Source organism: Aeromonas fluvialis (genome assembly GCF_000819885.1).
Taxonomy (GTDB): Bacteria; Pseudomonadota; Gammaproteobacteria; order Enterobacterales; family Aeromonadaceae; genus Aeromonas; species Aeromonas fluvialis.
Window position 1 is genome coordinate 1 of the sequence record NZ_CDBO01000075.1, and the last position, 85271, is coordinate 85271.

Below are 85271 nucleotides of genomic sequence, written 5' to 3' on the forward strand. Positions count from 1 at the left end.
GTCTGGGTGAACAGTTACCTGTAGCCTTTCTGGAATTGGACTTTGCTTTTGGCCATGATCTTGCACCTCAGTAACTGTACGTAAGATCAGTATAGTTCGTGGTGACTGCTAATCATGGGTAATCAGGTATATCAAACCAAGTTTGTATTGCGCGATTGCAGCTCCCTGCTCGGCAGCCTTACGATACCAACTCACCGCTAGGGTATGGTCTTGTTCCACAACCCGGCCGCGTTCATACATCACGCCAAGGTTGAATTGGGCACTGGCATTACCTTGCAATGCTTGTGTTTGTATCGATAAAAAATCGGCACCATCTGTATCTGGCGCTATTGCAACATTCATAGACGCCTGTGGCCATAATGTCGCCAACCATGCATCAACTCCCCAATTAGCTAATTGTTCGACAAAGCCATAATCCTCATGCAGCAATATGACTAATTGGGAACGTAAAATGTGGCGCTCCGACGGACTCGACGTCATGACTAACTTTTGTACTAAACCTTCTTCAGCTAACAAAAGTAGCACCCTAACCTGGCGCTTATGATAGTTTTCATTGCATAAATCCGCAAATAGCGCCTTTAAACGAGCAGGCTGATTAACCGTCATTCCGCACCTAATTTTATTATTTTAAATGGTGATGAAGTTCACACAGCCAGGATTGAATTGAGAAAACCAGTGACTTCACTTATGTTGCCACGTAACAATACTCTGTTGGGTAACAGTTCACATCATTTCACGGGGGGCGAAAGAATGAATCTGAGCATTTTAGTTTTTATTCCAACCTCAACTGCCAACACCTCAATGTTGCAACTTGCTGTGAACGTGTAGGTATCATCGCCGAAAAAAATCCCCAATCAGGTGCGGAATGTCGGATTAACAATATCAGTCCCGTATTTTTTGACAACTTGCGCTAAAACCTGCGCTGGCTCACCTTTGTACATAAGTGCTATCTCATATTTTTCGGTTCAAGGTGCATTCAACTCTAAACTGTGCGGTGGATTCAACTCCGAAGTGCAACCACCACTTTAAACCAGGAAACCAGGAAACCAGGTTGTTTTTATTAACTGTTATTTATAATGACCTGTACGTCACCACAAATGGTTGAAACTTAAAATCAACTTTATTACCGCTGACTGAAATTTTAAAAATGCCAGTTTAATTATGCAGCGTTGCTGCATAATTAGCACGCTATTCTTGGTCGGTTCAACTTAGCGCATAATCGGCGCGATGCACCATATAATATGACCTTACAAGATTTTTAGCCAAAAATCTGGGAAGATATAATACAACCAGGTGAGTAATGTGACCTGACTCAAACAATGGTCACGAATAAAAATAGCTAAAATGGCCATTATGAGCTAAACTAAAAGAGAGTTTTAATTCAGAATGGCCGCTCGCCGTCAAACACTAAAATAAAACCAAAAAATGTGAATCAAACGATTTTATCACATTATTTAATCATGAAGCGTCGATCATTAACATGACTTAGTTGGTCAATTCCATAGTCAACGTTACATTACCAACTGACAGTGTCATGTTTGGTAACAGAGCTCTAGCTTGCCCTGGTTCTAATTTATGTGTTTTATCAGCATACTCATAGAACCAAGTGTCATTGGTTTGATTACGGAATATAAATGCGCTGGGGTTTTTGGGGTGAATTTCAACCAACCCCAATACTTTGTCGGCATTCGTAAGATCAGTGCTCGTATGATGCTGGCGTAAGGTCGCGCCTTCACGCACTATTAGTTGGGCACTACCACCTTGGTACTTGATTGTTAAAACCGCTGCAACTGACAATTTATTCGCACACTTAAAACAAACTTGGTTGGGTTTCTTTGTATCAAAGATATTTATCGCCTTGCAATGCTTACAAGTGACAACATTATCTGCCAACTCCATGAAAATTTGTTGCCATTTCGATAATCTTACCCTAGCACCTGGTTTTTCGACACCCTCTGTAAAAGTTGTCACAAAGTGGGATCGTAGGTGTTCTGGGCACAATTTATTCCATCGCTTGACACTTAAACTTAGTGTTGGGTCGTTATCGGCAGCGTTGCTACGATCGGTAGGGTGGTGGCAGAACAAAGGGGAATCAGCATAATGCTTGCGCTTTGCCGGTTGGTCCCAGCACCTGACTTTAGCCGTCAGTTGCCCCTCCATAGGGTGCTCCCAGGTCCACATTTGATAAAGCATAATGGCTATGGAATATAAATCACTGCTTGCATTCGGTTGCGATTCTGCCTTGGCTATCTCCGGTGCCATAAATTCTGGTACGCCAATGACGTTAGTATCCTCATTATTGATAGTGACATTATCATTATCACAAACAATGATCCGCCCATTTTCAATATCAAACTGAATGTTGCCAAGGTTTACATCGCAATATGCTAAGCCGGAGCGATGTATAGCATCCATAGCAAAGCAAACTAATTGACTCAAACGACATAACTTATCCAAAGTTGGCTCTTTTTGTCTGCCGTTGATGACTTTATTATAATGACAATAATGTTTGCCATCATATAGCTTCATGGAGTATCCAAAGGAGTCTATTCCAGGAAATTCCACTAACTCGATTGGCCAAATAAACTCGATATCATTGTTATTGCATTGCGGCTGACCATGATCAATCAATTTTTGGATATGACGTTTTTGCTCGGGTGTTGCCAAGTGTTTGTGATACATTTTGACCGCATAAAATTGGCCATCAGAGGCACACTTGGTCTTATATACTGTACCTTGCCCACCAGCGGCTAATCGCTCAAGAATGTCATATGCTTGACCACTGGAACCTTTAAATTGTTTTGTTTGAGAAGCCATATTTTTCGCGACCTTTGGAATTTGTTGATTTCGATGATTCGCCGAGACATTTACTTTGGTAGCATGAACAGGATTGTCAAGTCGAGTACGATAACTAAGCCCTGTTCCTGGCAATCCTAAATTGGAATATATGCCTCGTGAACCAAATGTAAATGATGCACCTCGCCGCCCCACAGTGATGCTTGGCGTCCCATTGCTTAGATTGAGGCGAATACCGGGTAAAATTTTGATCGACTTACGAAATCTAAATCCCATGATTATTTCCTTACTCGACCAGGGTTACGAGAAGTAATCTCACAAAAAATTACACTGTTGTGTTATATAAGTATAAATCTGGATGTACAATTAACCTTTTTCACCGGTGACTAATCACTCAACAGTGTCAACTCTTTTGGAATTAAGCCGGTGTAGTTTTTTTTGATGCTATCGCCCTCTTACTTCTGAGGAAGCAAAAGGGCATTTACTTACATAATCGACTAAGAGCCTCGATTTTCACAATTGAGACGTTCGCCAGAAAATACTACTGTCAACTATTGAGTATCAGATGTTTGACCGCGCAGTTGGGTTTTATGCTCAGGGTATTTTTGATATATCACTATGCATGCCATGTCATCACCTACACCTTGATCACTCCATTGTGACAACTTGCTGGGCAAAATCTGACTAACCTTTTCCATTCCCATCGTTTTGATGGCTTCAAGAATACTCGATAGTGTTTTCTCTGGGGATTTTAATGAATCCGTTATGCCATCAGTGGTCAGCACCCATAAACCGTTTTTGAAGGTGGGCTCCAATAAGCCGACTGAAGACTTATCTTGAATCTCGTATCTAAATTTTTTCGATGATCTTGGATCACTCAAGCTGTCAGTGCCAAGACCTAGAGAATCCTCCGGTTTGAGGGGGAATAGCTCTGTAGCTTGTGAGTCTGAAACTTGAAATATAGCGCTGTCACCCAAACAACCATGCACTATTAAGTCATCTATTGCGAAGCAGAACGCAAGGGTTGTGCCGTAAGGGGTAACCGATGGTTCGTCATTAGAACTGTGATTTAACAATGCATTTGCATGCTCTGTTACAGCTTCAATCCATCTTGAGTGTAAACTTTTGGTAAAATTATGTAATGTTATTTCATTGCGAATATAGCTCTTCCAATCGCCAGACTCAGCCTTGGTTTCAATTACAACTCGCATAAGACTTGAAACAGCTGATTGAAATGCTTGTAACGCAAGAAATGCACCCACATGGCTTTGGGTGTATTTCTCACTTCCATGGCCGTCGGCAACCGCAGCCACAGTATACGATTGACCACGATAAAAATACTGGCCTGCCATGCTTGCATCCTGGCAAGGTAGACCCTTATCTAGATGGGAAGCCCCGGTGGGGCTTGTGATCAGTATATCAAAATACGGTGTTACGAGTCGGGTTGCTTGCGGTAAGTCAGCGACGTTGGTCATCAAAAGACATCCTCAGCATTAACATCGCTTAAATCAATGATATCCTCAGCATTATCCAAATCTGCTTTACTTAAACTAACAGGAGCGATAGCGCTGTTTTCATCCGACACCTTCATATTTGATTTGGATGCTGAAGTTGTCGCTACCGTGCTGGCGGTACGGATAAAATGGACTAATTTACGTGGGCTATCTGCCTGAAGAGTCTCGACGTTGCCTTCTTTTCTTAGGTAGGGTGAAATGAATTGATCTAACTCTTCTTTGTTGTAGTCAATGTCACTTTGACCAATCCCGATTGAAATTCTTACCGCTTTTTTTCCCCAAGGAGAATTATCTAATGCTTGAATAGCAGCTTGATAATGGTCAGGCTCATCAGTGCAATAGCCATCAGATAGCAAGATACAAACCGGTGGTACATTGCGTCCACCCATTTTATTGACATCGAGCGCGTCGGTGAGCAGTTCAATTGCTTCAGCCGTCGCGGTACATCCGCCTTCAGCCTTCATATCATGCCACTGAAACTGTGAAATGTGCACGGGATCGGACCCCATATACCATTCGGCATTAGACCCAAAACGAATAACCCGCATAAAAATTTTAATTCGTTCACTGTCTTCAATGGCTTGGATATCGGGTAACACTTCTCGTATTGCCCAGTTCACCTTTTGCATCTTGGCTCCATCCATAGAATAAGACCAATCGACCAACCAGATGAAATGCAGGCTACGGTGACTTGCTTCACCCTCAATGATAGGAGTTACATCAGTCATTACATGTTTCCTTATGTCATTGTTAACGGTTTAGATCACGTCACAGAATTTCACGCTACGTTCCGTGGATAACCACATCCAGTATGATCCGTTAAGCCAAGCTGGAGGCAATCTATCGCAGTTCAACAGGTTCTGAATGTCCATGGATATCTTGGATACCGATCATTTTGTCAGTGGCATATCCGTGCATGTAGTGTGAGATAAGCTGTGGGATAGGTTGATATTTGACCAGCATTAGATGTGTTCTGTCATCAATTTGTAAAAAGATGACAGCTATCGCCACTCGCCGGGTTTCTTCAGACAAGACTACCGCCCCTGAGTGACAGCTCCCAGTCTGCTGCTTTTAACCCGCGAGATAGCAACCACCGCTGCCATAGTGCTCTCCCCAAAGAGAGATTGTCCTTTGGGTATCTTAATGATCGATTTAGCACGTTGAAAAGTGTATTTTATCTGAAATCAGTTCTTGATCAATAAATTACTTAATAATTGTTATTTTTGTAAGTAGTTCGTTTCGCTGGCAAGACGCCATTCGCTCCTTACCCGGCCTTCACTCCGTCTCTCAGGCAAGGAAGCGACAGCTAGCCGCAAGCACCAAATAGAATGAAACCGGTCAGGCTCCTTTTATAAATGGATATGACATGGGTCACTGAGGACAGCGAGAACATTGTGGCACCATTATGGTCGCTTGCCCTTTATCATCAGCGCGGCAGCAAGCATTGCGAGATCACACAGACCACCTCATGTCGAGTCAGCACATCAGGTCGAGCGCCACAGCCAGGCAATATCAAGGCTACTCGCCCAGACAGAGGTGGTATCTGGGTGTCGGGCTCCCTCTTCAATCATTCTGATCTGACAGATAGAAAGCACCGGCCAGCAGACCATAAACCAACCGTACGCGCTCATCCCGGCCCAGCAATACCCCGAGCAATACTTCGCCACTGGTCAGGTCATCCCCATGCCAGAAGCACCAGAGAGCAGCCTCTACCACATCCAGCCAGCTGGCGTGGCCCAGCTGGTTGCGTGATTTACGCCGCCAGCTGCCACGCACCACGGCATCACTATTCGGGGATCTGACCGCCAGCGCCCGCAACTCCATCACACTTACCGTGAGTCCATCCTGCTTGGCCGGGCGGCTGCCACCCCCTCCCCGCAGCAATTTGTCGAGCAGTAGCGCCAACAGGCGAAACGCATCCTGATCTTCAAAGCGGGCGTCGCCCCCCAGCAAGTCGGCAGCACCGGCCATCAGTTGCTCACACCCCTGGTCGATGGGCAGTAACGTGCGATCCAACCGGTGTTGCTCGATATGGATGGCCAATGCCGCCATCATCGCCAGCGGTGACGTCTTACCCTCTTGGTGACATGCGCCGTTGGCGAGTAAAGCGGTCAGCGCTGTCACTCGCTCGGCTGACAACAAACAACATATCCCCCTGATCAGAGGCATGCTTGCCTGATCTGATAACCGCGTTGGGTTCATGGCGCCTCAGTGCCGATCGCGTTTGAAGTGAGCGGTTTTATGACCAACGGTAACAATCTCGCCGTCTTGCAGGACCAGATAGTGACGGCGCAGTCGCTGACAACATTGTGCGGGCAATCCGCCTCCGGTTTGCAACATCGCCAATCCTTTGCGGTCGAGATAAACCAGTTCGCGGCCTTGATGATAAGCAGATCGCCCGATGCTCAGGAGCAGCTCCACCAACTCGGGATCAATACCGCGCTGCTGCATCCGGCACGCGGCGTGATGGCTGTATGCGCTATCCAACTTCCCGTTCATGACATGCTCCTTTGGCGCTCATTTCGATGGATTCATTATATGTAGCCTGTATACTCATGCCGATACTGGTTACATACACATGTCGCATTTTGGAGCACGTATGGCACCCAAAGAGCTCACCTGGGATCAAACCCTGCGCTTTCGTCTGCTGGAAATCGTATTGCAGTGGGAGGGACGGCTGACCACCAATCATTTGATGACTGCCTTCAATATCGGCCGCCAGCAAGCGTCACGGGATATCAATCACTACCTGACTCACTATGCACCGGACGGGCTGGTCTATGACAAAAGTCTGAAGGGATACAAACCCACCGAGCACTTTGTCCCGCGCTTTAGTGAAGGCAAAGTCGATGAGTACCTGATGCTGCTGCACCGTGAAAAGCAGCACCAGCGCCAGCATGAAGCCGGCCTGTTAACCCTGCCGCTGATGGATCTGCGCTACGGCCATATCGAGATCCTGGATGTGCCCAACCGCCATATCGACCCAAAAATCGTGCGAGGTTTGGTGCAGGCGGCGCGCGGCCAACTGCGGGTCGATGTCGATTACGTGTCGCTCAGCTCAGAGGCGCAGAGCGGCCGCAATATCGTGCCCCATACCCTGGTCTATGACGGGATCCGCTGGCACGTACGCGCCTACTGCGAGAAGAAAGGGGAATATCTGGACTTTGTGATGAGTCGTTTTCGGGGCGAACCGGACCTGCTGGATGCCTCCCCCCACGGCCGGGATCAGGATCGGGAGTGGAACACCCGGGTCAGCGCCATCGTCATCCCCAATCCAGCCCTCAGCGAAGGACAGCAAGCTATCATTGCCAGCGACTACGCCATGCCAGATGGCAAGCTGCTGATCAGCCAGCGCATCCCTTTGATGCACTATGCGCTGGAGCGGATGCAGGTGAGCTATAACGGCGAACACCAGCAACATCCCCTGCTCTACCCGCTGGTGCTGGCCAACCGGGAGGCGCTCATCGAGCAAGGCTGTACCTTCAAGCTCAAGAGTGCGGATTTGCTTGTGCTGCCACGTTAATACACTCCCCGCCCTAACGGACGGGGATCCCTACTGCCAGACAGTTATGCCCCGCCGTGAGAATGAGCTTCAACGATGATCAGGCGTCCAAGACTCCGTGATGAGGGCGTTTCAGGTCTCTGATCTGTTAAGCTAGCCCCTCAGTCGCGGCCGCATCACTCGAAGTAACCCATAACAGCCTATTCCCCACCATTCGCTTTGACCCATGCCATGTTGATCATGGATGGCAGAGAGTGCTGAATGGAATTCATCAGGAGATAACACCATGCTCAATGCGGCCAATCAGATCGAGAACAGCCTCAGCCCCTACGGGAGTGCTCAACAGCTGTAAAGGGCATTCCTCACCCAAAGCTCTGGCAGGTGAGTTGAGCCACTGAATAATGGCCGATATGTCTCCAGCAAAGAGTGAAGATGCAGCGTCTAACACCTTGACTAACATATATATTTTCCCGCTGTGCTCTACTGAAAGAACATGCTTGTCGTCTTTCATCTTCCTATGGTAGTTGGCGCGGCTGATACCTACCCACTGGCAAAGAATGACCTCATCAATATTTGTCTCTGAAGATAGCTTTGCCACAATGTCATAAGAGAATCCTGCCAGGATCTTCATATGTGCTTCGACAGGTTGCTTAGGCAACGACAAAGCAGCAAGAAGACTGACTGGTTTTCTGACCGAAGCCTTGGGCCTGTACCCAGTTCCTACATTCATAACCATCTCACTTTCAGCAAATTTTATATCGCATGAACAGTTAAGTGTCCGATAGTGGATGCTACCAGCCCTATGCGAGCGGTGGTGTTTCCCATCGTACGGGACGTCTATCCCCATGAAGTAGTGTTGCCTCCTATAGTAGAGACTGTAGGACTAGATCGGCTACTGTGGTGGTGTCAGTCCATTGCGCAGGTGATTGTCAGCCATATCGAATACGACAAGGTGAACCAGAAGTACTCGAAAAACAAGGAGTCACTATCATGTTAAGTATTGCGTTGGTTCAGATTAGACAAGCATTGGCCCAAGTGCCCTACATCGCCCGGATCAATAATCAGGACGATTATGGGCAAGCTCTTGAGCTGATGGACGAGCTAATCGATGACTATGACACCAATAAGCAATTGATTGAGTTACTTGCAGCCACTATAGAGCGCTGGGAAGACGGTGCCGACGAGTTCGCCGACTTAAACAAGGCAATAGCAGGCATAGAACCGGACATTTCGGCCTGAAGACCTTGATGAGCCAGCACAGACTGGGGGTAGCAGACCTGCCGGAGCTTGGATCCAAATCCAATGTTACCAAGTTGCTCAATGCAGCTGAAGGCAAAAAACTGAGCCGCCAATATATCGAGGCGCTAAGCAGACGCTTCGGAGTCGGAGTATCACCGGCACTGTTCTTTTGATTGCCAAGTGGGGAGGACTACCATCCGTTTCGAGGTAGATGCGGCTGGCTTGATTGCTAGTTGGCGGCGTTCATTTGTCACCGTAGTGGAAGCGGCAGGCAACCACCGTAACCGTGTTGCCTGACACGCTGTAAACTAAGCGGTGCTGCTGATCGATGCGGCGCGAGTATAGGGCAGGGTTCTTGTGATGGCGGAGACGTTCGGGCTTTCCTATCCCGCTGAACGGGTCGGCCTCTGTCGCATGTAACAGGGCTCTTATCCGCTCAACTTTGTGCTGATCAATCCCCTTCCAGTAGGCAAAATCAGCAGCGCCGTTTGGGGTGAAATTAATAGTCCACTGTGACAACTTCGCCGCGCTCCAACTGTGCCAATGATTCGTTGAGATGAGCAGCGTTCGCCGGGTTGCTGAACAGGTAGATCATTTCCAGCATGGCCTCATATTCACCAGCATCGACCATGACTATGTCTGGCGCATCCCGGCGCATGACGCGAACCGGTTCGGCGTTGTTGGTTACACGGCTCATGGTGTCCGCAAAATGTTTGCGGGCGTCGGAAAAGGTAACTGTGTGCATGATTCGCCTCCTTGATAGCGGTTTGCATCGTCAATTATGGCACATGTACCCATTTACGTACACCAATCGTCCGGTGTAGCTCGCCGATCATAGTTCTCCTGCATAACGCCCCATGCTCTGGCGGTGCCCCCCCGTGTCAGAATAGTTGTCACCTGACATCGGACGCGAACCGCCGCTATGTACGAGCAGGAGAACCCGCCCGGCGGGCAGGGAGTGAGGGGCTCATCCTCTTTGTGAAGCCGTTGCCACTGGCTATTAGCTTGTTTGACAACACGCTGTAATCCATCTAGCTCAAGCTTTCTCTGACATCTGCGATTGTGATGAAGAGTTTGTTCTCCGCATCTTGAAATGCCCGGAATCCATAGCGCTCATAGAAATGCTTTGCACCATCTTTGGCATCAACAATGACAACGGGAAATGCCACACTATCGCTCGCTGCCAATAGCTTTCGTAAAGCATCAATCAGTAACCACTCTCCAAAGCCTTTTCCTTTGTAGCGGTCATCAACCGCCAAACGTGCAATGAGGCCACCGGACGTCGAAGATTGGTGTTTTTTCTGTAACTTTTCAGGCAGTGCTTTTAAGTCAATCGGGGTCATCGTTAACGTATAAAAGCCGATGATATACGAATTATCGGTATCATCTTCTAAAACGAAAGTTCTGGTGTTGTCTTTCTTCGCTTGCTGACTGGCCATGACTTTCAGGTAGTTATTAAGGACTTCAATGCCGCAGTTAAACCGGTTTCTATCGTGTTTATCTTTATCGAGAAGTACCGTATGCATCATTGAGTTTTTCTCTCATAGCGCTCATAAGCGGCTTTGAGTTTGGCATTACCCAGTGCAGGGTTGTCCAACGCTTCCATAAGTAATATGGCGTCTGCTTGGCTAAGCTTTAAAGCTTGCTCACGTTCAATCACCTGTTTTGCCTTTTCAATAGCAGCATTCAAAACAAATGAGTTGATACTGGACATTCCAGCAAGAGCAGCAGCTTTTGTTAGTAAATCTTGTGTATCGACATCAACCCTGGCTGTGATACGAGGCAAAGTAGTCGCCATAATCTGATCTCCTATGTGTCAAACTGTCACATGGTTATTATGGCGTCAAAGTGTGCAACAAGCAATTCGCGTGTCATTTTGGCACACAATGACTCAATCGAAGTTTCAGATCCCTCACACATAGGTATGGAGATGATGTCATTGGCATAGGCCTGTTCCAACCTTACCCATTGCCACCTCTTGCATTCGAGACCCTCTTCCTTCATCCGCCGAGCAATCCTGCGACGACTGACGGTCTCGCCTTCGCCGATTCAGATTTGCCTGCTGGGGTTGGGGAGGATTGCGGTGAACGTCTACTCCTGCGGGAACCGGATCCCACCACTCCATGGCATCCAACCCAGATCACCCTGTTCCTGATGTTGTCGCTGGCTACACCAAAAAGCTTCTTTTGAGACCAATTCAAGCATGCCAATTTTGAGAGAAATCAGCATTTTTGATCTTTATATGATCAAAAAATTGGATCAATTTTTAAAATCTTATTCCCACTGGACTTGGCGATCCTGAAGTATACTGAATGACCTAAAATCACATGATTGATTTAAGTATCTGATTTATAAAAAATATAATCTAACGCAATCATAGATTTTCAGAGGTAACTAGACATCACTAAGCAGGTACGGCCTTCTAAGCCGTGGGTTTTCTAGCTGAGTAACCGCCTGATTAACGCGCTTAATAATGAAGCTTGAACTAGATACGATAACCAACATACTCAGTCCAGAAAAAATCGCCACTAACATTATGTAAACAGCAATATTGGCTTGTGATGCTTCAAAACTCTTTTTACCTTCATTAATTTGTATATCTAAAAATGACTGAGCTACCGTTTTGATATCATTAAACAATGGATTAATTTGACTGAGTAAGATGAAGTTAGAGTTTGTATAATCGCCTTCACTTAATGCCGCTATGGCAGGCTCAAAGCCCTTGTTAGTCACTTTGTCGAGTAAATTGACTAATTCATTTATCTGCTGGCGTTCAGAGTCATCAAGATCTGAGCTTAAAATTTCACTATCAACAATGTTATGCAGTAACGCGATTGATTCCCGCGATGCTTCAATATGAACCGACAAGGGATGGTTATGCATCTCGAATAATTCATTGTTCGGATTGTGTTGGAACCCCAGCAGTAAACTGCTACGCGCACTTTCTAGTTCGTTAAGTATTTTACCCGCCCGAATACTGTGCTGCATTCCTTGCTTATAAAGATCACCGATAGACTCTCCCGAATCCTGCATGCTAGTAATGCCTTTGTAACCTATAAAAGTAAATGCCACAATTATCAGGAAAATGTTCAATTTTAGCTGAACTCTCACTGATTTGAACCGTTCAAAAAAACCACCTATTTTTGTTGTATGATATAGCTTACTTGGCGCTAACAACGGTTCAAAAGCTGACATAATATCTTCCCTTTTTACAGGCTCTCAACTTAAGATAAACCTACTGATATAAAACATCGACTCAAAACCGCATAAGATGCGATAAATTATTAAGTAAGTTGATCTACATCACAGTCACTTAAGGTTCGCAATAATTTAGTTCGAATGCATACCCCCTTATGGCCCAGGGGGCTCCGACGGCGAAGGCCAATCAGTTGGAGCCATCGGCCTATATCAACTATGTGCTGGAGCGGATTGGCGAAGCCGACACTCTGGAAAAGCTGGAAGCGCTGCTACCGTGGAATGTGGCGTTGGAGCCGATTTCAAAAAAAGTGGCGCAATACCGTTAGGGCAAGTATGTCGATTTAACGGCGCTTACCGTTGCTATTAGGAAAACAGGCAATTTTAACGTTCAGGCAGATGGCAATGTTGTTGAGGGGATCTCCTACAAGTATTGCCAGCTTATTCAACGGGGTGATGGCTATCGCTATCATCAATCACAGACCAAGATAGCCACTTAAAAGGAAGCGAGAACAGGGACAACCTTCGGTTGTCGCGCTATCCCTCCACCACCTAAAGGAAGTGGTTTCTCGCGCAAATATTTGATGAATCTGTCATTCAAGACCACCCTGTCGGGCGCTGCCCTGCTGCTGACAAGCCTGCTCACTCCGGCACTGGCACAAACCGCCCCCTCCGACACCCAGGCGCAGATCGAGCAGAGCGGTACCCTGCGGGTCGGCATGTCCACCTTCGCCCCCTGGGCGATGCGGGACAAACAGGGTGCCCTGATCGGTTTCGAGATTGACGTGGCCCGTCGCCTCGCCACCGACCACGGCTGGCAGGTGGAGTTCGTCCCCACCGCCTGGGATGGCATCATCCCCTCCCTGCTGGCAAAAAAGTATGACGTCATCATCGGCGGCCTCACCATCACCCCCGAGCGGGAGAAGAGCGTGCTGTTCACCCAGGCCTACTCCCACTCCGGGGTGCAGTTGGCCGCCTCCAGCACCCTGGCCAAAGAGAAGCAAACCGTGGCGGACTTCAACCAGCGCGGGGTGATCCTGGCGGTACGTCGTGGCGCCTCGCCGGTACAGGTAGCCAAAGCGCACTTTCCCAAGGCCACCCTGCGCCAGTTCGATGACGAGTCACAGGTATTTCAGGAGGTGCTGAACGGCCGCGCCCACGGCGCCCTCTCCTCCTCACCCAAACCCGAACAAGAAGCGCTGCGCCACCCGGATACCCTCTTTATGCCGTTTGCCAAGCAACTGGCACAGGGCAGCGAGGGCTTTGCCCTGCGCAAAGGGGATGATGTGCTGGCCGAACAGTTCAACGACTGGATCGCCGCCCGTCAGGCCGATGGCTGGCTCAAGGCGCGCCATGACTACTGGTTCAAGTCGCTGGCCTGGGAAGCGCAGGTCGTCAATCCATGATGCTGACGAAGATAAGAGGGGCCATTCGCCACATCGGTTGGTTGGATGGGGTGATCGCCATGATCCTGCTGCTGGCGGGCCTCTGGCTGGCCAGCCGCTTGCACATCGGGGTGGCCTATCAGTGGCGCTGGCATGAGGCCTTCGACCTGCTGTTCACCCCCGGCCCTCACGGCGAGTTACCCTACTTTTTCAGCGGCCTGCTTACCACCTTGCGCATCGCCTTGCTCGGCATGGTGCTGGCGCTGCTGCTCGGCACTGCCTTGGGGGTGGCCGCCTTCAGCCGCAGCCCCTGGCTGGTGATGCCCGCAACCCTGTTTATCCAGCTGATCCGCAACTTGCCGCCGCTGGTCTTTATCTTCATCTTCTATTTTTTTATCGCCAACCCGTTGCTGCCGGCGAGCGGCCTCTCCCGCTGGCTCGGCACCGTATCGCTCTCTCCGTGGCAAGAGGCGCTGTTTGGCCCGCCGGCACGCTGGGAGAACCTTATCTCAGGCACCCTCTGTGTCGGGATGATCAGCGCGGCCTTCGTCGCCGAGATCGTCCGCGCCGGGCTGGCCGCCATCCCCCGTGGTCAGTGGGAGGCGGCGCAGAGCCTCGGCCTCTCCCGCTGGGTGCAACTGCGTCAGGTGATCCTGCCCCAAGCCATGTTGCTGATGCTGCCCCCCCTCACCGGCCAGCTCATCGCGCTGGTGAAGGATACCGCCATCGTCTCCCTCATCTCGGTACAGGAGCTCACCTTCGTCGGTACCGAAATGGCCAACTCCAGCGGACTGGTCTACGAGATCTGGCTGCTGGTGGCAGCCGCCTATTTATTTATATGTTTGAGTCTGTTCGTACTGCTGAGCCGACTCGAAGCAAGACAAGGAGCACGCAAATGCTGACGTCCCTGTTGCTGGCGACCGTGTTGCAAGCAGAAGCCATCGGTGGTTATGCCGCCGGTTGTCTGAAAAACGGCGTATCCCTGCCCCTCGAAGGGCCGGGTTATCAGGTGATCCGCACCAAACGGCTGCGCTACTACGGCCACCCCGACCTTATCCACTACCTGCAGACGCTGGCCAACCAGACCCGCATGGCCGGCCTGCCGGATCTCTACATCGCTGATCTGGCGATGGCCCGTGGCGGCCCCTTTACCTCGGGCCATCGTAGCCACCAGACTGGCCTTGATGCCGATATCTGGTTTCGCATGGCCAACCGTCCCATCAGCAAGTGGGAACAGGATGCCCCAAAGGAGTGGGCGCTGATCGACGAACCCCGCTACAAGATGCTACCGGGTCGCTTCGGCCCACAGCAGCTCACCCTGCTGCGGCTGGCCGCCAGCAAACCCGAGGTAGCCCGCATCTTCGTCAACCCGGTGATCAAGTCGGCCGTCTGTGAGCAGGCAGGCCATGAACCCTGGGTGGCCAAGCTGCGCCCCTGGGTGGGCCATTTCAGCCACTTCCATGTGCGCCTGCGCTGCCCGGTCGACAGCCCCGATTGTGAACCCCAGGCTCCCATTCCGCTCGGCAATGGCTGCGGGGAAGAGCTGGCCTCCTGGCTCAAAGACAAACCCCAGCTGCCCAAGGTCTCCGGCATCAACAAGCGACCTGAGCTACCTGCGCGTTGTGGCAACTGACCCCAAGCTGGTATGGTGATGCACTCTTGGTCGTGCATCATCCATGGCGCACTATCGACTCGAAATATCAAAGGAGAACAACAAGATGGCCACATCACTCTGGCGCAGAACCACGCAGAGCCTGTTGACCCTGACCCTGCTGCTCAGCCTGACCGGCTGCGGCATGAATACCATTCCGACCCTGGATGAGCAGGTCAAGGCGAGCTGGGGACAGGTGGAGAACCAGTACCAACGCCGCGCCGATCTGATCCCCAACCTGGTGGCCACCGTCAAGGGGTATGCCACCCATGAGCAGGAGACCCTCAAAGCGGTCACCGACGCCCGCGCCCGGGTCGGCAGCGTGCAGATGAGTGACCCGGCCCAGCTCAAGGAGTTTGAAGCGGCGCAGAACCAGCTCTCCAGCGCCCTCTCCCGCCTGATGGTGGTGGTCGAGCGTTATCCCGATCTCAAGGCGGATCAGCAGTTCCTCACCCTGCAGGCCCAGCTGGAGGGGACCGAGAATCGCATATCGGTGGCCCGCCGCGACTATATCGAGGCGGTGCGCCAATTCAATACCGAGATCCGCACCTTCCCCGGCGTTATCTGGTCCAAATTGCTCTACTCGGATCTGGAGGCCAAACCCAGTTTCAGTGCCAAACCCGGTGCCGATGAGGCGCCCAAGGTCAGCTTCCAATGAAGATGATGCTGCGTGCACTGCTCCCTTTTCTGCTGATCTGGACGGTGGCGCTGCAGGCCGCGCCGAATTTTCCGGCCCTGAGCGGACGGGTGGTGGATGAGGCAAGCCTGATGTCCCGCAAGCAGGCCCACCAGCTCACCCAGCAGCTGGCCGCGTTTGAAAAACGCAGTGGTATCCAGCTGGTAGTGGTCTCCATCGACAGTTTGGAGGGAGAGACCATCGAGGAGTATGGCTACCAACTGGGACGTCACTGGGGCATCGGCCAGAAGGGCAAAGACAACGGTGTCCTGCTGCTGATCGCCCAGGATGAGCGCAAGGTGCGGATCGAAGTGGGCTACGGACTGGAAGGGGCGCTGCCCGATGCCATCGCGGCCAACATCATCCAGACCCGGATCCTGCCCGCCTTCAAGCGAGGCGACATGGTGGCCGGCATCATGGCAGGCAGCCAGGGCATCATTCAGGCCCTGGCCGGCGAATATCAGCCTGCCGACGCACAGAAAAAGGAGGCGACCCAGGGTCCCTGGCTCTTCATCCTGATGGTGATTGCGATGATCGTGCTCCATAACCTGCGCGGAGGGGGCGGCGGTGGGGGCTCGGGCCGACGTCGCCGCTCGGCCTACCTGGCCGGGGGACTGGGGGCCGGCTCCTTTGGCGGTCGCTCCGGAGGGGGGGGTGGCTTCAGCGGTGGTGGTGGCAGTTTTGGTGGCGGTGGTGCCTCCGGTGGTTGGTAACAGGGAGTAAGAGACGACAAGATGATTTCAAAACAGTTTTATCACACGCTTCAGGCCAGGGTCAGACAGGCAGAACAGGAGACGGACGCCGAACTGGTGACCGTGCTGGCCCCGGCCAGCGATGGATATCGCTATATTCCTACTCTCTGGGCGGCCCTGCTGGCCATGCTCACCCCGCTGCTGGTATTCCAGCTCGGCTTCTGGCTCGGCTGGTACGAGATCCTGCTGGTGCAGTGGTCAGTCTGGCTGCTGCTGAGCCTGCTGTTCCACTTAACTCCCATCAAGATGCGACTGATCCCGAAGAAAGTGCGCCAGCACAGGGCTGCCCTGATGGCACGCCTGCAATTTGTCGAACAGGGGCTGCACCGCACCCGCGATCGGCTCGGCGTGCTGATCTTCGTCTCGGCCGCCGAACACTACGTGGAGATCCTGGTGGATGACGGCATCGCCCAGCACATCGACAACGCCCAGTGGCAAGAGATCATCGATGACTTTGTGATGCGGGTGCGCAACAGGGAGATCGAGCAGGGCTTTCTGGAGTGCATCGAGCGTACCAGCGCCATCCTGAGCGATGCCTTCCCCGCCACCCGGGATCAGAATGAGCTGCCTGACAGCCTGATCATCCTGGACAAGCCCTGAGCCGCTGTAAAAAACAGCATTCTGTTCAAGGGTTAGGCGTTCGATAAAGATTATGAAAAATAAGGGGAAAAGTGATTGACCCAGGCAGCCATTTCCCCTACATTACGCCCCGTTCCAGCGCGACAGCGCAGCGAACAGCGTGTTGGCTGAACACGTTAAACAGCAGACCAAAATTTGGTGAGGTGTCCGAGTGGCTGAAGGAGCACGCCTGGAAAGTGTGTATACGGCAACGTATCGAGGGTTCGAATCCCTCCCTCACCGCCAAATGATAAGCCCAAGCAATTGGTTTGCTTGGGCTTTTTCTTTATGTGCGATTTTCACTATTTCATCCACTATGCCGTCTGATGTGAGCGGAGACGGCACTCGCTTGCCCTCTTTTAGACAATCTGATCGATGCTGACTATAGGTGATACTCCCGCTCGCATAGAATCACTTGAACCCCACAGGATAAGCGGTCGGTAAGGGGGCACCCAGTAACCAACAAATCAAATAACTGAGCCATTTTGCCGATGGAGGAGGTATCTTCCATGTCGGTACGCTTTCATCGTTTACATTAAGGAGTCTGCTCGCAATGAGTCACGATATTGCGCCCATCTGGCGTAAACCCATGAGCCTGGAGGGGCTCAATGCCAGCTCCCGCAACACCCTGATGGCCCACCTTGAGATCGTTTATACCGCCTTCGGTCCTGACTGGTTGGAGGCCACCATGCCGGTGGATCACCGTACCCATCAGCCGCTCGGCATGCTGCACGGTGGCGCTTCCGTGGTACTGGCTGAGACGCTGGGGTCGCTGGCGGCCAACATGGCAGTGGGGCCAGACAGCTATTGCGTGGGGCTGGAGGTGAATGCCAACCATCTGCGGGCCAAGCGGGAGGGAGTGGTAACCGGGCGCTGTGCGCCGCTCCATCTGGGAGCGACGACCCAGGTGTGGCAGATAGAAATTCGGGACGAACGTGCGCGTTTATTGTGTACCAGCCGACTGACCATGGCGGTGCTCAAACACAAGCGGGGCAAGGACTCCAGCGAGGAGTGATCTGCAATAACGCACTATGAGTGCAAAATAAGCAAGCCATACTCGTCAGATCCCTCTATAATTGCCAACGTCTTGAGACGCTTATCACATTTTTCAAGACAGCAGAACAAAGTGGCGCTATAATCGCCGCCTTTTTGCTATTCCGCGGTGCTTAGCCGCCTGCCTTAATCTGGAAGAATCTATGTCTGATACCGAACAACTGCCCCTTTTTAGTGAGCTTGGACTGGCCGCGCCTGTATTGAAAGCGCTGCAGGACGTGGGCTATGAGCGCCCGTCACCGATCCAGGCCGCAGCAATTCCCCACCTGATGGCGGGACACGATCTGCTGGGGCAGGCGCAAACCGGTACAGGGAAGACCGCTGCTTTTGCCTTGCCTCTGTTGTCTCGTCTGGAAGCTGGTAACCGCAATACCCAGGTTTTGGTGCTGGCACCGACTCGTGAACTGGCGCTGCAGGTTGCCGAAGCGTGCCAACGCTACGCCCACCACATGCCGGACTTCCACGTCCTGCCGATCTACGGTGGCTCCTCTTACGAAACCCAGACCCGCGCTCTGCGTCGTGGTGCTCAGGTTGTGGTAGGTACTCCTGGCCGTGTGATGGACCTGATCCGTCGCAAGAACTTGGATCTCTCCAATCTGAAAGCACTGGTGCTGGACGAAGCGGACGAAATGCTGCGCATGGGCTTCATCGACGATGTGGACTGGATCATGGACCAGTGCCCGAACACGCGTCAGGTCGCCCTGTTCTCTGCCACCATGCCGGAGCAGATCCGTCGTGTTGCCCAGAAGCACCTGAAACAGCCCAAAGAGATCAAGATCGTCTCCAAGACGTCCACTGCACCGACCATCCGTCAGCGCTACTGGCAGGTCACTGGTCTGCACAAGCTGGACGCCATGACCCGTCTGCTGGAAGTCGAACCGTATGAGGCCGTACTGGTCTTCGTACGTACCAAGAATGCTGCCGAAGAGCTGGCTGGCAAGCTGGCCGCTCGTGGCCACGCCTGTGAAGCACTGCACGGCGACATCCCGCAGAAGCTGCGTGAGCGTACCGTTGACAAGCTGCGTCAGGGCCAGCTGGACATCCTGATCGCCACCGACGTGGTGGCTCGTGGTCTGGACGTTGAGCGTATCACTCACGTTGTGAACTACGACATTCCGTATGACACCGAATCCTACGTACACCGTATCGGTCGTACCGGTCGTGCCGGTCGTAAAGGTGAAGCGATCCTGTTCGTTGCTCCCCGTGAGCGTCGTATGCTGCGCGCCATCGAGCATGCAACTCGTCAGGCTATCGAGCCGATGAAGATGCCGAGCACCGAGGACATCAACCAGCACCGTATGACCAAGTTCAAAGAGCGCATCCGGGAAACCATGATGGGCGAAGAGCTTGAGCTCTACCTGAACCTGGTCAACGAGCTGATCGAAGAGGACTCTGCCGACCCGCTGGAGCTTGCTGCTGCACTGGCCAAGCTGGTTCAGGGTGACCAACCGCTGCTGCTGGATGACTCCATTCCGGATCCGCTGCTAAACGCTGGCAACGACCGTGGTGGCTTCGAGCGCCGTGAGTTCAACGACCGTGGCGGTCGTGACTTCGGTGACCGTGGTGATCGACCTGCCCGTCGCATGCCATCTCTTGAGCCGCGTCCGCTCAAAGACAACCCTGATGTGGAGATGGAGCGCTACCGCGTAGATGTGGGAGCCCATCACGGCGTCAAGCCGGGCCAGATCGTCGGCGCCATCGCCAACGAAGCGAACATTGAGAGCCGTTTCATCGGCAACATCGACATTGCTGACGACTTCTCCACCGTCGATCTGCCGAAGGGCATCAGCCCGGACGTGCTGGAAGTGATCAAGAAGGCCCGTGTCTGCCAGCGTCCGCTGCAGATCAGCCGCTACACCGAGGTGCCGGCCGGTGGCAACACCAGCAGCCGCCCGCCCCGTGGTGATCGTCCGTTCCGTGGTGACCGTCCTTTCAACAAGGATCGCCGTCCGCAGGGTGACCGTCCGTTCAACAAGAGCGGGGAGCGCCGTGAAGGTGGCTTCAACAAAGATCGCAAATTCGGTGGCAAGCGTCGCGAAAGCTGATTGCTGATCCCGTTATGAAGAAGGCCGCTCATTGAGCGGCCTTTTTTGTGCTTGTGCCCCACCAGGTTATAAGGAGGTGGTGCGCTGGGGATGATATGAAAATTGCGCGTTCAGAGTCTGGTGGTCGAGGCGCTCCTTTTGTTTGGGTCGCCGTCACTGCTGCCACTCGGGGGAGAGGGCATCGTCCGCAATACTTGCGCCAAAAGTTGCATAGATTCTGCAAAATAGGGGTTATAGGTCAATCTGGCGTGGATTTTTCCCTCCTCCGTATAGCCATAAGATGAGTACCACACGTCAGCACCAGCCTCACAGGCTTGCTCTGCGACTGGCGGCTGGCCGTTGCTGCATATCCGGTTGCGACCCGCGATACCATATTCACGGTTATCCGGTGCAAACAGCGCCCCCATGTGTGAACCTTCACTAATGCGCAGAGCCGGTAACTTCATTGAAAATGCCTTCGCCCGCGGATCATCAGGCGGAGTCTCACCTAACCAGACCAATCTGGCATTCGGATGGGTGAACTGCTGTTGAAATACGTCACTGGCATAGGCTTTATCGATGACGTTGTCCCCTTCACTGATCACCATAAATACGGGTTTGTTATAAATCGGCTTGGCAGATAACAGCGATCTGACCCGCTTGGTAGTTTGGTAATAACTGACGGCGGCCTTCATCGGCAGTGACTCATAACGCAGCCGGTTATGCTCGGGGTCACGGTCTGCCCAAGTGACCAGATACTGTGCATATTCACTGAGTGGTAACAGTTTTGACTGCGCCTTGAAAGCCGGGGAGTAGAGGATCAATCCGCTTATCTCATCGTGGGCCAGGGCGTGACTGGTGACCAGATTGGCGCCGGTCGAGTAGCCACCGAGCCATATGTTGTCCACCTCTTGCCGCAGCAGTGAGACTTGATGAGCGACACTCTCTTGCCACTGCGTATCGGAGGCCAGCTGCAAGTCACCGACCTTGCTGCCGTGCCCCGGCAGTAACATGGTTCTGACCAGATAGCCTTGCTGGCTCAGATGCCGGGCAATATCGACAAAAGAATAGGGGGAATCACCCAATCCGTGTACCAGCAAGATACCGTCCCCATTGGGTGTGTGTGGGCGAAATTCACGGGGGGCGTTGACACTGATTTCATACGCTTTGTCTGCACCGACAACGTAGCGCTCGACCTGCAGCCAATCGGTGGTCTCTTTTACATATTCGGAGAAACTAGGCTGCCTGAAATCGGGCAAGGTCGCTGCTGCTTGATAATAGGGGGGCTCGGTGCCGTTTAGCTCACAACCGCCCAGTGCCAATAGTGGTACGCTGAGTAGCAGCTGTTTGACTCTATGGTTCATCTATTCCTCCTGCTCTTTCGTTCATGCCAGGCAAGATGACAGGCTGTCATCGCAGCGGTATCACGGAGGGCTCCGGTCAGTGCCGAGGTACGGCTCCTCGTGGCAATACTGCATGGTGGCGCAGAAAAACAGGTTATCTTATTTTAAAATGAGTAAATACTGCATAATATTGCGTTTACTGTTGCATAAAATGAGCATATTAATGGATCGACTCACCGCCCTTCAGGTCTTTGTGACCGTTGTCGAACGCGGTAGCCTCAGCGCTGCCGCCGAGCAACTGGATATATCGCGCGCGATGGTATCGCGTTATCTGGCTGAACTGGAGCGGTGGATGGGGGCGAGGCTGCTGCACCGCACTACCCGTCGCCAGAGTCTGACCAGCGCCGGAGAAGAAGCCCTCACGCGTGCTCGGGCCATGCTCGCAATTGGCGACGAGATGGCACATCTGGCGATCCAGCATGATGCATCCCCCAAGGGACAGCTGCGGGTCACATGTAGCTATGCACTGGCCGATGCGTTTTTGATCCCCGCCGTCCACGACTATCTAACCCGCTGGCCGGGAACGTCCATTGATATCATGCTGGCTGACCGCACCGTCAATCTGGTGGAGGAGCGAATTGATCTGGCCCTGCGGATCACCAATGATCTCGACCCGAATCTAGTTGCCCGCCAGCTCGGGGTATGCCGCTCGGTGATCTGTGCCAGCCCCACCTATCTGATGGCCCATGGCGCCCCACAACATGTGCATGATCTCGCGCTGCATAATTGCCTCACCTATGCGTACTTTGGCAAGAGCCTGTGGCATTTTGCCGGAGCGGATGGCCCGGTCTCTGTGCCAGTGGGAGGAAATCTGAGTGGCAATATCTCCAACCTGCTACTGCGTGCCACCTTGCTGGGGACGGGGATCAGCATGCAGCCTTTGGGGTCGGTCGCACCGTTCATCGAACGGGGTGAACTTGTGCCGTTGCTCACCGCTTACCAGCCACAACTGTTGGGCATCCATGCCGTCTATAACACGCGTAAGCAGATGTCACCGTTACTGCGCAGTTTCCTCGATTTTCTGGTCGAAACTATGCGTGATGATCCCATCTGGCAGGAGAGCGCCCCTGCAAGGTAGTTCGCCACATGTTTAGCAGATGCCCCGTAAACCCTCGCCCAATCGGGCGGGGAGATAAGGGGAGCTAATTTTGTGTGTTCTGCGAGGCCACATACGCCTTGAGCGTTTCAATAGTGGCCCCGCCAGCACTGCAAGCAAAGTAAGAGCGCGACCACAGCACCCCACTATTACTCTGCTTTCGTAGGTGCGTATTCAATATGCGAATGTGGCGGCTGCTGACCGACTTCAAATTATTGACCAATACACTGACGGCCAACTTCGGCGGATAGGCTACCAGTAGATGAACGTGATCGGCTTCGCCATCCATCTCCAGAATGTCGATCTCCCACTTCTTTGCCGCAGATAACAATCATGCCCTTAAGCGGGATGTCACCAGGGATAGGTAACGCCGGGCCACTCGGCCCAAGGCACTTCTCGCCCCGGCAGACGGGGTTCTGGCCACTGCCACACCTTGGCGAGCCAGTCGCGCAGCTGAGCCTCCAGCTCCTCATCCGTGATGGGCGCCTCGGCCACCTTCCAGAAGAAGAGTTCCACCTCTACCTCCGGCAACACCGAGGGGTAGAGATAAACCCCGCCCCAGAATTGCGGCTCCCGATCCGGACTCCAAAGGCCATAGGCAAAAGACCGCTTGGCCAGAAACTCCGACTGCTGCCACGCCATATCCCCTTCGTGCTGACTCAGGCTGAAGTTGGCGGAGGGCCAGATATCATTCGGGCGAAACAGTTGATGAAGCTGTTCGCGCTCGCGCAGGATGGCGACAAACTCCACCACAGCCTGGGCAGGGGTGGCAGGCAGCAGCAAGAAATCCGGGTGCCGATAGGCCTTCGGCACCCGAAACCGTTTGGGCAGACTCAGCATCAGAGCAGCTCCAGCAGGGCCTGCAATGGATGTTTAAGCTTTTCCCCCTCCATTCGCTTGACCTGGCTACGGCAAGAGTAGCCGGTGGCCAGACAGCGTCCCTTGGGCAGACGAGCGAGTGGCTCGGCCCAGCTCAGCCCATAAATTCCCTTGGAATTCTCTACCTGTTTGACGTCGTGACCATAGGTGCCCGCCATGCCGCAGCAGCCCACCGAGACCGGCTGCAAGCTGGCCCCGAAACGGCCAAACAGAGTGATCCAGTCGCCATGGGTCGAGGGCTTGGCGGTCTTCTCGGTGCAGTGAGCGAACAGATACCAGGGCTCGGGTTCACTCCCCTCCCCGCTCTTTGCCTTGTCGCCGCTAACAGGCAGTTGATCTGCCGGCAGCGATAGCAGCCACTCCTGTGGCAGCAACACCTGAAAATCACCGCGAGCCGACCCCAGCGCCTTGGCATACTCGTCGCGATAGCAGAGCACCATGGCCGGATCCACCCCCACCATGGGAATGCCAAGCGCCGCCACCTTGTTGAGGAACTGGGCACTGTTGGCGGCGGTGCGGGCAAACGCGCGCAGGAACCCCTTGATATGCTGGGGCTTGCCGTTGGGTTTGAACGGCAGCAGATAGGGCTGGAACCCGAGCTTGCTGGCGAGTTTCACCAGGTCGCGCACCACGGGAGCGTCGTAATAACTGGTAAAGGGATCCTGCACAATGAGCAACACCTTCTGGCGCTGTTCGGCGCTCATCCGCTCCAGCCCCGGCAGGTCGAAGTAGCGGGCGCGATGGTCACGTAGCGCCTCGGCCAGGGTCGGCACGCTCAGAAGTGGCACATCCACCATGCCGATGCTCTTCTCGGTCGCCTTCTGGGCCCACTCTTTTTCGAGGAAGAAGTTGACCAGCTTCGGCGCCTTGGCAAGCAGCGGCGCATAGCTCTCCACCGTGCCGACGAAGTAATCCTTGGGGGCACGCAGGTAGCGGCCGTGATAAAGCTGCATAAAACGGGCGCGAAAATCGGGCACATCCACCTTGATCGGGCACTGGCTGGTGCACGCCTTGCACGCAAGACAGCCGGCCATCGCCTCCATCACCTCGTGGGAGAAATCATACTCCCCGCGCTGTTTGGCCCAGCTGTTGCGCACCTTGTCCACCAGCTGTTTGAAACGCACACCACCGGATTGCAGCGCCACCTCTTCCGCCAGCGGATCAAACCCCTGCTCCGCCAGCTGGCGTAACCACTCGCGCATCAGGCCCGCCCGCCCCTTGGGGGAGTGACGGCGATCGCGACTGATCTTGACCGAGGGGCACATGGGGGAGTCGGTCTCGAAGGTGAAGCACAGACCATTGCCGTTGCAGTCCAGGGCCCGGGTGTAGCTGGTACGCACCGCCAGCGGGATCTGGCGGTCAAACTTGCCACGCTTGGGGCCATCCACCGAGACCAGCTCGGCGCCACTGCCATACGGCACGCAGATCTTGCCCGGGTTGATGCGGTTGGCCGGGTCGAACGCTCCCTTGACCCGCTGCAGCTCCTCCCACAGCTCGCCAAAGAAGGCGGGGCTGTATTCGGAGCGAAAGCCCTTGCCGTGCTCGCCCCACATCAGGCCGCCATATTTGGCGGTGAGCGCCACCACCTGATCGGAGATGCGGCGCAGCAGCACTTCCTGCTCGGGATCGCACAAATCCAGCGCCGGGCGCACATGCAGCACACCGGCATCGACGTGGCCGAACATGCCGTAGTCGAGACCGTGGCCGTCCAGCAGGGCGCGAAACTCCATGATGAAATCGGCCAGTGACTCTGGCGGCACGGCGGTATCTTCAGTGAAGGCCACCGGCTTCTTGCGCCCTTCGGCGTTGCCCAGCAGCCCCACCGACTTCTTGCGCATGGTGTAGATGGTCTCGATGCTTGGCAGGTGGTCACACACCTGATAGCCGATGATCCCCGCCTCACCCTTGGCCAACAGCCCCTCGATACGGCGGCAGAGCTCCGCCACCTTGGCCTTGTGTTCTGCCTCATCGGTATCGGCAAACTCGACGATGTTGAGCCCCTGCAGATCCTTGCCGGGCACATCCTGAATAAGCTCTTTCACCGAATGCCAGATGATGTCGGCGCGTGCCAGCCCCAATACCCGGGAATCCACCGTTTCCACCGAGAGAGCTTGCGCCTGCACCATAAAGGGAGCGTTGCGCAGGGCGGAGGGGAAGCTGTCGTACTTGACGTTGACCAGGGTGCGGTAGCGCGGGATCGGTGTGATGTTGAGTCTGGCTTCGGTGATAAAACCCAGAGACCCTTCCGAGCCACACAGCACCCGGCTCACATCCAGCGTATCTGTGTCGGGTTGATAGAGGTGCTTGAGATCGTAGCCGGTCAGAAAGCGGTTGAGCTTGGGGAAGGTCGCCTCGATGTCGGCTCGGCGCTCCTTGCCGATGCGATAGAGGGTGCGATAGATCTCCCCTTCCCGATTCTCCAGCGTCAGCTTGTCGGCCAGTCGCTCACCGGTCAGCGGCTCTGTGGCCATGATGTCGCCATTCTCCAGCACCGCTTTGAGGCCCTGCACGTGATCCGAGGTTTTGCCGTAAACCAGTGACCCCTGCCCCGAGGCATCGGTGTTGATCATGCCCCCTAAGGTGGCGCGGTTGGAGGTGGAAAGATCCGGCGAGAAGAAGTAGCCGTGGGGCTTCAAGTAGGCGTTGAGCTGGTCTTTCACCACCCCGGCCTGGGCCCGCACCCACCCCTCTTCCAGATTAATTTCCATGATCTGGTTCATATAACGGGAGAGATCGACGATAATGCCGCCGCCCAATGACTGACCATTGGTGCCGGTACCGCCACCGCGAGGAAAAAAACTCAAGGAGGCGAACGCCGGCTCAGCGGCCAGCTTGAGCATTGCTGCTATGTCGTCCGCACTGCGCGGATAGAGAACCGCCTGAGGTACTACCTGATAGACGCTGTTATCCGTCGCCATCGCCAACCGGCTTGCATAAGACTTTTCGATATCACCACGAAATGCGCTGCGCTCTAGCAACTCAAGAAACTGCAGGGTTGCGGGTGACAAACTGTCCTGGTAATCGAGTCTCGGGATCATGAATCCTTGTTCCCATCCTTTGCTTGATGCCGGCACGCCGGCGACAACGACTGGCCAGCCGCCTGTCAATGGCAATCAGGCCAGTCCGCTCACATGTGAGCGGGCAGTATATCAGCTAGAAAACCGCTTGCGCTTGGCAATATTCACCATTTGAAAGGAGGACTTTTATGGCTCACCACAGCCATGTTATCAGTACGCTGGTCACCACCGAAAAACAGGCGCTTACCCTGTCGCTGTTCGGTTGTATCACCTTTGCCATCTTCGGCATCGGCTACGGCCTCTTCGTCGGTTCCAACGCCATCATGCTCGACGGTATCTTCACCCTGTTCAGCATGGGCATGACCGGCCTCGGTCTTGTTACCGCCTATCTCGTTACCCGCCCTTCCGATGCGCGCTTCCAGTATGGCTACGCCCACTTCGAGCCCATCACCAACGTCATCAATGGCACCATTATTCTGCTGCTCTGCCTTGGTGCTCTCTATAGCGGCATCACCACCCTGCTGGATGGCGGACGGGAGATCGATCTCGGCCACGCCCTTATCTATGCCGCCGTCTCCACCTTCTTCTGCGCCATCATCTATCGCATCGAAGCCCAGGTCGCCGAGCAGGTAGACTCCGAGCTGGTGCGGGTCGACTCCAAGGAGTGGCTGGTAGATACCCTGCTCAGCGCCACCCTGCTTATCGGTTTCGTGGTCGCCATCGGCCTCGATGCCATCGGCTACGGCCAATACAACCGCTACATAGACCCGGTGCTGGTCTCGCTGCTGGCCCTCTGCGCTACTCTCATTCCCATCAAGGTGCTCGGTCGCAACCTGCGAGAAGTGTTGAAAATCGCCCCCAAGGGGGATGTGCCACGGCAAGTCGAGCAGGAGATCGAGGCGCTGCGCCAGCGCCACGGCATCGAGTGCTACAGCCATCTGGCCAAAAGCGGTCGCCGCTTCGATCTGGAATTGAACATTCTGGTGGCACCGGGTCAGGAGTGGCCCGTCGAACGTCAGGATGCCCTGCGTCAGGAGCTCTGGTCTCGCCTCGGCGACACCCTGGGGGATGCCTGGCTATCGGTCTGTTTCACCCGCGAAAAGCGCTGGTTGTAACGACCGCACGGGGGAGCGCGGCACGGCCCCTCCCCCTGTCTCATCACAACCCCATCACGCCCCGCTCACGCTGCACTTGCCAAATTGGCATCAGTCGTTATCATCAGGGCTCATTTTTAACCCGAGGTTTTATTGCCCATCATGGACAATCCCCGAAGTTGCCCTTCGTTTCTTCCCGTCAAAACCTATCTCTATCTGCTTAATCAGCGCCTCTGAATAACGTCATAGCCCTGCTGTCACTACGGCCGTCGTGAGCCGTGCTCACTGCTTGCTCTGTCTGTTTTTATTGAGGTCATACATGGAATTGCTGCTGGATCCCCATATCTGGATCGGTCTGTTTACCCTGATCATTCTGGAAATCGTGCTGGGGATCGACAACCTGGTCTTCATCGCCATTTTGGTGAAAAAACTGCCCCCCGCCCAGCGGGACAAGGCGCGCATCATCGGCCTGTCGCTGGCCCTGCTGATGCGACTTGGACTCTTGAGCGTCATGTCCTGGCTGGTCACTCTGACCGCCCCCATCCTGCATATCTGGGATCACCCCTTCTCCGGTCGGGATCTGATCCTGATGGGCGGCGGCCTGTTCCTGCTGTTCAAGGCCACCTCCGAGCTCCATGAACGGCTGGAGGCCAAGCCCCAGGAAGATGGCCCAATCGGTGCCTACGCCAGCTTCGGCGTGGTGATCGCCCAGATCCTGGTGCTGGATGCGGTCTTCTCGCTGGACTCCATCATCACTGCCGTCGGCATGGTGGATGAGCTGTGGGTGATGATGGCGGCCGTGACCATCGCCATGGTGGTGATGGTGCTCGCTTCCAAACCGCTGACCCGCTTCGTCAACGCCCACCCCACTGTGGTAGTGCTCTGTCTGAGCTTCCTCTTGATGATCGGCTTCAGCCTGGTGGCAGAAGGCTTCGGCTTCCATATTCCGAAGGGCTACCTCTACGCGGCTATCGGCTTCTCGGTGCTGATCGAATTTTTCAACCAGCTGGCCCAGCGCAGCGCCATGCGCCACGAGTCCAAACAGCCCCTGCGGGAACGCACCACCGCCGCCATCTTCAAGCTGATGGGCAGCAAGGCGTATCAACAGCAGGCAGATGATGATCTGGACGCCGCCCCCGCCGCGCCGCTGAGCTTTGGTGAAGAGGAGCGCTATATGGTGACCGGCGTACTGTCGCTGGCCGAGCGCTCCATTCGCACCATCATGACCCCGCGCTCGGAGATGGCCTGGATCGACATCAACGACTCCAGCGACGAGATCCGCGCCCTGCTGAAGCAGGAGCCCCACAGCCTGTTCCCCATTTGTGACGGGGATCTGGACGAGGTGATCGGGGTGGTCAAGGCGCGCGACCTGCTGTTTGCCTTGAATGAAGGGCAATCTTTGAGCGAACTGGCCAAGCAAAACGATCCCATAATCGTGCCGCAGACCATCAACGTGATCCGCCTGCTGGCGGAGCTGCGCAAAGCCAAGGGGAGCCTTATTCTGGTCTCCGACGAGTTTGGCGTGATCCAGGGGCTGGTCACCACCCACGATCTGCTGGAGGCTATCGTCGGCGAGCTGCCCGATGAAGACGAGACCCCCGACATGGTCCGCGATGGAGCTGGCTGGCTCATCAACGGCAGCACCAACATCCACCATGTGGAGCAGGTGCTCGAATACGAGGGGCTGGTGAGCGAGAGCGACGAATACGTGACCCTGGCCGGCATGCTGCTCTCCCACTTCGGCACCCTGCCCGCCCCGGGCCAGCAGTTGCAACTGCAGCAGCTCAACTTCGAGGTGATCGAGGTGAGCGAGCGGCGCATCGAGCGGGTCAGGGTGATGCCAGCCACCAGCTGACTATCGCCAATAGCATGATAACAAGAGGGCCTGCGGGCCCTCTTTTATTGTTCGCCTGCAGTACTCATCCTGTCCCCCATCAATGCACCTCTCCCTATTGCTGCGCCAGATACAATTCAATGGTGCAATTACCCCTCTTTTTCACAACAAGATACCGGCATAGAGTGGCCTCACTGCCACCACAAGGAACTCAAGATGAGCCACGATCACCTGTTTTGCCCACTGCGTCTCGGTCAACTGCACCTTGCCAACCGTATCGTCATGCCTCCCATGACCCGCTCCCGTGCCAGCCAGCCCGGTGATGTGGCCAACGCCATGATGGCGAGCTATTACGCCCAACGCGCCGAGGCGGGCCTGATCATCGGCGAAGGCACCCAGGTTGACCCCATAGGCAAGGGCTACGCCTGGACACCGGGGATCTACAGCGCCGATCAGATCGCGGGCTGGAAGTTGGTGACCGATGCCGTACACGCCAAGGGGGGCACTATGTTCGCCCAGCTCTGGCATGTCGGCCGGGTCACTCACCCTGACAACATCGGCGGCGCCCAGCCCATCTCTTCCTCCGCCATTCAGGCAAAAGGGGTCAAGGTGTTCGTCGATAACGGCAGCGATGAGCCCGGTTTCGTCGAGACGGTCACCCCGCGCGCCATGACCCAGACCGATATCGACGCCGTGATCGGTCAGTTCCGTCAGGGGGCCCGCAACGCCATCAGCGCCGGGTTTGACGGCATCGAGCTGCACGCCGCCAACGGCTACCTCATCAACCAGTTCCTCGACTCCGAGTCCAACGCCCGCACCGACCGTTACGGCGGCTCGCTGGAAAACCGCCTGCGCTTCCTCAAAGAGGTGACCGAGGCCGTCTGCGCCGAGATCGGGGCCGATCGGGTTGGGGTGCGCCTCGCGCCGCTCACCACCCTCAACGGCACCGTCGATGCCAATCCGCAGGAGACCTATCTGGCCGCCGCCCGTCTGCTGGGCCAGCTTGATATCGTCTACCTGCATATTGCCGAAGCGGACTGGGACGATGCCCCCCTGATGCCGGAGAACTTCAAACAGGGTCTGCGGGATGCCTTCCCCAATACCCTCATCTATGCCGGTAAATATGATGGTGCCTGCGCGCGCGCCGCCCTTGAGGCTGGTTGGGCCGACATGATTGGCTTTGGCCGTCCCTTCGTCGCCAACCCGGATCTACCGAACCGGCTGCGCCACGGCTACCCGCTGGCCCCCCACGATCCGGCCACCCTGTTTGGCGGCGGCGAGAAGGGGCTGACCGATTACCCCGTCTATCAGGCCGATGACGCAACAAGCGATCGCTGATCACCGATGGCCAACCGGCCACGAAAACAGGCCCCACAGGTTGGGGCCTGCCGTATTGTTGCCCATTCTCAGCAGTGATACTTATGACGCTCTTACTGTTGCAATCATCTCGTTGTTCTTTTCCCCCACGCTTTCACAAGGAGTCACCATGAATCACACCCAAGCCTGGTGCTGGCATGCCCCCGGTGAACCGACCCAGCTTACCCTCGCCGATCTGCCCCTGGCACCGCTCTCCCCTGACGAGGTGCTGGTGGCCAACCGGGTCATCGCCTTCAATCCGGTGGACTGGAAACTGATGGAGTATGGCCATGGCAACTGGCAGGCGGGTCAGGTGCCTGGCGTCGATGGCATGGGCACGATCGTGGCCCTCGGCACCAACGTCAGCCATCTGCGCCTCGGCGCCCGGGTTGCCTACCACACCGACCTGCGCCACCACGGCAGCTTTGCCCGCCACACCCGGGTACCGGCCCGCGCCCTGCTGCCGGTGCCCGATGCTCTGAGTGATGAGGCAGCGGCCGCCCTGCCCTGTCCCGGCCTCACCGCCTGGCAGGCACTGGCCAAACTGCCGCGCCTGCACGGGGAAGCGCTGCTCATCACCGGTGCTGGCAGCAGTGTCGGCCGCTTTGCGGTGCAGCTCGCCCTCCAGCAGGGGGCGCGGGTCTTTGCCAGCGCCAGCCCACGCCACCATCAGTGGCTCAAACAGATCGGGGTGCAGGGGGTGGCCGATTATCGGGATCCCGACTGGCTGGCCATATTGCAAGCCGCCAACGGCAACGAGCCGTTCGAGGGGATCATCGATCTGGTCTCCAGCCAGCAGGCAGAGAGCCTGCTGCCCGCGCTGGGCTACTACGGTCATATGGTGACGGTGCTCGGGCGCATCCCGCACAATCCGCTGCCCGCCTTTAGCCATTGCCACTCCTTGCACGAGATTGCGCTGGGCGCCCAGCACGCCTTTGGCACCGACAAACAGTGGAGCCGACTGGTGGCCGCCGGTGTCGCCATGATGGATCAAATGGCGAGCGGCGAGCTGACCCTGCCGCCGCTGGTAGTGGGCAACTTCGAGGCACTGCCGACCCTGCTCGACCGCTTCAAGCGCGAAGGACAGGGCGAGAAGTTTTTGGTGCGAGTGGCATAACGCTGACCTGCCCCGATAACCACACCGACCATTGAAACGAGAGAGGCCCGCCAGTGATGGCGGGCCTCTTTTTATCTCGGCTTCTGCTGCATCGGACTCAGTGCAGGATCACCCCGTGGGCCGCGGCATAGCTGCGGATATCGCGGGTCAGCCGCACCTTGTCGGCCAGAGAGAGCCAGCTCGCCTCAACCGCATTGAGCGACAGGCGGCAGAGCTGCTCCGGACTGGCGCCGAGTTCATCGGCCAGCGCCACAAAGTTGGCATTCATATAGCCACCAAAATAGGCGGGGTCGTCGGAGTTGATGGTGACGCAGAGCCCCTGCTCCAGCAGCCGCAACACATTGTGCTGAGCCATATTGCCGAACACCTTGAGCCGGGTGTTGGAGAGGGGGCAGACGGTGAGCGGCAGCCGGGTATCAGCCAGATAGCTCAGCAGCTCGGGATCGTCTGCCGAGCGCACCCCGTGATCGATGCGACACACCTGCAGCTCGTTGATCGCCTGCCAGATGTAGTCGGCAGGCCCCTCTTCACCCGCGTGAGCCACCACCGGCAGCCCCAGCTCGCGGCATTTGGCAAAAATCCGGGCAAATTTGCTGGGCGGATTGCCCCTCTCCCCCGAGTCGAGGCCGATGCCATGAATGCGCGACAGGAATGGCTCGGCTTGCGCCAAGGTGGCGAACGCCTCCTCTTCGCTGAGGTGGCGCAAGAAGCTCATGATAAGGCGCCAGCTGATGCCAAACGCCTTCTCCCCGCGCTGCAGCGCCCGCTCGATACCGCCGAGTACAGTAGCAAAGGGAACGCCGCGGGCGGTGTGGGTCTGCGGGTCAAAGAAGATCTCCACATGCACCACCTTGTCGGCGGCGCAACGCGCCAGATAGGCCCAGGTGAGATCGAAGAAGTCCTGCTCGGTAATGAGCACGCTGGCACCACGGTAGTAGAGGTCGAGAAAAGATTGCAGGCAGTCAAAGTCATAGGCGGCGCGCACGCTGGCCACATCGGGCCAGGGCAGTGGCACGCCGTTGCGGCGGCCCAGCTCAAACATCAGCTCGGGTTCGAGGGTCCCCTCGATGTGCAGGTGCAGCTCCAGTTTCGGCAGCCCGGCGATAAATTGCCCGGCGCTGAGCGGTTCGGTTGTGACTGACTTGGGAATAGGCATGTCCATAGCGACGGCTCCAGCAGCAAAGTGATCCGGCGTCAGCCCCTCCACCAGAGTGACCCGACGGCAGCTTTATTGTGCACCCAAGTGACGACAGAGGGGAGACTTGTCATCAAACAGACTTATAATGGCGTCAGAAAAATCATAGCTGATTGAACATCTTAACGATTGGCGGCTCGCCTGCGCCCTGACAAGGAGTTTTCATGAAGAAGAACGTCATCTGCGATATCGACGGTGTCATCCTGCACAACAACGATCTCATTCCCGGTGCCGACCGTTTCGTCCACCGCCTGATTGAACAGGGCAGCAAGCTGTTGTTCCTCACCAACTACCCGGCCCAGACCCAGAAAGATCTGCAAAACCGCTTCCGCTCCGCTGGCGTCGAGGTGCCGGAGGAGTGCTTCTACACCTCCGCCATGGGCACCGCCGACTTCCTCAAGCGCCAGGATGGCAAGAAAGCCTATGTGATTGGCGAAGGGGCGCTGACCCACGAGCTCTACAAGGCCGGTTTCACCATCACCGACATCGACCCCGACTTCGTGGTGGTGGGCGAGACCCGCAACTACAACTGGACCATGATGCAGCAGGGGGCCAAGTTCGTCGATCAGGGGGCCCGCTTTATCGCCACCAACCCCGATACCCACGGTCCCATGATGCACCCGGCCTGCGGCGCCCTGTGCGCCCCCATCGAGCGGATGACCGGCAAGAAACCCTTCTATGTCGGCAAGCCGAGCGCCTGGATCATCCGTGCGGCGCTCAACCGGATGGAGGCCCACTCCGACGACACCATCATCATCGGTGACAACCTGCGCACCGACATTCTGGCGGGCTTTCAGGCCGGTCTCGAAACCGTGCTGGTGCTCTCCGGGGTGAGCAAGGTGGCGGATATCGACCGCATGCCGTTTCGCCCGAACCATATTTTCGACTCCGTGGTCGACATCGATATCGTGTAATCACCACCCAAGCGTTAAACAGGGCAGGCTTCTCCTGCCCTTGCAGGATCTGTTATGGAACCCATTCTGATCGCCGTGGCCTTTGGCTGCGGCATGGTAGTCAATCTGATTGGCTTGCCGCCCCTGCTCGGCTTTCTGGCCGCCGGTTTTATCCTCAACGGCATGGGGTATGAAAATAGCCCCGCCCTGAGTGAAGTGGCCGATCTCGGCGTCACCCTGCTGCTGTTCACCATCGGCCTCAAACTCAATATCAAGACCCTGATGCGGCGCGATGTGTGGGGCACTACCAGCCTGCACCTGCTGCTCTCCACCCTGCTCTTTACCGTGGTGCTGCTGGTCTGCAAGGGGATCGGCCTCGAGCTTGCCCTGTCGCTGGACTGGAAGCTGGCACTGCTGCTGGGCTTTGCCCTCTCCTTCTCCAGCACTGTGTTTGCGGTCAAGGTGCTGGAAGATCGCAGCGACATGAATGCCCTCTACGCCCGCATTGCCATCGGGGTACTGGTGATGCAGGATCTGTTCGCCGTGGCGTTCCTCACCTTTTCCAGTGGCAAGTTGCCCAGCATCTGGGCGCTCTGGGTATTGGGGCTGCCGCTGCTGCGCCCCTTGCTGTTCAAGTTGCTGGAGCGGGCCGGTCACGGCGAGCTGCAGGTACTGTTTGGCGTCTTTCTGGCGCTGGTGGTGGGCGCAGCCGGCTTTGAAGTGGTCGGGCTCAAGCCGGATCTCGGGGCGCTGATCATCGGCATGCTGCTCGCCTCCCATCCTGCTGCGGCGGGTCTGGCCAAGGCGCTCTTTAACCTCAAAGACCTGTTTCTGATCTGCTTCTTTCTCACCATCGGCCTCAATGGCTTGCCGACCCACGACACCATGCTGCTGGCGCTGGCACTGGTGCTGGCCCTGCCGCTCAAAAGCGCCCTCTACTATCTGGTCTACAGCGGCGCCCACCTGCGGGTGCGCACCGCCCTGCTCTCCACCTTGGTCCTCAGCAACTTCTCGGAGTTTGGCCTGATCGTCGCCGCCATCGCCGCCAAGGCCGGCTGGATCTCTCACGATTGGCTGATAGCGGTCTCGCTGGCGCTGGCGGCCAGCTTTATGATCTCCGCCCCCCTCAATGCCCAGAGCGAGCGGATCTACCACCGCATCGGCAACTGGCTGCGGGGGTTGCAGGCGAGCAACCTTCATCCGGAAGACAGACCCATCGAGCTTGGCGATGCGGAGGTGATCATCCTCGGCATGGGACGGATCGGTCAGGGGGCCTACTTCGAGCTGGAGAACAAATACGGCAACGTCATCCTCGGGGTAGAGAACGACAGCGAAAAACTGCCGACCCTGCGCGCCCAGGGGATGAACGTCATCGAGGGGGATGCCACCGATACCGATTTCTGGGACAAGGTGCTGCTCTCCAATCAGGTCAATCTGGTGCTGCTGGCGATGCCCCACCACTCGGGGAATCTCTACGCCATCGAGAAGCTGCGCAGCCACGGGTTCAACGGCAAGATCGCCGCCATCGTCCGCTTCGAGGACGATATCGCCTCCTTGCAAGAACAAGGGGTGGATGCGGTGTTCAACGTCTACAACGAAGCGGGCAGCGGCTTTGCCCGCCATGTGATCCGCCGCTTGCAGCCGCTTTGAGTCGCCGGGCAGCGGCCCTTGGCAGGAGCGCTTGGCAAGGGAATGCGCATCGTTTAAGTTATGCACAACCTCGTTTAATAAAACGAACAAACGCGGGGCCGGGATGGCCCCGCTTTCCTATCTGCCGCTGCCAAGGAGGCACCATGAAGACCCTCAACGACTGGATTTTGCTCGACCGCCACGAGGCGGCCCCTACCCCGCTGATGCCAGCCCCCGAGCGCATTAAAGCGGGCAACCCGGCGCAAACGGTGTGGAACCACTACTCCGATCCCAGCCAGCAGTTTCACATCGGCTTCTGGGCTTGCGAGCCGGGCCGCTGGGCCATCCATTACACCGAGCACGAGTATTGCCAGCTGCTGGAGGGGGATGTGGTGATCCACGACAGTCAGGGCGGCCAGCTGGCCCTCAAACCGGGGGATCAATTCGTGATTCCGGCCGGCTTTGTCGGCGAGTGGGAGACCCTCACCCCCTGTCGCAAGGTCTATGTGATCTTCGAGCCCGCATCGGCTTGACGTTCACGTCACCCTGCCCCGTTGCAGCAGCCCTTATCCTGTTGATCCGCTTGACGCTTACGGCATGATTTTCTGCGGTTTTCCCGCTTGCAAAAGGTTTTTCCGCTAGGCATTGTGTCTGACGAGGAATGTAAATGGAATTTCGAGCCCGAACGTGGGGGGCTCATATAAAAATCAAGAGGATTACCGCCAATGTGTTCAATTTTCGGCATTCTGGATATCAAGTCCGATGCAGTTGCCCTGCGCAAATCGGCGCTGGAGATGTCCAAGCGACTTCGTCACCGCGGGCCTGACTGGTCCGGCGTCTACAGCTCCGATAAAGCCATTCTGGTGCACGAGCGTCTGGCCATCGTCGATCCGGGCAATGGCGCCCAGCCACTCTACAACCCCGAGCGCACCCATGTGCTGGCGGTCAACGGCGAGATCTACAACCACAAAGAGCTGGAGAAGAGCCTTAAGGTCGACTTCCAGTTTCAGACCAAATCCGACTGTGAAGTGCTGCTGGCCCTCTATAAGGAGAAGGGCCCGGCGTTTCTTGACGATCTCAACGGTATCTTTGCCTTCATTCTTTATGACGCCGAGCAGGATGCCTACCTGATTGGTCGTGACCATATGGGGATCATCCCCCTCTATACCGGTCGCGACGAACACGGCAACTTCTATGTCGCCTCCGAGATGAAGGCGCTGGTGCCGGTCTGCAAGAGCGTTGAAACCTTCCCGCCGGGACACTACCTGTGGAGCAAGGATGGCGAGCTCAAACAGTGGTACAAGCGCGACTGGATGGAATACGGCGCGGTCGAGCACAACGTCAGCGACAAGGCAGAGCTGAAAGCCGCGCTGGAAGCCGCGGTCAAGCGCCAGCTGATGTGCGATGTGCCTTATGGCGTGCTGCTCTCCGGCGGGCTGGACTCCTCCGTTATCTCCGCCATTACCAAGGTCTATGCGGCACGCCGCATCGAGGACGATGGCAAGAGCGAAGCCTGGTGGCCGCAGTTGCACTCCTTCGCCGTGGGGCTGGAAGGATCGCCGGATCTCGCCGCCGCCCGCAAGGTGGCCGATCATCTGGGTACCATTCATCACCAGATCCACTTCACCGTGCAGGAGGGTCTGGATGCCCTGCGGGATGTCATCTATCACCTCGAGACCTATGACGTCACCACCATCCGCGCCTCCACGCCCATGTATCTGATGGCCCGCTATATCAAGGCGATGGGGATCAAGATGGTGCTCTCCGGCGAAGGCTCCGACGAGCTGTTCGGTGGCTATCTCTACTTCCACAAGGCGCCCAACGCCAAAGAGTTCCATGAAGAGACAGTGCGCAAGCTCAGTGCCCTGCACCTCTATGACTGCCTGCGCGCCAACAAATCGATGGCCGCCTGGGGCGTGGAGGGTCGCGTGCCCTTCCTCGACAAGGAGTTCATGGATGTGGCGATGCGCCTGCAGCCTGCCGACAAGATGTGCGGCAAGGGCAAGATCGAGAAACACATCCTGCGCGAAGCGTTCGAGGAGCTGCTGCCCCACGAAGTGGCCTGGCGCCAAAAGGAACAGTTCTCTGACGGCGTGGGTTATTCGTGGATCGACAGCCTGAAGGCGATGGTCGAGACCGAAGTGACGGATCAGATGTTCGAAGCAGCCGCGTTCCGCTTCCCCATCAACACCCCGCTCACCAAAGAGGCCTATTACTACCGCGCCATCTTCGACGAGCACTTCCCGCTGGAAGCCGCCGCCCGCACCGTGCCCTACGGCAAGTCGGTCGCCTGCTCCACCCCCACCGCGCTGGAGTGGGATGCCAAGTTCAAGGAGATGGCTGACCCCTCCGGCCGCGCTGTGATGGACGTGCACCAGCAGGGCTACTAAGCCAAAACGGGTTCACCCGAGCGGAGAACGTCAGATAGCAAAAAGCCCTTCACCATGGTGAAGGGCTTTTTCATCTCCCCGCTGCCATACCCGCCAAATCACATCAGACCATGCAAATAGTTGATTTTTCATAAATATTTAATTTTTTTACCGAGTGACCATGCATTAACAGGGAGCGCGTCAATTGACTATGCCTGAAGGGTGATCAACAGGATCACCACGATGACAACAAGGATCGGGAGGGGGCATGGACGCGAACACTCTATCAAGGATCGGCCTGCTGACAGCACTGCTCGCCAGTCCGGCTGCAATGGCCAATGACAATATCGTGGTACTGCAGCTTGGCCAGGCCTTCAGCAATGAAAAGCTCGACATCAAGATCGCCGATGCCAAATTTCACCACATGTTCTGGCGCTGGGGAGACTCTGGCTGTCAATTTGGACTGGGGTACGTGGCGGGACGCTCAAGGTCGAAGATGAAGAGGCCGCCAGACTGGGGGCGGTGCCCGTATCGAATGCCAATGGGGTAACTGGGTGACCTGGCTCCCCGGCGAAATGCTCTGCCGCCCCACCACATCATGGGGGGGCAATCAGTCCTTTTTCGCCTTGTTGGCGAAGAAGATATCGGCCTGAATATCCTGAGTGCGCACCGTGAAGATCTGGTTGATCCGATCTTCCGTCAGCGTTTCGGCCTCCTGCATCACCCGCAGATTGAAGTCGTTGAGCATGCTGTTGGCGGCAACCTTGTCGCTGCCCATGGCATGATGGGCCGGACAGTGCGGGCCATCAAACCGTAAACACGAAAAAGAGCAGTGCGGATAAACCGTGGAAACCAAAGAGGTAGCCAAGGCCACCTGATAGGCGACCTGTTTGCATCTCTGCTTTCCGCTGACCCGCTGGCGTGGCGTTACTAAGCCCAATCAACCGACTTGAGTGTGACTGGCAACCCAAAAGCACCAACAATAAAGACACAATCGATGCAAAATGTTGATAAGTGTGACAGGTGAAGGATTCTTGGCGACATTCAGCCGTCAACACCAGGCACGCAAAGCGCATAGAGAGAGGAAAGAAAGAGATGACGGGGAATAGTGCGCAGGATGGTGTGCTGACACCACCCCGCGATTTAAGTCAGTAGGTCACTGCGCATCAGGCTGACTGGCAGGAGCGGCCTTGATAAAGGCCTGCAACTGCTCGCAGTTGGCGACGATGCGGCGGATGGTGGGGTACTCCTCCAGCGACATCTCGTAGCGGCGGGCGTTATAGACCTGGGGCACCAGCATGCAATCCGCCAGGGTCACTTCGTTGCCGACACAGTAGACACCGGCAGTGGTCATCAACAACTGTTCGAGGGCGGTGAAGGTCTCGTCAATCCAGTGGCGATACCAGTCAGCTTCCTGTGCTTTGCTGGACCTAAAGTGCTCCTCCAGATAACCCAGCACCCGCAGATTGTTGAGAGGGTGGATATCGCAGGCGATCATGTTGACGATCTGGCGCACTCGGGCACGCGCGTCGGGGGCCGAGGGCATCAGGGAGTTGGCGGGATAGGTCTCGTCGAGGTACTCCATGATGGCAACCGACTGACCAATATGCACATCCCCATCCACCAGAAACGGCACCAACCCTTGCGGATTGATGTGGTGATAGGCTTTCTCTCGCTGCTCCCCCTGCCGCAAATTGATCGGATGCTGCTCATAATTGAGCCCCTTGAGCTGCAACACGATCCGCACGCGAAAACTTGCCGACGAACGCCAATAGCCAAACAACTGCAACATAATCTGTCCCTGCATGGTATCTGGGCCGAAGCCCGGCAGGTGCTCGCCACCTGCCTCTTTGTTTATCCGGCACCGGTTGAGGGCACGTCGTGATCCGGACATATCCGGAATAGGGTTGCCACCAACCGGCGCTGGCCATCAACCTCCCTGACCGCTCGCTGGCACCACCTGTTGAGAGATGGTGCCAAACAAGCTTTGGCCAGAGCGATCTGCCATCGCAATCGACACTCTATCACCAAACTGCAAATAGGAGGTTATAGCCTGATCACAATCAAGAATTTCTAGCATGCGGCGCTCGGCAATGCAGGATGAACCGGCGCTGCGATCGTAGTTGGAGACGGTGCCCGAGCCAATGATGCAACCCGCCCCGAGCGGTCTTGTCTTGGCGGCGTGGGCAATCAGTTCGAAGAAGCTGAAGGTCATGTCCACCCCGGCGTCCGGTGCGCCAAACAGGGCGCCATTCAGATGGGTGCGCAGGGGCAGCAGCACCTTGCCATCGCGCCAGTCATTACCCAGCTCGTCCGGGGTGATGGCTACCGGCGAGAAGGCGCTCGACGGCTTGGACTGGAAGAAGCCAAAGCCCTTGGCCAGCTCCCCTGGAATGAGGTTTCGCAGGCTGACGTCGTTGACCAGCATCAGCAGTTTGACGTGAGTCGCCGCAGCTTGCGGGCTCACCCCCATCGGTACGTCATCGGTGATGATGGCCACCTCCGACTCGAAATCGATCCCCCACTCCTCCGAACCCATCACGATGGGGCCGCGGGGGGCAAGAAAGCTGTCGGAGCCGCCCTGATAGATCAGGGGATCGTGCCAGAAGCTCTCCGGCATCTCGGCGCCGCGCGCCTTGCGCACCAGCTCCACATGGTTGACGTAGGCGCTGCCATCGGCCCACTGGTAGGCACGCGGCAGCGGAGAGAGGCAAGACGCTTCGTCAAAAGGGAACGCTTCACCAACGTGGCCCTCGTTAAGCTGCTGATAGACAACCTCAAGCTTGGGGGCAACCTCGGCCCACTCATCGAGGGCGGCCTGCAAGGTCGGGGCAATGTCGCTCACTCGCACCGCCCGGGTCAGATCCCGGCTCACCACCACCACAGCGCCATCGCGCTTGCCATTGTTCAATGTTGCCAATTTCATAAGCGATTCCTTATTTGCCGGCAGCAGCGTCCGGGCGCTGCCAGCTGGAGACATACCGGGTGTTCTCGATCCCTTCGCAGAGGCTACCGACGTTCAGCGCATCGCGGGTATCGAGCATCACCGCCACCTCGTCGGTGAACTTCTTGGCATAGGCCTGCCCCGCCGCAAACGCCTTGGGATGGGGGCCATGGGTGAAACCGGCGGGATGAAAGGTGACCATGCCCCGCTCGATATTGTCCCGGCTGAAGAAATCCCCGGCGTGGTAGAAGAGCACCTCGTCGTAATCGTCATTGCTGTGATAGAAGGGCACCTTGAGGGCGCCAGGATCGCTCTCGATGGGACGCGGCACAAAGGTACAGATGACAAAGCGGCTCGCCACAAAGGTAGAGTGGGCCGACGGCGGCAGATGGTAGCGGTGGCTCATCAGCGGGCGGATATCCCGCCAGTTGAGGCGCACCACGCACAAGTCGCCGTGCCACCCTTGCGCATCCAGCGGGTTGAACGGCCAGGTGATGACTGACACCTGATCGTGGCGCTTCACCTGCAGCGACCAGGGGTTCTCATCCTGCTGGGCCAAAAAGCGCTCGTTGATGGCGGGCACATCGAGCGCCGCCGGGTCAAAGATGGCGTGATTGCCCACCAGCCCCTTGTCCGGCAGCTGGTAGCTGTCGTTGGTCGCCTCGATCATCAGGATGAACAGGGGCGCAGTGGGTTCGATGCGCCACATGGTGCCACGGGGGATCACCACATAGTCGCCGTCGTGCAAGGTCAGATGGCCGTAGTCGCAGAAGAACTCGCCGCCCCCCTCGTGGATAAACAGCAGTTCGTCGCCATCGGCGTTGCGCACCAGAAACGGCATCGCCTCGGAGAGCCGCCAGATGCGATAGCGGCAGTGGGGGTTGCTGAGAATGTCGGGGACCACCCAGGGGGAGAGTGAACTCACCTCCTCTTGCAGGGCATTGAGGTCAAACAGCCGTGGCCGCAGCGGCCCCTCCCAACTGCACCAGTCAGTGGGGGCATGCTTGTGATGCATGTGGGTAGCGGGGCCGAAAAAGCCGCTGCGCCCCAGTTCGCGCTCATAGATCGCCTGCTCGGGCAGATCGGCATGGGCCTGCCGGGAGTGGGTTCCCTCCCGATGGGGGAAGTTAATCCAGTTACGCATCGCTCGCCCCCTCTTGGTGTGCACCCTTGCCATCCTCACCGCCATCCAGCACGCCACGGCGGATCTGGTCCAGCTCGATCGATTCAAACAGCGCCTTGAAATTGCCCTCACCAAACCCTTCGTTGCCCTTGCGCTGGATGATCTCGAAGAAGACCGGGCCAATCACGGTGTCGGTAAAGATCTGCAGCAGAATGCCATCCTTGGTGGGGGAACCGTCGATGAGGATGCGCAGCTCTTTCAGGGCCGTCAGATCCTCCTGATGCCCCTCGACCCGGCTGTTCACCTTCTCATAGTAGGTATCGGGCGTCGGCATAAAGCCGGTACCGCGGCTGCGCAGGGTGCGGATGGTCTGGTAGATATCGCTTGAGGCCATGGCGATGTGCTGGATCCCCTCCCCCTTGTACTGGCGCAGGTACTCTTCAATCTGGGACTTGTCATCCGCCGACTCGTTGATGGGGATGCGGATCTTGCCGCAGGGGGCGGTCATGGCACGGGAGTGCAACCCGGTCAGCTTGCCCTCGATATCGAAGTAGCGGATTTCACGGAAGTTGCCGATCCGCTCGTAGAAGTTGGACCAGACATCCATATTGCCGCGATGGACGTTGTGGGTCAGGTGATCGATCTCCATAAGACCGGCATCCACCTCCGCCATCCGGGCCTGCCAGTCGGGGTAGAAGACAAAATCCACGTCGTAGATGGAGCCCTTGTCGCCATAGCGGTCGACAAAGGAGAGGGTGCTCTCGCCGATACCGTAGATGGCGGGAATATTGAGCTCCATCGGGCCAATCTTGCCGACAAAGGGCTTGGCCCCCTTGGCGATGGCGAACTGCTGGGCCTTGCCCGCATCGCTCACCCGAAATGCCATGCCGCAGACGCTCGGCCCGTGCAGGCTGGCAAACTGTTCGGCTTGGGAGTGGGGTTCGGCATTGACCACGAAGTTGATATCCCCCTGCCGGTAGAGCCAGCACTGCTTGTGTTTATGCATGGCGACCTCGGCAAACCCGAGCGAGACAAACAGCCGCTTGAGAGCGGCAATCCCGTTGCCATCCGGGGCCGTGTATTCGACAAACTCGAAGCCGTCCGTACCTAACGGATTAAGACCTAACGGATTGATGGTATGGGTGGCGGAAGAGGTGGCATTCATCGGGCGCTCCTTGCTCGTGATTCGGTTAAAACGGATTGCGGCACGCAGCGGCGTGGCAAGTGTTAATAATTTGTTTCATTAGAAGCAGGGCGTAGCAGGAAGAGAAGAGGCGGGCTGCAGATAGTTATGGGGGCCGGGCGGGCAATAGATGTAAACAAATTGTGACATCAGGGCCGCAACCTTGCAGATCAAACTGTGACGACCCACGCAGCTGTCAGCGTTGCCTTACAGTTGCCAGTTTTTGACCATCAGATTGGGCAAGCGGGCCCGGGCTTTTTGCAGTCGTGTTGTCGTCGGATTGATCAACCACGCCTCTTTCCCCAACCCCAGCAGCGGCAGATCGTGCAGGCTGTCGCTCAGGGCCAGCTCGGCATCGAGGGCGCAGATCGCCGGCAGCAGCTTGTGCTGACCGTGGCAGTAGAAGCGCGGCATCAGACCGCCAAAACGGTAGTGCATCCGCGAGCCAATGATCCGGTGGGGCAACTGGCCGGGCAGTTGCTGATAGAGCTGGGCTCGCACCAGCGCGCAGGGACTGGCGGAGATCACCCAGCAGCGCGCCCCCTCACTTTGCAGCAGATCGCGAGCCTGACGAAACAGCCCTGGCCTGGTGCGGCAATAAGCACGCACCAGCTTGCGCCACCCCAAGGGATTGAGCCCCAGGGTGATGGCCCACCAGATAAGGGAAATGCCGCACCGCCGCTGGCTGGGTAGCAGCTGACTTGGTAACAAATAGAGCAACCCACCCAGCGCAATCACTGGCAACAGCAGCAGCGGCCAGATCCGGCGGCGCAGGATATAGCGCAGCAGACCGGCGTGGCTGTCGCCTGGAGCCAGGGTGTCGTCAAAGTCGGCCAGGATCCAGCGCGGCGCACGTCCGTCAGGATCACGCTCTTTCGCTGAATGGATAATGGCGTCAGACGCTGGGCGCATAACCATCAGGGCGCAAGGGCTGCGATGGCTGCCGTGAGCTCGGGGGTGACAAATTCACTCCCCACATCGGGCGGGCAGACAAAATCGAACGGCTCCCCTGCCAGGGTGAAGCTGAGCCGCCAGGCGTGCAGATAGCCACGATCGGCTGGCGTGCCGCCATAGCGTTCATCCCCGAGAATGGGGGCGCCGATGCTTTTGAGGGCAACCCGGATCTGGTGGGTCTTGCCAGTCTGCGGCTTGATGCGATAGAGCCGCAGCCCCTCGCGCACCGACACCGAATCGAACCAGCTGATGGCGGGGTTTTCCAGCGTGCGCGCCAGCAACCAGCTGCCACCGCGCCCCTTTTGCATATCCCCCTTCACCCAGCCCTGCTTCTTCTTGGGTTTGCGATCGGAGAGCGCCAGATACTGCTTGCTCACCTCGCGGGCGGCAAAGGCCATGCTCAGCTCACGATTCGCCTCCGTGGTGCGGGCCAGCAGCACCAAGCCGGAGGTCATCTTGTCGAGCCGATGCACCGGATAGAGGGTCAGCCCGGTATCGGCCTTCACGCGATTGATCAGCCCCGGCGTCACCGCCACCCCGTCGCCCTTCTCGTCATGCATGCCGATACCGGGCTGCTTGTCGATAACCAAAAAGGCGGGGTGCTCAAACATTATCCGGTACATAAAACCTCGGGCGCTGGGAGAGAGGGGCGCAGCCAAGGGTCGGCTGCACTCGGGCTGGCATTCTCTCTGCTTGGCCGCCATTTGGCAAACGGCCGCTGGCCATGACCACAGAGAAAAAAGCCCCGCCAGGGTGGCGGGGCCGATCATGTCGCGGTTCGACTCAGACGCGTTGCGGATCAGACACTGCGCGGGCGCAGATGGGCGTGCCAGCGGGCTTCCCACTTCTTGAACAGCCAGACGATGACAAAGGTGAGCAGCATATAGAGCAGCCCTGCGGTCAAAAACGCCTCGAACGGACTGTAGTAACGGGAGTTGATGATCCGCGCCGCACCGGTCAAGTCGACGATGGTGATGATGCCTGCCACCGCCGAGCCCTGCAGCATGAAGATCACCTCGTTGCTGTAGGCAGGCAGTGCCCGGCGAAACGAGTTGGGCAAAATGATCCGGGTCAGGGTCTGCCAGCGGGTCATGCCAAAGGCGTTGGCTGCCTCAATCTGGCCACGCGGCATATTGTGTACCGCCCCGCGCACGATCTCGGCGGTATAGGCAGCGGTATTGAGGGTGAAGGCCAGCAGGGCGCAGAACCAGGCCTCAGCAAACAGCGACCAGGCGGCACTGTTTTTCAGCCACTCCCACTGGGCGGCGCCGTAGTAGATGATAAAGAGCTGCACCAGCAGCGGGGTGCCGCGAAAGAAGTAGATGTAGGCCCAGATCGGCCCCTTGATCAGCCAGTTGCGACTATTGCGCAGGATGCCCATGGGCACCGCCAGCATCAGCCCAAGGATCAGCGAGACCGCCACCAGCCAGACGGTGGTATAGAGCCCCTCCCAGTAGGTGGGCCACTCTTTGAGAATGATTGAGAAATCCATGGCTTACCTCGTCTTCATCGTGATGTAGTGACGCTCGGCACTGGCACCGCGACGCTCACAGTAAACGGATGACTGCATTGAGTACGACATGGCTTACCTCGTCTTGATGGCATAGTGACGCTCGGCCCACTTGAGCGCCGAGGTGGAGACTGCGGTGAAGATCAGGAAGATCAGCGCCACCGCCATGTAGAAGGTGAAGGGCTGCTGGGTCGAGCCCGCCGCCAAGGAGGCTTTGCGCACCATGTCATCAAGCCCGATGATGGAGACCAGCGCGGTGGTTTTCAGCAGCACCAGCCAGTTGTTGCCAAACCCCGGCAAAGCGTGGCGCATCATCTGGGGGAAGAGGATCCGCACAAACACCTGGGTTGCCCGCATGCCAAAGGCGCGGGCGGCCTCCAGCTCGCCTTTGTCCACCGCCAGAATGGCGCCGCGAAAGGTCTCGGTCATGTAGGCGCCAAAGATAAAGCCGATGGTCGCCACCCCGGCGACAAAGGGGCTGATATCGATATAGTCGGGGAGCAGAGAGATCCACTCCTGATTGGGATTGCTCTCCAGCAACCAGCTGTTGTAAGTCTCGTTGACCCAGCTGCAGATGCCGTTGATCAGCACCTGGCCGCCAAAGAAGAGCAGCATCATCAGCACCAGATCGGGGATGCCGCGAATGATGGTGGTGTAGCCGGTGGCGATGGCCCGGGCCCACTTGTAGGGGGAGAGCTTGGCCAGCGCCCCCAGCATCCCCAGCAGCAACGCCAGCAGCAGGGAGGCCAGCGCCACTTCCAGGGTGACCCAGGCGCCCTCCAGCAGCGAGGCTTCGTATCCTTTCAAATCAAACATATACAGCTCCATCGCCACGGAATCTTCACGCACCTGCTAACCAGAAAGCGCTATAGCAGTTCGAATAATATGTGCAACACCATTGTGATCAATACGGGCCCATTACTCCGGCAAGAGCAAACGGGCCCGATAACCAAGGAGGGTCAGCCGATCGGTCTGTTGCTTCTCTCTGACCTGAGAGAGTGCCCCCCCTCAGCCAACCCTCTCCCGACGGGAGAGGGTTTAGCCTGGACTCGCCTTGGCGACCCCTTCGCGTTACCCTGAATGGCTCTTGGTGTTAATCGCCGTACACGTCGAACTCGAAGTACTTGTCGTTGATCTCCTTGTACTTGCCGTTGGCACGCAGCGCCAGAATGGCGGCATTGAATTTCTCTTTCAGATCCTTGTCAGCCTTGCGCACCGCAATGCCGGCACCCTCGCCAAACCACTTGGGATCGGTCAGTTTCGGGCCGACAAACTCGTAGGCATCGCCCCCTTCCTTCTTCAGCAGACCATCGGAGATGGCGGCGGAGTCGGCCATCACATAGTCAACCCGACCGGATTTCAGATCGAGGTAGGCTTCATCTGCGGTGCCGTAACGCTTGATGGTGGCGTTCGGGAAGTTGTCCGTGATGTAGGTATCCATGGAAGTAGCACGTTGCACCGCTACGGTTTTACCATCCATGAAGGCCTTGTCGAGCTTGACCTCTGTGCCCTTCTTGGCGGCGAAGCGGGCCGGAATGTGCTGGTACTTCTGGGTGAAGTCCACCTTCTTCTTGCGCTCTTCGGTGATGTCCATGGTGGCGATGATGGCGTCATATTTGCGCGACAGCAGCGCCGGAATGATGCCGTCCCAGTCCTGCTTGACCAGGGTACACTTCACTTTCATCTCTTCGCACAGGGCGTTGGCGATGTCGATATCAAAGCCTTTCACCTCGCCACTGGGCTCGGTCCAGGAGAAAGGGGGGTAGGCACCCTCAACCCCGATCCGAACCTCTTTCCACTCCTTGGCCATCAGGCTACCGGACGCGAGGGCAGTGACTACGGCAGTCGCCAGCATCAGCTTGTTCATGTCTCTCTCCTTGATAAAACAGTTGATCGTTGATTCGAGTTCTCGACCATCAATAGATGGAGGAGATAAATTGCTTGAACCGCTCGGATTTGGGATGGGCGAAAATCTCCTTGGGGTTGCCCTCCTCTTCCACCCGCCCCTGATGCAGAAACATCACCTTGTTCGATACATCGCGGGCAAACGACATCTCATGGGTCACCACCAGCATGGTGCGCCCCTCTTCGGCCAGCTCGCGCATCAGGCCGAGCACCTCCCCCACCAGCTCGGGATCCAGCGCCGAGGTGGGTTCATCAAACAGCATCACTTCGGGCTCCACCGCCAGCGCACGGGCAATGGCGGCCCGCTGCTGCTGACCACCGGAAAGATGGCCGGGATAGTAGTCGCGCCGCTCCCACAGCCCGACCCGGTTGAGCAGCTGCTCAGCTCTGGCAATCGCCTCGGCCCGGGGCACCTTGAGCACCTGGATCGGCACTTCGATGATGTTCTGCATGATGGTCATGTGTGACCAGAGGTTGAAACTTTGAAACACCATGGCCAGCCGACTGCGGATCCGCTCCACCTGGCGCATGTCTTGTGGTTGCCGTTCACCGGCCCGGTTGGTTTTCATGGCAATCAGCTCACCATGGAGCGAGACGGTGCCTGATGAGGGGGTTTCGAGCAGATTGATACAGCGAAGAAAGGTCGACTTCCCCGAGCCGGAGGAGCCGATCAGGGAGATCACATCTCCCTTGTGGGCGGTCATGTCGATGCCCTTGAGCACTTCGTGGGTGCCAAAATATTTGTGCAGATCACGTACTTCCAGTGCGGCAACGTCGCTCATCCATTACAACCTTGTCTGTCCCTAGACGCCGCAGGGGCGTGACTCAACCATCGTTCATTTAACAAAACATTAACCGATGGCAACCTGCAGCGAAAATATCATCCGGATAGTGAAAAAACAATACAGAACGAAGGTCTTCAGGCTGTTTGCTCTATTTTTATTCGCTCAAAGCGTATTTTTCAGCACTTTGTTTGCATAAACAGCCGTTTCAATAGCCGCTCTGATACCGCCTTTTTATACTCCAATCACATTAGTGGCAAGAAAAAAAGCGGAATGAGCGCCAAACAGGCAGCAAAATAACTTTATGCAGCCTCCCGCAGAGTAAAATCTCAACCTGCCATTCGGATCAACTTGATTTTATTGGCTCAGCCAAGCTCGCTTGGAACCTTAACAAACGGAGGAGTTGTGTCATAAAAGTAAAAATCCTCTCCAAAAAGGGCTGTTTTTGACCATGAAAGCGAGAGATATGTGACACAGAGCCAATAAGTAATGATAAGGTGGTGTTTTTATCAGTTTTTGTGACCGAGGCCTCGATGCTGCTCAATGTGTTGCTGATCCTGTTGCCACTGGCAATCGGCTATCTGATACCCCTCTCCTCTGCCCGGCTGATCAGGCTGGTCAACCAGAGTCTGGGCAAGATGGTCTACCTCATTCTGTTTCTGATGGGGCTCGGGCTTGCCTATGTGGAGAACCTGGGCAGCAATCTGGCGGTGATCTTCAAGGTCGCCGGGGTGATGCTGACCGCGATCACGGTCTGCAACCTGCTGGCCCTCTGGTGGCTCGACAAGCGCACACCGCCGACCCATGAGGCGAACGATGCCAGGATGCCGGGCAAGTTGCACCTGCTGTGGGAATCCCTGCAGCTCTGCTTTGTGGTGCTCGGCGGTGTGCTGCTGGGTCTACTGGTGGATCTGCGCGCCCTGCCCATCGACAAATGGAGTGAGTGGGCCCTGATGCTGCTGCTGTTTCTCATCGGGGTGCAGATGCGCAACTCAGGCATGCGGCTGCGCCAGATCCTGCTCAACCCCTGGGGGATGAAGATAGCCGCCACCGTCATCCTCAGCAGTTGGCTGGGTAGCCTGCTGGCGGCCCAGTTGCTGGGCATGCCCTTTGCCCATGGTCTGGCGATGAGCTCGAGCTTCGGCTGGTATTCGCTCTCCGGCATTCTGGTGGCCGACAAACTGGGGCCGGTGCTCGGCTCGGCCGCCTTTATCAACGATCTGGGCCGTGAGCTTATTGCCATCCTGATCATCCCGGTGCTGATGCGTCGCCACCCCTCGGCGGCCATCGGTTACGGCGGCGCCACGGCGCTGGACTTCACCCTGCCGGTTATCCAGAAATCCGGTGGCATTCAGGTGGTGCCGGTGGCCATTGTCTCCGGCTTTATCCTGAGCCTGCTCGGCCCCATCCTGATCCTCGGGTTTCTGGCGATCTAAGCCTGATTCCCACATTGCAGATAAAAAAAGCCCGACCTTGTGGTCGGGCTTTTGCTGTTTGGAGCAACCACGCACTGGCTGCGATATTGCCCGCAGCCTTATTCGCGCCAAAGGCCGCCACTCATCACCCGTTCGATAGCAAACGTCCGGGCGTGCACCAGCAGCAGATCTGCATCCTGCCCAACCCCGATCCCCCCCTTGCTGCCGAGCCCCAGCGCCTGTGCCGGATTAAACGTCACCGTGGCCAATGCCCTCTCCAGCGACACGCCGAGCCGGGTCGCGCGCACGCACTGCTGCCACAGGCTGGCAATCTGGCCGCAGCGCATCTCGATGAGCCGCCCTTCGCCATCAAAGCGCGGCAGGCTGGCATTAGCATCCGAGCTGAAGGTGATGCGATCGGCAGGTACATCGGCGGCCAGCAGCTCGGCCAGCCCATCGGCGGCCAGCCGCTCGCCATCCTCCAGCAGATCGGGAAAGCTCGAGGTGGTGAGGTCGACCCAACCTCCCGCCTTACCCCACTCGATAGCCTCGGCAAAGAGCCAGGGGTTGCGGTTGCAGTGAGTGGGATAGAGCTGGCGCAGCGGAATGTCGGTCTCATCGCGCAGGGCCCGCAGGGGGGCCAATGCCCCCTTGCCATCCCCGACATGGAAGAAGCTGATCCCGCTCTTGCCCGCGAGCAGCCCGGCCACCCGCGCCTCGCTGGCAAGCCTGGCCAGCTCGTGGTGGGTCGGCGCACTGGATCTGTGGTCACTGATGGCCACCTCCCCCACCCCCAAGACCTCGGGGATCAAGATGATGTCCGACTCCACCGTACCGGTCAGGGTCTTGACCGGTAGATGGTAGGAGCCGGTATACATAAAGGCGCTCACCCCGGCGGCGCGACACTCGCGCACCTTGCCAAGCACCTGTGCGGGAGTGCGGGTCAGGCTGTCGGTGCCGAGCGCCGCCACCAAGGTGGTGACACCGGCCTTGAGCACCTCGCTCGCCGCCAGTTCCGGAGTGCGAAAGGCAAACCCCCCCTCTCCGCCGCCGCCGGTGATATGGGCCAGCGGATCCACCAGCCCGGGCACCAGATAGCGACCACGGCCATCGACCCGATGCAACGGCCAGTTTGCCGGCACCGTCAATCCCTTGCCCATCCAGGCGATACGGCCATCGGCCACCAGCAGATCCTGCTGGCCAAGGTGGGTGGGGCTGAAGATCTCGGCTCCCTCGATCAGGGTCAACATGGCAATTCTCCTTGCACGATTGTCGCTTGCCCAATGAAAAGAGAGGGAGCAAGCTCCCTCCCCCCGTCAACCACCATATATATCGTACTTGAAGTACTTCTGGTTGATCTGCTGATAGGTGCCGCTAGCACGCAGGGCCTTGATCGCCTCGTCCAGCTTGCCCTTTAGCTCCTTATCGCTCTTGCGCACGGCGATCCCCATGCCGTCACCAAACCACTGACGATCGGTCAGAGCGGGCCCCACATAGTCGAACTTGTCGCCCCCCTCTTTGCCAAGCAACCCCTGCTCGATGGCAGAGGCATCGGCCAGCAGGGCCAGCACCCGACCCGCTTTCAGATCGAGATAGGCTTCGTCGGCATTGCCGTAACGGACGATGGTGACGTTCGATCCAAAATTGTCGGTCAGGTACTTGTCATGGGTGGTGGCACGCTGCACCCCGATGCGCTTGCCCGCCATGCCTTCCGGGGTCAGCGTCAGCTCAGACCCCTTGGCCGCCACAAAGCGATTGGGAATATGGGCATATTTCTCGGTGAAATCGACCTTCTGGCGCCGCTCATCGGTGATCGACATGGCGGCGATGATGGCATCGTATTTGCGCGACAGCAGAGCCGGGATCATGCCATCCCAATCCTGCGCCACCAGCTCGCACTTGACCGCCATCTGCTGGCACAGGGCGTTGGCGAGATCGATATCAAACCCCTTGATCTCACCCGACGCATCGGTCCAGGAGAAGGGCGGGTAGGCCCCCTCCACCCCGAAGCGCACGGTTTTCCACTCCTTGGCCATGGCGGGGGTGGCCAGCAGGCTGGCAACAAACAGGGCAGAGAGGGTCAGTCTGATCTTCATCATGAGTACTCCATTACATAAAAAGCGCACAGGCGCGGACAAGGCACCGCAAGCAAATGCATGCGATGACCAAAAGCGGCAAAATCTGGATGAGCGAGATCACGCCCGAGCGGGCGTCAGTGAACTGCTCCAGGGGTTCGATCTATTCGTCGAACCACTCGGAGAGATAGAAAGGCTTGAAGTAGAAGGCCAGAAAAAAGCCTCTGGCTTTGCGCATCATGGTGGTTTGTCGCGTCCTGTGACAAAGATGGCAATTACCTTAGCACGCCCGAATTTTGCCCGGCAAGAGGCAGCCGCCGGGCAGTAGCAAAATCCTGATCATGGCCAAGGCGGGCGGGATCCGTTAGGCTCGAAGCACCTTGCCATCCCATAACAGACCCACCGCTACCGATGAATTTTCTGGCCCATCTCCATCTGGCTGCCCACACCCGAAGCTCCCTCACCGGCAATCTGCTGGGTGATTTTATCAAGGGACCGCTGCCCACGGGGCTTGCCGCCCACTTCGATGAGGGGATCTGGTTGCACCGCAAGATCGACGCCTTTACCGACAGCCACCCCGAGCACAAGGCGGCCGTCGCCTGTTTCGAAGCCCCCTGGCGCCGCTTTGGCGGCATAGTGGTGGATATGATCTACGACCACTGGCTGAGCCAGCACTGGGGACTGTTCAGTACCAAGCCCCTGCCCCACTTCCTGCAACGCAGTTATGAGCAGCTATTGGCGGATCACCCACGCCTGCCGGATGGACTGCCACTCCCCCTCAAGCGGATGGCCGAGCAGAACTGGATCGCCTCCTATCGCCACAGGGAGGGGCTGGGGCAAGCGCTGAATGGCATCGGTCGCCGACTGCGCCGCCCGGTACAACTGGGAGAGGCGCTGCTGACCCTCGATGAATCGCAGTGGCAAACATGCGAGGCGGGATTTCTGCGCTTCTATCCCGCGCTGATGGACTTTAGCCAGCAGCAGCTGGCCCAATATCGGGCAGCCCAAGGGCACTGTGATCCCTCTGGATAGAACTGCTTCCCCATAAAAAACGCCCCTTGCAGGGCGTTTGTCATCAGTTGGCTTCGTCTTTCTTTTTGCGAATGCTGAGGCCAAGTTCCCGACCACGCAGTCGGGCGTAATAGATGGTGCCGACAAAGGCGAGAGTGGTGAAGACCAGCTCCACCACCGCCAGCCACCGCTCCCCCTCATCCGTGGTGATCAGGGTGAGGGCGTGGAGGAAATAGGGCATCAACACGAAGTTGCCCCAGGCGTGGGTGTAGGGGTTGCCCTGCACTATCCCCTTGAGAGGGAAGAGCAGTGGCACGGTCCAGATCACCGGCAACAGCCAGGGATTGAGATCCGGATGGGGTGACAGCCACAGATGCCAGAGGATGACCCAGCCCAGCAGGCCGAAGAAGCCGACCAGGGTCAGCCAACGGGCGAAGCGGGTGCTCATTTGAGGATCTCCAGCACCTGCTCCGGCGGGCGACCAATACGGGCTTGACCATTCTTGATGACAATGGGGCGCTCGATCAGCTTGGGATGCTGGTGCATGGCGCGAATAAGGGCATCACCGCTGACATCGGCCAATCCCAGCTCCTTGTAGAGATCCTCCTTGGTGCGCATCAGCTGGCGCGGGTCGCTAAAGCCGAGCAGAGAGAGCAGGTTGCGGATCTCATCTTCGTTCGGGGCCTGCTCCAGATAGAGCACCACATCAGGGGCGATCCCGTGCTGTTCCAGCAGGGCCAGGGTTTCGCGACTCTTGGAGCAGCGCGGATTGTGGTAGATTTGGGTCTCGCTCATGGTAACTCCCTGATTAATCGCAAGATGGGACTAGAAACGGCGCTATTGTAGGGGAAAGTGATGGTCAGGGTAAGCGGCGGTGCAACGGAATTGAAACGAATTTGTTGGCTGATTGTGGCCTGGCTGCTCAGTGCCTGCAGCCCGGCCCCCGAATTCAGCGACGGGTCAGGAGAACCGGTCAGCTTACGCCACTTTGTCGACAAGCCGCTCCTGGTCAACTACTTCGCCCCCTGGTGCGCCCCCTGCCTGCGGGAGATGCCGCTCCTCAACGCGCTGGCCGCCGAGGGAGAGATCGCCGTGGTGGCCGTGAACTACGACCCGACCACGCCGGCAGAATTGGGTAACCTGGCGGCGCAATACCACATCAGGGTGCCGCTCCTTACTGCCAATGAGGATGCCAAGCTCCCCTTCCCTCGCCCAAGCGGCCTGCCCACCAGCTATCTGCTCGACAGTGAGGGCAAACTCCAGCAGACGCTGATCGGCGAGCTCGACCAGCAGCAGATCGAGATGCTCAAGACGACCGTCAGCAGAATGAGTCACTAGCCCATCACTGCTATCACCGTCACCCACATCAACGTCACCGCCATAAACAACAAGAGCGCACCTCGGTGCGCCCTTGTTGTATTGGCCAATACCCGAAGTCGTTAGCCCTTGAGGCTGTCGAGATCCTTCTTGGCCCGCTCTAGCTCGGTGATCCGCGCCTCCAGTCGCGCCAGGGTCATCCGGTCACTGGTGGTGCCACGGGCCACGATCAGCTCGTCGATGGCGGCCTGATAATCCCCGCGCAGCGCGAGCATCTCGGCCCGCGCCATATGCAGCTCGGTCATTCTGCCCGCCTTGCGATAGGCATCGGACAGCAGGTTCCAGGCCAGGTTGTTCTCTTCGTTCGCACGGGCATAGGGGTCGAGAATAGCGATGGATTTCTTGTAGTTGCCGCTCTCCAGATAGGCGTTGCCGAGGTTGACGATGATCACTTCATTGGCCGGCATCCGGGTACGGAACTTTTCCAACCGGGCGATCGCCTGGGCGCTGCGCCCCTTGGCCAGATCGATGTCGGTCTGGGCATCGACGATAAAGAGATCTTCCGGATGACGGGCCGCCAGCTCCTTCATCAGGGCATCGGCCTCGTCGCTGCGCTTGAGCTGGATCAGCGCCAGCGCCTTGCCATAGATGGCGGCATCCTTGAGCGGGTAATCCCCCTTCTGGATCCGGGTGTCGAAGTAGCTCAACAGCCCCTGCGGGGTATCGGTGCCGAAACGGACCTGAATACGCACCTTGGCCAGCCAGAAGTCGAGGCTGGGCGGCAAGTTGCGACGGCCATAACTGCCTGCCCGGGCCCGAGCCTCGCTGATCCGGGTCTCCGGCAACGGGTGAGTGAGCAGCATCTCCGGCGGCTTGCTGGCGTAACGGTACTCGGCGGCCAGTTTCTGGAAGAAGTTGGCCATCCCCATGGGGTCGAAACCGGCATCGTAGAGGGTCTTCATGCCGATACGGTCCGCTTCGTATTCGTTGTCGCGGGTGTAGTTGATGGCGGACTGCATGGAGAGGCCCAGCGTAGTCTGCAGCGCGGCGATACCAGCGGTCGGGTTGATCACCGCCAGCGCGATGGAGCCCACCAGACCGGCCAGGGTCACCGCCGAGCTGCTCGCCTGTGCCTCCATGTAACGGGCGATATGGCGCTGGGTCACGTGGGTGATTTCGTGGGCCAGCACCGAGGCCAACTCGCTCTCGCTGTCGGCGTAGAGGAACAACCCTGTGTGCACCTTGACTCGCCCGCCCAGGAAGGCGGCCGCGTTGATGCTGGGGTCATTGATCAGAAAGAAGGTAAAGGGGAAGCGTACCCCGTCGGCATTGGTCAACAGTCGCTGACCCAGATCGTCGATATATTGGCTCAACACAGGATCATCGATGATCGGCAGGCCCGCGCGGGCAAAGCGCATAAAGGCGTTGCCGTAACGCACCTCCTGCTCGATAGGAAGGGCAGCCACCCCGGCCGTGCCGATATCGGGAAGCTGATTGTTGGCCTCGGCATGAAAAGTGGCACCCATCAGGGAAACCAGCAGGGGAAGCGATGCCATCAGGGGGGAAAAGCGTGCCACGTTATCACTATCTCCATCAGAAAGGGCCTCGGCAGAATACCCTTGCCCATCAAGGGCGACAAGCGTTGTTTCAGGCTCTTATCACGGCCATAATAGCGGCCACCTGCGTGCTGGAGTCCCCATGGAAGTTCTCGACCTGACCCCCTGGCGTTGCCCCGAGCCGCTGATCCGGCTCAAGCTCTGGTTAAGGGAGGCCAAAAGTGGTCAAACCGTCACCATACGGCTGGCCGATGCGGGATCCCGGCAGGATATTCCGGCCTACCTCCAACGTCAGGGCCACCATGTCGAGATGCAGCAAGCACTGGACAATACCCTCTCTTTGCAGCTGGTTGTCGGGGCGAAACAACCATCTTGAGCCCCTGTGATGTAAGGATGCCGTCATGTTAGAAGTACTGAAACGCTGGTATCAGACCCGTTTTTCCGATCCCGATGCCGTTACCCTGTTCCTGTTGCTGGTGTTCAGCTTCACTATCATCTGGCTGTTTGGCGATCTGCTGGCCCCCCTGCTGGTGGCGCTGGTGATGGCCTATCTGCTGGAGTGGCCGGTTGCCCGGCTGCAAAAGGCGGGGCTGTCGCGCACCCTGGCCACCAGCGTCATTCTGATCCTCTTTATTGCGGTGGCGGTGGCCTCCTTGCTGGGGCTTATCCCGACGCTGGTGAGCCAGGGGATCAATCTGGCCAAAGAAGCTCCCGCCATGCTGACCCACGCTCAGGATTATGTGCGCACCCTGCCGGACAAATACCCCGAGCTCATCGACGTCAGTCTGGTGGAGACCGTCATCGACAATATTCGCCAGCGCATCCTCAGTGGCGGCGAGCATCTGGTGAGCGCCTCCCTCAGCTCGCTGGTCAACGTGGTCGCCATCATGATCTACCTGATTCTGGTGCCGCTGATGGTCTTCTTTATGCTCAAGGACAAGCGGGTCTTGATGGGCAGCCTGCGCCGCTTCCTGCCGCGCAACCGCACCTTGGTCAACCGGGTGTGGGTCGAGATGAACAACCAGATCATCAACTACATCCGTGGCAAGGTGATCGAGATCCTGATCGTCGGTATCGCCGCCTATGTCCCCTTCGCCCTGATGGGGTTGCGTTACTCGGTGCTGCTGGCGGTCGCGGTCGGCTTCTCGGTGCTGATCCCCTATATCGGCGCCGCCGTGGTGACGGTACCGGTGGCCATGGTCGCCCTGTTCCAGTGGGGCCTCACTCCCGAGTTCGCCTGGCTGATGGTGGCCTATCTGGTCATTCAGGCTCTCGATGGCAACCTGCTGGTGCCGGTGCTCTTCTCGGAGGCGGTCAACCTCCACCCGGTCGCCATCATCATCGCCGTGCTGGTGTTTGGCGGCTTGTGGGGATTCTGGGGCGTCTTCTTCGCCATTCCCCTCGCCACCCTGGTCAAGGCGGTGATCAACGCCTGGCCCAAGCGGGAAGATAATGCCCATGCCGTCATCAGATAGACTGTTTTTTGACTCATCATTCATAAATCTCACTTGAGATGAATGAGCAAGACCGTGTCCGGTCAAGCTGACGCCCGCCTTTATCCAGCGCAGCGCGCCATAGAAAGAGGGAGGCATCATGCCTCCCTCGCGCATTAGCCCTGAGGCTGCAACTCAAACGCGCTAACGTGAGCAGCGTTGTACCCTTGGCGGGCTGATGGTCCTGCGGCTTGCCAGCCCACCCCCCGACACAGGTCGAACTCGCGCTCAGCCGACATGCTAGCTATCTCTGGTTTACAGCGCAGCCAGAAACTCGACCAGCGCCCGGTTGACGAAGGAGGGGTTCTCCAGGGTCGAGATATGACCGGCAGCCGGGATCTCCTTGAAGGGGCAACCCAGCACCTCGGCCATCAGATAGCCTTCCAGCACTGGGCGCGCCTTGTCCTCACAACCAGTCATCACCAGCGCGGGAACCTTGATCGCTTCCAGCCATTCGATGCGATCCTCGCGAGTGACAAAACTGCGACCCACCGCCACCATGGCGGCAATCTTGTCGGCAGGCCAGGCCGCCAGACGGGCCTTGAAATCGGCCAACAGGGCGACATCGGGCTGGTTGGCAAAAAAGAGGGGCGCCACCTGTTCGATGATGGGCGCGGGTATGGTACCCAGCTGCTCGATCATCGCCAGCATGCCGAGGTAGCGTTCGCAGGTGATCTGGGGCTCGAGGCCAACGAAGGTGTCCATCAGCACCAGCCCCTTGAGGCGGTTTGGCACCATGCGCGCCAGCTCCACACCCCACATGCCGCCAATGGAGAGGCCCACCAGCACAAACTCATCGACACCGAGGGCATCGAGCAGCGCCAGCTGATCCCGCGCCAGGGTCGCCAAGGTGCAACCACCTTCGGGGAGTACGTCGGAATACCCGTGGCCCCACAGCTCGGGAACGATACAGCGATAGCGGCCCTTGAGCGCCTCGATCTGCGGCACCCACATGGCGCTGTCCCACAGAAAGCTGTGACCAAACAGCAGCACCGGGCCCTGGCCCTCGTCCAGATAGGCCATGCGGCGGCCCGCTATCTCCATAAAATGCTTCATGTTATCTCCTGTTGCCAACTGCTGATGGTGATGAAACTGCCGTGCACATCACCATAAACGACGTCATGTTTTTTCTATTGCCAGCGGCTGATGAGGTCTGGGTATCAATCGCCTCATGTTTACTTCTGTTTATATTGCCAGCCGCTGATGATGATGAGACGGCAGTGCACATCGCCCTAAATGGCTTCCTGTTTTTTCTGTTGCCAGCGGCTGACGGGGCGGCAGTGTATCACGTCCCCCTTGGCAGTGGCGCCTCCCTGGTGCAAGCTGGAGCTGACTCAAAAAGGTCACCCATGACAAGGATTCATCAAGGAGAAACAGATGGCGAAGGAGAAGGAAAAGGAGAAGAACAAGAAGCGTCCCCGGCTGGACAAAAAGACCTATGAGCATCACCTCGCCCACCTGCAGGAGGAGCTGGTCAAGTTGCAGGAGTGGGTCAAACAGGAGGGGCTCAAGGTCGTGGTGCTGTTCGAGGGACGGGATGCCGCCGGCAAGGGGGGCGTCATCAAGGCGATCACCGAGCCCCTCAACCCCCGGGTCTGCCGGATCAGCGCCCTGCCCGCCCCCTCGGATCGGGAGCGCTCCCAGTGGTATTTTCAACGCTACGCCGCCCACCTGCCCGCCGCTGGCGAGATGGTGCTGTTCGATCGCTCCTGGTACAACCGGGCCGGGGTCGAACGGGTGATGGGCTTTTGCAGCGACGGCGAATATCGCGAGTTTCTGCGTGCCTGCCCCGAGTTCGAACGGATGCTGATCCGCTCCGGCATCACCTTGATCAAATACTGGTTCTCGGTCAGCGACGAGGAGCAGGAGAAGCGCTTCAAGGAGCGGATCAACACCCCCATAAAGCGCTGGAAGTTCAGCCCCATGGATCTCGAATCCCGTTCGCGCTGGGTGGAATACTCCCGCGCCAAGGATGACATGTTCACCTACACGGATACCGAGGATTGTCCCTGGTTTGTGGTGGATGCCGATGACAAGCGCCGTGCCAGGCTCAACTGCATCTCACACCTGCTTGGCAAGGTGCCCTATGAGGCGATCCACTACGAGCCTATCACCCTGCCCCCCATCAAGACCGAAGGGTATGAGCGACCGCCGCTGGCCAGCCAGACCTTTGTGCCCGACATTACCGCCGAGCTGGAGGCCTGATCACCATCACCCTGCCTGCCATGTTTCCCGAACGGCAGGCAATAAAAAGCCGGTCTGACGACCGGCAAAAGGCATTGAATACTAAGGAAAACCAGTACAACTAAATCATCAGGTACGGATATATTTGGCGGTACGGGGGAACGCCTGCTCCTTGGCATCGAACAGGTAGCAGGCCTCGGCCGGAATACCCACACTGTAGGTCTGACCGGTCACCACATCCACATCCGAGGTGGCCTTGACGGTAAAGTCGTGACCATCCACATCCATGTAGACGAAAGATTCGGCCCCCAGATGTTCGGCAACCTGCACTGTGCCGCTCACCTTGCTGTGGGCATGGGGGTGATCGAGCGGGAACAGATGCTCCGGACGAATGCCCAGCTCCACCTTGTCACCCACCGCGCCGCTGCGGGCATCGACCCGGGCACGCACGGTATCGCCGGAGGTCAGTTTGACCACACACTCCTGCTCGCCAATTTCCAGCAACTCCCCGCTCAGGAAGTTCATCTTGGGGGAGCCGATAAAGCCCGCCACGAACTTGTTGTCCGGGTTGTGATAGAGATCCAGCGGTGAGCCGAACTGCTCCAGGTTGGTAGCCGCCTCGGCCTTGAGCGGGCTCAGTACCACTATCTTGTCGGCCAGGGTCATCGCTTCCACCTGATCGTGGGTCACGTAGATGATGGTGGAGTTGAGCTCTTTGTGCAGCTTGGCGATCTCAATTCGCATCTTGACCCGCAAGGCGGCATCCAAGTTGGAGAGGGGTTCGTCAAACAGGAACACCTGCGGCTGCTGCACGATGCTGCGACCGATGGCAACACGCTGACGCTGACCGCCAGAGAGCGCCTTGGGTTTTCTATCCAGCAACGGCTCCAGACCCAGGATCTCGGCGGCGCGCATCACCCGCTTGTGGATGTTTTCTTTATCCATCTTCTTGAGCTTCAGACCAAAGGCCATGTTCTCGTAGATGTTCATGTGGGGATAGAGGGCATAGGACTGGAACACCATACCGACGTTGCGCTCTACCGGCGGCACGTCGTTCATGTAACGACCGCCGATGGTCAGCTCACCGCTGGTGATGTCTTCCAGACCCGCGATCATCCGCAGTAGGGTAGATTTACCGCAGCCGGACGGGCCGACGAAGACGATGAATTCCCCCTCTTTGATGTCGAGGTTGATACTGCGCAGGGTGTCCTTGTGAACAGCCGGATCGTAATTTTTGCGAACGTTGTTGAGTACTACTTCAGCCATGACGAGCTCCGCTCTTGAATCTTTGCAAATCGTGATAGCGGGGGGAGTCAGCTCCCCCGGCCATAAACTTAACCTTTCACGCCACCGGCGGTGAGACCACCGACTAACCAGCGCTGTGCCAGTAAGAACACCACTGTGATGGGGAAGCCGGAGAGCACTGCTGCCGCCGCGAAATCACCCCACAGGTAGTTCTGCGGATAGAGGTACTGCTGAGCCCCAACCGCCAGGGTCAGATTGTTCACATCCTGCAGTAGGATGGAGGCCATGGGCACCTCGGTAATAGCACCGATGAAGGCGAGGATGAACACTACCGCCAGGATGGGCACCGACAGAGGCAACAGGATCAGGCGGAACGCCTGCCACGGGGTGGCACCGTCGATGGCCGCCGCTTCCTCCAGAGAGGAGTCGATGGTCTCGAAGTAGCCCTTGATGGTCCAGACGTGGAGGGCAATACCGCCCATGTACGCCAGGATCAGGCCACCGTGGGTGTTGAGACCCAGCCAGGGGATATAGTCGCCAATCTTGTTAAAGAGCGCGTAGATGGCTACCAGCGCCAATACCGCCGGGAACATCTGGAAAATCAGCATGCCCTGCAGGATGGTGGACTTGCCACGAAAACGCAGACGGGCAAAGGCGTAGGCACAAGTGGTGGAAAGTGTCACGATCATCAGGGCTGTGATGCCGGCGACCTTGATGGAGTTCCACAACCAGGTCAGCACCGGGAACGGCGGTGGCGTGATACTGCCATCGGCGTTGGTGATGGACATGCCCAGGGCAAGCCGCCAGTGATCCAGGGTCGGATTGGAGGGGATGATCTCCCCTACCGCGAAGTTACCGTTTCTCAACGAGATGGCGATGACCATGATCAACGGGAAGATGATCAGCGCCAGGAAGCCCCACATGACCAAGTGGGTTGCCCACACCCGGTATTTGACTGATTTGGGTTGTACGATTGCCATGTTGAAGCCTCCTTACAGCTGCTTGTCGGCTTTGGACAATTTCAGGTTGAGCAGCGCCAGCGCACCTACGATGAGGAAGATGGCGGTGGCGATGGCACTGGCCAGACCGTAGTCCTGACCACCCGATCCCTGGAACGCAATCCGGTAGGTATAACTCACCAACAAGTCGGTGGTACCTGCCGGGGTACTGGCGCCTATGATGTCGGGCGCACCATTGGTCAACAACTGGATAAGCACGAAGTTGTTGAAGTTGAAGGCGAACGAGGCAATCAACAGCGGTGTCAGCGGTTTCATCAACTGCGGCACAGTAATCTTGAAGAAGTTCTGCACCGGACCGGCACCGTCCATGGCTGATGCCTCATAGAGATCTTCCGGAATGGCTTTGAGCAGGCCCATGCAGAGGATCATCATGTAGGGGTAACCGAGCCAAGTGTTGACGATGAGGATCATCACCTTAGCCAGGAAGGGGTTGGTATACCAGTCCGGTTTGATGCCAAACGCCGCTTCCAGGAACATGTTGATCTCACCGAAGTTCTGGTTGAACAAGCCCTTGAACACCAGGATGGAGATAAACGCCGGGATGGCATAGGGCAGGATCAGCATGACACGGTAGAAACCACGGCCCTTGAGCTGTTCCCACTGCACCAGGCAAGCCAGTACCATACCGATAGCCAGAGTGAAGGCAACGGAGCAGGTGGAAAAGATCACTGTCCAGACGAAAATTTGCATGAACGGCGACAGGATACCGGGATCGGTGAAGATACGCGCGAAGTTCTTCCACCCTACGCTGACCACGAAACCGGGAGCGATGCCCTTGCCGACAAACTGACCCTGCTGGTCGATATATTGATAGAAGCCTGTCTCACTGTTGGGCAGCATCAATTCGCCACTCTGATTGTCGCGCAGCAGGTTGCTGTCCTTGATCACTACGCCGGACTTGAGCACGGCACCATCAATCAGACGACTGTACTGCTGCTTCTGGGCGGCAAACTTGCGCAGGCTGCTAAGTGTCAGGTGGGTACCACCATCCGGCAGCACCAGATCAAGGTCGCTCAGGTGAGTACGATGCTCAACGATGGCGCGGATCGGCGCGGCCTTGCTGGCAGCTTCGCCAGTGAAGGACTGCAGCTCGACCACTTGCTGGTCGCTCTGTACCTGGCCCTCGCGGGACGCCAGCTCACGGGCCTTGTTGTTCATCAGGGAAATCGGTTGGCTGATAAAGGATTGATCATCCTGTGTCAGCTGCAGCTGGAACTGGCCATTGTCACCACCCAGCAAAGTAAAATCGAATTCACCACCCGCCACCTTGTAGCTTTTCTTCAGGTGGTAGTCCCGAGCCTGCTCCGCAGAGAGCAAGTTGGCCCCCGAATAGTTGGTGAAGGCGATGCCAATGGTGTAGGCAAGAGGGAAGATGATAAACACAACCATGCCCGCAACACCCGGAAAGATGTAGCGATGGGCATAGGTCTTCTTGTTCATGAAAACATACAGACCGACGGAAACCACCACCAGATCCAGCAGCGCGAATACCCATTCGCCACTGGCGTACATCATCACGGCTGCGTAGCCGTTGAGGATGGCAACCAGGGCCGCAATGGTCCACTTAAGCCAGGTGTGCTTATCCTTCGGACCGGCATAGGACTCAACAGAAGGGACTACTTCCATGCCAATTAACCTTTATAACGCCAAGAGAGATTTAAGAGAGTGGGAGGCCATTGCGGCCTCCCGGGTGGTGCGAGCTTACTGAACGATACGCTTGGCAGCAGTATCCAGTGCTTCGTCAACACCTTGACGACCCGAAGTCACGTTTTTGAGGGCAGTTTCAAAAGAAGACCAGAAACGGCTCATCTCGGGAACGGACGGCATCGGCTCGCCAGCCTGGGCGTTCTGCATGGTGGCCTTGATGTGCGGATCGGATTCCAGGGTCTTCTGGAAGGATTTCAGCGCCACGGCACCCAGCGGCTTGTCGGCGTTAACCGGCGCCAGACCGGCATCGGTCAGCAGGTAGTTTTCCAGGAACTCGATAGCCAGGTCCTTGTTCGGGCTGGCAGCGTTGATGGTAGCGCCCAGCACGCCAACGAAGGCTTTGGCCGGCTTGCCATTCAGGGTCGGCAGCGGCGCTACGCCGTACTTGATGCCGCTCTTGTCCAGGTTGCTCCAGGCCCAGGGACCGTTGATCATCATGGCCACTTCGCCCTTGTTGAACTTGGCGTCCATCACACCGTAGTCGATGCCCTTCTCCAGGTGACCGGACTTGATCATCTCGGAGATGTAGCCCACGCCCATCTTGGCGCCCGCGTTGTTCACGCCGGTATCTTTCACGTCATAACCGGTCGCGGTTTTCTTGAAGGCATAACCACCGTTGGCAGCCACCAGCGGGTAGCTGAAGTAGGGGGTGTCATAGGCCCACATGATGGCGCGCTTGCCATCTTTCTTCAGCGTCTCGTCAATCTTGGCGATCTCTTCGAAGGTCTTCGGCGGCTCTGGCAGCAGGTCCTTGTTATAGATCAGGCTGACCGCTTCCATGGCAACCGGATAGCCATAGGTTTTGCCATCAACAGTCATGGCATCCCATGCCAGCTGTTCAAATTTGCCTTTGGTCGCATCGTTTGGCGTCACAGGAACCAGCAAACCGGCTTTGACCCACTCACCGTAACGGTCGTGAGCCCAGAAGAAGATATCCGGACCGTTGCCAGTGGCGGCAGCTTGCTGGAATTTCACTTCAACCTGATCCGGGTGAGCCACCGTCACCTTGATGCCGGTTTCTGCTTCAAACTTCTTACCCACTTCGGCAAGACCGTTGTAACCCTTGTCACCGTTGATCCAGATGGTCAGCTGGCCTTCGTCGATGGCAGCAGTAGCAGAGCAAGCGACGCCAAGAGTGGCCAGACCGATCAGGGATGACAGCAATTTCTTTTTCATGAGCCTTTCCTTGTATTAGTTCCGCGCTGTAAGAGCATTGTGTGCGAGATGAATATTATCCCAAGTGGCAAACGGCTCACATGACGCAACTCGCATTTTTGAAATGCAATTACGTATTTTCTTCCAAAATCTTTTGAAAGCATTTTCATATTTCAGGGGGTTAGCGCCATTTATTGGCACATTTCTCGCCGAGAAGAGAAATTAAATTACCAAATAGAAATAAAAAAACACAAATGAAAGGGTTTTCACCTCATTGAAACCCCTTTCATGTGAGTGAATTGGTTTAATTTGTTAACAAAGCACCGAGTTGGTTTCGCGGCCCCCTATACCGTTAAATAAAAAGACACCGCAGCGAAGTGCGGTGTCTTTTTTCCAAAAATGAAGGCCGGATCACGTTATGACTGGCGCAGCAGCTGATCCTTGAGATTGGGCGGCACCCCCTTGATGGTCAGGGTATCAGTCTGGGGATCGTAAAAGATCCGGCTGTTCAGCAATTTTTGCTCAAAGCTCAAAGTCAGGCCGCCGCCGGAGCCAACAAACTTGGTCAAACCACGCAGGGTAGAGCGATCCGCCGGGAAGCGATCTGCCAGCTCATACTCCTGGCCAATAAAGCTGTAAAAATCGAGGTCACCGTCGCCGGCATCTTTTGTGGAGAGTTCTGCGGACAACGCCTTGATTTCGATCTCTTCACCGGCACTGGCCTGTTCGGTGCAATATTTGAAGACCTGCTTTTTATAATCGTTGCGCTCGGTCGGTTCGAGCTGGCGACTGTCGCAATAATCTTCCACCGCTTGCAGCAAGCCTTTATTTTGTACCTTGGCATCCATGCCCTCACGAGCACCCAGCAGATCCATAAAGAAGTCGCCCAGTTTGCGACCGATACGCCCCTTGCTGAAGGTGATATAACGGCGCGAATCGGCTTGGGTTTTCCACTCGGTCAAATCAATGCGGGCCACCAGATTGAGTTTGCCGATATCGAGATACTGGATATGGCGCAATTCCAGCGCTTCGCTGACGGTGACGCTCTCCTTGCCTTCCAGCAGGGCGATCAGCAGATAATCAACCCCGACATAGTTGTATTTGGCAAACAGCAGCACCCCTTGTTCGTCGAGGGCATGATCCATCAACTGTTTGACCAGCAGTTGGGTCATCTCCACCGAGAAGGGAACGAATTCGAGCTGCTCGTCGAGCAGTTTTTCCAGCGCAAGGCGAAACAGGGGAGAAGGCTGTTTGGGAGCCTCTTCACCGTCGGCCAACACGGCGACGGCGACCTCGGGGTCGGCGAAGAAGCCAAAACCTTTGCCCCCCTTGCCGTTGTATATACGGTGCAGCTCCGCCATCAACCCCTGCACCGCCTCGTCGGCAGGCAGAAGCTGACTGCGGGTGTCGGCGTGAGGCTGGCCATCACCGCCCCGGCGCAGGGAGTGAAGAATGATCTTGTCGATATCGAGACTCATGTCACAAAGCCATAGTGTTAACCGAAAGGGTGAAGTATTATAAGGCGCTTTGAACCGAGATGAACTGAAGATTATGCCCATCGTATCAAAGTACAATAACGAACAGTTTGACGCCCTGATGAACGATCTGATCACCGCGCTGGAAAAGCATAAGGCACCGGTGGATCTCAGTTTGATGGTGCTCGGCAATCTGACCACCAATATCATCAACGGTATGGCACCGGCCCAGCGCCAGGCCATCACTGAAAAGTTTGTCCAGGCCCTGACCGCATCGGTCGATAACCGCCAAGACACACACTGAGTCCTGCGACTCGGCTGATTTGACGTTTCTCAACGCAGATGGATCATTATGGTCGAAACTGGTAACCCCTATCGTGATAATGTCTCTCGCCTGATCACCTGGGGGCATTGGTTCTCCTTCTTCAACATTCTTCTGGCCATGCTCATTGCCACCCGTTATCTGGGTGCCATCAGCTGGCCATCGACCACGCTTGGCGTGATCTATCTCGTTGTAAGCTGGATTGGCCACTTCTCTTTCCTGAGCTTCGTCACCTATTTGTTGACGATTTTTCCGCTCACCTTCCTCTTGCCCAAAGAGAAATCCCTGCGCTTTATTTCGGCCATCATCGCCACTGTGGCGCTGGTGGTACTGTTGATCGACACCCAGGTATTTCGGCTTTTCAAGTTCCACCTCAATACCCAAGTGTGGCAGTTGCTGCTGGATCAGGCCCAGACTGAAGAGGGCTCGATCTGGAGCATGATCTTCGTCGCCGTGCCCACCATCTTCCTGCTGCAACTGCTGCTGTCAGCCTACGTCTGGCGCAAGATCAACAAACGCAAGCGCCGTCAATATGGCAACCATGTGGGTCTGGCCCTGCTGATCTGCTTTATGCTAACCCACCTGGTCAACAGCTGGGCGGATGCGACCCTCTATCAACCGATCACCATGCAAAGGGCCAACTTCCCCCTCTCCTACCCCATGACGGCCCGCTCTTTCCTGGCCAAGCATGGCTGGCTCGACCTGGAACAGTACGAGAAGCAAGCAGCCTCTCAGCCTGAAGCGCGCAACAGCCGTATGGTGTATCCATTGCGCCCTCTCAATGTCAATGCCCCCGCCAACCATCTCAATCTGCTGGTGGTGGTGGTCAACTCCCTGCGCTTTGACATGCTCAACAACATCAACATGCCCAATCTGCAGCGTTTTGCAGATCGGCATCTGACATTGCGCAACCACCTCAGTGGCGGTAACAATGACCTGATGGGGATGTTCAGCCTCTTCTACGGTTTACCCGGCCACTATTACAAAGAGATCAGCAGCGATAAGCGCCCACCGGTACTGTTTGATGAGATGCTGCGCCAGGATTATCAATTTGGCCTATTTGGCGCAATGGAAGATGCCCAGAAGTATCGCCAGAGTATCCTCTCCGGCCTGCGTAAACAGGTGTTTGTCTCCGAGCAGATCGATGATGGCAAGCTGCTGACCGACTGGCAGTGGTGGCTGGAGAAGCGTACCCAGGAGCGCCCCTGGTTCTCGCTGGTCCACCTCTCCAGCCCCGGCGACTATCAACTTCCCGCGACCATGAAGGGGCCTTTCCAGCCGGAGCTGACCAACTTCAATCCTGTGACGGCCTATCGACCGGAAAACCTGCAGAAGCTGGAGAATCGCTACAAAAACTCGGTCTTCTATACCGACCAGTTGCTGGAAGAGATGCTGACCAATCTGCAACAGCAAGGGATGGACAGCAATACGGTGGTGGTGATCACCTCCAATCATGGTCAGGAGTTCAACGATACCCATAGCAACAGTTGGGGGGCTGGCAACAACTACTCCCTCTATCAGATTCAGGTGCCTATGGTGATTGCCTGGCCGGGACGTGACAGCCAGCTCGTGGAGCGACCGAGCAGCCATCTCGATCTGGCACCAACCCTGATGCAGAGCCTGCTGGGGGTACGTAACCCGCCGCGGGACTACAGCGTGGGGCGCTCTCTGTTCGACACCAGCCCGCGCAACTGGCTGCTTGCAGGGGATCAGAACGACTTCGCCATCTATGAGGGCGACACCATCACCCACTTCAACAAGCAGGGTGACTTCGAGTTGCTGGAGCGCAACAGCTATCGTCCGATCAAACATGGCACCCCCAATATGGGCGCCATGATCCAGGTGATGAACGAGCTGAACCGCTTCTATCGCAATCATTGACGTTCACGCTGATGGTTTGATCCCCAGCAAAACGCCCCGCATTCGGGGCGTTTTGCTGCGAGCGTCAGCAGTGAAAAAGGTTATTGCACCGTCGTCCAAGCTTGCGGCAATTTATAACCTGCAAAGCACTTGGCAGCGTAGGCCTTGAATTCAGCCGAGTTGTAGGCTGCCACCACATCCTTGGCAAATGGCTGATCTACATCCGCGCTTTTCACCACCACCCAGTTGATGAAGTCGTAGCTGCGCTCGAGAAACAGCCCTTCACTGAACTCCACCAGTTTGACCTCGTAGCCCCAGGCCTCCAACTGTGGCTTGATGGCGTAGGTCACCATGTCGGCAAAGTCCCCCACGTATTGACGGCATGAAGGGGGCACAATGGCCCCTGCGACATGAAGCCAAAGCCACAGGAGTGAGGATGACAAATACGGATAAAAACAATGCCAGTCAGGCTTAACTGGCTGGCATTCGGCTCATCATCATGATCACTGGGCAGCTGCCATCACCATTCAGGAGGGCTGTTGACCTTTGATCTGGGTGCCTGGCGGCAAGGGTTTGCGCGCCATCAACTCGAGCTCCAGCAGCGCATAGCGGTGCTCGATGAAGTCATAGACGTTGTTGGATAGGGCCAGCTTGAAGTAACTGATGGCTTCCTTGCGGTTGCCTTTGCCCAGCTCGAACTTGCCCAGATAGAAGTAGGTTTCGCACAGGCGCTCGGCGAGTTCCCGGTTATCCTTCACCCCTTTCACCACATTGCCCATCAGCTGGGATGCGTTGATCTCGCCAGTATAGAGGCGCACCAGATCCCAGTTCCAGGCATCGTCATCGTACTTGTTGAGACGCTCGCGCATCCGGCTCATGGCGGCCGACGGGTCGAGTTTCTGCTCGGCCAGATAGAGCCAGATCACCCGATAGGGGTCTTCCGGCTGCGCCTCGTAGAAACGCTTCATATCGGCCGCGGCCAGCTCGGGACGGTTGCCGTAATAGAGGGCGATGCCACGGTTGAGATAGGCATAGTCATAGTCCGGCGCCAGCTCGAGGGCGGAATCGAACGCATCATAGGCTTCGTCATAATTCTGCTGCTGTACCAGATAGACGCCGATGAAGTTGTAGGCTTCGGCGAAATCGGGCTTCTCCCGCAGGGCACGGTTGAAATCGAGCCGTGCAAGGGAACGCAGGCCAACCCGATCAAACACCACGGCACGCTCATAGAACAACTCGGCCCGTTGCTCGGTAGTCAGTTCCATTTCACTGAGCATCTGCCCGAGTCGCGCCAACGCCAGCTCGCTTTGGTAGGAGACCTGCAGGGGGGTCGCCAAAACCAGTGAAGCAGGCTGCGGCTTGGGAACCTTAGGGGTGTTAACCTGACTGCTACTGCTGCAACCCCACATGGGAAGCAACAACAGGATACCAAGGAGGTATCCAATCCCTTTCCTGACGTTCAATGAACACTCCGACGCTTACGCTTGATCCCGCATATGGTAAAGGTCAACTGCCACTTTGTCATGTAGCTGTGCCCCTCTACCTCAAATAAATCAGGATTCGACAGGGTATCCGGCATCACACCAACCGCGAAACCCGCCGTCGACGCTGATCACCTTGCGATAACCCATCTGTTGCAGGTTGTCCGCCGCCAGAATGGAGCGAAAACCACCGCCACAATAGAGGTAGAGCTCGGTCTCGAGATCCGGGAAGTGGGTCTCGATATCCCGCTCAATCACCCCACGCCCCAGATATCGGGCACCGGGCAGATGGCCCTTGGCCCACTCACTCTCTTCCCGCACGTCGATCAGGTGAAACGTGCGCCCTTCATCTTGCCAGCGCTTGATCTGGTGAACATCGGTTTCGGTAACGCGGGAGCGGATCCCGTCAACCAGCGCCAAAAAACGGGGATTGTGATGCATGACAAATTCCTGTTGTTTAAATCATGTGCGTCAGCAAACAACACGCAGAGATAAGAAAAGAGCGCCATAAGGCGCTCTTCACTGTTACGGCAGGATTTCCTGTTGGTCCGCACCCTCTTTCTCTACCTGGGTGGGCAACATGTGCTCGCGCTTGACGCCGAGGAACATTGCAAACGCACTCGCCACATAGATGGAGGAGTAGGTACCGAATGCCACACCGATCACCATGGCCACAGCAAAGCCGTGGATCAGCGCACCGCCCTTGAGCAACAACGCCAGCACCACCACGAAGGTGAGGCCGGAAGTGATGACGGTACGGCTCAGGGTCTCGGTCATGGAGAGATCCAGGATGTAGTCGGTATCCCCTTTACGCACCTTGCGGAAGTTCTCCCGCAAGCGGTCGAACACCACTATGGTATCGTTCAGGGAGTAGCCCACCAGGGTCATCAGCGCTGCCAGCACGGTCAAGTCAAACTCGTACTGGAAATAGGCGAAAAAGCCCAGGGTGATCACCACGTCGTGCACCAGGGAGAGAATGCCCCCCAGCGCCAGACGCCATTCGAAACGCACTGCCACATAAGCCAGGATACACAGAACGGAGGCCAGCATCGCCAGCGCACCGTCCGTTGCCAGTTCATCACCCACGGAAGGACCGACGAACTCGACGCGTTTGAGCACGGCGCCCTCGTCGAGCGACCTGGCTGCAGCCAGTACTTCATTACCCTGCTGTTCAACCTTGACCCCCTCTTTCGGAGTCAGGCGAACCAGCACATCACGGCTGGAGCCGAAGTGCTGCAAAGTGGCCCCTTCGACCTTCTGCTCTTCCAGTGCGCCATGGACCTTGTCCAGGCTCACTGACTGCTGGAACCCCACCTCGATGGTGGTACCACCGGTAAAGTCCAGGCCCCAGTTCAGACCGCGATCGAACAGGAAGAACAGGGCGATCACCATCAGCAGGGAAGAGAAAACCACACCCGGCTTGGCATAGCGCATAAACGGGAGTGGTTTTTCAAAATGTAATATCTGAAACATCTCTCTATCCTCAGATGGGCAGCTTGTCGATGCGCCGTCCACCCCAGCCAAGGTTGATAATGGCACGGGAAACTGTGATGGCGGTAAACATGGAGGCGGTCAAGCCAATCCCCAGCGTCAGGGCAAAGCCCTTGATGGCGCCAGTACCGATACCGAACAGGATCACACAAGTGATCAGCGAGGTGACGTTCGAGTCGGCGATGGTGGAGAATGCCCGATCAAAGCCCAGATGGATGGCCTGCTGCACCCCGCGACCGTTACGGATCTCTTCACGAATACGCTCGAAGATCAACACGTTGGCATCCACCGCCATACCCAGCGTCAAGACGATACCGGCAATACCCGGCAGGGTCATGGTGGCCCCCGGGATCATCGACATGATGCCGACAATCAGCACCAGGTTGAAGACCAGCGCCAGGTTGGCGACCCAACCGAACGCGCGGTAGTAAATCCCCATAAACAGCACCGTCACCAGCATGGCCCAGCCAATGGCTTCCATACCGCTGTCGATGTTCTGCTGGCCCAAGCTCGGGCCAATAGTACGCTCTTCCACGATCTGGATAGGGGCGATCAGGGCGCCGGCACGCAGCAGCAGCGCCAGGTTGTGCGCTTCGTTGGCATTGTCGATACCGGTGATGCGGAACTGGCTACCAAGGCGCGACTGGATGGTGGCGACGTTGATCACCTCCTCCTGCTTGCGGAACTTGCGCTTGCCATCCGGGCCCGGTTGACCGACCGGCTTGTACTCGATGAAGACGGTCGCCATCCCTTTACCCACGTTGTCCTTGGTAAAGTTGGCCATCTTGTTGCCCCCCTGGCCATCGAGCTTGATGTTGACCTGGGGGCGGCTGTACTCATCGAAGCCAGACTGGGCACCCACTATGTGGTCACCGGTCAGGATAACCCGCTTGTGCAAGACCACAGGGCGACCATTGCGATCGGTGTAAACCTTGGAGCTCGGCGGCACACGGCCTTCGGCAGCGGCCTGGATATCTGCCGCCTCGTCCACCATGTGGAACTCCAGGGTAGCGGTTGCCCCCAGGATCTCCTTGGCGCGGGCAGTATCCTGGATCCCGGGCAATTGCACCACGATACGCTCGGCACCCTGCTGCTGAACCAGCGGCTCGGCGACGCCCAGTTCGTTGACCCGATTACGGATGATGGTGATGTTCTGCTCGAGGGCGTACTTCTTCACCTCCTTGATCTTGGCATCACTCAAGCTGGCCAGCAGGATGAACTCATCCCCTTTCTGCTCGGTAGTGAAGGTGAGATCCGGGTTCTGGCGACGCAGATAGGAAACGGCACGCTCCTGCTCTGCCTCATCGCGAAACAGCACCTGCACCTGATCACCGCTGCGGCGTACACCGGAGTAACGAATTTTCTGGGTGCGCAGTTCGGCGCGGAAATCCTGCACCATCTGCTCTTGCTGCTTGGCCAGCGCCTCGGCCATGTCCACTTCCATCAGGAAGTGCACACCACCGCGCAGATCAAGACCCAGTTTCAGTGGCGCCGCACCGATGGCTTCGAGCCAGGCAGGAGTGGACGGAGCCAGGTTGAGAGCGGTGATGAAGTTGTCGCCCAGCTTGTTGGCGACAATGTCGCGCGCCTTGAGCTGATCTTCGGTGTTGTTGAAACGAACAAGAATGAAGCCGTGCTCGAACGCAGCATGTTTGACCGGGATCTTGGCCGCTTCAAGGGTCTCTTTCACCTGATCAAGGGTATCTAGTTTGACTTCGGCACCACGGCTGGCAGAAACCTGCAAAGCCGGGTCTTCGCCGTAAAGATTGGGGGCTGCATATAGAAAACCGATGGCGATCACCAGGATCACCATCAGGTATTTCCACAGCGGATAGCGATTCAACACGCTGTGCTCCTCGGGAGATTAAAGGGACTGGATAGAACCCTTGGGCAGAACGGCGGAGACGAAGTCCTTCTTGATGGTGACTTGAGTCTGGTCGTTCAGGGCGATCACCAGGTAATCGCTGTCGGCAGCCACTTTGGCAATTTTGCCAACCAGACCGCCGGAAGTGAGCACTTCGTCACCCTTGGAGAGAGAGCTCATCAGATTGCGATGATCTTTGGCGCGCTTGGCCTGGGGACGGTAGATCATGAAATAGAAGATGAGACCGAACACGGCCAGCATGATGATCATTTCCATGCCACCACCCTGTGCCGCCGGAGCTGCGCCTTCTGCATACGCCTTGGAGATAATGCTCATTTAACAACCTCTTATTGATGTAGATTTAAAGAAAACTTATATGTTGTTATTTAACGTCATTTTCAGCTAACGGAGGCACAGGCTTCCCTTGCCGACGGTAAAACTCTGTTACAAAGTCGTCTAATTTACCCTGCTCGATCGCGTCCCGCAAACCCTGCATGACACGCTGGTAATAACGCAGGTTATGAATCGTATTCAGACGGGCACCGAGGATCTCGTTGCACTTGTCCAGATGATACAGATAGCTGCGGGTGTAGTTCTTGCATGTGTAGCAATCGCAATCGGCATCCAGGGTGCTGGTGTCGTTGCGGTACTTGGCGTTGCGGATCTTGACCACCCCATCGGTGGTAAAGAGATGACCGTTGCGGGCGTTGCGAGTCGGCATGACGCAATCGAACATGTCGATACCGCGGCGAACCCCTTCCACCAGATCTTCCGGCTTGCCGACGCCCATCAGGTAGCGCGGCTTGTCAGCCGGAATTTTCGGGCAGACGTGTTCGAGAATGCGATGCATATCCTCTTTGGGCTCACCCACCGCCAGACCGCCGACCGCATAACCGTCGAAGCCGATCTCCAACAGGCCGTTGAGGGAAACATCCCGCAGATCTTCGTAGACCGAGCCCTGAATGATGCCGAACAGGGCGTTTTTGTTGCCCAGCGCATCAAACTTGTTGCGGGAGCGCTTACCCCAGCGCAGGGACATCTCCATCGACTTGCGCGCTTCTTCATAAGTGGCCGGGTACGGGGTGCACTCGTCGAAGATCATCACGATATCGGAGCCCAGATCGTACTGGATCTCCATGGACTTCTCGGGGTCGAGGAAGATCTTCTCGCCATTGATGGGGTGACGGAAGTGGACGCCCGCTTCGGTGATCTTGCGAATATGGCCCAGGCTGAACACCTGGAAACCACCTGAGTCAGTCAGGATCGGGCCCTGCCAGTTCATGAAATCGTGCAGATCGCCGTGAGCACGCATCACTTCCTGACCCGGGCGCAGCCAGAGGTGGAAGGTGTTACCCAGCAGGATCTGGGCACCGGTTTCACGCACTTCTTCAGGCGTCATCCCCTTGACGGTGCCGTACGTCCCGACCGGCATAAAGGCCGGCGTTTGCACCACACCACGTTCGAAGACCAGTTGACCGCGACGGGCACGGCCGTCGGTGGTTTTCAGTTCAAATTTCATTGCTACCTCGGCTGCGTCAGATAAACAGTCTGACAATAGGAGGGCCGCTCACGGCCCGGTAAATAAGCTGAAGCTTATGCTTCAACCTGGCGACGGGTGACGAACATGGCGTCCCCGTAGCTGAAGAAACGGTATTGCTCGGCCACGGCTGCCTGATAGGCCGCCATCACGTTGTCATAACCGGCGAAGGCGCTGACCAGCATGATCAGGGTCGACTCCGGCAGATGGAAGTTGGTGACCATGGCATCGACAATCTGGAACTGGTAGCCAGGGAAGATGAAGATGTCGGTGTCACTAAAGAAGGGCGCCAGCGGTTTGCCCTGTGCCAAGGTGACCTTGGCCGCACTCTCCAGCGAACGGACCGAAGTGGTCCCCACCGCAATCACCCGGCCACCACGGGCACGGGTCGCGTTGATCGCATCCACCACCTCTTGCGGCACTTCCGCATACTCGGTGTGCATGTGGTGATCTTCAATCTTCTCTACCCGCACCGGCTGGAAGGTCCCCGCCCCTACATGCAGGGTGACGAAGGCCGTTTCAACCCCTTTGGCCCGAATTTTCTCAAGCAGCGGCTCATCAAAGTGCAGACCGGCGGTCGGCGCAGCGACGGCGCCAGGCTTTTGATTGTAAACGGTCTGGTAGCGCTCCTTGTCGGCATCCTCGTCGGGACGGTCTATATAGGGGGGCAGCGGCATGTGGCCGATGGCCTCCAAAATCTCCAGCACTGGACGCGGGTCGAGGAAGTGGATCTCGAACAGGGCATCGTGGCGGGCGCGCATCTCGGCTTCGACGCCACCATCCATGATCATCCGGGTGCCGGGCTTGGGCGCCTTGGAGGCACGGACATGGGCCAGCACGCTGTGCTCGTCCAGAATGCGCTCGACCAGTACCTCCAGCTTGCCGCCGCTGGCCTTCTGGCCAAACATGCGTGCCGGAATGACACGGGTGTTGTTGAATACCAGCAGGTCACCCGGATTGAGCTGATCCAGCACATCCACAAATTGACCGTGGCGCAGGGCGCCAGTCTGACCATCGAGCTGCAACAGGCGGCTGGCGGTACGCTCTGCCATCGGATAGCGGGCAATCAGCTCGTCTGGCAGATCAAAATGAAAATCGGATACTTGCATCTTTCACCTCGGGGGGAATCGGCGGCTAGTCTAGTTATCCCCATCTTCCAAGGCAACCCAAAAGACCAAAAACCCAAGAGAGACAAGGGGTCGCGAGCAATATTGAGACACACCTCCGGTTAATGATTCTTTAATGATCTGTATTGACCCTGATCATGTTTTGCCAGTTGGGGCTGGGCTAGGGTGAAAGCAGATACACAAGGAGGCCCACCATGATGACCCTATCCGAAATCATGACCGAACATCCCTTTACCCTGGGGCCGGAGAACAGCGTCAAACAGGCGATGGACCTGATGCAGCAGGAGCGGATCCGCCATGTCCCCATCGTTGACGAGCAACACCACCTGCTTGGGCTGGTCACCCTCACCGATATTCTGGCCACTCGCGAATCCAAACTACTGCTGATTAACCCCGAGCGGGAAGCAGAATTTACCGACAGCGTGCAACTCGACGAGATCATGACACGGCAAGTGGCGAGCGTAGATCCTCACGCCGGCATCAAGGAGGCGGCACTCTACCTGCAGCGACACAGATATGGCTGCCTGCCGGTACTTAAAGGACGCAAGTTGATCGGCATTGTCACCGAGTCGGACTTTATTGCCGTGGCCATCAACCTGCTGGAATTGATGGAAGAACAGGAACCACCTACCGACTTTTGACAGTTAAATCTGTAATTAAATTACAATAAAAGCGTTTTCAGCCGCCAAAATAAGCTGAAATGGTGAAACACTTTTATTTTGATTGAAAAAATACACCAAATACTTGCCTTGTGATCTGCATCACACTATCATCCCTCTCATGCAATAGTTGCCGAGGGGGAGACGAGGGATTGTGCACCCATTATCTTCCTCTCATATGTCTGCAAGTTTGCACACCCCGTAGTTAGTCTTTGCTGTAAAGCATTTGTTTATATAGCCATTCCTTGTTTGATGACCCGGCCCTGTCGTTGCGATAGCGCCGGGATTTTTTTATCTGCGCTTTCCGGCTTCCCCCTTGCCAGCACATCCCCCATCGCTGCGAGCAGCGGCCTCAACCTCCTGCGCTACCTGTTTACTCCACCGTTTACCTCATCGCGACAGCACACGGCTTGCCATGCCTTGAAAAGGCGATGTACCGCACAGATATTGAACCACGACAAGGAGTTATCTCAGTACGCCAGAGATATTCATGTTAGGTACAGCCATAGTGAACTATCTAATAAGTAGATTTAAGCGATTCAAAAATGCGGCTTTTATCGATTAGCTGAAACCCCTATGATGAATCCATCGAAAGTTAAGCGCCTCGTCTGGCCAACCTTTACTACACCAGACCGGCATATGTACATCACCAAGGAGCTAATACATGTCTACCTACATCAACACTGAAATCAAGCCGTTCAATGCCACCGCCTACCACAATGGCAAATTCGTTCAGGTGTCTGACGCTGACCTGAAAGGCAAGTGGTCCGTGGTCTTCTTCTACCCGGCTGACTTCACCTTCGTTTGCCCGACCGAGCTGGGCGACCTGGCTGACAACTACGCTGAATTCCAGAAACTGGGCGTCGAGATCTACTCTGTCTCTACCGACACCCACTTCACCCACAAAGCGTGGCACGACACTTCTGACACCATCCAGAAGATCCAGTACCCGATGATTGGTGACCCGACTGGTACCATCACCCGCAACTTCGGCGTGATGATCGAAGAAGCGGGTCTGGCTGACCGCGGTACCTTCGTGATTGACCCGCAGGGCATCATCCAGATCGTCGAGATTAACGCTGGCGGTATCGGCCGTGACGCACTGGAACTGCTGCGCAAGGTCAAAGCGGCCCAGTACGTTGCCTCCCACCCGGGTGAAGTGTGCCCGGCTAAATGGAAAGAAGGCGAAGCCACTCTGGCCCCGTCCCTGGATCTGGTAGGCAAGATCTAAGCCTCCCGCTTCCAAGACCGGCCCGCACAAGGGCCGGTCTTGTTTCCGGCCCCAAGAAAAGGCGTCGGTCTGCTTTCCGGCTTACATTTCGCGCCGACCCGCAATCAAAAGAAGGAATTCGAAGATGTTGGATACCAACCTCAAACAACAGCTGAACACCTATCTGCAGTACATCGTCAATCCCATCGAGATCAGCGTGTCCGGCAACGACAGCGACAAATCTGCAGAGCTGCTGGCGCTGGCCAGCGAGATCGCCGAGATGTCCCCCAAGATCACCCAGACCTCTGGCACTGCCGTTCGCAAGCCTTCCATGAGTGTCGCGCCGCAGGGCCAAGCCCCGCGCGTTCACTTTGCCGGCATCCCCATGGGTCATGAATTTACCTCTCTGGTGCTCGCCCTGCTGCAAAGCGGCGGCCACCCCTCCAAGGCCGATGCGGCCGTGCAGGAGCAGATCCGCAATCTCAAGGGTGAGTTCCATTTCGAGACCTATATCTCCCTCTCCTGCCACAACTGCCCGGACGTAGTGCAGGCTCTCAACCTGATGGCGACCCTGAACCCGGGGATCACCCACACCATGATCGACGGCGCCCTGTTCCAGGAAGAAGTCGCCGAGCGTCAGATCATGGCGGTACCGAATGTTTACCTGAACGGCCAACCGTTCAGCCAGGGCCGCATCTCGCTGGAAGAGATCGTCGCCAAACTCGACACCGGTGCCGCAGAGCGCAAGGCCGCCGAGCTGAATGAGAAAGATCCCTACGATGTGCTGGTCGTGGGCGGTGGCCCGGCTGGCGCCGCAGCGGCTATCTATGCCGCTCGTAAAGGCATTCGCACCGCCATCGTTGCAGAACGTTTCGGTGGTCAGGTGATGGATACCGTCGGCATCGAGAACTTTATCTCCGTGCCCTACACCGAAGGCCCCAAGCTGGCCGCCAGCCTGGAGCAGCACGTAAAACAATATGGCGTAGAAGTGATCACCGAGCAGCGTGCTGCAGCCATCAGCAAAGATGGCTATGTGAACGTGGATCTCGCCTCCGGTGCCACCTTGAAGAGCCGCGCCGTGATCCTGGCGACCGGTGCCCGCTGGCGCGACCTGAACGTGCCGGGTGAGCTCGAGTACCGCACCAAGGGCGTGGCCTACTGCCCGCACTGCGATGGCCCCTTCTTCAAGGGCAAGCGAGTGGCGGTGATCGGTGGCGGTAACTCCGGCATCGAGGCGGCCATCGATCTGGCTGGCATCGTCGAGCATGTGACTGTGGTGGAGTTCGCCGACACCCTGCGTGCCGATGAAGTGCTGCAGAAGAAGGCTCGCTCCATGGGCAATATCGACATCATCATGAGCGCTCGCACCACTGAAGTGATCGGTGATGGCAGCAAGGTGGTCGGCATGGATTACGAAGATCGCACCACCGGCGAGATCAAGCACCTGGCGGTGGCTGGTATCTTCGTACAGATCGGGCTGGTACCGAACACCGAGTTCCTGAAAGGGAGCGAGATTGCGATGACTCGCTTTGGCGAGATCGAGATCGATACCAAGGGCGCGACCTCCCTGCCCGGCGTCTACGCCGCTGGCGATGCGACCACAGTACCGTTCAAGCAGATCATCATCTCCATGGGGGCCGGCGCTACCGCTGCACTGGGTGCATTTGATTACCTCATCCGCAACCCGGCGCCGGAGGCCGCTGTGGCCAAGGCTCACGCCGTTGCCGCCTGAACGCCATTCACGTAAACAAAAGCCGACTCATAGAGTCGGCTTTTTTCATTCTGATGTTGCGCTGAACATTAAAAACCCGCTGCGAGAGCGGGTTTTGGTATGATCAATGCGCAGTAGACTGGCTATCCATCATTCCAAGAGAAAAACCGCTTCTATGTTGTCGGTGATGGTGATCTGCTGCTGTTGATAGCTGTTTTCCACCATATCTGCGGCCGGTGCGGCGGACATAGCCAGCGCCTTGAGATTGCGGCTATAGACGGGAACTGGCGATGAATTTCGATATTCAGCGCTATATACCTTGCCAAGCTTCATGCCAAATGCCTTGGCCAGCGACTCGGCCTTGCTTTTCGCATCCTCGACCGCAGCAAGGCGTGCCTGTTCCTTGATGGTTTGCGGGGATTTCAGACCATATTCGATATGTGACACCGACTCGAGCCCCGCCTTGAGCGCGGTATCCATCAGCTGGCTCAGCTTGTCGAGTTGATACAGCTTCACCGCCAGTTGACGCTGGGCACGGTACCCCAGCAGGGTCGGCTTCTTGGCCTCACCATATTGATACTCGGGGGAGATGACCAGATTCCCCGCCTCCACATCGCTGCGCTTGATACCCAGCCCTTCCAGCTGGCCAAAGAATGCAGCCACTCTGGTATCAACCTGTTGCTTGGCCTTGATCCCTTGTTTTTCCAACGCGGTGACTGACACATTGAGGGTGAGCATGTCGGGCTCCACTTTCTGCTCGGCGTAACCACTCACCACCAGATGGGGTGCCTGAGGCACTTCCAGAGCATACAAGGGTACACTGACAATGAGAGCGGAAAGAGTAAGAAGGGGACGCCACATAGAAAATAACCTCAATCGAAAAGATAGAGATCATTATGCCCGTGCAGCTACAGGATTCATATATCGTGCAAGGGAGGGATCTGATCCAGTATCTGATTGGTCAAATCGAGACTGATGGTGACCACACTGCCGGGATCTGGGATCTGCTCTGCCTTATCGAGTGGCGATGTCGCATCACAGACCAGCACAACATCATCAAAATGGAACGAATCCCACGACAGAACATGTCCTTGCACCGCCAGTCCGATATCGGTGCCGCGACTCCCCTCCACCGCAGACCAAGCGATAGTATCAGACGGCCCCAACAAATCTTGCCACAACGGGGAATGAAAACTGGCCAGCGGATACTCCTGCTGACCCTGATCATGGCCCACCAGAATCATGTTATGGGCAGACTCGGTATCCATGACAGGCATATAGGTGATAGAGGCAGCAGCAAAGTCAACATAGAGCGAGCCAGCTACATCACCGGCCTCATTCTCTATCTCCATTCCATCCAGTCGATCCCCCGCGATCGTGGCCTGATAGCCAAACTGACCAGCACAGGTAATATTACCCTGCCCATCCCAGCTATAACGGATGCCATCAATGTCGACCCAGTTGAATGACTGCATGATTACCCCTCTCCTCTACTGCCGCTATCTTATCCATCCCCTTGAGGAAAAAACAGGGGCCAGGCAAGCCCAGCCCAGCCCAGCCCAAACAGGTTAATCATCAACCTTCAAGTTCAAGTTAGCCAGCAAACTATTAATTATGGCCTGTTGATCTATGCTTCCTCCTGTCAGATCAACGCCATCAAAGTAAACCGTCTGATTAACCTGTCTGTCATCCGTCGTACCATTGCTGTCTATGGTCAATACGGTTCGATTATTGGCACTGTCAAACGTAAAGTTTAAATAAGTCGCCAACGTACCAGCAGAGGCCCCCGTAGACACATCCAGCACTGCGGATATATCAAGAATATCGCCACCGCTGAGCGGATTACCCAGAGTAAAGTCGGTGATGGTGTCGGTACTGCCATCCGCATCACCCGCCTGCCACTTGAAGGTGTCGCTACCGAGGCCGCCGAACAGAATGTCATCACCCAGGCCACCGATCAAAGTGTCGTTGCCCGTGCTGCCCTGAATGACATCCGCCTGCGCCGACCCGGTGAAGGTGGTTCCGGCTTCGATGGTCACATGCAGGTTCACACTGGACGTGGCATCGTTGTCGGAGTCCTGTACCGCCACCTGGAAGTCCAACTCGGCATCCAGGGTGGTATTTTTCGACGTGACCAGGCCGATATCGGAAACCTTCAGACCATCGTTGTCGGTCTGGCCAGTGAAGGAGGTGGTCGTGGTCGTACTCGAACCACCCGTATCACCGAAATCCGCATTGAAGTTCAGCGCGGACGAAGTGGTGATGCCTTCAACACTGGTCAAAATCTGCGCACCGTAGATCTGCCAGTTCTCACCCACACCGTTGTAGTCATTGCGCTCGATCACGATGGCACCATCGTTGTTATCCAGCGTGATGCCAAAGGCCAACAGCGCCGCCAAGGTTGTTGCACCACTGCTGGCAGTGGCGATGTCACCATTACTGACCACCAGTGCGCGGGTGGTTTTTACGCCACCGTCGCCAATCAACTTCAACACCACGACCAGATTTTCGTTGTTGACGCCGTCGAACTTGAGGTACATACCCTCCGCCCGGCCATCGGGGTTGGCCACCACGGTGCCGGTCGGGTTGGTGGTATGGAATGTCAGATCCAGCACCTCACCCTTGCCAATGGTGTCGCCGCCCACACCATTCGCCGTATTCGAAACGCTGACCCAGGAAGCAGCCTGGGTGAACAGTTCGCCATTGACGAATATGTTGGTGTTAGCCCCACCCGTCTGCAGGTTGTCACCATCGGTGCCTGCTCCAGGTTCTGCGGCGCTGCGGAACTGGACATAGAAGTCATTCTCCAGTTTTGCCACCGACACCGCCGGCTGGGTGTTATCCAGCACACTGCCACCGGACTCGTAACCCGTGATGCTCAGCGAGCCACTGGTTTTCAAGACATTGAAGCCTTCGAGCGGTTCGCTCAGCGATACCGTGTAGGTGCCGTTGACCTTGTCGAACACCAGCGTACCCGTGGCCTGCACAGTCGTGCCGGGGGTAGCCGGATTCGGCGCATACCTGAACTCGACCTCGAAGGTTGCCGTAGAGGCGCTCTCCGACAGCCAGGTCACCGACTGCGAACTGATGGCGGTGCCGCCTACGGTGCCGCCGAGACTGATCGCCTTGAAGTCCGAGTCGACTGCGCTGAAAGGCCCGGTGCCACGGGTATCGGCACCCATGCTGTAGTCGAAAACCCCGGTACCACCTGCCGGGTTGCTGCTGTTGGCGTACACCAGATTAGAGATAGCCAGAATGGCCGGAACATCATCCTCGACCTGGATCAACAGACTGCCAGCCAGCGGTAGCGGGTTGACGCCATCGGAAGCTTGAATGGCCCCGGTAAGATTCAGCGTCAGAACCTCGTTGTCATCGCCATTGGCACCCGAATGATCCAGCGGCCCGAGCAGGGTGAAGGTGTAGGCGCCATTGCTCTGCACCACCAGGGTGAAGATAGTGGTCGCCCCCGCCATCGCCGTCAGCGTATTGCCAGAGAATCCGTAGGTAACAGCAACCCCGTCCGAAGTCAGAGTCGGCATGCCGGTCGGCGTACTGTCCAAGCTGAATTGCCCACTGTTGGTACCCACCAGTAACTCGACCAGGCTACCGGAAACAGTAGTGGTCTGAGCATCACCGTCAGTGATACCTCCAGGCAGCTCGTCTTCATCCACCTTGCCGATGACCGGCGCACTGTCCTCAATATTGATCGTCAGTATTGCGTTAGAGGGATCTCCATCCTTATCGATGATGGTGTAGCTGAAGTTCTCACTGGTATCCGCCAACACACTCTGTGGAGCAGTGTATTGCCAGGCGCCCGTGCTGAAATCGAAGCTCAGCTTACCGCCGAGGCTGGTGGTGATATCAGTCAGTTGATTGCCAACGATATCCGCCCCCACGCTGGCATCAATCAGGCCCGCGCCATTCCAGGTGTAGGTAACACCATTGATGTCGATAGATAGCACGCGCCCGGCGCCGTCGGCCCCATAGGCATCGTCATCACCGCCCCCGACCGCGGCATCGCTCCCCAGCAGCACATTGCCGCTGACGTCATTACCCGCAATCTGCGCCAACAAGGTATCGATAAGACCATCGAAGTTGGCCACCAGAATCGGTGCGCCACTACCGTCCAGATCGACATCCTGTAGCCGGGTCGCATCGATGCCGTTTCCGACACCAATGGTCGTGACGTTGATGCCGTTGCTATCAACGAAAGTGTTCCAATCAGCCGCAGTGGCATCGCTCAGGGAGTTACCACCACTCCCCGTCTGTTCGTTGGGGTTACCGTCACTGATGAAAAACACCTGATTGCTCCAACCTGCAATGGGGCTGTAAACCGCCATGGTTTCCTGAATGCCATCGGTAAAATCCGTCCACCCGTTGAACGGACGTGTGCCTCCATCAGCCGGATTCAAACTGTCGATCAGCGCCGAGAAGGAGGCAAAATTCGTCACCAGCGGGTACGAAGCCGAGTCACCGGAGAAGGCCACGATGCGGATATTCACATTGCCTGTAGTGCCGTTGAACAACTCCTGCCCTGCAGCACGTACGGCTTCCAGCATGGTATTCAGCTCGGTGTTATCGATGCTGCCACTGAAGTCCAGAACGAAGGCTACGTTGAAGTCGAGCGCACCGGCCTCAGCCACGTTGGCCGTATCGTCCTGAGCCAACGGGGTATCGTCGTCGACGTTGATCGACAGGGTGCCATCGGCCTTGTCACCATCCTTGTCAGTCACCTGGTAATTGAGAGTGAAGACCTGGTTGTTCTCCTGGTTGGCCGTAGCATGCTGTATAGGTGCATTTTGGGTAACGGTGTAAGCCCCCGTAGCGCTGTTCATGGTCACCGTCAGCACCGTGGTGGCGCCCTGGTTAACCAACAACGAAGTGCCCGACATCGTGTAGGTGAAATTAGCCGGTGCGCCAGTAGTCAGCCACTGCACGCTGCCTGCACCGTCCGCCCCGAAGTTAAAACCGAGCGTACTGCTGATATTCAACGCATTAGCATCGTCATCGGTACCGTCTGGTATGCCATTGGTGAGGGCATCATCGTCGACTTGCACCGTTAGATTGCTACTGGTTGTCGGGCCGTCGTCCTGGAACTGAATCAGATTACCAATCGCTACCGTGTCGGTAGCCTTGTCCAGATCACCATCAATCACGGTCACAACAGCATTCAACTTGCCGCTCAGATCCAGCGGCTCGTCGTAGTTGTTCGGGGCATCGCCATGCTTGAGCGAGTCGTACTGCGCCACCGACACCTTGCCATCCGCGTCGATCTTGACCGCAAAAATAACTGTTCCATCGGCCGCACCGACGCGCCCAGTCACATCACCATTAGCTTCCACATACAGGTTGATGACAGCGCCATCCGTGGTGCGCAGACCGGAGTCAATCACACCCACAATCGCCAGCGACACTTTAGTGGTCGCGCCTTCATCGTCAGAACCCACATCCGTGGTCGTGTCGACCACGTCAACACCCGACACCGCCCCTATCGGCGTGCCATAGCTCGCACTGAACGGATCTACGTTGATCAGGCTAATGTCATCCGCCGCCGCATTACTGTCGACAGCACCGACATTGTTGCTAACACCCGCGCCCAACGACTCGTCCAGCACCACGCTGGCTTGCGACACCAGACGGATCGAAGCACTCGGGCCGTCGTCCTGGAA

81 protein-coding genes, 1 tRNA gene and 3 pseudogenes are annotated in these 85271 nt (G+C 56.9%); 35 read left to right on the plus strand and 50 right to left on the minus strand.

Going from position 1 to position 85271, the window contains the following annotated elements:
* Positions 1-108 precede the first annotated feature (108 nt).
* The 6 genes from BN1125_RS19410 to BN1125_RS17525 form a co-directional block, all read right to left on the minus strand.
* The gene (locus BN1125_RS19410; protein ID WP_052446196.1) at positions 109-606 is read right to left on the minus strand and encodes a tetratricopeptide repeat protein; all 498 of its coding nucleotides are present in this window, start codon (positions 604-606) and stop codon (positions 109-111) included.
* Between the two features lie 879 nt (positions 607-1485).
* A complete protein-coding gene (locus BN1125_RS17505; protein ID WP_084202339.1) occupies positions 1486-3072 on the minus strand; it encodes a DUF4236 domain-containing protein in 1587 nt (528 codons plus the stop codon).
* Between the two features lie 275 nt (positions 3073-3347).
* On the minus strand, positions 3348-4271 hold the full coding sequence (locus BN1125_RS17510; RefSeq protein WP_042013882.1) for a protein phosphatase 2C domain-containing protein: 924 nt from the start codon (positions 4269-4271) through the stop codon (positions 3348-3350).
* On the minus strand, positions 4271-5038 hold the full coding sequence (locus tag BN1125_RS17515) for a vWA domain-containing protein (protein WP_042013884.1): 768 nt from the start codon (positions 5036-5038) through the stop codon (positions 4271-4273). Before BN1125_RS17515 ends, BN1125_RS17510 begins: the two co-directional genes overlap by 1 nt.
* Before the next feature lie 835 nt (positions 5039-5873).
* Positions 5874-6452: an ADP-ribosylglycohydrolase gene (locus tag BN1125_RS19625; protein WP_244268520.1), complete on the minus strand. Its 579-nt coding sequence runs from the start codon at positions 6450-6452 to the stop codon at positions 5874-5876.
* A 66-nt stretch (positions 6453-6518) separates the two neighbouring features.
* Positions 6519-6809, minus strand: coding sequence for a DUF4258 domain-containing protein (locus BN1125_RS17525; protein WP_042013885.1), 291 nt, complete (start codon positions 6807-6809; stop codon positions 6519-6521).
* Positions 6810-6909: 100 nt separating this feature from the next.
* On the opposite strand from BN1125_RS17525, the gene BN1125_RS17530 reads away from it, so the two are divergent.
* The gene (locus BN1125_RS17530) at positions 6910-7833 is read left to right on the plus strand and encodes a BrxR family helix-turn-helix transcriptional regulator (protein ID WP_042013886.1); all 924 of its coding nucleotides are present in this window, start codon (positions 6910-6912) and stop codon (positions 7831-7833) included.
* Between the two features lie 250 nt (positions 7834-8083).
* Here the strand turns inward: BN1125_RS17530 and parS are convergent, their stop codons facing one another.
* Positions 8084-8542, minus strand: coding sequence for a type II RES/Xre toxin-antitoxin system antitoxin (gene parS, locus BN1125_RS17535; RefSeq protein ID WP_042013990.1), 459 nt, complete (start codon positions 8540-8542; stop codon positions 8084-8086).
* Between the two features lie 260 nt (positions 8543-8802).
* Here parS and BN1125_RS19415 point away from each other — a divergent pair, with 260 nt between their 5' ends.
* The gene (locus tag BN1125_RS19415) at positions 8803-9051 is read left to right on the plus strand and encodes a hypothetical protein (RefSeq protein WP_042013887.1); all 249 of its coding nucleotides are present in this window, start codon (positions 8803-8805) and stop codon (positions 9049-9051) included.
* Positions 9052-9294: 243 nt separating this feature from the next.
* Here BN1125_RS19415 and BN1125_RS18765 read toward each other — a convergent pair whose 3' ends face one another.
* From BN1125_RS18765 to BN1125_RS17565, 5 genes are all read right to left on the minus strand, one after another.
* A complete protein-coding gene (locus BN1125_RS18765; RefSeq protein WP_084202340.1) occupies positions 9295-9570 on the minus strand; it encodes a Txe/YoeB family addiction module toxin in 276 nt (91 codons plus the stop codon).
* Entirely contained in the window at positions 9551-9796 is a 246-nt protein-coding gene (locus tag BN1125_RS17545) for a type II toxin-antitoxin system Phd/YefM family antitoxin (RefSeq protein WP_042013888.1), read from the minus strand. Before BN1125_RS17545 ends, BN1125_RS18765 begins: the two co-directional genes overlap by 20 nt.
* 286 nt (positions 9797-10082) lie before the next feature.
* Positions 10083-10580: a GNAT family N-acetyltransferase gene (locus tag BN1125_RS17550; RefSeq protein WP_042013889.1), complete on the minus strand. Its 498-nt coding sequence runs from the start codon at positions 10578-10580 to the stop codon at positions 10083-10085.
* On the minus strand, positions 10577-10849 hold the full coding sequence (locus BN1125_RS17555) for a type II toxin-antitoxin system TacA family antitoxin (RefSeq protein ID WP_042013890.1): 273 nt from the start codon (positions 10847-10849) through the stop codon (positions 10577-10579). Before BN1125_RS17555 ends, BN1125_RS17550 begins: the two co-directional genes overlap by 4 nt.
* Before the next feature lie 596 nt (positions 10850-11445).
* On the minus strand, positions 11446-12246 hold the full coding sequence (locus BN1125_RS17565; RefSeq protein WP_052446200.1) for an MCP four helix bundle domain-containing protein: 801 nt from the start codon (positions 12244-12246) through the stop codon (positions 11446-11448).
* A 173-nt stretch (positions 12247-12419) separates the two neighbouring features.
* Between BN1125_RS17565 and BN1125_RS17570 the strand changes: the two are divergent.
* The 10 genes and pseudogenes from BN1125_RS17570 to BN1125_RS17615 form a co-directional block, all read left to right on the plus strand.
* Positions 12420-12575 (plus strand): annotated as a pseudogene (locus BN1125_RS17570) (transposase domain-containing protein); the annotation flags it as partial.
* A 255-nt stretch (positions 12576-12830) separates the two neighbouring features.
* Complete coding sequence (locus BN1125_RS17575) at positions 12831-13652, plus strand: transporter substrate-binding domain-containing protein (protein ID WP_042013895.1); 822 nt, start codon at positions 12831-12833, stop codon at positions 13650-13652.
* The gene (locus BN1125_RS17580; RefSeq protein WP_244268521.1) at positions 13649-14533 is read left to right on the plus strand and encodes an amino acid ABC transporter permease; all 885 of its coding nucleotides are present in this window, start codon (positions 13649-13651) and stop codon (positions 14531-14533) included. Before BN1125_RS17575 ends, BN1125_RS17580 begins: the two co-directional genes overlap by 4 nt.
* Positions 14527-15264 carry a penicillin-insensitive murein endopeptidase gene (gene mepA, locus BN1125_RS17585; protein ID WP_042013896.1) on the plus strand — a complete coding sequence of 246 codons (738 nt, stop codon included), beginning with the start codon at positions 14527-14529 and terminating at the stop codon, positions 15262-15264. The genes BN1125_RS17580 and mepA overlap by 7 nt, the downstream gene beginning before the upstream one ends.
* An 85-nt stretch (positions 15265-15349) precedes the next feature.
* Positions 15350-15940 (plus strand): LemA family protein, encoded by a 591-nt coding sequence (locus tag BN1125_RS17590; protein ID WP_042013899.1) that lies wholly within the window; start codon positions 15350-15352, stop codon positions 15938-15940.
* A complete protein-coding gene (locus BN1125_RS17595; protein WP_042013900.1) occupies positions 15937-16671 on the plus strand; it encodes a TPM domain-containing protein in 735 nt (244 codons plus the stop codon). Before BN1125_RS17590 ends, BN1125_RS17595 begins: the two co-directional genes overlap by 4 nt.
* A 21-nt stretch (positions 16672-16692) precedes the next feature.
* Entirely contained in the window at positions 16693-17310 is a 618-nt protein-coding gene (locus BN1125_RS17600; RefSeq protein ID WP_042013901.1) for a TPM domain-containing protein, read from the plus strand.
* Positions 17311-17486: 176 nt separating this feature from the next.
* Positions 17487-17574 (plus strand) — tRNA-Ser (locus BN1125_RS17605).
* A 307-nt stretch (positions 17575-17881) separates the two neighbouring features.
* Entirely contained in the window at positions 17882-18343 is a 462-nt protein-coding gene (locus BN1125_RS17610) for a hotdog fold thioesterase (RefSeq protein ID WP_042013903.1), read from the plus strand.
* Between the two features lie 181 nt (positions 18344-18524).
* On the plus strand, positions 18525-20426 hold the full coding sequence (locus tag BN1125_RS17615) for a DEAD/DEAH box helicase (protein ID WP_042013905.1): 1902 nt from the start codon (positions 18525-18527) through the stop codon (positions 20424-20426).
* A 110-nt stretch (positions 20427-20536) separates the two neighbouring features.
* Here the strand turns inward: BN1125_RS17615 and BN1125_RS17620 are convergent, their stop codons facing one another.
* Positions 20537-21769 (minus strand): alpha/beta hydrolase, encoded by a 1233-nt coding sequence (locus tag BN1125_RS17620; RefSeq protein ID WP_084202341.1) that lies wholly within the window; start codon positions 21767-21769, stop codon positions 20537-20539.
* A 202-nt stretch (positions 21770-21971) separates the two neighbouring features.
* Here BN1125_RS17620 and BN1125_RS17625 point away from each other — a divergent pair, with 202 nt between their 5' ends.
* Positions 21972-22886: a LysR family transcriptional regulator gene (locus tag BN1125_RS17625; RefSeq protein ID WP_042013906.1), complete on the plus strand. Its 915-nt coding sequence runs from the start codon at positions 21972-21974 to the stop codon at positions 22884-22886.
* 64 nt (positions 22887-22950) lie between these two features.
* Here the strand turns inward: BN1125_RS17625 and tnpA are convergent.
* From tnpA to ydiJ, 3 genes and pseudogenes are all read right to left on the minus strand, one after another.
* Positions 22951-23232: pseudogene (tnpA, locus tag BN1125_RS18770) on the minus strand (IS200/IS605 family transposase); the annotation flags it as partial.
* 23 nt (positions 23233-23255) lie between these two features.
* Positions 23256-23744 (minus strand): hypothetical protein, encoded by a 489-nt coding sequence (locus BN1125_RS17635; RefSeq protein ID WP_042013908.1) that lies wholly within the window; start codon positions 23742-23744, stop codon positions 23256-23258.
* Complete coding sequence (gene ydiJ, locus BN1125_RS17640) at positions 23744-26821, minus strand: D-2-hydroxyglutarate dehydrogenase YdiJ (protein ID WP_042013911.1); 3078 nt, start codon at positions 26819-26821, stop codon at positions 23744-23746. The genes BN1125_RS17635 and ydiJ overlap by 1 nt, the downstream gene beginning before the upstream one ends.
* A 167-nt stretch (positions 26822-26988) precedes the next feature.
* On the opposite strand from ydiJ, the gene BN1125_RS17645 reads away from it, so the two are divergent.
* The 4 genes from BN1125_RS17645 (at position 26989) to BN1125_RS17660 (ending at position 32201) form a co-directional block, all read left to right on the plus strand.
* A complete protein-coding gene (locus tag BN1125_RS17645; RefSeq protein ID WP_005361338.1) occupies positions 26989-27915 on the plus strand; it encodes a cation diffusion facilitator family transporter in 927 nt (308 codons plus the stop codon).
* Positions 27916-28213: 298 nt separating this feature from the next.
* Positions 28214-29749, plus strand: coding sequence for a TerC family protein (locus BN1125_RS17650; protein WP_042013914.1), 1536 nt, complete (start codon positions 28214-28216; stop codon positions 29747-29749).
* 195 nt (positions 29750-29944) lie between these two features.
* Complete coding sequence (locus BN1125_RS17655) at positions 29945-31066, plus strand: alkene reductase (protein ID WP_042013916.1); 1122 nt, start codon at positions 29945-29947, stop codon at positions 31064-31066.
* A gap of 148 nt (positions 31067-31214) precedes the next feature.
* The gene (locus BN1125_RS17660; RefSeq protein WP_042013917.1) at positions 31215-32201 is read left to right on the plus strand and encodes a zinc-binding dehydrogenase; all 987 of its coding nucleotides are present in this window, start codon (positions 31215-31217) and stop codon (positions 32199-32201) included.
* A gap of 97 nt (positions 32202-32298) precedes the next feature.
* On the opposite strand, the gene BN1125_RS17665 is transcribed toward BN1125_RS17660, so the two are convergent.
* Complete coding sequence (locus BN1125_RS17665; protein WP_042013918.1) at positions 32299-33363, minus strand: adenosine deaminase; 1065 nt, start codon at positions 33361-33363, stop codon at positions 32299-32301.
* 197 nt (positions 33364-33560) lie between these two features.
* On the opposite strand from BN1125_RS17665, the gene BN1125_RS17670 reads away from it, so the two are divergent.
* From BN1125_RS17670 to BN1125_RS17690, 5 genes are all read left to right on the plus strand, one after another.
* A complete protein-coding gene (locus BN1125_RS17670) occupies positions 33561-34310 on the plus strand; it encodes an HAD-IIA family hydrolase (RefSeq protein WP_042013919.1) in 750 nt (249 codons plus the stop codon).
* 54 nt (positions 34311-34364) lie between these two features.
* Positions 34365-35939, plus strand: coding sequence for a cation:proton antiporter family protein (locus BN1125_RS17675; RefSeq protein ID WP_042013921.1), 1575 nt, complete (start codon positions 34365-34367; stop codon positions 35937-35939).
* 143 nt (positions 35940-36082) lie between these two features.
* Positions 36083-36451 (plus strand): cupin domain-containing protein, encoded by a 369-nt coding sequence (locus BN1125_RS17680; protein WP_042013922.1) that lies wholly within the window; start codon positions 36083-36085, stop codon positions 36449-36451.
* 192 nt (positions 36452-36643) lie between these two features.
* Positions 36644-38308, plus strand: coding sequence for an asparagine synthase B (gene asnB, locus BN1125_RS17685; protein WP_042013923.1), 1665 nt, complete (start codon positions 36644-36646; stop codon positions 38306-38308).
* Positions 38309-38555: 247 nt separating this feature from the next.
* A complete protein-coding gene (locus BN1125_RS17690) occupies positions 38556-38837 on the plus strand; it encodes a hypothetical protein (RefSeq protein WP_244268522.1) in 282 nt (93 codons plus the stop codon).
* A gap of 60 nt (positions 38838-38897) precedes the next feature.
* On the opposite strand, the gene BN1125_RS19195 is transcribed toward BN1125_RS17690, so the two are convergent.
* The 11 genes from BN1125_RS19195 to BN1125_RS17740 form a co-directional block, all read right to left on the minus strand.
* Entirely contained in the window at positions 38898-39065 is a 168-nt protein-coding gene (locus BN1125_RS19195; RefSeq protein WP_244268523.1) for a hypothetical protein, read from the minus strand.
* 378 nt (positions 39066-39443) lie between these two features.
* Positions 39444-40079 (minus strand): maleylacetoacetate isomerase, encoded by a 636-nt coding sequence (maiA, locus tag BN1125_RS17695; RefSeq protein ID WP_042013925.1) that lies wholly within the window; start codon positions 40077-40079, stop codon positions 39444-39446.
* 138 nt (positions 40080-40217) lie between these two features.
* Positions 40218-41213 (minus strand): fumarylacetoacetate hydrolase family protein, encoded by a 996-nt coding sequence (locus tag BN1125_RS17700; protein WP_042013926.1) that lies wholly within the window; start codon positions 41211-41213, stop codon positions 40218-40220.
* A 10-nt stretch (positions 41214-41223) separates the two neighbouring features.
* Positions 41224-42375, minus strand: a complete 1152-nt coding sequence (locus BN1125_RS17705) for a homogentisate 1,2-dioxygenase (protein WP_042013928.1) — start codon at positions 42373-42375, stop codon at positions 41224-41226.
* Positions 42368-43519 (minus strand): 4-hydroxyphenylpyruvate dioxygenase, encoded by a 1152-nt coding sequence (hppD, locus tag BN1125_RS17710; protein WP_042013929.1) that lies wholly within the window; start codon positions 43517-43519, stop codon positions 42368-42370. The genes BN1125_RS17705 and hppD overlap by 8 nt, the downstream gene beginning before the upstream one ends.
* A gap of 225 nt (positions 43520-43744) precedes the next feature.
* Positions 43745-44455, minus strand: coding sequence for an HAD family hydrolase (locus BN1125_RS17715; protein ID WP_042013930.1), 711 nt, complete (start codon positions 44453-44455; stop codon positions 43745-43747).
* Positions 44455-45114, minus strand: coding sequence for a TIGR01621 family pseudouridine synthase (locus BN1125_RS17720; RefSeq protein ID WP_042013931.1), 660 nt, complete (start codon positions 45112-45114; stop codon positions 44455-44457). The genes BN1125_RS17715 and BN1125_RS17720 overlap by 1 nt, the downstream gene beginning before the upstream one ends.
* A 176-nt stretch (positions 45115-45290) precedes the next feature.
* Positions 45291-45983 (minus strand): ABC transporter permease, encoded by a 693-nt coding sequence (locus BN1125_RS17725; RefSeq protein ID WP_042013932.1) that lies wholly within the window; start codon positions 45981-45983, stop codon positions 45291-45293.
* A gap of 93 nt (positions 45984-46076) precedes the next feature.
* Positions 46077-46817, minus strand: a complete 741-nt coding sequence (locus tag BN1125_RS17730; protein ID WP_042013934.1) for an ABC transporter permease — start codon at positions 46815-46817, stop codon at positions 46077-46079.
* Positions 46818-47094: 277 nt separating this feature from the next.
* Positions 47095-47868: an ABC transporter substrate-binding protein gene (locus tag BN1125_RS17735; RefSeq protein WP_042013936.1), complete on the minus strand. Its 774-nt coding sequence runs from the start codon at positions 47866-47868 to the stop codon at positions 47095-47097.
* 49 nt (positions 47869-47917) lie between these two features.
* Positions 47918-48688 (minus strand): ABC transporter ATP-binding protein, encoded by a 771-nt coding sequence (locus BN1125_RS17740; protein WP_042013937.1) that lies wholly within the window; start codon positions 48686-48688, stop codon positions 47918-47920.
* A 533-nt stretch (positions 48689-49221) separates the two neighbouring features.
* On the opposite strand from BN1125_RS17740, the gene BN1125_RS17745 reads away from it, so the two are divergent.
* The gene (locus BN1125_RS17745) at positions 49222-50124 is read left to right on the plus strand and encodes a LysO family transporter (protein WP_042013994.1); all 903 of its coding nucleotides are present in this window, start codon (positions 49222-49224) and stop codon (positions 50122-50124) included.
* A 98-nt stretch (positions 50125-50222) separates the two neighbouring features.
* Here the strand turns inward: BN1125_RS17745 and iadA are convergent, their stop codons facing one another.
* Complete coding sequence (gene iadA, locus BN1125_RS17750) at positions 50223-51353, minus strand: beta-aspartyl-peptidase (protein ID WP_042013938.1); 1131 nt, start codon at positions 51351-51353, stop codon at positions 50223-50225.
* A 66-nt stretch (positions 51354-51419) separates the two neighbouring features.
* Positions 51420-52202, minus strand: coding sequence for an ABC transporter substrate-binding protein (locus tag BN1125_RS17755; RefSeq protein ID WP_156993526.1), 783 nt, complete (start codon positions 52200-52202; stop codon positions 51420-51422).
* Here BN1125_RS17755 and BN1125_RS17760 point away from each other — a divergent pair.
* Positions 52201-52506 carry a hypothetical protein gene (locus tag BN1125_RS17760; RefSeq protein ID WP_042013940.1) on the plus strand — a complete coding sequence of 102 codons (306 nt, stop codon included), beginning with the start codon at positions 52201-52203 and terminating at the stop codon, positions 52504-52506. The two genes, BN1125_RS17755 and BN1125_RS17760, sit on opposite strands and share 2 nt — an antisense overlap.
* Before the next feature lie 83 nt (positions 52507-52589).
* Complete coding sequence (locus tag BN1125_RS17765) at positions 52590-53210, plus strand: acyl carrier protein phosphodiesterase (protein ID WP_042013941.1); 621 nt, start codon at positions 52590-52592, stop codon at positions 53208-53210.
* Between the two features lie 43 nt (positions 53211-53253).
* Here the strand turns inward: BN1125_RS17765 and BN1125_RS17770 are convergent, their stop codons facing one another.
* Both BN1125_RS17770 and arsC read right to left on the minus strand, forming a co-directional pair.
* Complete coding sequence (locus tag BN1125_RS17770; protein ID WP_005333836.1) at positions 53254-53637, minus strand: DUF2069 domain-containing protein; 384 nt, start codon at positions 53635-53637, stop codon at positions 53254-53256.
* The gene (arsC, locus tag BN1125_RS17775) at positions 53634-53984 is read right to left on the minus strand and encodes an arsenate reductase (glutaredoxin) (protein ID WP_042013942.1); all 351 of its coding nucleotides are present in this window, start codon (positions 53982-53984) and stop codon (positions 53634-53636) included. Before arsC ends, BN1125_RS17770 begins: the two co-directional genes overlap by 4 nt.
* Positions 53985-54044: 60 nt before the next feature.
* Between arsC and BN1125_RS17780 the strand changes: the two genes are divergently transcribed.
* The gene (locus BN1125_RS17780; RefSeq protein WP_042013944.1) at positions 54045-54527 is read left to right on the plus strand and encodes a TlpA family protein disulfide reductase; all 483 of its coding nucleotides are present in this window, start codon (positions 54045-54047) and stop codon (positions 54525-54527) included.
* A 101-nt stretch (positions 54528-54628) separates the two neighbouring features.
* Here BN1125_RS17780 and bepA read toward each other — a convergent pair whose 3' ends face one another.
* Positions 54629-56083, minus strand: a complete 1455-nt coding sequence (bepA, locus tag BN1125_RS17785) for a beta-barrel assembly-enhancing protease (protein WP_425283654.1) — start codon at positions 56081-56083, stop codon at positions 54629-54631.
* Positions 56084-56204: 121 nt separating this feature from the next.
* Between bepA and BN1125_RS17790 the strand changes: the two genes are divergently transcribed.
* Together BN1125_RS17790 and BN1125_RS17795 are read left to right on the plus strand one after the other, a co-directional pair.
* Entirely contained in the window at positions 56205-56438 is a 234-nt protein-coding gene (locus BN1125_RS17790; RefSeq protein ID WP_042013949.1) for a sulfurtransferase TusA family protein, read from the plus strand.
* Between the two features lie 25 nt (positions 56439-56463).
* Positions 56464-57537, plus strand: a complete 1074-nt coding sequence (locus BN1125_RS17795) for an AI-2E family transporter (RefSeq protein ID WP_042013950.1) — start codon at positions 56464-56466, stop codon at positions 57535-57537.
* A gap of 273 nt (positions 57538-57810) precedes the next feature.
* Here the strand turns inward: BN1125_RS17795 and BN1125_RS17800 are convergent, their stop codons facing one another.
* Positions 57811-58611, minus strand: a complete 801-nt coding sequence (locus BN1125_RS17800; RefSeq protein ID WP_042013952.1) for an alpha/beta fold hydrolase — start codon at positions 58609-58611, stop codon at positions 57811-57813.
* A gap of 11 nt (positions 58612-58622) precedes the next feature.
* On the opposite strand from BN1125_RS17800, the gene BN1125_RS19200 reads away from it, so the two are divergent.
* Together BN1125_RS19200 and ppk2 are read left to right on the plus strand one after the other, a co-directional pair.
* Positions 58623-58997, plus strand: a complete 375-nt coding sequence (locus tag BN1125_RS19200) for a hypothetical protein (RefSeq protein ID WP_156993529.1) — start codon at positions 58623-58625, stop codon at positions 58995-58997.
* Complete coding sequence (gene ppk2 / locus BN1125_RS17805) at positions 58933-59760, plus strand: polyphosphate kinase 2 (RefSeq protein WP_042013953.1); 828 nt, start codon at positions 58933-58935, stop codon at positions 59758-59760. The genes BN1125_RS19200 and ppk2 overlap by 65 nt, the downstream gene beginning before the upstream one ends.
* Positions 59761-59868: 108 nt before the next feature.
* On the opposite strand, the gene BN1125_RS17810 is transcribed toward ppk2, so the two are convergent.
* From BN1125_RS17810 to yejK, 5 genes are all read right to left on the minus strand, one after another.
* Positions 59869-61005: an ABC transporter ATP-binding protein gene (locus BN1125_RS17810; protein WP_042013955.1), complete on the minus strand. Its 1137-nt coding sequence runs from the start codon at positions 61003-61005 to the stop codon at positions 59869-59871.
* Positions 61006-61073: 68 nt separating this feature from the next.
* Positions 61074-61964 carry a maltose ABC transporter permease MalG gene (gene malG, locus BN1125_RS17815; protein WP_042013958.1) on the minus strand — a complete coding sequence of 297 codons (891 nt, stop codon included), beginning with the start codon at positions 61962-61964 and terminating at the stop codon, positions 61074-61076.
* A 12-nt stretch (positions 61965-61976) separates the two neighbouring features.
* Entirely contained in the window at positions 61977-63629 is a 1653-nt protein-coding gene (gene malF, locus BN1125_RS17820; protein ID WP_042013959.1) for a maltose ABC transporter permease MalF, read from the minus strand.
* A gap of 75 nt (positions 63630-63704) precedes the next feature.
* The gene (malE, locus tag BN1125_RS17825; protein WP_042013962.1) at positions 63705-64886 is read right to left on the minus strand and encodes a maltose/maltodextrin ABC transporter substrate-binding protein MalE; all 1182 of its coding nucleotides are present in this window, start codon (positions 64884-64886) and stop codon (positions 63705-63707) included.
* 395 nt (positions 64887-65281) lie between these two features.
* A complete protein-coding gene (gene yejK, locus BN1125_RS17830) occupies positions 65282-66343 on the minus strand; it encodes a nucleoid-associated protein YejK (protein WP_042013965.1) in 1062 nt (353 codons plus the stop codon).
* Positions 66344-66416: 73 nt separating this feature from the next.
* On the opposite strand from yejK, the gene BN1125_RS17835 reads away from it, so the two are divergent.
* Complete coding sequence (locus BN1125_RS17835) at positions 66417-66644, plus strand: YejL family protein (RefSeq protein WP_042013966.1); 228 nt, start codon at positions 66417-66419, stop codon at positions 66642-66644.
* Positions 66645-66692: 48 nt separating this feature from the next.
* Positions 66693-68543, plus strand: coding sequence for a DUF3413 domain-containing protein (locus BN1125_RS17840; protein WP_042013968.1), 1851 nt, complete (start codon positions 66693-66695; stop codon positions 68541-68543).
* Positions 68544-68623: 80 nt separating this feature from the next.
* Here the strand turns inward: BN1125_RS17840 and BN1125_RS17845 are convergent.
* The 8 genes and pseudogenes from BN1125_RS17845 to queA form a co-directional block, all read right to left on the minus strand.
* Positions 68624-68818 (minus strand): annotated as a pseudogene (locus tag BN1125_RS17845) (MetQ/NlpA family ABC transporter substrate-binding protein); the annotation flags it as partial.
* A 231-nt stretch (positions 68819-69049) separates the two neighbouring features.
* Positions 69050-69985, minus strand: coding sequence for a lipoprotein NlpI (gene nlpI, locus BN1125_RS17850; protein WP_280136088.1), 936 nt, complete (start codon positions 69983-69985; stop codon positions 69050-69052).
* A gap of 90 nt (positions 69986-70075) precedes the next feature.
* Positions 70076-70444, minus strand: a complete 369-nt coding sequence (locus BN1125_RS17855; protein WP_042013974.1) for a rhodanese-like domain-containing protein — start codon at positions 70442-70444, stop codon at positions 70076-70078.
* 84 nt (positions 70445-70528) lie between these two features.
* Complete coding sequence (gene secF, locus BN1125_RS17860) at positions 70529-71476, minus strand: protein translocase subunit SecF (protein WP_042013975.1); 948 nt, start codon at positions 71474-71476, stop codon at positions 70529-70531.
* A gap of 10 nt (positions 71477-71486) precedes the next feature.
* Positions 71487-73340, minus strand: a complete 1854-nt coding sequence (secD, locus tag BN1125_RS17865; RefSeq protein ID WP_042013977.1) for a protein translocase subunit SecD — start codon at positions 73338-73340, stop codon at positions 71487-71489.
* A gap of 18 nt (positions 73341-73358) precedes the next feature.
* Positions 73359-73694: a preprotein translocase subunit YajC gene (yajC, locus tag BN1125_RS17870; RefSeq protein WP_026456614.1), complete on the minus strand. Its 336-nt coding sequence runs from the start codon at positions 73692-73694 to the stop codon at positions 73359-73361.
* 46 nt (positions 73695-73740) lie between these two features.
* Positions 73741-74877 carry a tRNA guanosine(34) transglycosylase Tgt gene (gene tgt, locus BN1125_RS17875; protein WP_042013978.1) on the minus strand — a complete coding sequence of 379 codons (1137 nt, stop codon included), beginning with the start codon at positions 74875-74877 and terminating at the stop codon, positions 73741-73743.
* Positions 74878-74951: 74 nt separating this feature from the next.
* Positions 74952-76004: a tRNA preQ1(34) S-adenosylmethionine ribosyltransferase-isomerase QueA gene (queA, locus tag BN1125_RS17880; RefSeq protein ID WP_042013979.1), complete on the minus strand. Its 1053-nt coding sequence runs from the start codon at positions 76002-76004 to the stop codon at positions 74952-74954.
* A gap of 212 nt (positions 76005-76216) precedes the next feature.
* Here queA and BN1125_RS17885 point away from each other — a divergent pair, with 212 nt between their 5' ends.
* From BN1125_RS17885 to ahpF, 3 genes are all read left to right on the plus strand, one after another.
* Positions 76217-76663 carry a CBS domain-containing protein gene (locus BN1125_RS17885; protein ID WP_042013981.1) on the plus strand — a complete coding sequence of 149 codons (447 nt, stop codon included), beginning with the start codon at positions 76217-76219 and terminating at the stop codon, positions 76661-76663.
* 682 nt (positions 76664-77345) lie between these two features.
* Positions 77346-77912, plus strand: coding sequence for an alkyl hydroperoxide reductase subunit C (gene ahpC / locus BN1125_RS17890; protein WP_005337335.1), 567 nt, complete (start codon positions 77346-77348; stop codon positions 77910-77912).
* Positions 77913-78036: 124 nt separating this feature from the next.
* The gene (ahpF, locus tag BN1125_RS17895; protein ID WP_042013982.1) at positions 78037-79623 is read left to right on the plus strand and encodes an alkyl hydroperoxide reductase subunit F; all 1587 of its coding nucleotides are present in this window, start codon (positions 78037-78039) and stop codon (positions 79621-79623) included.
* A gap of 129 nt (positions 79624-79752) precedes the next feature.
* On the opposite strand, the gene BN1125_RS17900 is transcribed toward ahpF, so the two are convergent.
* From BN1125_RS17900 to BN1125_RS17910, 3 genes are all read right to left on the minus strand, one after another.
* On the minus strand, positions 79753-80463 hold the full coding sequence (locus BN1125_RS17900; RefSeq protein ID WP_042013984.1) for an SIMPL domain-containing protein: 711 nt from the start codon (positions 80461-80463) through the stop codon (positions 79753-79755).
* A 56-nt stretch (positions 80464-80519) separates the two neighbouring features.
* On the minus strand, positions 80520-81077 hold the full coding sequence (locus BN1125_RS17905) for a hypothetical protein (RefSeq protein ID WP_042013985.1): 558 nt from the start codon (positions 81075-81077) through the stop codon (positions 80520-80522).
* Positions 81078-81170: 93 nt separating this feature from the next.
* Entirely contained in the window at positions 81171-85235 is a 4065-nt protein-coding gene (locus BN1125_RS17910) for a beta strand repeat-containing protein (protein ID WP_042013986.1), read from the minus strand.
* Positions 85236-85271: the final 36 nt, after the last annotated feature.

What these genes read in the sequence shown, in the direction of transcription:
- BN1125_RS19410 (WP_052446196.1), bottom strand. Translation starts at nt 606, where the DNA reads ATGACGGTTAATCAGCCTGCTCGTTTAAAGGCGCTATTTGCGGATTTA.
- BN1125_RS17505 (WP_084202339.1), bottom strand. Translation starts at nt 3,072, where the DNA reads ATGGGATTTAGATTTCGTAAGTCGATCAAAATTTTACCCGGTATTCGC.
- BN1125_RS17510 (WP_042013882.1), bottom strand. Translation starts at nt 4,271, where the DNA reads ATGACCAACGTCGCTGACTTACCGCAAGCAACCCGACTCGTAACACCG.
- BN1125_RS17515 (WP_042013884.1), bottom strand. Translation starts at nt 5,038, where the DNA reads ATGACTGATGTAACTCCTATCATTGAGGGTGAAGCAAGTCACCGTAGC.
- BN1125_RS17525 (WP_042013885.1), bottom strand. Translation starts at nt 6,809, where the DNA reads ATGAACGGGAAGTTGGATAGCGCATACAGCCATCACGCCGCGTGCCGG.
- BN1125_RS17530 (WP_042013886.1), top strand. Translation starts at nt 6,910, where the DNA reads ATGGCACCCAAAGAGCTCACCTGGGATCAAACCCTGCGCTTTCGTCTG.
- parS (WP_042013990.1), bottom strand. Translation starts at nt 8,542, where the DNA reads ATGAATGTAGGAACTGGGTACAGGCCCAAGGCTTCGGTCAGAAAACCA.
- BN1125_RS19415 (WP_042013887.1), top strand. Translation starts at nt 8,803, where the DNA reads ATGTTAAGTATTGCGTTGGTTCAGATTAGACAAGCATTGGCCCAAGTG.
- BN1125_RS17545 (WP_042013888.1), bottom strand. Translation starts at nt 9,796, where the DNA reads ATGCACACAGTTACCTTTTCCGACGCCCGCAAACATTTTGCGGACACC.
- BN1125_RS17550 (WP_042013889.1), bottom strand. Translation starts at nt 10,580, where the DNA reads ATGATGCATACGGTACTTCTCGATAAAGATAAACACGATAGAAACCGG.
- BN1125_RS17555 (WP_042013890.1), bottom strand. Translation starts at nt 10,849, where the DNA reads ATGGCGACTACTTTGCCTCGTATCACAGCCAGGGTTGATGTCGATACA.
- BN1125_RS17565 (WP_052446200.1), bottom strand. Translation starts at nt 12,246, where the DNA reads ATGTCAGCTTTTGAACCGTTGTTAGCGCCAAGTAAGCTATATCATACA.
- BN1125_RS17575 (WP_042013895.1), top strand. Translation starts at nt 12,831, where the DNA reads ATGAATCTGTCATTCAAGACCACCCTGTCGGGCGCTGCCCTGCTGCTG.
- BN1125_RS17580 (WP_244268521.1), top strand. Translation starts at nt 13,649, where the DNA reads ATGATGCTGACGAAGATAAGAGGGGCCATTCGCCACATCGGTTGGTTG.
- mepA (WP_042013896.1), top strand. Translation starts at nt 14,527, where the DNA reads ATGCTGACGTCCCTGTTGCTGGCGACCGTGTTGCAAGCAGAAGCCATC.
- BN1125_RS17590 (WP_042013899.1), top strand. Translation starts at nt 15,350, where the DNA reads ATGGCCACATCACTCTGGCGCAGAACCACGCAGAGCCTGTTGACCCTG.
- BN1125_RS17595 (WP_042013900.1), top strand. Translation starts at nt 15,937, where the DNA reads ATGAAGATGATGCTGCGTGCACTGCTCCCTTTTCTGCTGATCTGGACG.
- BN1125_RS17600 (WP_042013901.1), top strand. Translation starts at nt 16,693, where the DNA reads ATGATTTCAAAACAGTTTTATCACACGCTTCAGGCCAGGGTCAGACAG.
- BN1125_RS17610 (WP_042013903.1), top strand. Translation starts at nt 17,882, where the DNA reads ATGAGTCACGATATTGCGCCCATCTGGCGTAAACCCATGAGCCTGGAG.
- BN1125_RS17615 (WP_042013905.1), top strand. Translation starts at nt 18,525, where the DNA reads ATGTCTGATACCGAACAACTGCCCCTTTTTAGTGAGCTTGGACTGGCC.
- BN1125_RS17620 (WP_084202341.1), bottom strand. Translation starts at nt 21,769, where the DNA reads ATGAACCATAGAGTCAAACAGCTGCTACTCAGCGTACCACTATTGGCA.
- BN1125_RS17625 (WP_042013906.1), top strand. Translation starts at nt 21,972, where the DNA reads ATGGATCGACTCACCGCCCTTCAGGTCTTTGTGACCGTTGTCGAACGC.
- BN1125_RS17635 (WP_042013908.1), bottom strand. Translation starts at nt 23,744, where the DNA reads ATGCTGAGTCTGCCCAAACGGTTTCGGGTGCCGAAGGCCTATCGGCAC.
- ydiJ (WP_042013911.1), bottom strand. Translation starts at nt 26,821, where the DNA reads ATGATCCCGAGACTCGATTACCAGGACAGTTTGTCACCCGCAACCCTG.
- BN1125_RS17645 (WP_005361338.1), top strand. Translation starts at nt 26,989, where the DNA reads ATGGCTCACCACAGCCATGTTATCAGTACGCTGGTCACCACCGAAAAA.
- BN1125_RS17650 (WP_042013914.1), top strand. Translation starts at nt 28,214, where the DNA reads ATGGAATTGCTGCTGGATCCCCATATCTGGATCGGTCTGTTTACCCTG.
- BN1125_RS17655 (WP_042013916.1), top strand. Translation starts at nt 29,945, where the DNA reads ATGAGCCACGATCACCTGTTTTGCCCACTGCGTCTCGGTCAACTGCAC.
- BN1125_RS17660 (WP_042013917.1), top strand. Translation starts at nt 31,215, where the DNA reads ATGAATCACACCCAAGCCTGGTGCTGGCATGCCCCCGGTGAACCGACC.
- BN1125_RS17665 (WP_042013918.1), bottom strand. Translation starts at nt 33,363, where the DNA reads ATGGACATGCCTATTCCCAAGTCAGTCACAACCGAACCGCTCAGCGCC.
- BN1125_RS17670 (WP_042013919.1), top strand. Translation starts at nt 33,561, where the DNA reads ATGAAGAAGAACGTCATCTGCGATATCGACGGTGTCATCCTGCACAAC.
- BN1125_RS17675 (WP_042013921.1), top strand. Translation starts at nt 34,365, where the DNA reads ATGGAACCCATTCTGATCGCCGTGGCCTTTGGCTGCGGCATGGTAGTC.
- BN1125_RS17680 (WP_042013922.1), top strand. Translation starts at nt 36,083, where the DNA reads ATGAAGACCCTCAACGACTGGATTTTGCTCGACCGCCACGAGGCGGCC.
- asnB (WP_042013923.1), top strand. Translation starts at nt 36,644, where the DNA reads ATGTGTTCAATTTTCGGCATTCTGGATATCAAGTCCGATGCAGTTGCC.
- BN1125_RS17690 (WP_244268522.1), top strand. Translation starts at nt 38,556, where the DNA reads ATGGACGCGAACACTCTATCAAGGATCGGCCTGCTGACAGCACTGCTC.
- BN1125_RS19195 (WP_244268523.1), bottom strand. Translation starts at nt 39,065, where the DNA reads ATGGGCAGCGACAAGGTTGCCGCCAACAGCATGCTCAACGACTTCAAT.
- maiA (WP_042013925.1), bottom strand. Translation starts at nt 40,079, where the DNA reads ATGTTGCAGTTGTTTGGCTATTGGCGTTCGTCGGCAAGTTTTCGCGTG.
- BN1125_RS17700 (WP_042013926.1), bottom strand. Translation starts at nt 41,213, where the DNA reads ATGAAATTGGCAACATTGAACAATGGCAAGCGCGATGGCGCTGTGGTG.
- BN1125_RS17705 (WP_042013928.1), bottom strand. Translation starts at nt 42,375, where the DNA reads ATGCGTAACTGGATTAACTTCCCCCATCGGGAGGGAACCCACTCCCGG.
- hppD (WP_042013929.1), bottom strand. Translation starts at nt 43,519, where the DNA reads ATGAATGCCACCTCTTCCGCCACCCATACCATCAATCCGTTAGGTCTT.
- BN1125_RS17715 (WP_042013930.1), bottom strand. Translation starts at nt 44,455, where the DNA reads ATGGTTATGCGCCCAGCGTCTGACGCCATTATCCATTCAGCGAAAGAG.
- BN1125_RS17720 (WP_042013931.1), bottom strand. Translation starts at nt 45,114, where the DNA reads ATGTACCGGATAATGTTTGAGCACCCCGCCTTTTTGGTTATCGACAAG.
- BN1125_RS17725 (WP_042013932.1), bottom strand. Translation starts at nt 45,983, where the DNA reads ATGGATTTCTCAATCATTCTCAAAGAGTGGCCCACCTACTGGGAGGGG.
- BN1125_RS17730 (WP_042013934.1), bottom strand. Translation starts at nt 46,817, where the DNA reads ATGTTTGATTTGAAAGGATACGAAGCCTCGCTGCTGGAGGGCGCCTGG.
- BN1125_RS17735 (WP_042013936.1), bottom strand. Translation starts at nt 47,868, where the DNA reads ATGAACAAGCTGATGCTGGCGACTGCCGTAGTCACTGCCCTCGCGTCC.
- BN1125_RS17740 (WP_042013937.1), bottom strand. Translation starts at nt 48,688, where the DNA reads ATGAGCGACGTTGCCGCACTGGAAGTACGTGATCTGCACAAATATTTT.
- BN1125_RS17745 (WP_042013994.1), top strand. Translation starts at nt 49,222, where the DNA reads ATGCTGCTCAATGTGTTGCTGATCCTGTTGCCACTGGCAATCGGCTAT.
- iadA (WP_042013938.1), bottom strand. Translation starts at nt 51,353, where the DNA reads ATGTTGACCCTGATCGAGGGAGCCGAGATCTTCAGCCCCACCCACCTT.
- BN1125_RS17760 (WP_042013940.1), top strand. Translation starts at nt 52,201, where the DNA reads ATGAGTACTCCATTACATAAAAAGCGCACAGGCGCGGACAAGGCACCG.
- BN1125_RS17755 (WP_156993526.1), bottom strand. Translation starts at nt 52,202, where the DNA reads ATGATGAAGATCAGACTGACCCTCTCTGCCCTGTTTGTTGCCAGCCTG.
- BN1125_RS17765 (WP_042013941.1), top strand. Translation starts at nt 52,590, where the DNA reads ATGAATTTTCTGGCCCATCTCCATCTGGCTGCCCACACCCGAAGCTCC.
- BN1125_RS17770 (WP_005333836.1), bottom strand. Translation starts at nt 53,637, where the DNA reads ATGAGCACCCGCTTCGCCCGTTGGCTGACCCTGGTCGGCTTCTTCGGC.
- arsC (WP_042013942.1), bottom strand. Translation starts at nt 53,984, where the DNA reads ATGAGCGAGACCCAAATCTACCACAATCCGCGCTGCTCCAAGAGTCGC.
- BN1125_RS17780 (WP_042013944.1), top strand. Translation starts at nt 54,045, where the DNA reads ATGGTCAGGGTAAGCGGCGGTGCAACGGAATTGAAACGAATTTGTTGG.
- BN1125_RS17790 (WP_042013949.1), top strand. Translation starts at nt 56,205, where the DNA reads ATGGAAGTTCTCGACCTGACCCCCTGGCGTTGCCCCGAGCCGCTGATC.
- BN1125_RS17795 (WP_042013950.1), top strand. Translation starts at nt 56,464, where the DNA reads ATGTTAGAAGTACTGAAACGCTGGTATCAGACCCGTTTTTCCGATCCC.
- BN1125_RS17800 (WP_042013952.1), bottom strand. Translation starts at nt 58,611, where the DNA reads ATGAAGCATTTTATGGAGATAGCGGGCCGCCGCATGGCCTATCTGGAC.
- ppk2 (WP_042013953.1), top strand. Translation starts at nt 58,933, where the DNA reads ATGGCGAAGGAGAAGGAAAAGGAGAAGAACAAGAAGCGTCCCCGGCTG.
- BN1125_RS17810 (WP_042013955.1), bottom strand. Translation starts at nt 61,005, where the DNA reads ATGGCTGAAGTAGTACTCAACAACGTTCGCAAAAATTACGATCCGGCT.
- malG (WP_042013958.1), bottom strand. Translation starts at nt 61,964, where the DNA reads ATGGCAATCGTACAACCCAAATCAGTCAAATACCGGGTGTGGGCAACC.
- malF (WP_042013959.1), bottom strand. Translation starts at nt 63,629, where the DNA reads ATGGAAGTAGTCCCTTCTGTTGAGTCCTATGCCGGTCCGAAGGATAAG.
- malE (WP_042013962.1), bottom strand. Translation starts at nt 64,886, where the DNA reads ATGAAAAAGAAATTGCTGTCATCCCTGATCGGTCTGGCCACTCTTGGC.
- yejK (WP_042013965.1), bottom strand. Translation starts at nt 66,343, where the DNA reads ATGAGTCTCGATATCGACAAGATCATTCTTCACTCCCTGCGCCGGGGC.
- BN1125_RS17835 (WP_042013966.1), top strand. Translation starts at nt 66,417, where the DNA reads ATGCCCATCGTATCAAAGTACAATAACGAACAGTTTGACGCCCTGATG.
- BN1125_RS17840 (WP_042013968.1), top strand. Translation starts at nt 66,693, where the DNA reads ATGGTCGAAACTGGTAACCCCTATCGTGATAATGTCTCTCGCCTGATC.
- BN1125_RS17855 (WP_042013974.1), bottom strand. Translation starts at nt 70,444, where the DNA reads ATGCATCACAATCCCCGTTTTTTGGCGCTGGTTGACGGGATCCGCTCC.
- secF (WP_042013975.1), bottom strand. Translation starts at nt 71,476, where the DNA reads ATGTTTCAGATATTACATTTTGAAAAACCACTCCCGTTTATGCGCTAT.
- yajC (WP_026456614.1), bottom strand. Translation starts at nt 73,694, where the DNA reads ATGAGCATTATCTCCAAGGCGTATGCAGAAGGCGCAGCTCCGGCGGCA.
- tgt (WP_042013978.1), bottom strand. Translation starts at nt 74,877, where the DNA reads ATGAAATTTGAACTGAAAACCACCGACGGCCGTGCCCGTCGCGGTCAA.
- queA (WP_042013979.1), bottom strand. Translation starts at nt 76,004, where the DNA reads ATGCAAGTATCCGATTTTCATTTTGATCTGCCAGACGAGCTGATTGCC.
- BN1125_RS17885 (WP_042013981.1), top strand. Translation starts at nt 76,217, where the DNA reads ATGATGACCCTATCCGAAATCATGACCGAACATCCCTTTACCCTGGGG.
- ahpC (WP_005337335.1), top strand. Translation starts at nt 77,346, where the DNA reads ATGTCTACCTACATCAACACTGAAATCAAGCCGTTCAATGCCACCGCC.
- ahpF (WP_042013982.1), top strand. Translation starts at nt 78,037, where the DNA reads ATGTTGGATACCAACCTCAAACAACAGCTGAACACCTATCTGCAGTAC.
- BN1125_RS17900 (WP_042013984.1), bottom strand. Translation starts at nt 80,463, where the DNA reads ATGTGGCGTCCCCTTCTTACTCTTTCCGCTCTCATTGTCAGTGTACCC.
- BN1125_RS17905 (WP_042013985.1), bottom strand. Translation starts at nt 81,077, where the DNA reads ATGCAGTCATTCAACTGGGTCGACATTGATGGCATCCGTTATAGCTGG.